At 68.3% G+C, this 113,476-nt stretch carries 99 protein-coding genes, 3 pseudogenes and 1 riboswitch; of the genes and pseudogenes, 57 read left to right on the top strand and 45 right to left on the bottom strand.

From position 1 onward, the window contains the following. Positions 1–189: 189 nt before the first annotated feature. The 3 genes from D4740_RS10585 to D4740_RS10575 form a co-directional block, all read right to left on the bottom strand. Positions 190–1,089, bottom strand: coding sequence for an ABC transporter permease subunit (locus tag D4740_RS10585; protein WP_119836902.1), 900 nt, complete (start codon positions 1,087–1,089; stop codon positions 190–192). 79 nt (positions 1,090–1,168) lie between these two features. After that, on the bottom strand, positions 1,169–2,122 hold the full coding sequence (locus D4740_RS10580) for an ABC transporter ATP-binding protein (RefSeq protein ID WP_119836901.1): 954 nt from the start codon (positions 2,120–2,122) through the stop codon (positions 1,169–1,171). Positions 2,123–2,500: 378 nt separating this feature from the next. Next, entirely contained in the window at positions 2,501–3,151 is a 651-nt protein-coding gene (locus D4740_RS10575) for a septum formation family protein (RefSeq protein WP_119836900.1), read from the bottom strand. Positions 3,152–3,472: 321 nt separating this feature from the next. Between D4740_RS10575 and D4740_RS10570 the strand changes: the two genes are divergently transcribed. The 7 genes from D4740_RS10570 to D4740_RS10540 all read left to right on the top strand — a co-directional run bounded on the left by D4740_RS10570 (position 3,473) and on the right by D4740_RS10540 (position 12,749). Next, entirely contained in the window at positions 3,473–4,510 is a 1,038-nt protein-coding gene (locus D4740_RS10570) for a Bax inhibitor-1/YccA family protein (protein ID WP_119836899.1), read from the top strand. Between the two features lie 200 nt (positions 4,511–4,710). Then, positions 4,711–5,118, top strand: coding sequence for an FKBP-type peptidyl-prolyl cis-trans isomerase (locus tag D4740_RS10565; RefSeq protein ID WP_119836898.1), 408 nt, complete (start codon positions 4,711–4,713; stop codon positions 5,116–5,118). 305 nt (positions 5,119–5,423) lie between these two features. Beyond that, positions 5,424–7,319 (top strand): dihydroxy-acid dehydratase, encoded by a 1,896-nt coding sequence (gene ilvD / locus D4740_RS10560; protein WP_119836897.1) that lies wholly within the window; start codon positions 5,424–5,426, stop codon positions 7,317–7,319. 273 nt (positions 7,320–7,592) lie between these two features. After that, entirely contained in the window at positions 7,593–8,456 is an 864-nt protein-coding gene (locus tag D4740_RS10555; RefSeq protein WP_119836896.1) for an ATP-binding cassette domain-containing protein, read from the top strand. Position 8,457: 1 nt separating this feature from the next. Continuing rightward, positions 8,458–9,372, top strand: a complete 915-nt coding sequence (locus tag D4740_RS10550; protein WP_259390801.1) for an ATP-binding cassette domain-containing protein — start codon at positions 8,458–8,460, stop codon at positions 9,370–9,372. Continuing rightward, positions 9,369–10,931, top strand: a complete 1,563-nt coding sequence (locus D4740_RS10545) for an ABC transporter substrate-binding protein (protein WP_119836894.1) — start codon at positions 9,369–9,371, stop codon at positions 10,929–10,931. Before D4740_RS10550 ends, D4740_RS10545 begins: the two co-directional genes overlap by 4 nt. 33 nt (positions 10,932–10,964) lie before the next feature. After that, complete coding sequence (locus D4740_RS10540) at positions 10,965–12,749, top strand: ABC transporter permease subunit (protein ID WP_259390800.1); 1,785 nt, start codon at positions 10,965–10,967, stop codon at positions 12,747–12,749. Positions 12,750–12,882: 133 nt separating this feature from the next. Here D4740_RS10540 and D4740_RS10535 read toward each other — a convergent pair whose 3' ends face one another. From D4740_RS10535 to D4740_RS10525, 3 genes are all read right to left on the bottom strand, one after another. Beyond that, positions 12,883–13,821, bottom strand: coding sequence for a glycine betaine ABC transporter substrate-binding protein (locus tag D4740_RS10535; protein ID WP_119836893.1), 939 nt, complete (start codon positions 13,819–13,821; stop codon positions 12,883–12,885). 89 nt (positions 13,822–13,910) lie between these two features. Continuing rightward, a complete protein-coding gene (locus tag D4740_RS10530; protein WP_119836892.1) occupies positions 13,911–14,759 on the bottom strand; it encodes a proline/glycine betaine ABC transporter permease in 849 nt (282 codons plus the stop codon). Further along, positions 14,756–16,048, bottom strand: coding sequence for a glycine betaine/L-proline ABC transporter ATP-binding protein (locus D4740_RS10525; protein WP_119836891.1), 1,293 nt, complete (start codon positions 16,046–16,048; stop codon positions 14,756–14,758). Before D4740_RS10525 ends, D4740_RS10530 begins: the two co-directional genes overlap by 4 nt. A gap of 370 nt (positions 16,049–16,418) precedes the next feature. Between D4740_RS10525 and ilvA the strand changes: the two genes are divergently transcribed. Continuing rightward, the gene (ilvA, locus tag D4740_RS10520) at positions 16,419–18,089 is read left to right on the top strand and encodes a threonine ammonia-lyase, biosynthetic (RefSeq protein ID WP_310732083.1); all 1,671 of its coding nucleotides are present in this window, start codon (positions 16,419–16,421) and stop codon (positions 18,087–18,089) included. Positions 18,090–18,306: 217 nt separating this feature from the next. Next, positions 18,307–18,861: an NADPH-dependent FMN reductase gene (locus D4740_RS10515; RefSeq protein ID WP_119836890.1), complete on the top strand. Its 555-nt coding sequence runs from the start codon at positions 18,307–18,309 to the stop codon at positions 18,859–18,861. An 82-nt stretch (positions 18,862–18,943) separates the two neighbouring features. Here D4740_RS10515 and D4740_RS10510 read toward each other — a convergent pair whose 3' ends face one another. Continuing rightward, positions 18,944–19,552: a DUF1269 domain-containing protein gene (locus D4740_RS10510; RefSeq protein WP_119836889.1), complete on the bottom strand. Its 609-nt coding sequence runs from the start codon at positions 19,550–19,552 to the stop codon at positions 18,944–18,946. Between the two features lie 453 nt (positions 19,553–20,005). Continuing rightward, entirely contained in the window at positions 20,006–20,608 is a 603-nt protein-coding gene (locus D4740_RS10505) for a LysE/ArgO family amino acid transporter (RefSeq protein ID WP_119836888.1), read from the bottom strand. A 55-nt stretch (positions 20,609–20,663) separates the two neighbouring features. Between D4740_RS10505 and D4740_RS10500 the strand changes: the two genes are divergently transcribed. The 3 genes from D4740_RS10500 (at position 20,664) to D4740_RS10490 (ending at position 25,004) form a co-directional block, all read left to right on the top strand. Then, positions 20,664–21,596 (top strand): ArgP/LysG family DNA-binding transcriptional regulator, encoded by a 933-nt coding sequence (locus D4740_RS10500; RefSeq protein WP_259390799.1) that lies wholly within the window; start codon positions 20,664–20,666, stop codon positions 21,594–21,596. Positions 21,597–21,785: 189 nt separating this feature from the next. Then, on the top strand, positions 21,786–23,756 hold the full coding sequence (locus D4740_RS10495; RefSeq protein WP_119836887.1) for an ABC-ATPase domain-containing protein: 1,971 nt from the start codon (positions 21,786–21,788) through the stop codon (positions 23,754–23,756). A 264-nt stretch (positions 23,757–24,020) separates the two neighbouring features. Further along, a complete protein-coding gene (locus D4740_RS10490; protein WP_259390798.1) occupies positions 24,021–25,004 on the top strand; it encodes a hypothetical protein in 984 nt (327 codons plus the stop codon). 114 nt (positions 25,005–25,118) lie between these two features. On the opposite strand, the gene msrA is transcribed toward D4740_RS10490, so the two are convergent. The 3 genes from msrA to D4740_RS10475 form a co-directional block, all read right to left on the bottom strand. Further along, positions 25,119–25,829, bottom strand: a complete 711-nt coding sequence (gene msrA / locus D4740_RS10485) for a peptide-methionine (S)-S-oxide reductase MsrA (RefSeq protein ID WP_119836886.1) — start codon at positions 25,827–25,829, stop codon at positions 25,119–25,121. Between the two features lie 141 nt (positions 25,830–25,970). Beyond that, positions 25,971–26,456 (bottom strand): transcription elongation factor GreA, encoded by a 486-nt coding sequence (locus D4740_RS10480; RefSeq protein ID WP_119836885.1) that lies wholly within the window; start codon positions 26,454–26,456, stop codon positions 25,971–25,973. A 269-nt stretch (positions 26,457–26,725) separates the two neighbouring features. Next, positions 26,726–27,448, bottom strand: coding sequence for a hemolysin III family protein (locus D4740_RS10475; RefSeq protein WP_119836884.1), 723 nt, complete (start codon positions 27,446–27,448; stop codon positions 26,726–26,728). A gap of 331 nt (positions 27,449–27,779) precedes the next feature. Here D4740_RS10475 and D4740_RS10470 point away from each other — a divergent pair, with 331 nt between their 5' ends. Together D4740_RS10470 and D4740_RS10465 are read left to right on the top strand one after the other, a co-directional pair. Continuing rightward, positions 27,780–28,559, top strand: a complete 780-nt coding sequence (locus D4740_RS10470) for an isoprenyl transferase (RefSeq protein WP_119836883.1) — start codon at positions 27,780–27,782, stop codon at positions 28,557–28,559. A gap of 122 nt (positions 28,560–28,681) precedes the next feature. After that, entirely contained in the window at positions 28,682–29,674 is a 993-nt protein-coding gene (locus tag D4740_RS10465; protein WP_119836882.1) for a restriction endonuclease, read from the top strand. A gap of 134 nt (positions 29,675–29,808) precedes the next feature. On the opposite strand, the gene D4740_RS10460 is transcribed toward D4740_RS10465, so the two are convergent. The 3 genes from D4740_RS10460 to xseA form a co-directional block, all read right to left on the bottom strand. Continuing rightward, positions 29,809–30,753 (bottom strand): carbohydrate kinase, encoded by a 945-nt coding sequence (locus D4740_RS10460; RefSeq protein ID WP_119836881.1) that lies wholly within the window; start codon positions 30,751–30,753, stop codon positions 29,809–29,811. Between the two features lie 198 nt (positions 30,754–30,951). Next, positions 30,952–31,212, bottom strand: coding sequence for an exodeoxyribonuclease VII small subunit (locus tag D4740_RS10455; RefSeq protein WP_119836955.1), 261 nt, complete (start codon positions 31,210–31,212; stop codon positions 30,952–30,954). Between the two features lie 177 nt (positions 31,213–31,389). Beyond that, positions 31,390–32,856: an exodeoxyribonuclease VII large subunit gene (xseA, locus tag D4740_RS10450; protein ID WP_396027246.1), complete on the bottom strand. Its 1,467-nt coding sequence runs from the start codon at positions 32,854–32,856 to the stop codon at positions 31,390–31,392. Between the two features lie 102 nt (positions 32,857–32,958). Between xseA and D4740_RS10445 the strand changes: the two genes are divergently transcribed. Together D4740_RS10445 and D4740_RS10440 are read left to right on the top strand one after the other, a co-directional pair. After that, entirely contained in the window at positions 32,959–34,005 is a 1,047-nt protein-coding gene (locus D4740_RS10445) for a 4-hydroxy-3-methylbut-2-enyl diphosphate reductase (protein ID WP_119836953.1), read from the top strand. A 416-nt stretch (positions 34,006–34,421) separates the two neighbouring features. Next, positions 34,422–35,837 (top strand): amino acid permease, encoded by a 1,416-nt coding sequence (locus D4740_RS10440; RefSeq protein ID WP_396027245.1) that lies wholly within the window; start codon positions 34,422–34,424, stop codon positions 35,835–35,837. A 41-nt stretch (positions 35,838–35,878) separates the two neighbouring features. Here the strand turns inward: D4740_RS10440 and D4740_RS10435 are convergent, their stop codons facing one another. Next, entirely contained in the window at positions 35,879–37,222 is a 1,344-nt protein-coding gene (locus tag D4740_RS10435) for a DNA recombination protein RmuC (protein ID WP_119836879.1), read from the bottom strand. A 199-nt stretch (positions 37,223–37,421) separates the two neighbouring features. On the opposite strand from D4740_RS10435, the gene ychF reads away from it, so the two are divergent. The 3 genes from ychF (at position 37,422) to D4740_RS10420 (ending at position 40,976) form a co-directional block, all read left to right on the top strand. Continuing rightward, a complete protein-coding gene (gene ychF, locus D4740_RS10430) occupies positions 37,422–38,507 on the top strand; it encodes a redox-regulated ATPase YchF (RefSeq protein WP_119836878.1) in 1,086 nt (361 codons plus the stop codon). A 71-nt stretch (positions 38,508–38,578) separates the two neighbouring features. Then, entirely contained in the window at positions 38,579–40,288 is a 1,710-nt protein-coding gene (locus D4740_RS10425) for an Eco57I restriction-modification methylase domain-containing protein (RefSeq protein ID WP_119836877.1), read from the top strand. After that, positions 40,281–40,976 (top strand): PaeR7I family type II restriction endonuclease, encoded by a 696-nt coding sequence (locus D4740_RS10420; RefSeq protein ID WP_182911399.1) that lies wholly within the window; start codon positions 40,281–40,283, stop codon positions 40,974–40,976. Before D4740_RS10425 ends, D4740_RS10420 begins: the two co-directional genes overlap by 8 nt. Positions 40,977–41,233: 257 nt before the next feature. Here the strand turns inward: D4740_RS10420 and D4740_RS10415 are convergent, their stop codons facing one another. The 3 genes from D4740_RS10415 to D4740_RS10400 form a co-directional block, all read right to left on the bottom strand. Continuing rightward, positions 41,234–42,031, bottom strand: a complete 798-nt coding sequence (locus D4740_RS10415; protein WP_119836875.1) for an abortive infection family protein — start codon at positions 42,029–42,031, stop codon at positions 41,234–41,236. A gap of 905 nt (positions 42,032–42,936) precedes the next feature. Further along, positions 42,937–43,392 (bottom strand): prevent-host-death protein, encoded by a 456-nt coding sequence (locus D4740_RS10405; protein ID WP_119836873.1) that lies wholly within the window; start codon positions 43,390–43,392, stop codon positions 42,937–42,939. A 134-nt stretch (positions 43,393–43,526) separates the two neighbouring features. Then, a complete protein-coding gene (locus tag D4740_RS10400) occupies positions 43,527–44,108 on the bottom strand; it encodes a DUF4256 domain-containing protein (RefSeq protein ID WP_220475043.1) in 582 nt (193 codons plus the stop codon). A gap of 262 nt (positions 44,109–44,370) precedes the next feature. Here D4740_RS10400 and D4740_RS10395 point away from each other — a divergent pair, with 262 nt between their 5' ends. Next, positions 44,371–44,949 (top strand): GNAT family N-acetyltransferase, encoded by a 579-nt coding sequence (locus tag D4740_RS10395; RefSeq protein ID WP_259390797.1) that lies wholly within the window; start codon positions 44,371–44,373, stop codon positions 44,947–44,949. A 93-nt stretch (positions 44,950–45,042) separates the two neighbouring features. On the opposite strand, the gene D4740_RS10390 is transcribed toward D4740_RS10395, so the two are convergent. Continuing rightward, the gene (locus D4740_RS10390) at positions 45,043–45,891 is read right to left on the bottom strand and encodes an alpha/beta fold hydrolase (protein ID WP_119836871.1); all 849 of its coding nucleotides are present in this window, start codon (positions 45,889–45,891) and stop codon (positions 45,043–45,045) included. Continuing rightward, entirely contained in the window at positions 45,888–46,892 is a 1,005-nt protein-coding gene (locus D4740_RS10385; protein ID WP_119836870.1) for an NADP-dependent oxidoreductase, read from the bottom strand. Before D4740_RS10385 ends, D4740_RS10390 begins: the two co-directional genes overlap by 4 nt. A gap of 370 nt (positions 46,893–47,262) precedes the next feature. Between D4740_RS10385 and D4740_RS10380 the strand changes: the two genes are divergently transcribed. After that, on the top strand, positions 47,263–47,745 hold the full coding sequence (locus D4740_RS10380) for a helix-turn-helix domain-containing protein (RefSeq protein ID WP_220475042.1): 483 nt from the start codon (positions 47,263–47,265) through the stop codon (positions 47,743–47,745). On the opposite strand, the pseudogene D4740_RS10375 reads toward D4740_RS10380, so the two are convergent. From D4740_RS10375 to D4740_RS10360, 4 genes and pseudogenes are all read right to left on the bottom strand, one after another. Next, a pseudogene (locus D4740_RS10375) lies at positions 47,723–48,951 on the bottom strand (AAA family ATPase). The gene D4740_RS10380 and the pseudogene D4740_RS10375 sit on opposite strands and share 23 nt — an antisense overlap. 200 nt (positions 48,952–49,151) lie before the next feature. Then, complete coding sequence (locus D4740_RS10370; RefSeq protein WP_259390794.1) at positions 49,152–50,390, bottom strand: sugar MFS transporter; 1,239 nt, start codon at positions 50,388–50,390, stop codon at positions 49,152–49,154. Positions 50,391–50,433: 43 nt separating this feature from the next. Continuing rightward, positions 50,434–50,838 (bottom strand): PIN domain-containing protein, encoded by a 405-nt coding sequence (locus D4740_RS10365; protein ID WP_119836868.1) that lies wholly within the window; start codon positions 50,836–50,838, stop codon positions 50,434–50,436. 1 nt (position 50,839) lies between these two features. Then, positions 50,840–51,112, bottom strand: a complete 273-nt coding sequence (locus D4740_RS10360; protein ID WP_220475041.1) for a type II toxin-antitoxin system Phd/YefM family antitoxin — start codon at positions 51,110–51,112, stop codon at positions 50,840–50,842. A 215-nt stretch (positions 51,113–51,327) separates the two neighbouring features. On the opposite strand from D4740_RS10360, the gene D4740_RS10355 reads away from it, so the two are divergent. Next, on the top strand, positions 51,328–52,299 hold the full coding sequence (locus D4740_RS10355; RefSeq protein ID WP_119836866.1) for a diaminopimelate dehydrogenase: 972 nt from the start codon (positions 51,328–51,330) through the stop codon (positions 52,297–52,299). Positions 52,300–52,803: 504 nt separating this feature from the next. Next, complete coding sequence (locus D4740_RS10350; RefSeq protein WP_147392904.1) at positions 52,804–53,505, top strand: hypothetical protein; 702 nt, start codon at positions 52,804–52,806, stop codon at positions 53,503–53,505. Positions 53,506–53,529: 24 nt separating this feature from the next. On the opposite strand, the gene D4740_RS10345 is transcribed toward D4740_RS10350, so the two are convergent. Next, on the bottom strand, positions 53,530–54,312 hold the full coding sequence (locus D4740_RS10345; RefSeq protein ID WP_259390807.1) for an NADPH-dependent F420 reductase: 783 nt from the start codon (positions 54,310–54,312) through the stop codon (positions 53,530–53,532). Positions 54,313–54,594: 282 nt separating this feature from the next. Between D4740_RS10345 and D4740_RS10340 the strand changes: the two genes are divergently transcribed. Next, positions 54,595–55,194, top strand: coding sequence for an NAD(P)H-dependent oxidoreductase (locus D4740_RS10340; protein WP_119836863.1), 600 nt, complete (start codon positions 54,595–54,597; stop codon positions 55,192–55,194). Positions 55,195–55,219: 25 nt separating this feature from the next. Here the strand turns inward: D4740_RS10340 and D4740_RS10335 are convergent, their stop codons facing one another. Together D4740_RS10335 and D4740_RS10330 are read right to left on the bottom strand one after the other, a co-directional pair. Beyond that, positions 55,220–55,633 (bottom strand): PIN domain-containing protein, encoded by a 414-nt coding sequence (locus D4740_RS10335; RefSeq protein WP_119836862.1) that lies wholly within the window; start codon positions 55,631–55,633, stop codon positions 55,220–55,222. After that, the gene (locus tag D4740_RS10330; protein WP_119836861.1) at positions 55,630–55,851 is read right to left on the bottom strand and encodes a type II toxin-antitoxin system VapB family antitoxin; all 222 of its coding nucleotides are present in this window, start codon (positions 55,849–55,851) and stop codon (positions 55,630–55,632) included. The genes D4740_RS10335 and D4740_RS10330 overlap by 4 nt, the downstream gene beginning before the upstream one ends. Positions 55,852–55,952: 101 nt before the next feature. On the opposite strand from D4740_RS10330, the gene D4740_RS10325 reads away from it, so the two are divergent. Next, a complete protein-coding gene (locus D4740_RS10325; RefSeq protein ID WP_310732082.1) occupies positions 55,953–56,366 on the top strand; it encodes a PEP/pyruvate-binding domain-containing protein in 414 nt (137 codons plus the stop codon). A 360-nt stretch (positions 56,367–56,726) separates the two neighbouring features. Next, positions 56,727–57,104 (top strand): annotated as a pseudogene (locus tag D4740_RS13560) (PEP-utilizing enzyme); the annotation flags it as partial. A gap of 115 nt (positions 57,105–57,219) precedes the next feature. On the opposite strand, the gene D4740_RS10315 reads toward D4740_RS13560, so the two are convergent. From D4740_RS10315 to D4740_RS10305, 3 genes are all read right to left on the bottom strand, one after another. Then, a complete protein-coding gene (locus D4740_RS10315) occupies positions 57,220–58,065 on the bottom strand; it encodes a tetratricopeptide repeat protein (RefSeq protein WP_119836859.1) in 846 nt (281 codons plus the stop codon). A 9-nt stretch (positions 58,066–58,074) separates the two neighbouring features. Beyond that, complete coding sequence (locus D4740_RS10310) at positions 58,075–58,404, bottom strand: hypothetical protein (protein ID WP_119836858.1); 330 nt, start codon at positions 58,402–58,404, stop codon at positions 58,075–58,077. A 152-nt stretch (positions 58,405–58,556) separates the two neighbouring features. Continuing rightward, positions 58,557–59,582 (bottom strand): DUF368 domain-containing protein, encoded by a 1,026-nt coding sequence (locus D4740_RS10305; protein ID WP_119836857.1) that lies wholly within the window; start codon positions 59,580–59,582, stop codon positions 58,557–58,559. Positions 59,583–60,068: 486 nt separating this feature from the next. On the opposite strand from D4740_RS10305, the gene D4740_RS10300 reads away from it, so the two are divergent. From D4740_RS10300 to D4740_RS10275, 6 genes are all read left to right on the top strand, one after another. Continuing rightward, positions 60,069–60,716 (top strand): DUF417 family protein, encoded by a 648-nt coding sequence (locus D4740_RS10300; protein ID WP_119836856.1) that lies wholly within the window; start codon positions 60,069–60,071, stop codon positions 60,714–60,716. Between the two features lie 226 nt (positions 60,717–60,942). Further along, a riboswitch (FMN riboswitch) is annotated at positions 60,943–61,072 on the top strand. A 167-nt stretch (positions 61,073–61,239) separates the two neighbouring features. Beyond that, positions 61,240–62,328, top strand: coding sequence for a bifunctional diaminohydroxyphosphoribosylaminopyrimidine deaminase/5-amino-6-(5-phosphoribosylamino)uracil reductase RibD (gene ribD, locus D4740_RS10295; protein ID WP_220475040.1), 1,089 nt, complete (start codon positions 61,240–61,242; stop codon positions 62,326–62,328). A gap of 136 nt (positions 62,329–62,464) precedes the next feature. Further along, the gene (locus tag D4740_RS10290) at positions 62,465–63,112 is read left to right on the top strand and encodes a riboflavin synthase (RefSeq protein WP_119836855.1); all 648 of its coding nucleotides are present in this window, start codon (positions 62,465–62,467) and stop codon (positions 63,110–63,112) included. Beyond that, entirely contained in the window at positions 63,109–64,596 is a 1,488-nt protein-coding gene (gene ribA, locus D4740_RS10285) for a GTP cyclohydrolase II (RefSeq protein WP_243106729.1), read from the top strand. The genes D4740_RS10290 and ribA overlap by 4 nt, the downstream gene beginning before the upstream one ends. Before the next feature lie 44 nt (positions 64,597–64,640). Further along, positions 64,641–65,132 (top strand): 6,7-dimethyl-8-ribityllumazine synthase, encoded by a 492-nt coding sequence (gene ribH, locus D4740_RS10280; protein ID WP_119836854.1) that lies wholly within the window; start codon positions 64,641–64,643, stop codon positions 65,130–65,132. A gap of 250 nt (positions 65,133–65,382) precedes the next feature. Then, positions 65,383–66,753: a PAS domain-containing protein gene (locus D4740_RS10275; RefSeq protein ID WP_259390792.1), complete on the top strand. Its 1,371-nt coding sequence runs from the start codon at positions 65,383–65,385 to the stop codon at positions 66,751–66,753. 147 nt (positions 66,754–66,900) lie between these two features. Here D4740_RS10275 and D4740_RS10270 read toward each other — a convergent pair whose 3' ends face one another. Then, positions 66,901–68,166 (bottom strand): M48 family metallopeptidase, encoded by a 1,266-nt coding sequence (locus D4740_RS10270; protein WP_259390806.1) that lies wholly within the window; start codon positions 68,164–68,166, stop codon positions 66,901–66,903. A gap of 304 nt (positions 68,167–68,470) precedes the next feature. On the opposite strand from D4740_RS10270, the gene D4740_RS10260 reads away from it, so the two are divergent. After that, positions 68,471–69,283, top strand: coding sequence for a peptidyl-tRNA hydrolase (locus D4740_RS10260; RefSeq protein ID WP_310732081.1), 813 nt, complete (start codon positions 68,471–68,473; stop codon positions 69,281–69,283). A gap of 106 nt (positions 69,284–69,389) precedes the next feature. Here the strand turns inward: D4740_RS10260 and D4740_RS10255 are convergent, their stop codons facing one another. Together D4740_RS10255 and D4740_RS10250 are read right to left on the bottom strand one after the other, a co-directional pair. Next, a complete protein-coding gene (locus D4740_RS10255) occupies positions 69,390–69,950 on the bottom strand; it encodes a GtrA family protein (protein WP_182911398.1) in 561 nt (186 codons plus the stop codon). 305 nt (positions 69,951–70,255) lie between these two features. Then, the gene (locus D4740_RS10250; RefSeq protein WP_259390805.1) at positions 70,256–70,843 is read right to left on the bottom strand and encodes an HAD family hydrolase; all 588 of its coding nucleotides are present in this window, start codon (positions 70,841–70,843) and stop codon (positions 70,256–70,258) included. Positions 70,844–71,069: 226 nt separating this feature from the next. On the opposite strand from D4740_RS10250, the gene D4740_RS10245 reads away from it, so the two are divergent. The 3 genes from D4740_RS10245 (at position 71,070) to D4740_RS10235 (ending at position 73,898) form a co-directional block, all read left to right on the top strand. Then, on the top strand, positions 71,070–72,467 hold the full coding sequence (locus D4740_RS10245) for a M18 family aminopeptidase (protein ID WP_119836949.1): 1,398 nt from the start codon (positions 71,070–71,072) through the stop codon (positions 72,465–72,467). A gap of 2 nt (positions 72,468–72,469) precedes the next feature. Beyond that, positions 72,470–73,042 carry a YchJ family protein gene (locus D4740_RS10240; protein ID WP_119836847.1) on the top strand — a complete coding sequence of 191 codons (573 nt, stop codon included), beginning with the start codon at positions 72,470–72,472 and terminating at the stop codon, positions 73,040–73,042. Positions 73,043–73,526: 484 nt separating this feature from the next. Continuing rightward, complete coding sequence (locus D4740_RS10235) at positions 73,527–73,898, top strand: hypothetical protein (protein WP_119836846.1); 372 nt, start codon at positions 73,527–73,529, stop codon at positions 73,896–73,898. Between the two features lie 401 nt (positions 73,899–74,299). On the opposite strand, the gene D4740_RS10230 is transcribed toward D4740_RS10235, so the two are convergent. Further along, entirely contained in the window at positions 74,300–75,397 is a 1,098-nt protein-coding gene (locus D4740_RS10230; protein ID WP_119836845.1) for an NADH:flavin oxidoreductase/NADH oxidase, read from the bottom strand. Between the two features lie 111 nt (positions 75,398–75,508). Here D4740_RS10230 and D4740_RS10225 point away from each other — a divergent pair, with 111 nt between their 5' ends. Further along, positions 75,509–76,477 carry a patatin family protein gene (locus tag D4740_RS10225; RefSeq protein ID WP_119836844.1) on the top strand — a complete coding sequence of 323 codons (969 nt, stop codon included), beginning with the start codon at positions 75,509–75,511 and terminating at the stop codon, positions 76,475–76,477. Positions 76,478–76,613: 136 nt separating this feature from the next. On the opposite strand, the gene D4740_RS10220 is transcribed toward D4740_RS10225, so the two are convergent. Beyond that, a complete protein-coding gene (locus D4740_RS10220) occupies positions 76,614–77,237 on the bottom strand; it encodes an NUDIX domain-containing protein (protein WP_119836843.1) in 624 nt (207 codons plus the stop codon). A 206-nt stretch (positions 77,238–77,443) separates the two neighbouring features. On the opposite strand from D4740_RS10220, the gene D4740_RS10215 reads away from it, so the two are divergent. From D4740_RS10215 to D4740_RS10205, 3 genes are all read left to right on the top strand, one after another. Next, positions 77,444–78,010 (top strand): biotin transporter BioY, encoded by a 567-nt coding sequence (locus D4740_RS10215; protein ID WP_259390789.1) that lies wholly within the window; start codon positions 77,444–77,446, stop codon positions 78,008–78,010. A 70-nt stretch (positions 78,011–78,080) separates the two neighbouring features. Continuing rightward, on the top strand, positions 78,081–79,289 hold the full coding sequence (locus D4740_RS10210; RefSeq protein WP_119836841.1) for an LLM class flavin-dependent oxidoreductase: 1,209 nt from the start codon (positions 78,081–78,083) through the stop codon (positions 79,287–79,289). A 103-nt stretch (positions 79,290–79,392) separates the two neighbouring features. Further along, entirely contained in the window at positions 79,393–81,036 is a 1,644-nt protein-coding gene (locus D4740_RS10205) for an ABC transporter substrate-binding protein (protein WP_119836840.1), read from the top strand. Between the two features lie 181 nt (positions 81,037–81,217). On the opposite strand, the gene D4740_RS12935 is transcribed toward D4740_RS10205, so the two are convergent. The 4 genes from D4740_RS12935 to D4740_RS10180 form a co-directional block, all read right to left on the bottom strand. Further along, positions 81,218–82,345 carry a hypothetical protein gene (locus tag D4740_RS12935; RefSeq protein ID WP_396027247.1) on the bottom strand — a complete coding sequence of 376 codons (1,128 nt, stop codon included), beginning with the start codon at positions 82,343–82,345 and terminating at the stop codon, positions 81,218–81,220. Between the two features lie 292 nt (positions 82,346–82,637). After that, positions 82,638–82,832 carry a phospholipase D-like domain-containing protein gene (locus D4740_RS10195; RefSeq protein WP_259390788.1) on the bottom strand — a complete coding sequence of 65 codons (195 nt, stop codon included), beginning with the start codon at positions 82,830–82,832 and terminating at the stop codon, positions 82,638–82,640. Positions 82,833–83,563: 731 nt separating this feature from the next. Continuing rightward, the gene (locus D4740_RS10185) at positions 83,564–84,052 is read right to left on the bottom strand and encodes a DUF4411 family protein (protein WP_119836948.1); all 489 of its coding nucleotides are present in this window, start codon (positions 84,050–84,052) and stop codon (positions 83,564–83,566) included. After that, positions 84,052–85,206: an ImmA/IrrE family metallo-endopeptidase gene (locus tag D4740_RS10180; RefSeq protein ID WP_119836837.1), complete on the bottom strand. Its 1,155-nt coding sequence runs from the start codon at positions 85,204–85,206 to the stop codon at positions 84,052–84,054. The genes D4740_RS10185 and D4740_RS10180 overlap by 1 nt, the downstream gene beginning before the upstream one ends. Before the next feature lie 219 nt (positions 85,207–85,425). Here D4740_RS10180 and typA point away from each other — a divergent pair, with 219 nt between their 5' ends. The 4 genes from typA to dapC all read left to right on the top strand — a co-directional run bounded on the left by typA (position 85,426) and on the right by dapC (position 91,679). Beyond that, positions 85,426–87,348 carry a translational GTPase TypA gene (gene typA / locus D4740_RS10175; protein ID WP_119836836.1) on the top strand — a complete coding sequence of 641 codons (1,923 nt, stop codon included), beginning with the start codon at positions 85,426–85,428 and terminating at the stop codon, positions 87,346–87,348. Between the two features lie 14 nt (positions 87,349–87,362). Next, positions 87,363–89,678: a VanW family protein gene (locus tag D4740_RS10165; protein WP_220475039.1), complete on the top strand. Its 2,316-nt coding sequence runs from the start codon at positions 87,363–87,365 to the stop codon at positions 89,676–89,678. 376 nt (positions 89,679–90,054) lie between these two features. Then, a complete protein-coding gene (gene fdxA, locus D4740_RS10160) occupies positions 90,055–90,408 on the top strand; it encodes a ferredoxin (protein WP_119836834.1) in 354 nt (117 codons plus the stop codon). A gap of 65 nt (positions 90,409–90,473) precedes the next feature. Beyond that, complete coding sequence (dapC, locus tag D4740_RS10155) at positions 90,474–91,679, top strand: succinyldiaminopimelate transaminase (RefSeq protein ID WP_119836833.1); 1,206 nt, start codon at positions 90,474–90,476, stop codon at positions 91,677–91,679. Positions 91,680–92,149: 470 nt separating this feature from the next. Here the strand turns inward: dapC and D4740_RS10150 are convergent, their stop codons facing one another. Then, positions 92,150–93,832, bottom strand: coding sequence for an ATP-binding protein (locus D4740_RS10150; protein WP_119836832.1), 1,683 nt, complete (start codon positions 93,830–93,832; stop codon positions 92,150–92,152). 569 nt (positions 93,833–94,401) lie between these two features. Between D4740_RS10150 and D4740_RS10145 the strand changes: the two genes are divergently transcribed. Both D4740_RS10145 and D4740_RS10140 read left to right on the top strand, forming a co-directional pair. Next, positions 94,402–95,850 carry a citrate synthase gene (locus D4740_RS10145; RefSeq protein ID WP_119836946.1) on the top strand — a complete coding sequence of 483 codons (1,449 nt, stop codon included), beginning with the start codon at positions 94,402–94,404 and terminating at the stop codon, positions 95,848–95,850. A gap of 85 nt (positions 95,851–95,935) precedes the next feature. Then, entirely contained in the window at positions 95,936–96,829 is an 894-nt protein-coding gene (locus D4740_RS10140; RefSeq protein WP_119836831.1) for a class I SAM-dependent methyltransferase, read from the top strand. 93 nt (positions 96,830–96,922) lie between these two features. Here D4740_RS10140 and dapD read toward each other — a convergent pair whose 3' ends face one another. Continuing rightward, the gene (gene dapD, locus D4740_RS10135) at positions 96,923–97,894 is read right to left on the bottom strand and encodes a 2,3,4,5-tetrahydropyridine-2,6-dicarboxylate N-succinyltransferase (protein WP_119836945.1); all 972 of its coding nucleotides are present in this window, start codon (positions 97,892–97,894) and stop codon (positions 96,923–96,925) included. Between the two features lie 130 nt (positions 97,895–98,024). On the opposite strand from dapD, the gene D4740_RS10130 reads away from it, so the two are divergent. Together D4740_RS10130 and D4740_RS10125 are read left to right on the top strand one after the other, a co-directional pair. Continuing rightward, a complete protein-coding gene (locus D4740_RS10130) occupies positions 98,025–98,702 on the top strand; it encodes a histidine phosphatase family protein (RefSeq protein WP_119836830.1) in 678 nt (225 codons plus the stop codon). After that, on the top strand, positions 98,699–99,418 hold the full coding sequence (locus D4740_RS10125) for a hypothetical protein (protein WP_259390787.1): 720 nt from the start codon (positions 98,699–98,701) through the stop codon (positions 99,416–99,418). Before D4740_RS10130 ends, D4740_RS10125 begins: the two co-directional genes overlap by 4 nt. A gap of 460 nt (positions 99,419–99,878) precedes the next feature. On the opposite strand, the pseudogene D4740_RS13355 reads toward D4740_RS10125, so the two are convergent. Next, positions 99,879–100,229 (bottom strand): annotated as a pseudogene (locus D4740_RS13355) (PLD nuclease N-terminal domain-containing protein); the annotation flags it as partial. 285 nt (positions 100,230–100,514) lie between these two features. On the opposite strand from D4740_RS13355, the gene D4740_RS10115 reads away from it, so the two are divergent. From D4740_RS10115 to D4740_RS10080, 8 genes are all read left to right on the top strand, one after another. Further along, positions 100,515–101,339, top strand: coding sequence for a GAD-like domain-containing protein (locus D4740_RS10115; RefSeq protein ID WP_119836828.1), 825 nt, complete (start codon positions 100,515–100,517; stop codon positions 101,337–101,339). Then, a complete protein-coding gene (locus tag D4740_RS10110; RefSeq protein ID WP_182911396.1) occupies positions 101,336–102,850 on the top strand; it encodes a polymorphic toxin type 15 domain-containing protein in 1,515 nt (504 codons plus the stop codon). Before D4740_RS10115 ends, D4740_RS10110 begins: the two co-directional genes overlap by 4 nt. Positions 102,851–103,063: 213 nt before the next feature. Further along, positions 103,064–104,245 (top strand): Fic family protein, encoded by a 1,182-nt coding sequence (locus D4740_RS10105; protein WP_147392902.1) that lies wholly within the window; start codon positions 103,064–103,066, stop codon positions 104,243–104,245. Positions 104,246–104,383: 138 nt separating this feature from the next. Continuing rightward, positions 104,384–105,793 (top strand): AMP-binding protein, encoded by a 1,410-nt coding sequence (locus tag D4740_RS10100; RefSeq protein ID WP_259390786.1) that lies wholly within the window; start codon positions 104,384–104,386, stop codon positions 105,791–105,793. A gap of 103 nt (positions 105,794–105,896) precedes the next feature. Continuing rightward, a complete protein-coding gene (locus D4740_RS10095) occupies positions 105,897–106,874 on the top strand; it encodes a 1,4-dihydroxy-2-naphthoate polyprenyltransferase (protein WP_119836942.1) in 978 nt (325 codons plus the stop codon). A 565-nt stretch (positions 106,875–107,439) separates the two neighbouring features. Then, complete coding sequence (locus D4740_RS10090; RefSeq protein WP_119836825.1) at positions 107,440–108,624, top strand: ABC transporter substrate-binding protein; 1,185 nt, start codon at positions 107,440–107,442, stop codon at positions 108,622–108,624. Then, positions 108,621–109,685 carry an ABC transporter permease gene (locus tag D4740_RS10085; protein WP_119836824.1) on the top strand — a complete coding sequence of 355 codons (1,065 nt, stop codon included), beginning with the start codon at positions 108,621–108,623 and terminating at the stop codon, positions 109,683–109,685. Before D4740_RS10090 ends, D4740_RS10085 begins: the two co-directional genes overlap by 4 nt. A 3-nt stretch (positions 109,686–109,688) precedes the next feature. After that, positions 109,689–110,612, top strand: a complete 924-nt coding sequence (locus tag D4740_RS10080) for an ABC transporter ATP-binding protein (RefSeq protein WP_119836823.1) — start codon at positions 109,689–109,691, stop codon at positions 110,610–110,612. A 73-nt stretch (positions 110,613–110,685) separates the two neighbouring features. On the opposite strand, the gene D4740_RS10075 is transcribed toward D4740_RS10080, so the two are convergent. Together D4740_RS10075 and D4740_RS10070 are read right to left on the bottom strand one after the other, a co-directional pair. Continuing rightward, positions 110,686–111,273, bottom strand: a complete 588-nt coding sequence (locus tag D4740_RS10075) for a DUF1440 domain-containing protein (RefSeq protein ID WP_119836822.1) — start codon at positions 111,271–111,273, stop codon at positions 110,686–110,688. 195 nt (positions 111,274–111,468) lie between these two features. Beyond that, positions 111,469–112,554, bottom strand: coding sequence for a 1,4-dihydroxy-2-naphthoyl-CoA synthase (locus D4740_RS10070; protein WP_119836821.1), 1,086 nt, complete (start codon positions 112,552–112,554; stop codon positions 111,469–111,471). 18 nt (positions 112,555–112,572) lie between these two features. On the opposite strand from D4740_RS10070, the gene D4740_RS12930 reads away from it, so the two are divergent. Beyond that, on the top strand, positions 112,573–112,764 hold the full coding sequence (locus D4740_RS12930) for a hypothetical protein (protein ID WP_182911395.1): 192 nt from the start codon (positions 112,573–112,575) through the stop codon (positions 112,762–112,764). A gap of 87 nt (positions 112,765–112,851) precedes the next feature. Here the strand turns inward: D4740_RS12930 and D4740_RS10060 are convergent, their stop codons facing one another. Next, positions 112,852–113,274, bottom strand: a complete 423-nt coding sequence (locus tag D4740_RS10060) for a hypothetical protein (protein WP_259390785.1) — start codon at positions 113,272–113,274, stop codon at positions 112,852–112,854. Positions 113,275–113,476 lie beyond the last annotated feature (202 nt).

The following is a 113,476-nucleotide window of genomic DNA, read 5'->3' as shown; positions in this document are numbered from 1 at the left end:
ACCGCGGCCTCGCCAACCGGGAGCCTGCCAGCGGGGCGAGGTGTGTTGCGGTGGGCGCTGGTAGGCCAGCGGGCCGACCCGCTCCCCGATCGCGGGGCGCCTGGGTCGGCCCGCGTGAGGGCCGCCAGCCAGGGGCTGGGTGGTGACCACGTTGTCTACCTGTCTCTACCTAGGACCTAGGTGCCTGACCTAGGCGTCACGCCGGGAGAGGACGATCCAGCCGATGATGACGGGCACGATCGCCCAGGCGGCGAAGACGGCGGCAGCCTGCCACTGCTCCAGGAAGAACGAGGTACCCGACGAGGCCCAGTCGACTGTCCGGGCGAAGGGGTCCTGTACGGCTGTGGCGCTGTTGCCGGGCAGGAGGCCGTCGATCTCGGCAGCGACGTCCCACCGCATTGCGGCCAGGCCCAGGGGGAGGTCCAGGATGAACAGCAGGACGACGGCGACGGTGATCGTCCCGGCGGTGGAGCGCAGGAGGAAGCCCAGACCCAGGGACATCAGCGCGATACCCGTGAAGGCCAGACCGGTTCCCCAGAAGTATCCCAGGTACTCGGGGTCTGTGAGGGACCCGGCGTGCTCACCCAGGAACGGGGCGGACGCCCCCCAGGCCACGAGGACGGAGACCAGGCCCAGGAGGAAGGCCAGGGCGGAGACGACGACCGCCTTGGCGGCCAGGAGCCTGCCCCGATGGGGGACGGCGGCTAGGGAGGAGCGGATCTGTCCTGAGGCGTACTCGCCGGTGACGGTGAGGGCAGCCTGGACGGAGATGACGATCTGGCCGAAGACGATACCGCCTGTGATGCTGTCTATCGCGTCGCTGTAGGCCTCCTCGGCAGCGTAGGTGATAGCGATGGCGGCTCCGAAGAAGGCGGTCAGGAAGAGGGCGAGGCCGCTGGTGATCCAGGTAGAGCGCAGGCTGCGGATCTTGGCCCACTCTGCGTAGACGGCGCGGGCAAAGGTCTGGCGTCCGGTGACACGGCTGCGGTAGGGGCGTCTGGCGGAAGGGGCTGTGCTGGGGGCGGGGACTGCGTCGGACACGGCGTTGGCTGCCCGGGTGGGTGCTGTGCTGGCTGCTGGGGTGGTCATGGTAGTTCCTTGGCAAAGCTGTAGTGGGTGGGGACTGGCGCGCGGCAGGTGTGGCCCTGGGCTTGCGGGCCGGGCGGCGCTAGACGGTGGCCGGTGCTTGTTGGCGGGCGGGGGCACTCCCTCCCGTGGCCTGCCCGGTGGTGTACTCGGTCTCGCCAGAAGTCAGGGTGAGGTAGGCCTCCTCCAGGCTGGCGTGCTCAGTGGTCAGCTCGTGGAGGGTGACCCTGGCTGCTGCTGCGATGTCACCGACCACATGTGCTGGTGCGGCTGTGGTGGTCAGGGTGCCGGGGCTGGGGCTGGAGGTCTCCACACCCCGGGAGGCCAGGGCCTGGGCCAGGGTGTCAGCCTGGGGGGAGACCACGCGCACGACGTCGCTGGTGGCCTGGGCGATGATCTCGTCAACCGGGCCGCGCGCCAGGATGCGTCCCCGGGCGATGACCAGGAGCTGGTCGGCGGTCTGGGCCATCTCGCTCATCAGGTGGGAGGAGATGAACACGGTGCGTCCCTGGGAGGCTAGGGCACGACAGGTCTCGCGTACCCACTTGACGCCCTCGGGGTCCAGCCCGTTGACCGGCTCGTCCAGGACGAGCACTCCGGGGTCGCCCAGCATGGCTGCGGCGATCCCCAGGCGCTGACCCATGCCCAGGGAGAAGCCCTTGACCCGTTTGCGAGCCACGCTCATCAGCCCGGTCATCTCCAGTACCTCGTTGACTCTCTTGGTGGGGATGCCGTTGGACACCGCCAGCTGGGTCAGGTGCGCCCGGGCGCTGCGCGAGCCGTGCATTCCCTTGGCGTCCAGCAGGGCGCCGACCTCGCACAGCGGGGCGCCCAGGTCCCGGTAGGCGCGCCCGTTGACCCGCACACTGCCACCGGTGGGGCGGTCAAGCCCCATGATCATGCGCATCGTGGTGGACTTTCCGGCTCCGTTGGGCCCCAGGAAGCCCGTGACGGTCCCAGGCTCCGCGGTGAAGGACACCCGGTCCACAGCCGTCTTGTCACCAAACCGCTTTGTCAGCTCCACAGCCTCAATCACAACAGTCTCCTCTCGATGGGTAAGCCAGGCCAGGGGGCGGTGGAGACGGGAGAGGGGCGGAAGCCGTGGTTAGCGGCGCCCCGCCTCAGGTCTGCCACCGTGGATCCGGCGGCCCGGGCAGATGGTCAGCGACCGGGCTGGAGGGCCGCTGGCTGGAACCAGGCTAGGGGCGTGGGTGAGGCGTCTGACTCGCCCGGGAGGCTGAATCCTGGTGAGCCTGCTGTCCCTCTCGGGGGGAGGGTGTCTCCTCCGCGCGGAGGAGAGCGGAGGAGACACGGCAGGTATCCCGCTCAAGCGACAAAAACGTCGGAGGACAACACGATGCCTTGTTGTCCTCCGACGTTTTTGTCGCGTCAGTGAGAGCGGTCCGGGGAGAGGTCAGGTGGTCTCCTCAGAGTCCTGAGTGCCCTCGGGGGCCTCTGCTGGGGCACCCCCGCCCTCGGCGACGGAGCCGGTCATGGCAGACTCGTCCACCCTGAAGGCGAAGCAGAGAAAGCCCCGGTCATTGGAGGCGTTCCAGGCTACTTCGTTCGGGTAGAGATAGAGCAGCCGGAAGCTGGTCTCGTCGACGTCGCTGGAGGCGTAGCCGGAGAACTGGGAGGTACATGCGGTCTCCACGTCGGCGGCCAGGGCCTCCTCGTCATAGGTCTCGTAGGACTCTTCTGCAGCCTCACCGGTGTGGTAGAGCTCCAGGTAGTGGGACTCCTTGCAGTCGGTGACATGGAGAAGAGGGTTGCTGGAGCTCATGACGTCGTCAGGGGTGTCGGTGAGACAGTCACCCACCTCCAGGTCGTCCAGGAAGGCAAGCGAGGAGTCCGGACCGGATGGCTGGGAGGGGGTCTCGGACGGGCTGGCCTCGTCGCTGGGTGCGGCAGTGGGGCCGCCGTTGGGGGTGGCGCTCTGGGAGCTCTCGCCAGCAGGACCGAGCGTGGTCAGGGCGACAGGCTCCGCCTGGCTGCCAAGGCAGGCGCTGAGAGCAAGGAGGAGCGCGGCGGCCACGGGGAGCGCGGACAGCTTGGGAGATCGCATGACAGCGAGTCTGCCTGAAGGTTCCGGGGCGCGCTAGGGGCGGACAGCCTGCGAGAAGCCCATAATACCCCGATTACCTTGATTTCCCTGTCAGCGAGACCGGGAAGCCTCGGTTCGGACAGGGGTTGCCCGTACCGCCGGGACTGGTGGGGTCGTGAGGGCTAGACTGGTGTCTGTCCGTGGACGCAGGTGGTGACCAGGTGGAGGCACGGACGGTCCCGCCGATCCTGCACTGGGTGGCAGCTGCCGTGTCGCCGCAGCCAGGTGGTACCTGGGACAGGCCTGGCCAGTACAACGGAGAGTAGTAGACGGAGAGTAGCAGTGAGTAATCCCTTCTTCAGTCAGAGCCGGGCGTTTGCCCCGGGTGGGGGCGTGCGTGAGTCCGAGCCCGTGGGGACCACTCCTGGCGGGTACCCCACGATGCCGGGCTACCAGCCCGGCTACACCGGCTCCGGGCAGGCTGGCTATGCTGCCCACCGGTCCTACGGGGCCGGGCAGGCCTACGGCCAGGGCTACGGGCAGGTCTATGGTCAGGTCCCGGGCCAGGCCTGGGGGCAGCAGGGCGGCTCCTACGGCACCACCCAGCCCGGCTACGGGCAGGTCAGCCCGGAGCAGGTGGCCGGCATGGAGGCCCGGTACCGGGCGCCTGCAGCCACGAGCACGGACATGCGGCGGATGACCTATGACGACGTCATCATCCGTACCGCGGGCCTGTTCGCGGTCATCGTGGTGGTCGGGGCGGTGTCGTGGAACCTGGTGACCACCCCGGCCACGACGGGCCTGGGGACCATGCTGATGCTTGTCGGCCTGGTCGGGGGCCTGGTGCTGGGGCTGGTCAACTCCTTCAGGCGGGTGCCCTCCCCGGCGCTCATCATGGGCTACGCGGTGTGCGAGGGCCTGCTGCTGGGGGGCTTCTCCGGGATCATGGAGTACCGCTACGAGGGCATCGTGGCCCAGGCGGTGCTGGCCACCGCGGCGACCTTCGTGGTGGTGCTGTGCGCCTACCGGTTCGTCGGCTTCAGGGTCCAGGGCCGCGTCCGGCGCGTGCTGCTCGTGGCCGTGGGCGGCTACCTGCTGTTCAGCCTGGTCAACCTGGGGCTCATGCTCACTGGGGTGACCCCGGGGCAGTGGGGGCTGCGCAGCATCGAGGTCATGGGGATCCCCCTGGGCGTGGTCATCGGGCTGGCCGCGGTGGTCATGGCCGCCTTCTGCCTGGCGGTGGACTTCGAGTCTGTCCAGCAGGGCGTGGACAACCGCCTGCCCCAGCGCTACGCCTGGGCCGGGGCCTTCGGCCTGGTGGTGACCATCGTGTGGATGTACATCGAGTTCCTCCGCCTGCTGTCCTACTTCCGCGACTGACACCCGCACCAGAACAGGCGCGCCGGTGGAGGAGGTCCTCAGTGAGGCTCTCAGTGCAGCCACTGAGGGCCTCACTGAGCCCCGGACGGGGGCTGCTGGTCCCCGCCCGAGGCTCCTGCTCCGTGCCGGCGCCGCCGGTGGGGCTGGTCAGTGCCCGGGACCTGGGTGTACGCCACAGTCGCCTGGCGTAGGCTCCTGCCATGATCAGTATGAACATGCCCTCCGTCGGCGGCGCCAAGGGGACTAGGCCGTCCCTGACCTTCCCCGGCCCGCAGGCACCCGAGGGCCTCCAGGTGCAGGTTGTCGACGCCGGGGACGGCCGGGTGGTTGAACCGGGGGACACGATCGCCTGCCACTACCTGGGCCAGGTCTGGGACGGGAAGGTCTTCGACAGCTCCTACGACCGTGGCCAGCCGCTGAGCTTCCAGGTTGGGACCGGGATGGTAATCCGCGGCTGGGACGACGCCCTGGTGGGACAGAGGGTCGGATCTCGGGTGCTGCTGTCGATCCCCTCTGAGCTTGGCTACGGCGATCGTGGCGTCCCGCAAGCAGGGATCAGAGGTGGTGACACTCTCGTCTTCGTCACGGAGATTCTAGGCGTTATGTGATTCCGGGTGGGCGGGGCGCTCGGTCTGGGCGGCGGGCCTGGCAGGAGGCTCCCGGCGAGGAGTCGTGCCTAGCATGAACCTACGCGCGAGGACGGCTGAGCAGACCTGGCGCCGACGCTGCTCTCGGTCCGGTCGGCCGGGAATGCGCAGGGCCGTGTGCGTGCTCTAGCAGGGAGCACTAGGCTGGGAGGCGGACGCGGTGTCATTACCGGGTCCTCGCCTACTGCGGTGACGGGGTTGCTCGCTACCGCCACTGCCGAGTGCGTCCCAGTGACGTCCCTACAGACCTCCCGACAGGAGAGAACATGCCGCAGTACCGCAGCGCCACCTCAACCTCCGGCCGTAACATGGCGGGCGCACGCGCCCTGTGGCGCGCGACCGGCGTCAGGGACTCCGACTTCGGCAAGCCCATCATCGCGATCGCCAACTCTTTCACCCAGTTCGTCCCCGGGCACGTGGGCCTGCGCGACGTCGGCCGTCTGGTCGCCGCCCAGATCGAGGCTGCCGGCGGTATCGCCAAGGAGTTCAACACCATCGCCGTGGACGACGGCATTGCCATGGGTCACGACGGCATGCTCTACTCCCTGCCCAGCCGAGAGCTCATCGCTGACTCAGTGGAGTACATGGTCTCCGCCCACTGCGCGGACGCCCTGGTGTGTATCTCCAACTGTGACAAGATCACCCCTGGCATGCTCATGGCCTCCCTGCGCCTGAACATCCCGACGATCTTTGTCTCCGGCGGGCCCATGGAGTCGGGGAAGATGGTGTCCGCGGACGGCACCACCCGCAAGCTGGACCTTATCGACGCGATGATGGATGCCGGTGACCCCACGGTCCCCGATGAGACCATCTCCGCCATTGAGCGCCTGGCCTGCCCCACCTGCGGCTCCTGCTCGGGCATGTTCACTGCCAACTCTATGAACTGCCTGACGGAGGCCCTGGGCATGGCGCTGCCGACCAACGGATCGCTCCTGGCCACGCACGCCGACCGCAAGGCTCTGTTCCAGGAGGCCGGCCGCCAGATCGTTCAGATCACCAAGGCCTACTACGAGGAGGACGACGCCTCCGTCCTGCCGCGCTCGATCGCCACCAAGGCCGCCTTTGAGAACGCCATGAGCCTGGACATTGCTATGGGCGGCTCTACCAACACGGTGCTGCACCTGCTTGCTGCCGCCCAGGAGGCGGAGGTCGACTTCACGATGGCCGACATCAACCGGCTTTCCCGCAAGGTTCCCCACCTGTGCAAGGTGGCTCCCTCCACCAACGTCTTCCACATGGAGGACGTCCACCGGGCCGGCGGCATCATGGGCATCCTTGGGGAGCTGGACCGTGGGGGGCTGCTTGACACCACCACTCGTACCGTGTTGCGTGGCACCTTGGCCGACGAGCTCGACCAGTACGACATCGGCTGCCCCGGCGAGGGCGGCGGGCGCGATCCGCAGGCGAGCCGGGTGGATGAGGCGATCCGCACCCGCTACCTGGCCGCCCCCGCGGGTGTGCGCACAACCGAGATGTTCTCCCAGTCCTCCCGGTGGGAGGCGCTGGACACTGATCGTGAGAACGGCGCCATCCGCGACGTCGCCCACGCCTACTCCGCCGACGGAGGGCTGGCGGTGCTGTTTGGGAACATCGCGGAGAAGGGCTGCATCGTCAAGACAGCGGGAGTGGACGCCTCGATCCTCACCTTCTCTGGTCCCGCGGTGGTCTTCGAGTCCCAGGACGACGCCGTGGAGGGCATCCTCGGCGGCAAGGTGAAGGCAGGCGACGTGGTGATCATCTCCCATGAGGGGCCCCGTGGGGGGCCGGGCATGCAGGAGATGCTCTACCCGACCACCTACATCAAGTCCATGCACCTGGGCAAGGAGTGCGCGTTGCTGACCGATGGGCGCTTCTCCGGGGGGACCTCGGGCCTGAGCATCGGGCACGTCTCCCCGGAGGCGGCGGCGGGCGGCCTCGTCGGCCTGGTTCGCAGCGGTGACGTCATCGACATCGACATCCCGGCCCGCTCCATCTCGGTGCGCCTGGACGAGGCCGAGATCCAGCGTCGTCGTGCGCAGGAGGAGGCGCGCGGGGCGGCCGCCTGGACCCCCCACTCCCCGCGTCCCCGCAAGGTCTCTGCCGCCCTGCGCGCCTACGCGATGCTGGCAACTAGCGCCGACCTGGGGGCCGTGCGGGACCTGGGCCTGCTGGGGGCCGACTAGGGGTGCGGGCGCGTGGCCCACGGGGCGTCGTCGCTCCGGGGGCCACGCAGTCGTCAGGGGCTGTCGGGCTGGGCGCGGCACGGTGGTGCTATCAGCCAGATTTGAGAACGGTTGTCATTATGGTCTATGGTGCCTTTATGACAGTTGCTCCCAGGTGTCGGCCGGAGGTGTGGTGCGCGCGCCCGTCGTGGCGCCTTGGCGTGGTGGGCGTGGTACCAGCCTCTTTCGTGACGGGATTGCGCCTCGGCCCTTTCGCCTCTAAGGTTCTTAGGTATGGCAACCCTTCTTAAGTCGTTGAGTGTCCGCGCGGGAGGGCGTCAGCTGCTCAAGGATGTCAGCCTCGCCCTGTCCCCGGGAAGCCGCACCGCCCTGGTCGGGGCCTCCGGGGCGGGGAAGTCGCTGACCTGTGCTGCGCTTGCGGGTGTGCTGCCGCCAGGCCTGACGGTGACCGGGAGCCTCACGGGCACAGGACCTGAGTCGGCAACCGCGGTCAACCTCCTGCCGCTGCCTGCCTCGCGCCGTCCTCTGCGGGACCGGGTCGCGCTGGTCCCCCAGGATCCAAGCACGGCCCTGCACCCGCTGACACCTGTCGGACGTCAGATCGAGCTGGCGGCCCGTACCTCGCAGAGTACCCGCCACCGGGCGGCTCAGCGTGTGACGGACCTGCTTGCTGCCGTTGGCCTGGAGAGGCGGCTTGCGGAACGAGTGCCCGGATGTCTCTCAGGAGGTCAGCGTCAGAGGGCCTGCCTGGCCCTGGCCCTGGCGGGTGACCCGACCGTACTGATTGCTGACGAGCCCACCACGGCGCTGGATGTCGTCACTCGTGCTGAGGTCCTTGACCTTCTGGCCCGGGTGACAGGTCGGGACGACGGTCCGGCCCTGCTACTGATTACCCACGACCTCCCGGCTGCCATGATCTGTGAGGACATCGTGGTCCTCTCCCAGGGAGAGGTCGTCGAGAGGGGAGCCACGTGGCAGGTCCTCGCCTGCCCTGATCACCCGGTGACGCAGGCCATGTGCGAGGCAGCCAGACGTGAAACTCTCCCGGCCGCTCTGACGGCGTTCACCGATGTCAGGCTCCCGCAGGCGCAGGACGTCGATGGGTGCCCGCGGACCCTCGTGCGGCAGGTGTCCTAGCGTGGAGGGGCTGAGGGTCAGCAATATCGCCCGCTCCTACCCAGACGGCTCCGGAGGCTTGCGCCCCGTCCTCGACGGTGTCAGTCTTGATCTTCCTGCCGGTCACAGTGCTGCCCTCCTCGGGCGCTCTGGATGCGGGAAGACCACCTTGCTTCGTGCGCTGCTGCTTCTGGACGTTCCGGGTCCGAAGGACTCCGGGGAGATCCTGCTCGACGGCACTCCCGTGCTCCGGCGCAGCGCGCGTCGTCTGCGCTCCTACCGACGGGTCGTCCAGTATGTCCCCCAGGACGCTGCCAGCAGCCTTGACCCCCGGCTCAGGGTCGTGTCGCAGGTCACCAGACCCATGCGGACTCTGGGGGTCCCCGGGAGCCGGGAGGAGCACACGGCTGCTGCCGAGGATCTTCTCACTCGTCTGGAGCTTCCTCGGCAGGTGTGGCACTCTCGTCCGCACGAGCTCTCTGGCGGGCAGGCTCAACGTGTTGCGATCGCCCGTGCCCTGGCGCCAGCCCCTCGTCACCTTCTTCTTGACGAGCCCGTGTCAGGGCTCGATCCTGCGCTGAGACGCCAGGTCCTGGAGCTCCTGTCGGGGATTGGTGCAGACCTGGCTGACAAGGAGACCACAGCCCAGCCCCAGCACGTACCAGCAGAGCAGCAAGACCGTCCCGCCCCAGCCCTGGACTGCGCCCGTCCCGCCCCAGCCCTGCTTGTTGTCTCCCACGACCTAGCGGCTGTCGCCCGTATCTGCAGCCGCGGGATCGTCATGGACGGCGGGGTTCTCGTCGAGGACGCGCCGATGGGTGACCTTCTGACCGCCCCGTCCCATCCCGCCGCCCGTGCCCTGCGTGACGCCGTGCCCAGCCTGCCTTCCCCGCAGGGCGCCTACCAGCCTCAGCAACCTGCAAGGAGACAGACATGAACACCTCCGCACCGGTCCCCACCCGTCGCCAGGCGATCGCGGTGCTAGGCATAGGAGCAGGTGCGGTCCTGGTCGCAGGCTGTGGCGGTGGCCCGCCCGAGGCCACCGACGGCCGTGTCCGCCTCGCCATGTTTAATACGCCGCGCGCCAGTATGAGCCCCTTCTCTGACGACGCGTTCATGCTGACCAAGTGGTCGTGTGCCGAGACTCTGGTCAATCTCGACGCCGAGGGCAAGCTGGTCGAGGCGCTCGCCTCCTCCTGGGAGCGCACCAACGCCACCACGTGGCGGTTCACTGTCCGCGAGGGGGTCACCTTTCACGACGGAAGCGCCTTGACCGCGGAGCAGGCGGCTGCCTGCATCGACTTTGCGGCCAGCCACCCTGAGGCTCCCCGTATCCTCGACGACGTCGAGCTGAGCGTCACCGCCGAGGGCAGCGAGGTCGTCGTCACTACGGCCGAGCCTGACCCGCTGCTCCCGCAGCGCTTGTCTAGCCCCAGCATGGTGATCCTCGCCGAGGGAGCCTATCCCGACGCCTCTGACGGCGTCATTGACCCTATCGGCTACGGGACCGGGCCCTTCAGACTGACTGAGGTCAACGGGACGGCTACCGCCACCTTGGAGCGTTATGAGGACTACTGGGGAGAGGCCGCCACCGCGTCAGGCATCGACGTGTCCTTCGTGCCTGACGGCACCGCACGTGGCTCCGCCCTGCGCACCGGCGAGGCCGACGTGGTCGAGGCGGTCCCCTTCTCCCAGGTCGCCAACCTTGACGAGTCGCTCCTGCACGAGATCGTCACGCCGCGGACCCTCACGCTCTACCTCAACACTGCCGAGGGCGTCTTTACCGACAAGGGCCTCAGGGCCGCCGTCAGGGACGCCATTGAGCCCACCGAGCTCACCGCCACCGTCTACGAGGGCTACGCCGACGTCGCGCCCGGTCTGTTCGGCCCGGCACTGACGTGGGCCGAGGAGCTGCGCTCGTGGGGCACCACCTCCTTCACCGGGGCCAAGGGCGCCGGTGCCGCGGGCCGGGTTCCCGGGGCCGCCAAGGCCAGCAAAGTTCCCGAGGGGACCACCATCACGATCGGTACCTACAGCGACCGTCCCGAGCTCGAGGAGGTGCTCGTCGTCGTCACCGAGCAGCTGGAGAAGGCCGGGTTCACGGTCAAGAACGACGTACGCGAGTACGAGCAGATCGAGTCCGACGCCCTGGCGGGAGCCTTCGACGCCTTCCTCCTGTCACGAGGAACGGTCCTGGACTCCGGGGACCCGGTGGCCTACATGGAGTCTGACTTCTCCTCCGACGGGTCGTTCTCGCTGTGCTTCCTCAAGGACACGAAGGTAGACGCAGCGCTGGACAAGGCCGCCGCGCTGGAGGCCGGGCAGGAGCGGCGCAAGGCCATCATCGCTGCGGAGGAGGCGATCCTCGCTACCGGGGCGGCCGTCCCCCTGGTCAACGAGCGCCTGCTCCAGGGGGAGGCGGCAGGGCTCACCGGTGCCGAGCGGGACCCGTACACCAGGGCGCTGATTACCGCCTCTACGGCGGTCGGGCAGTGAGGTCGGGCAGTGAGTCAGGCAGCAGGTGGGCTGATGGCCCGAATGGTAGGCACGGTGGTGGGTCTGCCGCGCAGGGCCCGCCGCCACTACGACGGGGTGGTCGTGGCCTCCCGGGTGCTCGCCTTTAGCGGACTGGTGGCCCTGGTGGGGATGCTGCCGTGGCTGTCAGCCAACGATCCTGCCCTGACCATCCTGAGGGCAACCTCTGACGAGCGTGAGCCCACCCCGGAGGCGCTGGAGGCCATCCGGGAGCGGCTGGGTCTGGGTGACGGTCCCCTGGGCAGCATCGGCCACTGGCTGGGCGGTGTCCTCCGCGGCGACCTGGGTACGTCATGGGTGTCGGGCGGTGACGTCGCTCCCGGTACGCTGGACGCCTTCAGCGTGTCTCTGGGCCTCATGGGGGCGGCCCTCCTGGTGTCCCTCCTTGTCGCGACACTGCTTACCCTGCCAGCCATGCGGGCTGGGCTGCGGGGGGAGCCCCGTCCCCGGGGCGGGGCCGTCGCGGCCCTCCTGACCTCGCTGCCGGAGTACCTCCTGGCCCCGGTGCTCCTACTGACGCTGGCGGTCTACGCCGGGCTGCTGCCGCCTTACGGATGGGGACGGGCTGCCCAGGTGGTGCTGCCCGCCCTCACCCTGGGCCTGCCCGGCGGTGGTCTCCTGGGTGGCCTGCTTGCCGACGCCGTCACGGCGACCTTCAACGAGCGGTGGGTGGCTACCTGGACCACTACTGGCATATCCCGCGCCGCCCTGGCACGGGCGGTGCTGCGTCGCGCCCTGGCGCCCCTGTGCGGCCAGGTGGGTCTGGTGGTGGTCGGGCTGACCGGGGGTGCGGTGGCCACCGAGCAGATCTTCGCGATCCCCGGGATCGGCAGGACGCTCCTGAGCTCGGCCACCGCGCAGGACGTCCCCTCCCTCCAGGCGGGGATCCTGCTCCTGCTGGCGCTGGCCGTAGGAGTCGGTGCCCTGGCAGAGCTGGTCCGCCGGTGGCTGCTGGGAGCAGCCGTCGGGACCCCGCTGCCCGCGCCTCCACCTGTGCGCCGTCCGGGGCGTAGTGCGGGCGTCATCGCCGTGCTCGGGTCGCTGGTCCTCATGGGGATGGTCTGCGCGGGGATCGGCCGGAACCCGCTGGCCACCGGCTACGAGCGGCTAGAGGTACCCAGCCTGGCCCTGCCGCTGGGAGGTGACGCCCTGGGGCGTGACGTCCTGGCTCGCGTGGCCCACGGGGCGGTCTCTACCACGACCACCGCCCTGGTCGTGTGCCTTGCGTGCTTCCTGGTAGCCATGTTGGTGGGGCTGGTGCCCCGTGCCGCCATGGGCTTCACCGAGGTCGCCAACGCGGCCCCGCCGGTCCTGGCGGGACTGGTCGTGGCGGCGGTGACAGGTCCGAGCGCCCTGGGCGCCGCCGTGGCGGTGGGCTGCGTGGCGTGGGCGCCACTGGCGTCACACGCCGGCTCGCTCGTGCGCGAGGTCCGTCAGCGGCCCGATGTCGCCCTGGCACCGGTGCTGGGGGAGGGAAGGGCGCGGATCACCCTGACGCGGGTGGTGCCTGCCATCGCCCCGCCCCTGGCACGTCACGCCGCCCTGCGGCTGCCGGGGATCGCCCTGGCGCTGGCCGGTCTGGGCTTCCTCGGCCTGGGAGCGCAGGCCCCCACGCCGGACTGGGGACTGGCGCTAGCCGAGGCCCTGCCCTATATCGAGCGGGCGCCGTGGGCTGTTGCCGCCCCTGCCTCGGCCCTGGTGGCGCTCGCGGTGACGGCCGTGGCCACCTCCCGGGTGAATATGTCCGTCGAGCGGCGCCGCGGCGTCGGGGACGGCTGAGCCCGGCTACGGGGACCTGACAGGCTGGGGGGCTGAGACCAAGCGAGTAGGATCGGCCTCAGTCCCCCACGCCGCACCGGCCCAGGTGGCCCTGTCGCGCAGCACCCAGGCCCGGTTGTATGCCGTGCTGCGCTCAGATGCTCAGCGAGTCGCGGAAGTCGGAGTTGTCCTCCAGCCAGGTGCGGGCTGACCCCTCGTTGTCCGTGCCCTCGTTCTCGTTGAGCATGAGATCCTCCAGAGAGCTGAGCTGCTCGTCGGTGATCGTGAAGTCCGTGAACAGGGTCGCGATGTCAGGCATGTCGTCGGACAGGCCCTGGCGCCCCAGCGCGTGGATCTGCTCGGCCTCGCCGAAGGCGTTCTCGGGATCCTCCAGGTCGCGGATCTCGTAGGCGCTGTAGGCCCAGTGCGGGCTCCACAGGGTGACGACGATGTTGTCCCCCTTGCTCATGGCGCCCTTGAGCTCGGCCAGCATGGCTGAGGTGGAGGAGGTGGCGAACTCCATCGTGTCCAGGCCGTAGGTGGGGATGACCGACTCCTCGGTCTGGGTGGTGATACCCGCACCCGCGTCGATGCCCACGATCCTGTTGTCAAAGTCGGAGGCGGAGTCGGCCAGCTCGGCGATAGAGGTGATGGGGGCGGAGTCGTTGACCGCCAGGGCGAGCTTGGCGTTGGTGTACCAGGCGCCGAAGTCCTCGACCTTGTCACCGTACTGGTCCATGTAGGACTCGTGAGTGGTGGGCAGCCAGGCGTCGAGCATGAGGTCGTAGTCGCCGTTGGCCAGGCTGCTGTAGGCGACACCGACGTCGGCGTCGGACAGGGTGACGTCGTAGCCCTCGTCGGTAAGGATGACCTTGAACAGGTTAGAGATGGCGATGCCCTCGTCCCAGCCCGCGGGCACGCCGATGGTCAGGGCCTTGTCGGAGGAACCGCCGGAGCCGCCGGAGGAGCCGGAGCCGCCGGAGGAGCCACAGGCGGCCAGGCCGGTGGCGGCCAGCACGCTGGCACCCACGGTCAGGGCGTGGCGGCGGGAGATGCCGGGTGGGGTGAGGTGGTTGCTCAGTTGGTTACTCATGGTGCTTCCTTTCGGTTCAGGGACGGGAGGGGAGCGGCTGGTGAGCGGCGCAGCGGGTGCGGCACGGGTGTGGTGGGCAGGAGTCGGCCTCAGCGGGAGCCCCAGCTGCGGGAGCCGAAGGCCGCGGTCACCCGGTCCAGGTAGACGGCCAGGAGAACGACGGACAGGCCGGCCTCGACCCCCAGGCCCACGTTGACCCGCTGCAGGGCGGTGACGACGTCGGAACCTAGGCCGCCGGCGCCCACCATGCCCGCGATGACGACCATGGACAGGGAGAGCATGATGACCTGGTTGACCCCGCCCATAATCGTCGCCCGGGCCAGCGGCAGCTGGATCTGGTAGAGGATGCGGGTGGGGGTGGCGCCGAAGGCCTGACCAGCCTCGACGACCTCCTTGTCCACCTGACGGATGCCCAGCTCGGTGAAGCGCACGCCGGGGGCGATGGCGAACATGATGGTGGCCACCACCGCCGGGACGATCCCCACGCGGAAGATGACGACGAAGGGGATGAGGTAGACGAAGGCGGGCATCGTCTGGAGGAAGTCCAGCACGGGGCGGACGGCGCGGGACACGGCCTGGCTCCGGGAGGCCCAGATTCCCAGGGGGATCCCGATGACGAGAGCGAAGAAGGAGGACACCAGCACCAGGGAGAGGGTGTCCATGGCGTTCTCCCACTGGTCCATGCCGTAGATGACCAGGAAGCCTGCGGCGGCGCTGAGGCCGCCCAGCCACCCGCGGGCCACCCAGGCAAGCGCTGTCAGGACGATGATGACCAGCCAGAACGGGGGCGCGGCCAGGAGCCAGTCGACGCCGTCGAAGCAGCTCTGGATGAGTGAGGAGACACCGTCAAAGAACGCTTCCCAGGCTGTGGTGACCCAGTCGACCGCTGCGTCGGCCCAGTCGCCGACGGGGATCCGGAAGTAGGGGCTGGAGCTCATCGTGCGTACTCTCCGTCCTTCTGCGGGTCGTCCTGGTCGTCCGCGGTGCTCCCGGTGACCTCCTCAGGGCTGTCGGGCGCGGCGTCGGTCTCGCTACCTCCCGCCAGGGCCTGGAGCATGGCGACGCGCCGCACGATCCCCTGGAAGATGCCGTCCTCGCTGGTGACGGCCAGCGGTAGACGCGCCTCGACAGAGGCGGCGAACATCTCGTTGAGCGTGGTCCCCGGCTGCACTGCTGAGTCGTCGGGGTGGATGAATCCGTCGGACACCTTCCTGGACGCCTCCTTGGGGGCCGTCCCCTCCCGCAGGCTGGTGGCCAGCTCCTCGGCGTAGACGGAGCCGAGCAGGCGCCTGGTGCCGGACTCCACCACGTAGGCACCCTCCACCTTGGCGTCGTTGAGCAGCCGCAGCGCCACCTTGAGGCCGTCGCCAGGCCGGATGACCACTGGCGGGCTCTCCACCAGGGACTCCGCCGTGAGCACCCGGGAGCGGTCGACGTCGGAGACGAACCGGGCGACGTAGCTGTTGGCGGGGTCGGAGAGGATCTCCTCGGCGGTGCCGATCTGGTCGATCCGCCCGTCACGCATGACGGCGATCCGGTCGCCCAGGAACATGGCCTCGTTGAGGTCGTGGGTGATGAAGACGATCGTCTTGCCCAGGCTCGCCTGGAGGTCAAGGAGCTGGACCTGCATGTCGCGCCTGATGAGGGGGTCCAGCGCGGAGAAGGCCTCGTCCATGAGCAGGATGTCCGTGTCGGCGGTCAGCGCCCGGGCCAGCCCCACCCGCTGCTGCATGCCGCCGGACAGGGCGGAGGGCATGGAGGTCTCCCAGCCCTTGAGGCCGGTCAGCTCCAGGGCGCGCAGCGCCTTCTCCTCGCGCTCCTGCTTGTCCACGCCCTGAATCTCCAGGGGGTAGGCGGCGTTGGCCAGCACGCTGCGGTGCGGCAGAAGGGCGAAGTGCTGGAAGACCATGGAGATCTTCTCCCTGCGCACGGTGCGCAGGTCCTTCTCCGACAGGTCCGCCAGGTCCTGGCCGCCAATGGTGATGTGCCCCGAGGTCAGGGGCAGCAAGCCGTTGAGCATGCGCAGCAGGGTCGACTTGCCCGATCCTGACAGGCCCATGACCACGAAGGTCTCTCCCTGGCGCACGTCAAAGCTGGCGTCAATGACTGCCGCCGTCCCCAGGCGGGCGACGTCCTCACGGCTGCTCCCGGCCTGGAGCTCCTCAACCGCCTGTCTCGATGATCGTCCGAATACCTTGTACACGTGTTCTGCGCTGAGTGCGCTCACACGGGCCCCTTCCGTTGATGATGACTCCGCCCAACGACGTCAGCACAATTTATACGGCAGCGTGGCGGAGGTGGTGAGCCGTCGACAACTTGCTCACGACGGTCCCCAGCCTAGCGTGCTCAGTCTCGACTGTCCGTCGTTTTGGCGTCATTCCTGCATCCTCGCCTCTCTTGGCTGGGTGGCTGGACCCGGGTTTCTTGTTGTGAGGACCTGGAAAAGCTCCGGTCGGCGACGAGGTGGCGGGTGTGGTCGATTTCATAACATCGCGGTTTCCCTGGCTGAGGATCTCAGGGGTCTCACAGGGAGGTGCGCGCCCCTGGTGCAGAGTCTCGTTTCCGTCCCCTGACCCTGATCGTCTAAGGTGGCTCGAGTGAGTTTCCCACAGGCTGATGACGCCCTCGGGCGCGACCAGGGCAGCGGGCCTCGAGGTACCACGGGCTCGGTCGTGACGGAACCTGCTGCGGTGCAACCTGCCGCCAGGACCGCTGCGACGAGTGCTGCTGGCCCCACCGGCTGGACCAGGTCGGACTACCTCAAGGAGATCCTGCGCGCCCCGGTCTACGAGGCGGCCGAGCACACTCCCCTCCAGCCCATGGAGGCTCTGTCCTCCCGTCTGGGCTGCACGGTCCAGGTCAAGCGGGAGGACCTCCAGGCCGTCCACTCCTTCAAGATCCGTGGTGCCTACAACGCCATGAGGTCCTTGGGGGAGCAGGAGCGCTTGCGGGGCGTGGTGACCGCCTCAGCCGGCAACCACGCCCAAGGAGTGGCCCGCTCAGCGGCCCTGCTGGGGATGCGGGCGCTTATCGTCATGCCCACGGTGACGCCCAGGATCAAGGTTGATGCCGTGCGCGCGCTAGGAGGGGAGGTCCGGCTGGCGGGGGACAACTTTGACGCTGCCAAGGCTGAGGCGCTGCGGGCGGCACGGGAGGAGGGCCTGACCTACATCGCCCCCTTTGACGACCCCCGGGTGATCGCGGGTCAGGGCACGGTGGGCCTGGAGCTCATCCAGCAGGACGCCGACCTGGACTGCGTCTTCGTGCCTGTAGGCGGTGGGGGCCTGGCGTCGGGGGTCGCCGTCCTGGTCAAGCAGCTCATGCCTGAGATCAGGGTCATCGGTGTCGAGCACGAGGAGTCGGCCTGCCTGAGCGCAGCCGTCCTGGCCGGCCAGCCGGTGACCCTGACCCGAGTGGGACTTTTTGCCGAGGGTGTGGCTGTGCGACGTGTCGGGGAGGAGACCTACCGGCTGTGCTCTGAGCTGCTGGACGACGTGGTGACTGTCTCCTCCGACGAGGTCTCCGCCGCTGTCCGTGACATCTTCGAGGACGTGCGAGCGATCTCCGAGCCCTCCGGTGCCATTGCCCTGGCGGGGCTCAAGCGCTACGCCGTCGACCACGACCTGCATGACCAGCGCCTGGCCTGTGTCCTGTCGGGGGCCAACCTCAACTTCCACCAGCTGCGTTACATCTCTGAGCGCTCCGAGATCGGTGAGCAGAGAGAGGCGATCCTCGGGGTGAGGATCCCCGAGGAGCAGGGGTCCTTCCTCCGGTTCGCCGCCGTGCTGGGAGGGCGCTCCGTCACCGAGTTCAACTACCGGTTCTCAGCCAGCCGTACCGAGGCCGAGCCTGCGCGGATCTTTGTCGGCGTGCGTACCACCGGGGGCTACCAGGAGCGTGCTGAGATCGTGGCGGACCTGGAGGAGGCGGGCTACAGCGCCATCGACCTGACGGAGGACGAGCTGGCCAAGGTCCACGTGCGCTCCATGATCGGGGGCCGCGCGGCGGCGGGGGTGGCGGAGAGGCTCTTCTCCTTCCTGTTCCCGGAGTCCCCCGGGGCGCTGCTGCACTTCCTGGAGGTCCTGGGGACGCGCTGGAACATCACCCTGTTCCACTACCGTACCGACGGTGCCGACTACGGGCGCATCCTGTGCGCCTTCGCTGCCGGCCCCGATGACACCGAGCTGACCGAGCACATGGACCGGCTGGGATACACCTACAACGAGGAGACCGCTGATCCTGCTGCCCGTTTCTTCCTGGGACGCTGAATGGGCTGCCGACTGACCCTGGGGTGACCGTGGGGCTGCGCCAGGGCACGTCAGGGGGACGCCGGTGACTGTGGTGGGTATCATCGAATAGACCTTGGCAAGTCTGGATATTAGGTCCTAAGGTAATTCATGGATCAAGTGTCCCGGTTCGTGGGCGCCAGGAAGGCCTAGGTGCCCCGCTGTCTTTCCTCGTTTTCTGTCCTGCAAGGAGAACACTATGACGCGTGTCGCCGTCGTTGTCGGCTCTGTCCGCCCCAACCGGATCGCTACCTCCATTGCCCAGTGGGTCGTGGACCAGGCCAGTGCCGTCGAGGGGGTTGAGGCCGAGCTGGTTGATATCGCCGCCTATGACCTCCCTCTTTTCGCAGAGGAGCTCCCCCCGATGGTGGGCGCTCCCGCGAACGAGGCTGGTGCTGCCTTCAACCAGGCGATGCAGTCCTTTGACGCGGTGGTGTTCGTGGCCCCAGAGTACAACTACTCCATCCCGGGAGCCCTGAAGAACGCTATTGACTACCTGGAGCCGCGTGCCCTGGCGAACAAGGGGGTGGGGCTGGTGGGCTACTCCTACTCCAACGGCATCCGTGCCGTGGAGCACCTCAAGCAGATCGTCACCGGGTTCGGTGGGGTTGTCGCCAGCCCGCAGGTCTACCTCTCTCTCAACACTGACGTCGCTGACGGGGCCTTTGCCCCGGCCGCCTACCACGACGGTGAGGTGCCTGCCATGGTGCAGGCGGTCGTCGCACGTAGCGAGGCGCTGGCCTGCCTGCGGTGAGTCTGAGGGTGCTGTCCCCGGGCGAGGCCGTGTCGGGGACAGCACCCGGTGGGACCCGACCGGGTGTGGTGCCGCCCCGCTGCTAGCTTCTGATGCGCAGCCGGGACCTGAGCGCGCTGATCCTCTCCTCGATCTTCTCCTTGCGCTCGGTGCGCTTCTCCTCGCGCATCACCCGGCGGGCCTCCGCCTGGGCCGCCTCGGCCGCCGCGTGCGCGGACTCCAGCTCGGTGAGGACCTCGTCGACACTGCGGCGGTGCACGGTGCCACCCAGGGGGGTCATGATGGAGTCCACGACCTCGGTGGCGAACTCGTTGACCTCGGCCAGGAGGGCGGTCTGGCCCGGGGAAACCGCCTGGGAGAACTCCGCAAGGACCTCAGCGCCGCGGTCCGCGCGCCTGATATCGACCGAGCTGCCGATCAGTGCTCCCGCGCCCCAGCCCAGAAGCATGCCCAGTGGTCCGCCCAGCACGCCGATCAGCATCCCGATCAGGCTTCCGGTGGCGACCCCGTAGTCGGCAGTGTTGTCCCTGCGGTCCCGGATGCGCAGCTGCCCGTCTGCGGTGCGTTCGACGACGGCCGCTCCTACCAGGCCTATCCTCTCCTGCTCAGAGGCCTGACGCAGCTCGCTGAACGCCTGGTAGGCCTTTGACTCCTCCGAGAAGGTCACGGCAATCACGTTGTTGCTGGCCATGGTTGATGCTCCTGATTCTCCCTCAAAGACGTGAGCACACTATGCGTGCTGCCTAACAGGGTCTGACGTTAGTGCCTGATTTCTGCCGGGTCGAGATATCACCGTGCGGGGTGTCAGCACGGCTCACCTGGAGCATATGACGGCCTGATAACAAAAATTCTCTCAAGCCCTGGGAATGCGGCCGATTATCCTGGGCCGGGAGGGGCTGCTGGTCACCGGCCGGTCTCACGGGGAGCCTCCAACTGAGACAATTCTTTTTAGTGAAGTCGGGTAGGAGCGAGCCGCAGCGTTGTGCGTCGCAGGCTCTCTGGCGGCTCCCAATCGGTATGTCTTACCCAACCGGACCAGTAGGTACCTGCATGCCTGCCGCGCCCGGGTACGGATGGGGCGCCCCGACGATGACGCGTAGTCCTGACAGCCCTGAATGACGCGCCCGGGCTCGGGTGGGGCGCCCTACCCTGCTGCGACCAGATGCACAGCCACCGTGACCATGACAACCCCCACGAGGACGTCCAGCACCCGCCAGGTCGCGGGCCGGGTCAGGGGCCGAGACAAGGCGCGCGCACCCAGTCCTAGCCCGGTGAACCACACCGCCGAGGCCGCGATCCCGCCTGCGGCGGCTACCCACCGGGCTGGGCCGAACTGGTTGGTCACCGAGCCCATCATGAGGACGGTGTCCAGGTAGACGTGAGGATTGAGCCAGGTCAGTGCCAGCGTCGTCACCGCGACCGAGGTGGCGGGCCTGGTCGTGTCGGCCTCGAGGCTGGAGGGCCTGAGGGCGGAGCGGAAGGAGGTAAGAGCGAAGCCCAGCAGATAGACCACTCCGCCCCACCGCAGCACCTCCAGCACCCAGGGAGCCATGGAGGACACCGCGTTCACCGCGCCGGTGCCGACGAGGATGAGGACCACGTCGGATGCGGTGCAGATCGTGATAACCAGGCCGATGTGCTCACGGCGCACGCCCTGGCGCAGGATCCAGGCGTTCTGGGCGCCGATGGCGACGATGAGGCCCAGACCGGTACCGAAGCCGGTGAGGGCGGGGGAGATGAGATCCATGGGAACGACGCTAGAGTCTCGACGAAGTGAAGCCAAGCGCGATAGTCTTCATATCGTGAAGAACGTCTTCATGCACCCGGACCAGATGGCGGCCCTCGTAGCCGTGGCGGACACCGGTTCCTTCGACCGTGCGGCAAGTTGCCTGGGAGTGTCCACCTCGGCGGTGTCCCAGCGCATTCGGGCACTGGAGTCTGGGCTGGGTCGGGTACTCCTACGTCGAGGTGCGCCGTCGACGGTCACTGAGACGGGTGCGACAGTCCTGCGCTACGCGCGCCAGCAACAGCTTCTGGCCGGGGAGATGACCACAGAGCTGGGGCTGGAGGCTGAGGCGGGGGACCCGGGAGGGCAGGGAGAAGGACCCGTCGAGCTGCCTGTGGCTGTCAACGAGGACTCGCTGGCGACGTGGTTTCCGGCGGTCTTCACTGAGGCTGCCCGGTGGTCCGACGTGCGGCTGCGGCTGGTAGCTGCTCACGAGGGGCGCACAGCCGAGCTCCTGAGAGACGGCAGTGTCATGGCGGCCGTCTCGGCAGGCTCCGGGCCCGTGGCAGGGTGCCGCAGCGAGCCCCTGGGCAAGGTGTCCTATCTCCCGGTAGCCGTACCTGCTCTCCTGGAGGGGGTGGGTCTGGACAGGGGCGGAGGCTATGGCGTTCCGGACGGGTCGGAGGAATCGCGCCTGTCCCGGCTTCCTGTCCTGCGCTTCGACGCGGTCGACGACCTGGAGGACCTGGTGCTAGAGGCATCGGGGCTGCCGCCGGGCCTTCCCGGGCCGAACGTGCCCGGGGCGGAGGCCTACACCCAGGCGCTCCTGGCAGGCATGGGCTGGGGACTCCTGACTCGGTCCCAGGCGGCACGCAACCCCGGTCTGGTGCCTGTCCCGGGGCTGGTACCGGTGGGACGTGAGCTGACCTGGTACCGATGGCGCCTGCGCTCAGCCCTCCTGGACCGTCTCACTGATGCTGTCCACAGAGCCTTCGACGCCTCAGCCTGAGACTGTGATGCAATCTTCGGCCTCGCTTTGGCGCATGGGGTGACTTGGACCTGCGCAGGGGCGCTGGCTCGTTGGTCACCTGGGCCGGGCAGAAGTCTGACGATGTGCGGCAAGTACGGGCAAGTGCGCGTCATGTCCTCTCAGGATGTCCTCGCAGGTGCAGGTTTGGCGCGCAGGTAGGGTGCGGGTATGAGTGAGCGCGAGGGGTACCGGGGCAGGCCAAGTGGCAGAAGTGAGCGCAGGGACGGGGGCCGCTCCCGCCAGGGATACCGTGACAGCCGTGGCTATGACCGCCGGGACGGACGCGGTCACGGCGGCTACCGTGATTACCGTGACTACCGCGACTACCGTGATGACCGGGGTGACCGCCAGGGTGGTCGCCGTGACCGTGATGAGCCGCGTGACGGTCTTCTGACGGACCTCGTGGGCCACCTCCGTGCCCTGGACGGCCGTTCCTACGCCGCGTACAAGGCCATTGTGGGGCGCTACGAGGCGCCTGGGGGCTGGGTCCTCCACGTCGACAAGGTCCAGCCTGATCCCTTCGCTCCACCCACGCGGGTCCACGTGGACGTGCCAGCGGACCTGCCTGCGCTGGCCCTGCTTGAGGACGAGGGGCTGCTGACCACTGCCGACCGGCGTCTGGCCGTGAGCGACTTCCTTACCCGGGAGCTGCACGCCTGCTTCCGCGGTACCGACCTGTCGATCGCGGCTCCCGGCCAGGAGATCCTGGAACGCTCCAGCGTCGTCCTGCGCCGGGGCTTCGGGGCCGACGCCGGGGCTGACGCAGGTGCAGGCGTGGCGCGCGGTGAGGAGTCCTCTGCGGCGGCGGGATGGACCATTGAGGTGCGCGCCCGTATCGCTCTGCCGGCGCAGGGGCGTTCCATCCAGGGGCAGGCTGCCTCCCGGATCGTGGGGCGCGACCTGGTGCGCGAGCTGGAGACAGCCCTGGACCTGAGTGGGGAGAGGGCGCAGCGCCTGCTCGCCCACGTTGCCGCCTTGGAGGACCACCGCGCCCTGACGGAGGTCGTGCGGCAGCAGGGCTGGGTGGCTTTCCTGGCCGACGGCTCCGTCCTGCCACGTCGCTCCGGAGTCAGTGACGAGCCCCTGGCTGAGGGCGTTCCCCTGGCTGCCCCGGACTCCCTGGCTGCCACGGTCGAGCTGCCGCACGCCGGGACGGTGCGCGGAGCCGTCGTCGGGGCCGGGGTGACCCTGGTCGTCGGTGGTGGCTACCACGGTAAGTCCACCCTCCTGGGGGCGGTGGAGCGTGGAGTCTACCCGCACGTGCCCGGGGACGGGCGCGAGCTCGTGGCTACTCTTCCCGACGCGGTCAAGGTCCGTGCCGCCGACGGCCGTGCGGTGACCGGGGTGGACCTCAGCCCGTTCATCTCCCACCTGCCCGGCGGGCGCGACACCGTCTCCTTCACCACGCGCAACGCCTCGGGCTCCACCTCCCAGGCAGCCTCCATCGTCGAGGCGCTTGAGGCCGGGGCGGGCGCCTTGCTGCTGGACGAGGACACCTCTGCCACCAACCTGCTGATCCGGGACTCTCGCATGCGTCGGCTTGTCGCTGACGAGCGCGAACCCATTACGCCTCTGGTGGACCGTATCGGGGCGCTAGCCCGATCGCGCGGGGTCTCCACGGTCATGGTCATGGGTGGGTCCGGGGACTACCTGGACGTGGCCGACCGGGTCCTGCTTATGGACTCCTACCACCTGCGTGACGCCACCGACCAGGCGCGGCAGGTGGCGGCCGACCAGCCTCGTGCCCTGACTGCCCTGGAGGACTTCCCTGCCCCAACGGCGCGGCTTCCGCGTCCTGCTCCGCCGCGAACCAGGCGGGGGCCCTCGCGCACGCGGGCGCTGGGCACCCGGGCTGTGGTCCTGGACCGTGAGGAGATCGATATCTCCGATGTGGCCGGTGTCGTGGACCCGGGGCAGGCCGAGGCGCTGGCCTACGCCCTGCGGGCACTGCTGGAGCAGCGCTTTGACGGGGAGTCCTCCCTGGACGAGTGCCTCCGGGACCTGGAGGCGCTGCTGGACGACGAGAGCCTGGATGCCTTTGCCCAGGGCCCCTGGGACCGGCCAGCCTTTCTGGTACGTCCTCGGATGGTGGATGTCGCGGCTGTCGTCAGCCGCTACCGGGGTCTGGAGCTGGCCTGAGCCGTCTGGTCCCAGGTGCGCAGGTCGGTTCAGGCAACGGAAACGTCATAGGACAACACGGTGCCAGGTTGTCCTATGACGTTTTTGTTGCCCGGGAGGTGCGGCTGCAGCCACGGCGTGGCGGAGTGGCAGAAGAGAGAAGAGCAGGCCGTTAGCCGTGTCCGGGAAGATGCCTCCTCTCCACATGTGTTCGGAACGCGTCTTCTCTCCACAGCGCCTGGACCGCGCTGCGCGTTCGCTTCGGGGTGGTTGCAGCATGCGTATATGACTGCTTCTCAGCACCGCCGTCTACCGGCTGCGACCGAGCCGACTACCGGGGTACCCGAGCGGGGCGAGGCTCGGCTTGTGCCGCTGCTGCGACGTGACCTTGGCCTGGACGGCTGCCCCTGCGCTCGGCCGGACCTCAGCGATGACTGGATACGTGTCGCCTCCGGTGTCTACGCCCCGCGCGGAGCCTGGCAGATCGCAGCACCGCAGGATCGACAGCGCTTCCTCATCGCTGCGGCCCGGCGCAGGTACGGATCTGACCTTGTCCTGTCGGGGGCTTCGGCTGTTGTTGCTTATGGGCTCCCCCTAGTCGGAGCAGCGCCGCGACGGGTCGACGTGATAGTCAGGCGTCGAGGGCGGGCGTACACCTCCCTGCTACGTCGTCATCTAGCCCGTGAGGAGGTCGATGTAGTGCGTGTGGGCGACCAGGCGGTAGCCGTGCTCCCGGACACCTTGGTTGATCTTGCTCGATGGCATGGGGTCATGGCGGGAGTCGCTGCTATGGACGCGGCCCTGAACCAGGGTATGTGCGGCCCCAAGAACCTCAGGGCGGCGTTGGAACGTCTTCCCGCAGGCTCTTACGGGGCGGCACGCGCCCGGTGCGCGGTACACCTGGCTGATGGCCGCTCCGAGTCCCCTGGTGAGTCTATGTCCCGAGTGCGTATGTGGGAGAATATGTTGCCCCAGCCTGAGCTGCAGGTTACCGTGCACGCAGCTGGGCAGAGGTACGTGCTGGACTACTTCTGGCCCGGCATCCAGGCTGCGGGCGAGTTCGATGGTCGCGTCAAGTACCGCTCGACCTCTTTCGGGGCAGATCCGGAGGATGTCCTCTGGAACGAGAAGCTTCGGGAGGACGCTATCCGTGCTGAGGGGCTGGGGGTAGCGCGGTGGACGTGGATGCACGCATGGAGTGATGGTGGGAGACAAATGTGTCAACGGCTTGCCGGGATCGGGGTCGTTCCTGTGTCTAAGCGATGGTAGTCAGGCCCCGGCAACGGAAACGTCATAGGACAACACGGTGCCAGGTTGCCCTATGACGTTTTTGTTGCCCGGGAGGTGCGGCTGCGCGCAGAGGGAGGTATCGTCTAGGCAGCCTTAAACAGCCTGCGGCGGGAGCACGTCTACCTGGGCAGGCAGGTTAGCGACGCCCACCGGGCAGGTCACGCCGTGCGGGCCGTGGTTGCAGTATCCGCCAGGGTTCTTGTGCAGGTAGCCCTGGTGGTAGTCCTCCGCCAGGTAGAACGGCCCGCCAAAGTCCGCGTACAGTTGGTCGGCGGGGTCGATGGTCGTGACGCACCGGCCCCGGCCCAGGCGGGTCAGCTCTCCCTGGAAAGCCTGTCTTAGTGCCAGGGCCGTGGCGTGCTGGGCAGGGGTCGTGGTCCATACGGCAGAGCGGTACTGGGTGCCGACGTCGTTGCCGTGGCGGTTGAGCCGGGTGGAGTCATGGTTCTCCCAGAAGACCTTGAGCAAGGACTGACCACCCTCGCCGCAGACGGCGGGGTCATAGACGACCCGGACGGCCTCTGCGTGCCCGGTGGCGCCGGTGCACACCTCCTGGTAGGTGGCGTTGGGAGTCGTCCCGCCCATATAGCCCACGGCTGTGGAGACCACGCCCTCCTGCCGCCACAGAAAGCGCTCCACGCCCCAGAAGCAGCCACCAGCCAGGTAGAGGACCTGGGACTCCTCAGGCCAAGGGCCGTCTAGCGGAGTGCCGAGTACTACGTGGTTACCAGGATCGGGCAGTACCGGGTACTCACGGCCGGGAAGCGTGGTGCTTCGGGAAGGGCGGGCTGGTTCCGGAGTCATAGGCACACTGTAGCCCCCTGGACTCGCAGTTGGTTGTGCGCTACCAGGAGCAGGGTGACAGCAGCGACACAGCCCCGGGTGCACGGCTGGCTGTGGCGCTCACCCGTGCACCCGAGCGGGGTGCAGCACCGGGTCCGGTGCTCATACCCTTCGGACGTCGAGGATCTCTGCGGAGATCGTACGTCCGTTGGGCGCCTCGTAGGAGACGGTGTCGCCAGCGCGGTGCCCCATAAGTGCCTGCCCCAGCGGGGCGTCCGGTGAGAACACCTTGACGCCGTCGGGGACGTCGGCGGTGATCTCCTGGCCTCCCAGGGCGAAGACCTGGTCCTTGCCGGCGAGCCTCGCCGAGACGATGGTGCCCGCGGAGACGGTTCCGTCGTCGGCGGCCTGGCCGATCTGGGCGTTGTCCAGGGTCTCTTCCAGCTGGATGATGCGGGCCTCGTTGAGGCCTGCCTCCTCCCGGGCTGCGTGGTACCCGGCATTCTCCCGAAGGTCGCCCTCCTGGCGGGCGGCCTCGACCCGCTGGGCGATCTCCTTGCGCTCTGTTGTCCTACGGTGCTCCAGCTCGGCGGCCAGTCGGTCAAAAGCCTCCTGGGTGAGCCAGGTACCCTGCGTCTGCTCAGACATACGTCCTCCTGAAGTGGTCGGGTGGTGGCATCACGCTCCCGCTGGCGGCAGCACGGGGACGAGAGCGACGCTCGGTCGTGCTGGGCGGGGACCAAGCGGGCTTAAGGGGCGAGTCTACGCCGTATTCTGGGAGATCGCTGAGAAACTCGAGTGCACGGCAACTGGATGACTCCGGATTTCCTGCTGTGACCTGCACGGACGCAGAAAGTGAGACTAGTGGTACATCCCCGCTTGCAGTGGTCGTGGTCGTGTCCGAGAGAGCGGTCGGCTCAGAGCACAGCCAGGAGGCAGGCGGTGTAGTGGCAGGCCCAGGCCGCCACGGTGCAGGCGTGGAAGATCTCGTGGAACCCGAACCACCGGGGGAAGGGGTTGGGCCTTTTGCGTGCGTACACCACGGCACCTACCGTGTAGATCGTCCCTCCTGCCATGAGCAGCCACACGACCGCCGGGCCTCCGGTGCTCCAGAACTGTGGCAGGAACCAGACCGCGACCCACCCCAGCACCAGGTAGAGAGCAGTGGTAAACCAGCGGGGGGCGCTCATCCACACCAGGTTCGTGGCTGTCCCGACGACGGCGCCGACCCAGACGATGCCCAGGACCAGGGCCGCGGTTGGTGAGGGCAGGAGTGCCACGGACAGGGGAGTGTAGGTTCCGGCGATCAGCAGGTAGATGTTGGCGTGGTCAATACGGCGCAGGACTGCGGTAACGCGTCGTGACCAGTGGCCGTTGCCGATGTGGTAGATACCGGAGTTGGTGAACAGCAGCAGGGAGCAGGTGAGGTAGACGGCGCAGGCCCAGGTCAGGGTCGCTCCTGGGGCGAGGACTGTCAGTGCGGTGCAGGCAGCCAGGGCGAGGGGAGCAGTGGCGGCGTGGATCCAGCCGCGTAGACGGGGCTTGACCGTGATAAGCAGCGAGGCGGTGGCATTGAGGGTGCCGCGTGTCTCCGCCGCGAGGGGCCGACGGCGGGGCTGTCTTGCTGCAGGGCCGCCCATGGGTGTCCTCCTGGATCTCCTGGGTGCAGGTTGGGCTGGTCCGTGCCGACAGGCGAGGCTACGAGTACGCAGGTTACGTTAGCGTAGGTTCCTGGACCTGCTGCGAGTTGCGCGACGAGGTGCCTGACACATCCTCCCGGTAGGCTCCTGACAGGTGCCCTGTTACTGCACGGACCATGACGGGGCGCGTGGAGGCGGGTCCACGCTACCGTTGGACCTGGGCAGCACCCGTCAGGTTCCGCACCGGGGTGCTGAGAGGCCCCGGGCCCTCTCTGGGGGTGGTGAGAGGGCTGCTGGGAAGGTCCCAGGACACCCACGCGGAAGGAGCGGTATGGCAGGCGACAGCATCGTCTACAACCTCTACGAGCGCCGTCTGGCCGCGCGGGTTGACCCGACCCGGGTCCCGCACCACGTGGGTGTCATTCTTGACGGCAACCGCCGGTGGGCGAAGTCCATGGGTTTTGGAACCGCCCACGGTCACAAGCGCGGGGCGGACAAGATCCGGGAGTTCCTCGGCTGGGCAGAGCAGTCGGGGGTGCGCGTCGTGACCCTGTGGCTGTTGTCCACGGACAACCTCTCCCGTGACCCGGCTGAGCTCCGCCCTCTTCTGGACATTATTGTCCAGGCCGTAAGGGAGCTTGCTGCCACCGGGCGGTGGACACTGCGCCTGGTAGGCGCTGTCGAGCTGCTTCCAGAGTCTGTGGCGTTACGCCTGCAGGAGGCGGTGGATGCCGAGTCCCAGGGTGGTGGTGCCCAGGAGGCCAGGCGGGTCCAGGTCAATATCGCCGTCGGCTACGGGGGGCGCCAGGAGATTGCTGATGCCGTGCGGAACCTGCTGCGGGAGAGGGCTGAGGAGGGGGCCAGTCTGGAGGACGTGGCCGCCTCACTGAGCGAGGAGGACATCACCGCCCACCTCTACACCAGAGGTCTGCCCGACCCTGACCTGCTCATCCGTACTTCCGGGGAGCAGCGGCTGTCGGGCTTCATGCTGTGGCAGTCGGTACACTCCGAGTTCTACTTCTGCGATGTGAATTGGCCTGCCTTCCGTCGCATCGACTTCCTGCGCGCCCTGCGCGACTACACCGGACGGGAGCGTCGCCTGGGGCGGTGAGGCGGCGGGGCTGCTGCGGGCTCCGGCGCTGTCGTGACGGGGATGGCACGGTGGGCCGTGCCCGTGTCGTAAGCCCGTCGACCTTGCCTGCCAGTGCTTCCGGGCGCCCTTAGACTCTGGCCATGGTCATCGCAGCCCTGCCCGAGGACGACGGAACACGAGCGATCCAGGCTGAGACGGCCGATACGGCACAGCAGGATGCCCAGCCCACGTGGGAGCAGTTTCTGGTTCCTCTCCTGCGCCTGCTCAACGACGGCAGGGTGCAGCAGCTGAGGGTCCTGCGCCAGGTTCTCACTGGTGAGGACTTGGCGCGTCACCTTCAGGCGCCTGCTGCGGCACTGTCGGGGCACAGTGCCAGTGACGGACGCGTGTCCCTGGCCGTGGCCCACCTGGCTCGCGCCGATGCTGTCGAGCGGCCCTCGCGCGGCCAGTACCGCATCACTGAGACCGGACGCCAGATCCTGGCCGAGTTTCCTGACGGCCTCACCCAGGCGGAGGTGGAGGAGCTGGCCGACTACGCCGCGACCAGGCGGCGCTCGGCGGGCAGGCACGAGCGAGCCCGCCCGCTCGTCGAGGAGCCCGGTGGACGCACGACCACGGTTGCTGCGGTGCACCAGATTGGTGACGGGCTGGAACGTCTCCGGGAGACGGTGACGACCGAGCTGCTCCAGCGGCTTCATGCCCAGGACCTGGAGGCGTTTGGGACGACACTGCTGACGCTCCTGGAGGCTATGGGGTACGGCGTGCAGGGGCGCAGGCCGCTGCTGGAGCTTACCCAGGATGGGGGTGTCGAGGCCGTGATCGACGATGACCCGCTCGGGCTGAGCCGCATCTACCTGCAGGCCAAGCGTCTTGCCCCCATGGGGATGCCGACGGGCCGTCCCGTCGTTCAGGCCTTCGTCCGAGAGGTCCAGCGACGGGGACTGGTGCAAGGAATGTTCGTCACCACCGGGCGTCTGACAGCGGAGGCGTGGACGCACGCGCAGCGGGCCACCAGCCGTGTCCTGCTGGTTGACGGCGAGGCCCTGGCCTCGCTGATGATGTGTTACGGCGTCGGGGTCAGGCCCTACGAGACCCTCCGGCTCCTGGAGGTGGACGAGGAGTTCTTCGCCTAGCCCCCGGGTGCCCTGGTCTCAGGGCTGTCTGTCCAGTCCGGGCTCCGGCCGAGCTCGGGAGCGCAGGGCACCCGGGCCGCAGGACGGCTGCCCGCTCCCGGCTCCGTGCCCCGTCTCTGCTGAGGGGCGGCGCCTCAGCCCAGCTCGGCCCGGGTGGGAGGGTTGGCGCCGGGACGCGCGACCGTGATATCGGCGATCCGGGCGGCGTGACGCACGATCCTCTCCAGCGCAGCCTCGTCCACGGCTCGCAGGGCCTCGCGTCGGTCGGCCCCCACCAGGTCCTCGCTCCACAGGGCGTCCTCCAGGCCACCCATGAAGGAGTCGCCGGCCCCCACAGTGTCAGCGACGACGACGTCAGGATCGGCAGGTACCTCCACACGCAGACCGGAGCCAGTCAGCGCCAGCGCTCCCTTCTTGCCACGGGTCACGACGACCACGGCGGCCCCCAGGTCCAGCCAGCGGCGCAGCACCTCCTCCATGTCGGCATCGGGGCCGTAGAACCAGGCGATGTCCTCGTCGGAGCACTTGACCAGGTCGGCGAGAGCGACGATGCGCTCGACGATCGTGCGGGCGTGCTCGGGGCTGCCCATGAGCTGGGGGCGGGCGTTGGGGTCGTAGGCGATGGTGGAGGTGGCACGGTAGTCGCGCAGCACTTGCTCCACGGTGGAGCGTCCCGGCTCCAGCACGGCGGCGATCGACCCGGTGTGGACCAGGAGGGGAGGCTCGGCGCCTTCGGGGCGGGAGGGATAGGGCGGGTTCCAGTCCAGGTCAAAGACGTAGGTGGCGGCCCGGTCCTCCCCGATGGTGGCCTGGGCCGTGGAGGTATGGGCCGCGCCGTCAGCCCCTGCGCTCAGACGGACGCCAGCAGCCTCCAGGTGGGAGCGCACTGCCTGGCCGCGTTCGTCGGTGCCGATCCAGCAGGTCAGCTCGGTGTCACGGCCTAACCGGGCCAGTCCCAGGGCGACGTTGGCCGGAGACCCTCCGGGGATGTCCACGGGCTCCTGCCCGGGGTGGATAACAACGTCGACCAGTGCCTCTCCGATAGACAGGGCGGTTCCTTGGCGGCCGGGGGCGGTCATGCTGACTCCTTCGTGCTGGACCGGGGGTTCGATGGTGCGTCGTGGCGGGCAGGTAGGCACAGCCTAGCGACATCGTCGTCCCGACGGGGTGTCTTGGCCGCTCCGGTTTGGGCTGGTGGCTGGTGCTGTGAGGGCGCGGCTGGCAGGACGGCTGGCGGCATGGCAGCCGGTGCAGCGATGCAGCCTCGGAGTCGCAGGTCACTGCGGAGGCTCGGAGACGCCCTCGTGTGTGCTGGCTGCGCGGTTGTCCACGGCGGCCAGCCGGGCGCGAGCCTGGTCCAGCCAGGCCTGGCACCGCTGGGCCAGGGCCTCGCCCCGTTCCCACAGGGCCAGGGAGTCCTCCAGCGGTACCGAGCCCGCCTCAAGACGGCCGACGACGGCGACCAGCTCCTCCCGGGCCTGCTCATAGGTCAGGGTGGCGACATCGCTGGGCAGGTCATCGGGCGTGCCACCAGACAGGTTGTCGGCCTGGTCGTACTGCGGCGACGGGTCGGAGGCTCCCCTGGTCTGGGAGGGTGACGTGGAAGACGGCTCAGTGCTCACGCCCCCGATTGTCGCACGTCACGGCAGGTGGCCAGCCCGGTTCCTGTAGTTCCCGCTGTCTGCCTTCCCTATCTGACCAGTTCGCTGCGCGGCTCACTCCTCCTCGCCATTGCTCCCGGTGGTCCCGGGGCTGCCGACTGGCCTGGTCGCCCCGACGACCTGGGCCACCATGCGGCCGCGTGCGAGGATGCCTTCAATGAGGTCGCCCTTCTTGATGTCCTCGGCGCCGGTGATGACCGTGCCCCCTGGGGTGCGCAGGATCGCGTAGCCGCGCTCCAGCACGCCCTGGGGGGACAGGGCGGTCAGGCGGGCGTGCTCGGCCCGCAGGTCCGCCGCCGCCAGGGACAGGTGGTGGCTCAGCGCACGACGCAGCCGGTCGCGGGCCTGGTCCAGCTCGCTCAGGCGGACGCTGACGATCGAGGTGGGCTCAGCCAGCACCGGGCGGGCACGCAGCTGGTCCAGGGCGGTCTGCTCGGCGTCCAGGCGCGTGGTCATCAGGGAGCGCAGGCGCTCACGGGCCGAGTCCAGGCCGGAAGTCTCCTGGGACAGGTCGGGTACGATCCGCCGGGCGGCGTCGGTGGGGGTAGAGGCTCGGTAGTCGGCCACGAGGTCCAGCAGGGGGCAGTCGGTCTCGTGGCCGATCGCGGAGACCAACGGGGTACGGCAGGCGGCGGCGGCACGTACCAGGCCCTCGTCGGAGAAGGGCAGAAGGTCCTCCACAGCCCCGCCGCCGCGGGCGACGACGATGACGTCAACGTCCTCTACAGCATCGAGCTCGCGCAGGGCCCGGGTGACCTCAGGCACGGCCTGGCTGCCCTGGACGGCGACCTCACGGACCTCGAAGGGAAGACCAGGCCAGCGCAGCCGGGAGTTGACCAGGACGTCGTCCCTAGCCTTGGCGGCCCGCCCGCACACCAGGCCCACCCGGCGGGGCAGGAACGGCAGGGGCTGCTTGCGCTCGGCGTCAAAAAGGCCCTCGGCGGCCAGGACTCGGCGCAGCTGCTCAATGCGTGCCAGGAGGTCGCCCACCCCCACGGGGCGGACGTCATCGGCCTGGAGCTGCAGGGAACCACGCTTTGTCCAGAAGACCGGCCGGGCGTGGACCACCACGCGGGCGCCCTCGGAGAGCTGGGCGCCGCTACGGGCCAGGACGGCATCCAGAGCGCGGGCGTACATCGACACTGACATGGAGGCGTCGGCGTCGGTGTCACGCAGGGTGAGGAAGACCATCCGTGCTCCGGGGCGGCGGGAGAGCTGGACCACCTGGCCCTCCACCCACACCTCGGTCATGCGGGAGACGTACTCCTCGATCTTGGACGACAGCAGCCGCAGCGGCCACGGGTTGTCCGCAGTGGTGAGGTTGGCGCGGGGCGCCAGCTCGCGCGCCCCTGTGGCTAGGCCGGCCCGGCCGGAGGGGCTGAGGGAGTCGGCCCGGCCGGAGGGGCTGAGGGAGTCGGCCCGGCCGGAGGGGCTGGCAGGCTGAGTAGGCGCCGAGGCGGGGCCTGAGGCGGTGGGGCCGCTGGACGGCGGGTGAGGAGGGTGAGACGTCACGTGCCCCACTGTGCCACGTCCGTCACTGTGCCACGTCTGTCACTGCACCTGTGGGTGGCCCTGTGGCACAGTGGGGACGTGACCGTGACACGTGGGACGAACGACCCGGCTGTGGCTGCTCAGACGCCTCGGCCCGGCTCCGGGCAGCAGGGCAGGAAGGTGCTGCTGGCTGCTCCCCGGGGCTACTGTGCCGGGGTGGACCGGGCGGTTGACGCCGTCGAGCAGGCCCTGGAGCACTACGGCGCACCCATCTACGTACGCAAGGAGATCGTCCACAACAAGTACGTGGTAGAGGCCCTGTCGCGGAGGGGCGCGGTGTTCGTCTCTGAGACTGATGAGGTGCCTGAGGGCGCGCGCGTGGTCTTCTCCGCCCACGGCGTCTCCCCGGCGGTGCACGAGCAGGCGGCGGCCCGAAACCTGGACACCATTGACGCGACCTGCCCGCTGGTGACCAAGGTGCACAAGCAGGCGGTGCGCTTCGCCAAGGGCGACTACGACATCATCCTGGTGGGGCACACCGGCCACGAGGAGGTCGAGGGGACCCAGGGGGAGGCGCCCGACCATATTCAGGTGGTCAATGGTCCCCACGAGGTGGACCAGGTCACCGTCCGCGACCCGGAGAAGGTCGTGTGGATCAGTCAGACCACCCTGAGCGTGGACGAGACCATGGAGACGGTACGTCTCCTGCGGGAGCGGTTCCCCGCGCTGACCGACCCGCCCGGGGACGACATCTGCTACGCCACTCAGAACCGGCAGGCGGCGGTCAAGGAGATCGCCCCCCAGGTTGACCTCATGATCGTTGTGGGTTCGGGGAACTCCTCCAACTCGGTGCGCCTGAAGGAGGTGGCTCTGGATGCGGGGGCTGCCGCCTCGCACCGGGTCGACTACGCCGCGGAGATCGACCCGGCGTGGCTGGAGGGGGTCCAGACCGTGGGCCTGACATCGGGGGCCTCCGTGCCGGAGATCCTGGTGCGCGAGGTCATCGACCGCCTGGCCGAGCTTGGCTTCACCGACGTGCAGGAGGTGCGGACCGCCACGGAGAAGATCTCCTTCTCCCTGCCGAAGAACCTGCGTGCTGACCTCAAGACCGCAGCGGGCGCGACGGGAGGGCAGCCGTTGCACGGGCGCCGTCAGCCGGTAGCGGACCACACCTGCTGAGCCGGTGCCCCGTAGGTGCTCTGCCTGGTGCCAGGGTCATGACCGCCCCTGTGTAGACCACGGTGCCCCGTAGGTGCTCTGCCTAGTGGGCGCGGTGTGCCGGTGAGAGTCTCCCGGGTTGCGGGCCTCTCGGAGGCCCTGTCGTCAGAGACGACTTCCAGGCCTCGGGCTGTCCTGTGCCCCTGGGACTCTCGAAGATCTGCGGCTGCTGGCGCTAGCGCCCTGGCGCAGGTGCTACTGTCTGGGTGATGTCGCACCGCCCCGGGACGTCGGCGCCCGCCTCACACAAGTCCGCTGCCAAGACACCTGACGCCGTGACGGCCGCTTCCGGCCAAGCCCCTGCTGGCACCCGCTCTCCCGGCCAGTCTCCTGCGCCTGACGACAGTGGGCTCAGGCGTAGCCTGTCCAACCGCCACATGCAGATGATCGCCATCGGCGGGGCGATCGGTACGGGACTGTTCGTGGCCTCGGGCGCCACGGTGTCCCAGGCCGGGCCAGGGGGCGCCGTCCTGGCCTACGCGGCCGTAGGGCTCATGGTGCTGCTGCTCATGCAGTCCCTGGGGGAGATGGCGGCGCACGTCCCGGTGGCGGGCTCCTTCCAGACCTACGCCACACGGTTTGTCAGTCCCTCCTTCGGGTTCGCGATGGGGTGGAACTACTGGTTCAACTGGGCTATCACGGTGGCGGCTGAGCTGGTCGCAGCGGGGATCGTCATGGCCTACTGGCTGCCTGGTGTCCCCTCCTGGGTGTGGGCGGCGCTGTTCCTGGCACTGCTGACCGGTCTCAACGCGCTGTCGGCACGAGCCTTCGGCGAGGGGGAGTTCTGGCTGGCGGCCGTCAAGGTGGTCACGGTCATCGTGTTCCTCGTGGCCGGTGTGGCCATGATTGTGGGGATCATCGGGGGCCACAGCGAGGGGCTGAGTAACTGGACGGTGGGGGACGCGCCCTTTCACGGGGGAGCGTTGGCGGTGGTCTCGGTGTTCATGATCGCCGGCTTCTCCTTCCAGGGCACCGAGCTGGTGGGAGTGGCAGCCGGTGAGGCCCGTGACCCGCGCCGTGACGTGCCGCGCGCCATCCGCACCGTGTTCTGGCGGATCATGCTGTTCTACATCGGGGCGATCGCGGTGGTGGGAACCCTGGTGGCCTATACGGACCCCAACTTGTTGCGCACTGGGACCGAGGACGTGTCCTACTCGCCGTTCACACTGGTCTTTGCCCGGGCCGGGATCGCTGCGGCAGCAGCGGTGATGAACGCGGTGATCCTGACTGCGGTGCTCAGCGCGGGCAACTCGGGCTTGTACGCCTCCACCCGGATGCTGCACTCCATGGCCCTGCAGGGACAGGCGCCTGTCTGGTTTGCCTATGTCAACCGCCGGGGCGTGCCGGTGCGTGCCCTGGGGGCGACGGCCGCGGTGGGTGGCGCAGGATTCCTCACCGCGGTGGTGGGGCAGGACACGGCCTACACCTGGCTGCTCAACGTGTCCGCTCTGTCCGGGTTCATGGTCTGGCTGGGGATCGCCGTGTGCCACCTGCGGTTCCGGCGCGCCTACGTGCTCCAGGGTAACGATCCGGCTGACCTGCCCTACCGTGCGCCGTTGTTTCCCCTGGGGCCGGTTGTGGCCTTCACCCTGTGCGTGGCGGTGGTCCTGGGGCAGAACTATGAGGCGGTCTTCCAGGGGGAGGTGGTACGGGTGCTGTCCTCCTACATCGGGCTGCCGGTATTCTTCCTGGTCTGGCTGGGGCACCGTCTGGTAACCGGGTCCCGTGTGGTGCCTCTGGAGCAGGTGGACGTATCCGGGGTCAGGGTCGAGGCGGGCAGCGGTGATCGGTGAGTCGGTCTTGTAGTGATGGGCGGGGGGTGAGGCTGGGGTCTTCACTCTTCTACGACCCTGTCTGCTCTGGTCTCAACCTCCCTGCTGTACGTTTCTGCCGTTTGGCTTTCTTCCTGCTGATCTGCTCCTGAGAGCTCGGCTGCGGTCAGGGAGCGGAGCTGGGCCTCGTCGGGACCGATCGGGGTCGGCGAGTGCGGCTCACTTCCCACGACTTCCAGGGACCGGGCGGTGACCAGCAGCCGGTTCTCCAGGGACCCCACGGTCTTGTTGTACGCGCTGACGCTACGACGCAGTGCCCGGCCCAGGTCGTCCAGGTGGCGGGCGAGCGTGCTCAGCCGGTCGTACAGGGTGCGGCCCAGCTCCAGCAGGTCCCGGGCGTCGTCGTTGACGGCGGTGCGTGCCCATGCAGTGGCACAGGTGCGCAGTAGGGCGAGCAGCGAGGCGGGGGAGGTCAGTGCCACCCCGCGCTCCAGGGCATGCTCCATCAGGGAGGCGTCCGTCTCCAAAGCTGCGGCCAGGACTGGCTCGGCCGGGACAAAGAGGACGACGATCTCAGGCGAGCTGCCCAGCGCGCGATCGTAGCGGCGGGAGGCGAGTTGGTCGACGTGGGAGCGCAGGGCCTTGGCATGGGCAGTGAGCAGAGCGGTGCGGCGGTCCTGCTCCTCCTGGGTGGCTGTTCCTAGCCTGGCGGCCTCCAGGTAGGAGTCCATGGGTACCTTGGCGTCCAGGGCCAGGTACCCCTCGCCCGGCAGGTGGATGACGACGTCGGGCCGGGCGAGCTCCGCGCCTTCCAGGTGGGAAGGGGACGAGGGGGCGTCGGCGCTGGAAAGCCTGCCTGAGCGCTGCTGGACCAGCGAGCCTACGGTGCGCTGCTCGGCAAAGTCCACGTGCCGCATCATCCCAGAGGCCTCCAGGATGCGTGCCAGCTCGACCTCCCCCCACATCCCGCGGGCGGACCGGGAGCGCAGTGCCCCCTCCAGGGAGGTCGTGGTGCGCTGCAGGTCCCGCTCGGCACGGGCGGTCTCCCGCAGCTGCTCGGCCAGGGCGGCGTGCTGCTGGGCACGCTGCTTCTCCAGGGACTCCACGCGGGCGCCGACCTGCTCCAGCTGGCTGCGGACCGGGGCCAGGGCGCGCAGCACCGCCCCGTCCCGCTCGGCGCGCTCCTCTGCCAGGCTGGCGCGAGCGGAGAGCTCCTCGGCGCGGGCGCGCCAGGACGCCGCCTCCACCTGGAGACGGGCGGTCTCCTCGTGCCGGGAGTCCTGCCTGGGGTCGTGCTGGGAGCGGCGGACGGAGATGCGGGCCACGGCCAGGGTGTAGCCCAGGGCCAGGCTGGTGGCGCAGACCAGGAGCAGGAGGATCACGAGGGACCCGGCAGAGATAGTCATGGGTATAGTGCACCACGGGTTACTGACATGAATTCAGTCCTGGTCTGTGCTGCACATCGTAGGTGCCGTGACAAGGCCAGGCCCGGCCGAGGATCAGGAAAGATCGGGGTGGAGTGGGGCGGGTCCGGCTGAAGGTGTGCAGACGTGGCGGGGCTGGTCGTTTGTGGCTCGGGGTGGGGCCTGGCCTAGACTCCGGGGCGTGGCACTCACCATTGGAATCGTCGGGCTGCCCAACGTGGGCAAGTCCACCCTGTTCAACGCCCTGACCCGCGCGACCGTCCTGGCCGCGAACTACCCGTTTGCGACGATCGACCCCAACGTCGGGGTCGTGCCGCTGCCGGACCCGCGCCTGGACCGGCTGGCCGAGATTTTCGGCTCGGCGCGGGTGGTGCCCGCCACCGTCTCTTTTGTGGACATCGCCGGGATCGTGCGCGGCGCCAGCGAGGGGGAGGGACTGGGCAACCAGTTCCTGGCCAGTATCCGTGAGGCCGACGCGATCTGCCTGGTGACCCGTGCATTTGCCGACCCTGACGTGGTCCACGTGGACGGGCAGGTCAACCCTGCCAGCGACATCGAGACTATCGCCACCGAGCTCGTGCTGGCTGACATCCAGACTCTGGAGAAGGCTCTCCCGCGCCTGGAGAAGGAGGTCCGGGGCAAGAAGACCGAGGTCGTGGTGCTGGAGACCGCCAAGGCCGCCCTGGAGGTCCTGGGGGAGGGCAGCCTGCTGTCGGCTGGGGCAGAGGCGGCCGGGCTGGACCGCGACGTGCTGCGCAGCTTCCAGCTCATGACCACTAAGCCGTTCATCTACGTCTTCAACATGGACGACGCGGGCATGGGCGACCAGGCCCGCCAGGCCGAGCTGCGCGGGCTGGCGGCGCCAGCGGAGGCGGTGTTCCTCGACGCTCAGTTCGAGGCCGAGCTCGTTGAGCTGGAGCCGCAGGAGGCGGCAGAGCTGCTGCGCGAGAGCGGCCAGGAGGAGTCAGGCCTGGACAAGCTGGCGCGGGTGGGGTTTGACACTCTGGGGCTGCAGACCTACCTGACGGCGGGGGAGAAGGAGTCGCGCGCCTGGACCATCCCCAAGGGAGCTACGGCACCCCAGGCGGCTGGCGTCATCCACACCGACTTCGAGCGGGGCTTCATCAAGGCCGAGGTGGTCTCCTATGACGAGCTGGTTGAGTACGGCTCGGTGGCTGAGGCCCGCGCCCACGGGCGGGTGCGCATGGAGGGCAAGGACTACGTCATGGCCGACGGCGACGTGGTGGAGTTCCGGTTCAACGTGTGAGCTGCTGACGCTGGACGGGGTAGCGTGCCGCCTTTCTGGTTCGTGTCAGTACCAACCCTTAGTATGAAACCATGAATCCTTCCTCTCCGGGCGCTCTCCCACGGGCCAGTGCTCAGTACCATGGCGAAGTCTTTACAAGACGCTGGGTAGTGGAGATACTGCTGGATCTCGTAGAATACACCGCTGATCGCGATCTCGGTACGATGAGGCTTGTCGAACCATCGTGTGGTAATGGATCGTTCCTTGGTGCTGCGGTTGAACGGCTCATCGACAGTGTCCAACGGCGTAACCGTGACCTGATCGAACTCGGGGACGCGATACGCGCGTATGACCTCCGGTCGTCGTATGTCGCAGCGACAAGATCGATTTGTCGTAACTTGCTGGTGAAAGCAGGGATGGATGAAAATGCTGCTTCGCTACTAGCGGGACGGTGGGTGCGGCACGCGGACTTCTTGCTGCCTGGCTCAGGGGAAAGGTCGGCAAGGCGGGGTGAAAGCGGAATGTCAGCAGATTCTGGTAGCGAACTAGTTGACGTCGTGGTCGGCAACCCTCCGTACATACGGTATGATGACCTGCCGGATTCGCTCTCAACGCGTTATCGATCTGCGTGGCAGACAATGCGGGGGCGCGGAGATATCTACATCGGCTTCATTGAGCGTTCGCTTGGTATCCTAAAAGAGGGGGGGAAACTCGGTTTTATCTGCGCAGATCGGTGGATGCGAAATCAATACGGTAGTGCATTACGTGAGTTGATTGCTCAAAAGTATTCGGTAGAGCATGTCTGGACGATGCACGATGTGGATGTTTTCGAGTCTCAGGTTTCTGCTTACCCGGCGATTACGGTGCTGGCTAATCAACCGCAAATGTCGGCCGTTGTCGCAGATACCACAACAGCGTTTGGTCCGAGCGGCGCTTCCGCGCTTGTCAAAGCGATGAAAGAGCGGGAACGAGCGGAATTTATCGGTGTTGGCGTAAAGGCCTATCGTCTTTCGGGGTGGTTTGATGGGAGCGAATTGTGGCCGACTGGCTCACCTGCCCGGCTGGCACTCATAGCGAGACTCAATGACCAGTTCCGACCGCTGCATGACCCAAAGACAGGGACGAAGGTTTCTATCGGAGTGGCTACTGGGGCTGACAAGGTGTACGTCACAAAGGATGCCAATGCGGCGGAGCAAGACCGGATGCTTCCGTTGGCGATGAGCCAGGATCTAGCGTCTGGTGAGTTCAACTGGCAGGGAAACTATCTCGTGAACCCGTGGTCTGAGAACGGGAATTTGGTGAATCTGAGAGACTACCCGAGAATGGCGGCGCGCTTGGAGAAGGAGCCCAAAATTCGCGAACGGTTCATCGCCAAGCGTGATCCCTCTTCGTGGTATCGCACCATAGACAAGGTGCAGGCTGGGTTGGTAGATCGCCCTAAACTGCTCATGCAAGACATGAAGACAACTATACATCCTGTTCTGGAGGCTGGCGGATTTTATCCGCACCACAATCTTTACTACATAATTTCTGACTTCTGGGACATGGAGACCCTAGGGGGGTTGCTTCTTTCTCGTGTCGCCCAAGCGTTCGTCGAAGCATATTGCGTCCGAATGCGCGGCGGAACCCTCCGCTTCCAAGCGCAGTATCTCAAGCGCATTCGGGTCCCGAGTGTGGAAATTGTTGACACTAAAACTGGCGAAGCGTTGCGTCGGGCCTTCCGTTCTCGTGACGTGGGGGCTGCAACAGAGGCGGCAGGGGTCGCATACGGTATTGATATTGAGGAGTACGAACTTGTCTGACCCTACTCAGAAGGCAGTATCACTGTTCTGGACCAAGCGGGCTGATCAGATATCGGCGTTAGCGGATGGTGGCGCGGCTGGAGGGGCCGCGAGAGCGGGTGGTCACATGAACGGTGTTCGTGACTTGGTCCGTGATATCTTTATCGAGGCAGGAATGCCTGAAGAGTCTATCGTGTATGAGCCGTTCCTTCCTGGGTTCTACCGTGCTAGGAAGCGCTGGGATATGGCTGTTGCGTACAAGGATGTGCTTGTTGCTGCTCTTGAGTTCAAGAGCCAAGTAGGCAGTGTTGGTAAGAACATCAATAACCGACTGGAAGAGGTGTTGGGCTCTGGCGCCGACACATGGGCCGCGCAGACTAGGAACTCTGCCTTTGGCGAGATTGATCCGTGGCTCGGTTATGTTTTTGTTCTTCGTGAAGATGAAGAGACAGAGGCGCTTAACCGTTCTGTCAACGCATTGTTTCCTACGGACCAGATGTTCGCTGGCCTGTCGTACTGTCAGCGTTACCAGAAGATGGTGCAGCGACTCATGGATGACAACATCTATCAAGGTGCTTGGTTTATCACCACGAAGATCGACGCCTCGAACCGAGTCTCGTATGACGAACCTCTTGACGTTGCTACAGGGAGGGCTTTCCGCGCTGCCGTACGGAATCGAGTTGACTTCGTGCGGTCTTTGCTGGACTGAACTGGTAGTTATGGATGGCATGAAACAAAACCGTGTTCTCGGGCGCTCTGGACACCAAATAAAAGCAATCGCCGATACTGCTACCACTGCCTCGTGAGCCGGGAACTAGTCGGGTAGGTTCCCACTCAGCATTAGTCTGCCAACTTCTAAACGAGGACAAGGCCTAGTTGCTGACAGGAACTGAACCGGTGGAGCCTGCCCAAATATAGTTGGCCGAAAACACTCAGCAATTTGCGCCAAAAAGAGGGTTCCCTCACTTAATTGTGAGGAACAACTGGAGGAGGGGCGTCCGTCAGGTACTGCAACATCAGAGTAAGGGCAGGGCGCTCGCTGGCCGGGCGGTCGGTAATATGGTTTTCAAGCCACTTGACAGTTCCTTCTCTATCTTTCAGATCGGTGTCAGGCGGAAAGAACTGAGTGGATCTGCATGCTAACTTAACTTGCTCCTCTAATTCTTCTGATGCGTCAGGTATGGGGTCAATTACCTCTATTCCCTTCCTGAGCAACCAAGGTGTCATTGTCGGCTGGTCGTCAGGAGCGAACCACAGCCCATGCAGCAGTCCGATCCGATAGTCGGCAGGCCAGACTGTGAGATCATCAGACTCCAGGCAAGGATCGAGTCCGTCCCATCGCACGACAAAGGTTTGGCGCATCACCCGCTGTCCAACTGCGATACCTAGTTCCCGCTGATGGTGCGGCTCGAGGTCGGGCAGGTTCGCGGCCTCCAGCCGTCGCCGAAGATCTCCAGAACGGAAGGTCGCTGGCTCTTCAACGAGGTCACGGATAAGGTCTTTAGGGCGCCCTTCCGAAAACAATCCAAGGCGGCGAAGTGCCCACCTAGTCCAGATTAGTCCGCCGTCCAAGGCGAGGTCGACCATCTCGTCGCGGATGTCTGGCATGTGGGCGCGTCCATGGCCTCCGCCGAACTGGTTGCGGATATTGCCGAGTTTCCGTGCTATCTTTGAGGACTGTGATGCTATGTGTGCGAAGTCGTTGACGCGGGTAAGATCGTTTCCTGGCTGTTTAGCGAGAATCTCATGCGCGCGTTTTACCATGCTGTCATAAGACCTGGGATCGTTGGTAACCCGGCGATGTCGAGTGCGACTCTGGCTGTCGCCTCAACAAGGCATTTTATGTCGCTCAGCACCTGAGCGTCGTCATTGGCGTTCAAAGAGCGTCGCAGGCGATCCATCTCAACGGCTATGCAGTTCCAATGCTCGTCCCCAATAAACTTTGGTCGTTGAATGCCGAAACGGTCGTATCTGTTTTCAGTCACTTCTCTCTCTCTTCTCGGTCTGGGTGTTATCCGTGATTCTGTCAGGTAATATCGGGCTGTGGTAAAGGAATGGTCGGTCGGGAGCTGAATTTAGCGGTGGGATTGGGTGTTTGCTGGCGACCCCTGTCGGCGCGATCGTCTGGGCGGGTGTTCAAAGTTTAGGGAAAGAGTATCCCCGCTAATGGCCTTTCTCGGGGGTGGGCGGGTCAGTTCTAAGCATAATTTTATTATCTTATGTGGAGGTCTATAGAGGCGGGACGACCTTGAGGGGGATGAGGTGAGGCCATGGGTCTCGAAGCCGCTTTCCTTGGTGATTATCATGGGTGCTCCGTGCGCAATGGGTCGTTGTGGGCGTAATGTTTATTTTGTGTCTAATTATCTGGAGTTGTTTCGGTGGTCGCGACGGGTGGAGGAGGGGTGCCGGCAAAGGAATGGGGTTCTGTATGATGTCTAGTATAGGTGTGGGTGCGGGGATGTCTGCTCGCAGGCTGGCAGGAGGGTACCTGACATCGGAGTCTTTGTCAGGGGCGAGTAGGCACGAGCGCACAGCGCACCCAGCATGACTGGCTGAAGAATACCCTGCGCTCCAGTCCTTCCGGGCCTCTACGGTGGCGAAGCGGAGTTCGTACTCGGCCTTCCTCGGAGGCCGAGGGGCCAGGTCGCCCTTCTTGGCTGCCGCCACGATCAGGGACGCTCGACGGGCTCGAGCCCGCTGTCCTCATCCAGCCACTCCACGTCAGTGCGGCCCAGGCCCGCAGCAACGGCTGTGGCGGTCTCCTTCCACGAGGTCAGCTCAGAGACTGCCAGGTGCGGCTGGTTGGTGGACAACGAGGCTCGCGCGGCGTCGATCAGGTCCTGCGCGCAGGTCTCGCGGTCTGTCGGCGACAGTGCGAGCATCCACGGGAAGGCCCGGCTCATGCGCTCGACGAGCGTGCCCGTGTCCTCCAGGACCACCGTGATCAGCCGTGCGGCGAGGTCCAGCAGTCGTGCGCGGCCCTCGGCCTCGCGCTGCGACATGAGAACCAGCGCCTCACCGTCACGACGGGTTACCGTGACGGGGTGGTCCTCGGCTTCGGCAGAGTACCTGCTCAGGTCCGAGGAGCGCCGGGTACGCGTGGGAGCATCTGCCGTGCCGGTCATGCCTCCATGGTGTTCGGAACGTATTCGGAAGTCCAGGGGTCGGGCGAGCATACTGGTGTCGTCACCTCTCTACCCCGGTCCGCTTGGATCACTTCAGGCATAGGTGGACGCTTGGTGCCCCGCCGCCACCCCCGCTATACCCGCAGGACACCGCGCCAGCCGCGCGCCCCGTAGTAGGACTCCGCGCCGTTGTGGTAGACGAAGACCCGGCCGAAGCGTCGGTCCCCGAACAGTGCCCCGCCCAGGGCGCGCACGTCTGCCGGAGTGGCCAGCCAGGATGAGGTCTTCAGGTCGAACTCCCCGAGGCTCTGGAGGTGGCGGTACTCCGTCTCGCCCATGAGCTCGACGCCCATTGAGGCTGCCTGGCCCACAGCGCTGCCCTGCGGCGGGTTCCTCCTGCGCGAGCGCAGCGCCTCCTCGTCGAGGCACAGGCTGCGTCGGCCCGCAGGCGTCTCGGCTGTGCAGTCGTAGAGGAGGAAGGCGTCCCCCTCGGCGTCGTAGCCGACGACGTCGGGCTCGCCTCCCGTCTCTTCCATGCCTCTGAGCGCCCTCAGCGTCTCAGGGTGCTCGGCCAGGCGCGCGGCGACGTCGTCCCAGGAGAGGCCCGCGTGCCGGTGCGGGTGCGCCTCGAACCGCGCCCTGAGAGTCTCGATCATGCCGTCCCTTTCGTCGTGGTCTGCGGGCAGGTAACTCATTGTCCCCTGTGTCGTGCTCATGTCATGTGGTGGATGCTGCTGAGGCTAGCCGCCTCCCCGGCCTGCTGGCAGAGACGCGGGTGCGGGGCCGTCCCTGTGGTCCCGCCAGGCACTGGGCACGCTCGCCGGGTCACAGCGGCCGCGTCCCCGGGAGGATGAGGTAGGTGGAGTCTCGCGCTGCCCCACCCGTTCATTGACACCTGTAAAGTCGGGGTGCGCTCCACCTCGCCGGGCTGCGAGGAGCCGACGAGGAGCCGACGACGTGGTGCGGTAGCGTTCCGGGGTGAGAAGTGTGAAGGCCTCGGGGGCACGCGTGGTCCCCTACGACCCCGTCATGCGCGACCAGCTGCTCGACCTGTCAATCCGCGCCTGGGCGCCGGTTTTCGAGGCCATGAGCGGGGATATCGCTACCGGGGTCGTCCCCCGTTTCGTGTACGACAGCTTCTGGCCGCAGGGCTGGGAGGCGCGCCAGCGCTCGGACCTGGCCCAGGTGCTCGACCAGGAGGCGCAGGCCTGTGACGTCGCCCTGGTGGGCGGGGAGCCTGCGGGCTGGGTATGTACCCGTATCCACCCGGAGGACTCCATGGGAGAGGTCTACATCCTCTGCGTCGATCCCGCTTACCAGCGCCAGGGGGTCGGGCGGACGCTGATGGAGCGCGCGCACAGCCGTGCCCGTGAGGCTGGCATGCACATGGTTATGGCGGGGACGCGGGCCACGCCTCGGCGCGCGCTGCCTACGAGGCGGTGGGCTACACGCGATGGCCAGTGGCCAGGTACTTCAAGGAGCTGTGAGCGCTGTGGGCATGTCAGCGCTGTGACCGCCGGGCCGACTCTGCGGCCCCGGTGCCGTGGGTGCTGCTGAGCGGTGCCGTGCTGCTGCCCGATCTACGTGTCCCGTACGTCCTTGTGGGCAGGAACCAGACGCGGACAAGACGACAGGTGCCAGGAGCGGGTGCTACCCCAGGAACTCCCTGACCTGGGAGGAGAAGATCCCAGGCTCCTGGAAGACGGCGCCGTGGCCGGCCCCGGGATAGAGCTCCTCGAGCCTGGCTGCGGGAAGTCGGTGTCCCAGGTCGATGGTGTTAGGGCTAGGCACCATCAGGTCCTGGTCGCCATTGACCACGAGGGCCGGGTGGGTGAGCGCGGACAGGTCCTGCGGCGCCTGTCGGCCCCAGCGGTAGACGGCCACGAGCTGACGCAGGAGGCCCGGTACCCGGGCGGGCCTGTCAGGGTGCCTGAACCTGGAGACGCGCTCCAGGAACTCGTCGGCCCTGTCCCAGGCGGCTGGGGGGAAGAACAGGTAGTGGCGCGGATCCTTCCGGGTCGCGGCGGCCTTCGCCATGGCCTGGAAGGTCAGGGTCGGCACCCTGGTGATGCCCCTGCCTCCCGCTGGGCCGGTGCCAGCCAGTACCGCCCTGCGAAACCGGTGCGGATGGGCCAGCAGCAGTTGCTGGGTGACGAACCCGCCGAGCGAGAGTCCGAGGATATCCACCTGCTCAAGTCCGGCTGCGTCCAGGAAGGTGATGACGCTCTCCGCCATCCCGGCGACGGTGGTCGGCGCGGCTCCCGAGGAGCCACCCATGCCGGGGTAGTCCACCGCGATGACCGGACGGTCCTGCGCGCACTGGTCAACCACCAACGGGTCCCAGCCGTCCAGCGTGGCGGCTAGGTGGACCAGGAGCAGCAGCGGTGTCGCGTGCCCGGAGCCGACCGCTCGGTAGGCGAAGGACGTGCCCGCAGGGGTTATGACATGCTCGACCGGTGCGTCGGCGTAGGGGCCGTCAAAGAGCCTGAGCGTGCTCACGGCTTGGCCTCCACCACGATCTTACCCGGGTTGGCCTTCCCGGAGGCTAGCAGGGCCATGGCCTGCTCCAGCTGACCAAGCTCGAAGGTGTGGCCCACCAGCGGCCTGATGCTGCCCGCCTCGATCGCGGGAGTGAGCCGGGCCAGCTGGCTGCCGTCAGCGCGCATGAAGAGGAACCTGTACATAGCGTCCTGCGCCCTGGCGGCCCGTCGTGCCCTGCGGCTCATCAGCCACATAACCGGTCCCAGAAGGGGCCTGCCCAGCTGGGCGGCGAGCTCGGGGTCAGGTGCCCCGGCAACCGAGACCATGGTGCCGCCAGACCTCAGCACCTTCATGGAGCGCAGGGTCTCGTCCCTGCCCAGGGTGTCGAGGACGACGTCATAGTCCTTGACGTGGTCCTCGTAGCGCTGGGTGCGGTAGTCCACCACGACGTCCGCCCCGAGGCTGCGGGCCAGCTCGACGTTGCTGGTGCTCACCGTTGTCGCCACCGTCGCACCCAGGTGCTTGGCCACCTGGACGGCGACCGAGCCGAGCCCGCCGGTGCCGCCTTGGACGAAGACCTTGTCCCCCGGCCTGACCTGCGCCTTCTCGGTGAACGCCTGGACGGCCGTGAGCAGGACCAGTGGTAGCGAGGCCGCCTCGGCAAAGCTGAGTCCGGCTGGCATAGGGGCGGTGTCGGCGACGTCAACCGCGATCGCTTCCGTGAAGGTGCCGATCCTGTTGATGTCGGGGCGGGCAAAGACGCGGTCGCCGACCGCGACGTCGTGGACCTTGGGACCGACCTCGGTGACGACGCCAGCGAGCTCCTGCCCCAGGACCAGCGGCAGCCGGTAGGGGATGAGCTGCCGGAACTGCCCGGCAGCCACCATGCGGTCCAGCGGGTTGAGGCCGGCTGCACGGACCTCGACAACTACCTGGTCGGCCCCGGCCGTCGGCCTGGGCACGTCCAGCCACTCAAGCGTCCCGCCGTCGCGGTAGGACGTGAGGGCGTATGCCTTCATTGTTGTATGCGCTCCTGTCCGTGCTGGGTGCCGATCGAGCTCCCTGGCGGGTGCTGCCTGGATATCTAAGTACGTAAACTGAACCTAGATAGTCCTGCCTGGGTTGTCAATTGCGACGCCGCTTGCGCGCCGACCTGCGCCCCTCTCGTAACAGGCTGTGACGCAGCTGTGATACGACGACCTGCTACGTGCTAACCTCCCTGAGTCTCAGAAACAGACTCAGGCTCCTGGGCCTCGCCAGCCGGGAGTGCGCTGGGCGTGGATGCGTCTGACGGCTGGGCCGTGAGGCCTGGCATGCTTGCGTCTCCTCCCACGCCCACCCTCGTTACCGCGCAGCAGCCAGGACGTCGTCAGTTCTAAGGAGGTGCCTGTGGCCGCTCCTGGAGCCCAGTCCTCGTGCCCTATCGCGGGTACCCTGGCGCTTGTGGGTGAGAAGTGGACCCTGCTCATCCTGCGCGATATTCACCGGGGCATATGCCGGTTCAACGACCTGGAGGAGAGCCTGGGGTGCCCTCGTGCCATTCTGTCGGCGCGCCTCAGAAAGCTCGTCGAGCACGGTGTCCTGGCTGTTGCGCCCTACCGGGACCCAGGGCGCAGGGCGCGGTCAGCCTACGTGCTCACTGCCAAGGGTCGTGATCTCGTGGTCGTGCTGGCGGCACTGCAGCAGTGGGGGCTCAGGCATCTTCCTAAGGTGTCTGAGGTCCTGTCGACCCCGGTCCACCTCGGCTGCGGGAGCCCCGTTACGGCGGGGCTGTCCTGCTCCCGGGGGCACCGTGTCGACGCGGACTCCGTCGTTCCCGCAGGGGCTGCCGAAGAGGTGGCTCCGGCTCCTACCAGGGCCACTGCGAGGTGAGGTAGGCCTCGATAGCGCGGTGGTGGAAGCGGTAGTGCCTGCCACGCCGGATAATCCCGCGGGTGAGGTCCAGGCGCTGCGCCGTGGGGCCCGCATCGGTGGTCCGCCGGTAGCCCATGGCCCGGGCGATGGTGGTCAGGCTGCGCTCCTGCGGCGTGAGCCCGGCCATGGTCTCGATGAAGTGCCTCTCACGTTCGGGGAGGCGGTCCAGGATGCGTCGTACGTGCGCCTCGGCCTCAGGGGCGGCGTCGCGCCATCCGGCCCGCACGTGGTCAGCGGTGATGAGGTTGTCGGTGCCCGCGTACCAGGCGCGCTCCCCGGCGAGTTGGAAGAGGAAGGGTTCCCCGCAAGCCAGCTCGACGACGGCGCGCTGCGCGGCGGGCTCCATGTACACCCTCTCGGTGCCGCCTCTCCCGCTGGCCAGTGGCCAGCCCTCGGTGACGAAGGGCTGGAGCGCGGCCATGAGGGCGTCGTCGTCAATGGCGTCCAGGGTGTGGTGCGGAATCGGCGCGCGAAGGTGGCGCCTGTACGGGCACCTGCCATGTCCGCGAACTCTGCTAGGCCCGTGAGGTAGACAGCCATCGGCAGTCCGCGCTCCACCTGCCAGCCGCCGGGCACACTGACGGTCTCCTCGTAGGTGAGCGCGTCCCCCAGGGCGGTGAGCAGCTGGGACCGCGCGTTCTCGTCAGTGATGTTCTGTACCTCGTCAACGTGGACGACCACCATGACGTCGCGGTGCTGGATCGCCGCACGCCCGATCTCCACCAGGAGGTCGGTCAGGGCGGTGTAGGGCTCCGGACCGTCCTGCGCGCGCACGGACAGCGAGACTCCGGAGGCGGCGACTGTCTCCACCCTGCCCAGGAGGTCGGCGATGCGCCGCTCCCGGGCGGCAGCCAGGCCTGCCTGCGAGGAGAGGTCCAGGAGCGCGGTGGCCACCCTCTTGAGGGGGTCCGTCCCGGAGGGGATGCGCAGCTGCGGCGTCACCCAGTCCCCGGTCTCCCGGGCCTCGCGGGCGATCCGGCGTACGAGCGAGGACTTGCCCGAGCCTGCCTCCCCGAGGACCGTGCGGCCCCGCTCGTGGATGCCGGCCACGCGGCGTGGGCGCAGGACGTCACGCCAGTCACCGAGTTGGGAGGTGCGGCCGGCCCACACCTGGGGCACCGTGTCGGAGCCGGGGCTGAACGGCGAGTCGAGCGGAGACCTCATGGTGATAAGTTTATCGGGGAGCGGGGCGACTGATAAGTTTATCGGTGTACGGGTAGTGCGGCAGTTGCTGCACGTCATGCTGGCACGATCGAGGCTCCAGGCGACAAAAAGTTCATAGGCAACACGGTGCCATGGTGTCCTATGACGTTCTTGTCGCCTGGGTACGGATGGGTGCGGACTGGGACCCTGGGGCGGACGCGTCAGCCCTGGGGCCGTGTCACGCGGTTGAGCCTCTCGCTCATGACCAGGCCCAGCAGGGCCAGTGCCAGCAGGTAGGCGGGCAGCAGCCACAGGCCCGTCCAGCCGGCGACTATCCCGAAGAGCGGGGGCATGATCGTCGACCCCGTGTAGGCCGCAGCCATCTGGATGCCGATGACCGTCTGGGAGCTGCGGTGCCCGAAGTTCGCCGGGGTGGAGTGGATGATCGCCGGGTACACCGGGGCCGCGCCCACGCCAGCCAGGACGAACCCGGCAAAGGAGGCGGGTCCCAGTGGCAGCGCTACCACTGCGGCCCCCACGGCTCCCAGTGCGAAGCCCCCACGGATGAGCGTCCGGTCCCCGATGCGGTCAGCGAAGAAGCCGCACAGGAATCGGCCCGCGGTTAGCCCCAGGATGAACAGGGCGCCGAAGGACGCGGCCGAGGAGGCCTCGAAGCCGCGGTCGGAGACGAAGAAGGTGGCGCCCCACAGCATGGCCGTCTGCTCGAAGGCGCAGTAGGCGAAGAAGGCGAGCAGGACGCAGGGGACCCCGGGGATGCGCAGCGCTGTCAGCAGCGAGACGTGGTCGCCGGTACTGTCGGTGCTGTTAGTGCTGCTGCTGACGGTGGGCTCCTCCGTCGGCTGGTCAGGACCCATCGTCGCCACGCGCCGCCACAGCGGCAGACTGGTAGCCAGCACGACGGCCAGTCCTACCTGAAGAAGGCCGATGGAGCGGTAGGCGGCTGGCCAGCCAGCCTCGGTGGACAGCGCCAGGCTCATGACGAACGGGCTGATCGAGGCCCCCACCCCCCAGAAGCTGTGCAGCCAGTTCATGTGCCGCGCGCTGTAGTGGAGCGCCACGTAGTTGTTCAGTGCCGCGTCCACGGCGCCCGCTCCCAGGCCGTAGGGGAGCGCCCACAGGCACACCTGCCAGAACTGTGTAGCGGTGGAGAACCCCAGCAGGGCAGCTGCCGTGGCCGCCACGCTCACCGCCGTCACCACGCCTGCGCCAAGGCGCCGGGTCAGCCGTTCCGAGGACAGGGAGGACACGATCGTGCCGATCGAGATAATGATGGTGACACCTCCGGCGAAGGAGGTCGGGACGCCGAGGTCCCCGTGCATGACAGGCCAGCCGGACCCCACCAGGGAGTCAGGCAGCCCGAGGCTGACGAAAGCCAGGTAGATGACGGCGAGCAGCAGCAGGTACACGGAGCGGGGCCTCTCTCGGGTGATCGCGGGCACGGGGCGGCCCGGGACGACGACGGTGCGGACGATACTCGCCGCGTCACACCTGCTGCCCGACGGGGTCGATGGCGGGCAGGCCCAGGTGCTCGGCGACGAGTTTCATCGTCGGGTCGTGCGTGGCCGTCGTGACCGGTTCCCCGACCAGGAGCGCTGTCGCAAGGTGCAAGGCGTCGAGCGTCTTGACGTGCCGCTCGATGGACTCGGCTACGGTGTGGGTCTCGCGGGTGATCTCAAGCAGGCCGACACGGTCCAGGAGCGGTGCGGCGTCGCTGGGCGGCCTGCCAACGCGCCGTAGGACGCGCACGACCTCGGTGCGTAGCAGCCGGGAGGCGAGAAAGGTCGCTCCGCAGGTACTCATCCACACCTGCAGCCGCTCACGTCCGGGGACGTCCAGGATCGCGTGCAGTGCCACCGAGGAGTCGAGGTAGATGAGGACCGCAGGCACGTTAGCAGTCCCCGCGCAGCTCGCGGAGCAGGGCCTCTGCCTCCTCCTCGGTGTACTGCGGACCGCCAGGGCGTTGCGGCCATGGTGCCGGGTCTGGGGCGGGAGGGGTGTAGCGTCCCTCCCGCTCCAGGCGTGCCAGGGAGGTGTCGGGGTCCTGTACCGCGCTGACCCGCCAGCGTGGCCTGCCTCGCTCGGTCACGACGACGTCGTGGGCGTCGTCCACACGGTCGAGCACGGCAGCAGTGTGCTGATTGAGGTCACGCTTGGTGATCATGCTCATGCACCCTGTACTACGTATGTCAGACATGTGCCTGGACCCCGTTCCGCGCGGTGCAGGGCCTCTGAGCCTGGCTGAGGGCCGCACGGTGGTGCGCTGCAGCAACGTCACATGAGGCTGTCACACGATGGCAGCTGTGCGTCCCTAGGATCGTGAGTCGCCAGCGCGCCGAGCACAGGCGTGAGAGAACGCAGAGCACAGCAGGAGGACGCATGATCAGGGTCGCGGTCAACGGGTACGGCAACCTCGGGCGGGGCGCCGAACAGGCGGTCTCCAGGAACGACGACATGGAGCTGGTCGTCGTCTTCACCCGGCGCGACCCGGGCTCTGTCCCCACCCAGGGCGCCCCGGTGGCCCACGTCGACGACATGCCCCGCTGGGCGGACAAGGTCGACGTCTGCCTCAACTGCGGGGGGTCCGCCACCGACCTGGACCAGCAGGGGCCAGCAACGGCAGCCCTTTTCACCACGGTGGACTCCTTCGACACCCACGCCCGTATCCCTGAGTACTTCGCCTCCGTGGACGCCGCCGCCAGGCAGGCAGGCAACTTGGCGCTTATCTCCACCGGCTGGGACCCCGGCCTGTTCTCCATGCTGCGTGTCCTGGGGGAGGCGGTCCTGCCTGAAGGGGCGACGACGACCTTCTGGGGTCCCGGCGTCTCCCAGGGGCACTCTGACGCCCTACGCCGTATCGACGGGGTTCTTGATGCCCGGCAGTACACCCTGCCGGTGGAGGAGACCCTCGCCGCGGTCAGGGCGGGCAGGCAGGTAGAGCTGACGACCCGCTCCATGCACCGGCGCGACTGCTACGTCGTGGCCCAAGACGGTGCTGATCTGGCCCGTATCGAGCGGGAGATCGTGGAGATGCCCAACTACTTCGCCGACTACGACACCACCGTCACCTTTGTCACCGCCGAGGAGATGGCTGCCGAGCACAGCGGTATCCCCCACGGCGGCACCGTTGTACGTCGCGGCACCACCTCTGAGGGAGTCGCGGCGAGCGTGGGATTTGACCTCCGGCTGGGCTCGAACCCGGAGTTCACCGGCTCCGTGGTCGCCGCCATGGGGCGTGCGGCCACGAGGATGGCAGCGCGTGGGGAGGCTGGGGCGCGTACCGTCTTCGACGTGACACTTGCCGACCTGTCCGCGAGGACCCCGGAGGACCTGCGCGCCCACTACCTGTGAGACCTGTGAGAGCGGCCCCGGTCGGGCTACCTGGGCTGCGGCACACCGGGTAGTCAGGGCCGCGTAGCCGAGGACTCAGGACCTTCTGCCGTGGCCGGGCGGAGCTGCGTGATACCTGTGGCGGGTGCGGTTGAGCGCCCGGGCGGACACCGAGACAAGTCCAGTCGCGGTCGTCTAAGCCGACACCTTCGCTCTTGGCGCGCTGCTGGTGGGCCAGCCTGAGGAGCTGCCCTTGGTGAGCGGCTTGACAAGCCCTTGTCCACACTGGTCTGCCCTGGTCTTCAGCGACATTCGTGAGGCCGTTGTCAGGCCCGACGCTGACGCCGTCCTCACCAGGACCGTGGGCTCGCTGCGGCGGCCCGGTCTTGCAGGACTGGACGTGGTGGCTCCGGGTGCAGACGGTCATGACCGATCACTCTGGGCAGATAGCAGTGGTCTGGGAGTCTGGGTAGAGTAGCTCCCGTCCCTAGCGCGTCGTAGGAAATATGGAGAGGGCGGAGCGAGATGGCTTTACGCGATACTAGGTCTGTCTCCCGGACTTGTAAGTTCCTCTCCTGGCAGTTGGGCGGCAGCCACGTGGCAGCAGCCCTGGGCGGCGTCTTGGTCTGCTTCGACGTGGGGTTCGTGCTCCTGCACGTCGCCGCGGCGTTCTGGTTTCCCGGCAACCGGATGCTCTATATCAACGTGGACCAGAGCTACGCGGAAATCTTTCAGGGCCTGAAGTATGTCCTGGTCGTGGTCCTGCTGTGCTGCGTGGTGGCTGTGAGGCGGCTGTGGGCGCTGCTGCTGTGGGTCCCTGTGTTTGTCGGCTTCTTCCTGGACGACCTGTTCCAGGGCCACGAGAGGGCAGGGGCCTATGTCCGGAGCATGTTTCCCCCTGCGATGGGTGAGCGGGCACAGGACGTCGGGGAGCTGGGCGTCTACGCCCTCGCGGCTGTCGTGGTGGGTGTAGTCCTGTGGGCGGGCTACAGGCGCGGGTCGCCTCTGACGCGGTGGATCTACCGGGTGATGGCGTGCCTGCTTGTGCTGCTGGCCCTGTTCGGGGTCGGCGTAGACCTGCTGCACTCGCTGTTTCCCCCTACCTCGGCGGCCGCTGATACGCTCATGCTGGTCGAGGACGGCGGCGAGATGCTCGTCGTTACCGGCTTCGTGGCCTTCGCCGCCCAGCTCCTCCTCGGTCCTCTGCCTGCGGATGAGGGCGCCTGAGACACCTGTCGCGCAGCCGGGGTCTTACTGGTAGATGAGACGGGACAGCCGGATAGCCCAGTCCGGGTCGGGGTTTGTCCTGGGGTCGCCCATCCTCTCCCGGATCACGGCAACGGCGAGGTCCCTGCGCCTGGGAGCGCGCTCGGCGTCGGCAGCCTCCAGGGCTGCAGGCAGCTCACCCAGGGTGAGGTCGGTGCAGTAGCAGGGGTTGCCTGGCTGCTGGCGCCACGACTGCGAGATCGGGCCGGCGTCGTAGGCGTCGAAGCCGCTGTCCTCCATGAGGGCTGTAGCCCGCTCGCGGTCCTGGGGGCGGTCTGCCGCCACAGGAAGGGCGATGCGGCCGGGGGAGCCGGAGGGCAGGCCCTTGTGAGCCAGGGAGCCTGAGCCGATGCAGTTCCAGGCCTTGACCACTGGGCGGCCTAGCTGGGAGGCGACCCACTCGCTCTCCACCTGGTTGGGAGGGAGGAGGTCCTGTCCGTCGCGCTGCGGGTAGTAGTTCGAGGTGTCAATGAGTGTGGCTGCCTCCGGGAGGCTGGACACCACCGGGGCGAGGGCCGGGACGGCGCTCAGCGGCACGGACAGGACGAGGACATCAACGTCTTGAACCGCCTCAGCGACGGTTACCGGGTGTGCTCCTGCCTCGGTCACCTCGGGGGGAATCGTCTCAGGGCCGCGGGAGTTGGCCGCTTTGACCTCGTGCCCGTGCTCGCTGAACCGCTGGGCGAGGGTCCTGCCGATGTGTCCGGTTCCGATGACTCCGATGCGCATGTCTGCTCCTGTCTGCGAGGGCTGGTCTGAGGTCTTCAGGCGATGACGTGTCGCGGGGCCGCCCGCGATGCACCCGCATTTATTCGGGTAGCAGGCACCATACGGAGGCGCTCTCCGAATTGCAAGGGGCGGCTTCGGAGCGTCGGCACGGTTGTCCCCGTGCGTTTCCTGCGCGCCACGCCATCTCGTGGCGGCTCATGTACGGAACTGGTCCGGTGCTGTGCACCTCCGCCCCGTAGGCTGGTGTGGGCTGGAGGGCACGGGAGTGGTCGTGTGCTAGCGTCTGCCTCGACGTCGGGTTGTCTGTCGAGAGGTCGCATCGTGAAGGTCCTGCTGATTAACACCCACCACCGCTACCCGGGGTGGTCGGAGGGAGGGCTGAACGCCTCCCTCCAGGAGGTCGCGCGGCGCTTCTTCCAGGAGCGCGGGGGCCACGTGGTGGAGACGGTGGTTGACAAGGGCTATGACCCGCAGGAGGAGGAGCGCAAGCACCGGGAGGCGGATCTGGTGATCCTCCAGACCCCGGTCAACTGGTTCTCTGCCCCGTGGACCTGGAAGAAGTACGTGGACGAGGTCTTCAATGTCGCCCTTGGTGCCGGGACGCTCCTGTCCGGGGACGGGCGCACCCGCAAGGACCCGAGTATCCCGTACGGATCCGGGGGGAACATGCAGGGCCGTGCCTTCATGGTCTCCTCGACCTGGAACGCCCCTGCGGATGCCTTTGACAACGACTCCAACCCGGTGTTCCAGGGGCGCAGCCTCGCTGACGCGCTGGCTGACATCACGGCCACCTACCGGTTCTGCGGCTACACCGTGCTGCCGGAGTTCGCGGTCCTCGACGTCTACAAGAACCCCCAGGTTGAGGCCGACCTGGCCCGCTACGCCGAGCACCTGGAGGCCTGCGCCACCCGCTGGGAGTAGCGGGGCACGGTGCGGTGGGATCGACTCATACTGTTGGCGCGACGTACTCATGCATCAGGTCGCTGACCTGGGCGATGTAGTCGAAGTCGTGGTCGGCTGTCAGGACCGTCGCGTCATTGACGATGGCGTAGGCGGCGATGAGGATGTCGAGCGCGCCAGCGCAACGGACCAGGCCTGAGTTCCACAGCGCGCCCTGGATGTCGAGCGCCAGCGACTCGTCTGGCGCGCGCTCCAGGGGGAAGCCCAGAGAGATGAGCTCGCGGTAGCGGGTGTGCTCCTGAGGGGTCCGAGCGCTGTGACAGAACTCGAGCACCTGCGGAGGGCAGGTGACGAGAAGGTCAGAAGGAGTCCGCTCAATGCGGCGCAGCCTGGCGCTGACGCCTGGGTCGCCAGTCGCCAGCCGTGCCCAGATCGAGTTGTCAACCAGGTAGTCGGTCACGGTCGGTCGTGGGACGTGCCGGGACGCACCACTGGGGAGTCCAGGCCCTCGGGCAGGTCGTGGAGCTCCGCGATGCCGTCGATCATCGCGCCTTTCTGCTTGGAGGCGATGAGCCGTCGCAGTGCCAGGTCGAGGACGGCGCGGTTGGACCGCTCGCCGGTCAGTGTGCGGGCGCGCTCGATAAGCCGCGGGTCGAGGTCAACGCTGGTCACTGCCACGGCGGTTCTCCTTCGGTCGTTAGTCTCTCCTCGCTTATATATGAGCGATTATATCGTCGAGGGGCGTTGTCGTCAGTGGCTGCGGTGGCGATGACGTCTTGGTGGTGCGGGTCGGCGCGGTTGGACCGCTCGCCGGTCAGTGTGCGGGCGCGCTCGAGGGTAGGGCTGTCGCCGCCCCCCACAGCAGTGTGACCATGGTGTCGCGCAGACTAGGGGACAAGCGCACTCGCACCGACCTGGCTCCCACGGGTGGTGCCCGCACCCGGGACACAAGCACCCGCGAGCGCCAGCGGTTCTCCCTCACCGGCGCCCAGGTGAGGCAGGTTGCTGCGCTGGCCCGACGCGTGGAGACCTACGAGGGCCACCCTGTGGACATCGAGTGGGCGGTGGCGAGGGGGGCTGTGGCTGCTGCAGGCTCGGCCCATCACGACTGCCGCCCCCTGAGGCGGTCCTGGCGTCGACAACGCCGTCCTGGGTGCTGGTCTGGGGCCAGGCTCCGGGACCACCTCCCATGAGGAGGGTGTGAGAGGCCGCCAGGAGGATTCCGGCGGGCACGAGGACCTCGTTGTCAACAGGGAGACGGCCCACGACCGCCTGGTCGTGGAGGTGTCCAGCAGGCTGCCCCGGCCCCTGCGAGGCCGCTTTGCCCGGCTCGCGGCCGACTACCGTGCCGGGCACGTCATGCGGGAGGCCTCTGTCGTCGAGTTCGAGCAGCTCGGCGCGGCGGCCCGGGGTCTGGCCCTGGAGACGGGACGGCGGCTGTGCGAGGCGGGTCTGGTTGACGACCCCTGGCAGGTGGTCTACCTGAGGATGGACGAGCTGGAGGCCTGGCTGCACGGGGAGATGTTGATGCCGAGCGGCTCTTGCGTGCCCGAGTGGGGGCCCGGTTCCGGGCCGATGCGATCTGGAACCAGCAGCGAGCAGAGTTCGGCCGCCGCCAGGGTGAGGTTCTGGAGGAGGCGGGTACCGTGCTGGTCGGCGTGGCCGCCAGCCCCGGGACAGCCGTGGGCGCGGCCCGGGTGGTCACCGGGCCGACAGGCTTTGCACATCTGCGGCCTGGCGACGTCCTGGTGTGCCAGACCACCGACCCGGCGTGGACCCCGTTGTTCGCTCGCGCCGCCGCAGTGGTTGCCGAGAGCGGCGGAAGGCTCTCCCACGCCGCTACCGTGGCTCGCGAGTACGCCATCCCGGCTGTGCTCGGGGTCGCGGGAGCCACCACCAGGATCTCCGAGGGCGCCCACATCACCGTAGACGGGGCCTCGGGCGGTGGTGCAGGTGGTGGATCCCGGGTAACGGGCTGCCCCCTCGGCGCCGGGTGGCAAGGGTGGTCCCGTCAAGAGGATGAGACACCCCCTTCCAGGCCGCCTTCTACGCGTCTCTGCCCGCTTCCGTGCTCGTCTCCTCGTCCCCGTCCTCCGTGTTGCCGCGGTTTCTGGCGCGCTCCCGGTTGCGCAGGAAGACGGCGAGGTAGGGATGCTGCGGGCCTAGTACTTGCCCGGCGTCACGGACCAGGTTGTCATACAGGGCGAGTGCCCGTTGCGTATCGCCAGCCGACTCGTAGGCTTGGGCCAGGTTGTTGCGCGCGGACAGCGCGTCGGGGTGGGAGGGGCCGAGAAGCCGGGCCGCGTCGACGGCTAGGTCCTCGTACGTCCGGACCGCCAGCCCTGTGCGACCAGCGGCCCGGTAGGCGCTGGCCAGGCAGGCGCGCGCCGTAAGAGTGCTCGGGTCATCCGGCCCCAGCAATTGCACGCTGCCCTCCACGACCTGCTCGCTCAGGGTAACTGCCTGCTGCACGTGTCCTGCGGCCCGGTAGGCGTCGGCCAGGGCGAAACGGGCAGTCAGGGTGTGAGGGTGGCTTGGTCCCAGATCCTGGGCCACTACCGTGACAGCCTCGGCCAGCCCCACGGCGAGCCCGGGCTCAGTGAGTCTGACGGCGTGGCGGATGGCCTGGACCAGGCAGGTGACCACCTGGTCGTCCGTCATGAGCGGGTGGTGCCGTTCCTGGCTGGTGAGGGTGCGCAGCTGGGCGACCAGCTCCTGGAGCGCCAAGTGCCGGGACGCGGTGTCGGATGCCTCGTCAACCGCCTCGGTGCGTGTCACGAGCGCGGTCAGCCAGGAGCGGGCGTCCTCGGTGCCGGACGGCGCCCAGCGGGCCGCGACCTCGCAGCCGCCTGGCTCGTGGTCCGCGTCCCGGGGCGCGGCAGTCTCACCCATGGGCGGTCCTTAGCCGTTGACGGCCGCCAGGGCCAGGTCATTGAGCTGCTGGAGCCGACGCATATGGTCCAGACCCTCGATGAAGCCCGCAGTGAGGATGATGACGGTGAGGTCGCGGTCCGGGTCGTAGAGCAGGCCGGTTGAGGCCCCGCCCACTGCGGCCAGCGCCTGTGGGGAGGCGGTCAGCCCAGCCGGGGTGAGGTGGTCGTGCTGGTCGGAGCCGCGGACGTAGAGCACCGCTCCGTCGTAGTGGCGGCCAGCGTCGATGTCGGCCTGCATGGAGGCGCCGACGCGCTCAAGTGCGCCCTGGTCCATGTCGAGGAGTGCGGTGCTGGGCATAGCGGGCATGAGGACCTCTGGGATACGTACTCTGCGGTGAGGATCTGTGGCGTCAGCACCCTTGTAGATGTGACACGTATCTGGAAAGAGCGCACCTGCCCCGATTAAGAATCGTAACATATCTCAACAGGGGTGAGGTGGGGTGTGATAGGTCAGAAGTGTTCTGCTGCCGCCAGACGTGCTGCCTGCTCCCGTGCGGCGCGGCGGGCAACGAGGCCGTCGGCCATCACCACCAGCGTGACCACGACGAACCCCGCAACCCCCAGGAGAAGCACCGGCCCGGCGTTGTTGCCAGGGCTGAGCAGGTGGTTGGCCTCGTCGCGCCACGGCCACAGTGCCCGGGTGCCGCCGACCATGAGGCCTGCCAGCGCCGACAGGGTCATCGTCTGGTGGTGGGTGAGCAGCCACTGGAGGACCTTGACCACCAGGGCCAGCCCCAGGGCCGCGCCGACGACGAACAGGGCCAGGTAGCCCAGGTCGCGGTCTGCGACGGCGCGCAGCGTGGGCTGATACAGGCCCACGGTGAGCAGCAGGAAGGAGCCGGACAGGCCGGGCAGCACCAGCGCGGAGACGGCGACAGCGGCTGCCAGGACGATGACCGGTGGGTTGGGCTGGGCCTGGGCGGGGCTCATGGAGACCAGCAGCCACGTCACCACCGCTGCTGCGGCACCTGCCAGGAGGTGGCGCCACTGTAAGCGGCGGGCCGGGGACCCGGCCGCCAGGGGGGACCTCTCCGGTGCCTGTAGGACCATCCGCACCGGCACGACCACCGAGGCCAGGACCATACCCAGGAACAGGCCACGCATCTGCTCGGGATGGTGCTCGACGGCGTGAGCCATCGGACCGGCGACCAGCACCACTGCAGCGGCCATTCCCAGGCCTACCGGCAGCAGCACCCGCCAGCTGACTGCCGCCAGGTGCGCCCTGGCGCGCGCGCCGCGCTGCGGTCCGGTCACCAGCACCCGCAGGGCGGAGATCAGCTCGGAGGCGGAGCCGATCAGCTCGGAGTAGATGCCTACGACCAGGGCGACGGTTCCCCCGGAGACCCCGGGGACAGTCTCTGCGGTGCCGATGAGGGCTCCGCGCAGGAGGTTGCCGACCAGGGAGGTCGGGCGCTGGGGGGTGGGGCGGGCCGGGGGCTCAGGGGCTGCGGCATGGCTGGGCGGGTGGCTGGGCAAGGGGGCTCCTTGTGGAGGTCGGTTTGTGGGGTTAGTGGTCCTGGGCGGTGCCCCGGTCTCGTCGGGACCCGGGTCGCTACGTTACTACTGGTTGGTACTACTGGTTGGGCGGTCTGCCTGCTGGCTCCCGCACGGTGGGGGCGGGGGCAGGTAGCTTGCGGGAGGGCGGTTTCGACCAGGGCGCGGGGCGCGCTGGCGCGGTCATGTTTCCACCGACGTCGTGGCAGGGTGTGCTTTTGTGCAGAGGATGCTTTTTACGCGCAATGTCGGGGTCGACAGAGAAATGTTTCGCGGAGGTGTCAACGGGAAATGTGCCCTGAAGAACAGGTGCAGGCAGAAACGGTGTGCACTGTGTTGGCCCTCACCTCGCCCAGGTTAGCGCTCCATGCTCTCCCGCCCTACCATGAGGGCCGCTCACGGGCTCGGGTTCCCGTGAGCGGCCCTGAGTCTTTTGTGAGACATTTCGACGACAGAAAGAGTTGCCTGATGACCGCTAGTACTGCCGCCGGCTCCGGTCTCATTGAGTCGGTCGCGCGCCGATTCGTCTCCCTGGAGCGCCTGTCCCTGACGCTGCTGCGTATCGGCGTCGTTATCGTCTTCGTGTGGATCGGCGGCCTGAAGTGGTTCCGCTACGAGGCTGACGGAATCATTCCCTTTATCGCCAACTCCCCCTTCATGCGCTGGATGATCGGTGACCCTGACGGCTACAAGCCGCACATGAACGCCGAGGGCGTCCTTAACGAGGCCAACCGGGCCTGGCACGAGGCCAACTCAACCTACCCGGTCTCAATTTTCATCGGTGTCACGATTGTCGCCATCGGCCTGCTTGTCGCGGCGCACTGGATCCGGCCGGAGCTAGGTATGCTCGGTGCGCTCGGTGTCATCGGGTTCTCTGTCATCACCTTGTCCTTCATTATCACCACTCCGGAGACCTGGGTGTCGGCCCCTGCTGAGGGCCTGGCGGACTCCGACCTCGGGTTCCCCTATCTGTCGGGACGGGGGCGGCTGGTGATCAAGGACTGCATCCAGATGGGCGCCGGCTTCGTTCTTCTCGTCGAGTCCGCGCGCGCGACCCTGAGGCGGCGCGGCGTCCAGGACAGCCAGGCCTCTGAGCAGGAGTCGGCCGCTGCCTGACCTAGGTCGTGGGCGGTCCCTGAGCCGCCGCACCTGTCTGGCGGTGGGCTGGCTGACGTGCGCGGGCCGGGAGGAGCGTGTCTTCTCCCTGCCCGCGCCGGTGCGCTGCGCCTGCTGACCGGGTTGCCGTCTTCGGAGAGGTCTTCCAGACGCCTAGTCTCCGTCAGCATCCTCAACGTGGCATATATTACATTGGTGGCGTTGGGGTTCGTGCCATACTAGGGCCGTCATGTTCCGGGGACGGCGCAATTCCGTACCGGCGGTCATAGTCCGCGACCCGACGTGGAGTAGTCACGTCGGCCGATCTGGTGAGATTCCAGAACCGACAGTCACAGTCTGGATGGGAGGAGCATGGTGGGGTCGGACTGTGCCTCCTGGCGCCAGGTGGTGCTGACAGGTGGTCCTGAGTGGGCGTGCCTGGAGGGGATGCCTGACGTAGTGCCAGCTGGCACCGGTGCCAGGCGCGTACGGCCCCGTTGTGTCCTCCCGTTTCCGCGGACCAGTCACGGCGGTAAGGGAGATCATGGACGTAGCGACGACCTCGTCCTCCTCACAGGCTGCGTGGACTCCTGCTGAGGAGGAGGCCATGCGGGCCGCCCTGGACGCCGCCCGTACCGGTCAGCGCGGTGCGAACCCCCTGGTCGGGGCAGCCGTCCTTGCCGAGGGCCGTGTGGCGGCCCTGGGGTGGCACCGCGGCGCCGGAGCGCCCCATGCCGAGGTGGAGGCGCTGGCCCAGGCCCGTCGGGCGGGTACCGATCTCAGTCGTGCCACTGTCGTCGTCACTCTTGAGCCCTGCCACCACCACGGCCGTACCGGGCCGTGCACGCAGGCCATCCTGGAGGCGGGGGTGCGCCGGGTCGTCTACGCCACCGAGGACCCCACTCCACGGGCCCGTGGAGGTGCCCAGGCCCTGCGCCGCTGCGGGCTCAGTGTCGTGAGCGGGCTGCTCGCCCGGGAGGCGGCCAGCCTTAACCACCGGTGGCTGCGCGCGGTGGCGCAGGACCGCCCGTTCGTCACGGCCAAGGTTGCCCAGAGCCTTGACGGGCGTACGGCGGCGGTCGACGCCACCTCCCAGTGGATCACGGGCGTCCAGGCCCGCGCCCACGCCCACCAGCTGCGCGCCCGCTGCGACGCCGTCCTGGTGGGGACCGGCACGCTGCTGGCCGACGATCCTCGACTAAGCGCCAGGGACCCCCAGGGGCGCGACCTGCCGGACCAGCCGCTGAGAGTCGTCATGGGTACCACCGAGGTGCCTCCTGGTGCCGCCTTGCGCTCAGGCCGGTGGTGCCACCTGAGGACCCGCGACCCTCATGAGGCCCTCGCCCAGCTGGCCGGGCAGGGGGTGCGCCACCTGCTGGTGGAGGGTGGTGCCCGCGTGACCACGGCCTTCCTCGCTCAGGACCTGGTTGACTCCCTCGTCGTCTACCAGGCGCCGCTGCTCCTGGGTGCGGGCGCGGCCTCGGTGGCAGACCTCGGCGTCACCACACTGACCCAGGCGCGGAGGCTGGAGCTTGACCGCGAGCCCGTGAGGCTCGGAGAGGACGTGCTCCTGGAGCTCTCCCCGGTCGAGCGGGTCCCGCCTGCCCCCGCTGTCCCGTCCGTGCCCGCCTAGGCGCTTCTTCAGCGTGCCAGGTCGAGCCTCTGTGCAGGCGCGTGCTGTAGGAGGGGGCGGGCTGGGCGGTGTGCGGCCCGCAGCGTGCGAGCCGAGATCAACGAGCCAAGCAAGGAGCCTAAGGAGGGAGAGCCTCGTGTTCACAGGAATCGTGACGGGCCAGGGGACTGTCCTGGACCTCGTCCCCGACCACACGGCGGGGGTGACTCGTCTTGTCATCGACACCCACGGGCTAGCGGCCGACCTGGAGACCGGGGGGTCCCTGGCCGTCAACGGCGCGTGCCTGACCGCCCTGGCCGACACCGGCCAGACGTCAGCCACCGGCCGTGCCGACGTCTTTCGCGCCGACCTGATGGAGGAGACCCTGGTGCGTACCACCCTGGGGGCACTGCGTCCCGGCGACGTCGTCAACCTGGAGCGGTGCCTGCCTGCCGGGGCACGTCTTGACGGGCACGTGGTCCAGGGGCACGTCGACGCCACGGGGGCGGTGGCGGAGATCGCCCCGCAGGGGGCGTGGACGCGGCTGCGGGTGAGCATGCCTGCCCGGATTGAGGACCAGGTGGCGGAGAAGGGAGCCGTCGCCGTTGACGGTGTGTCTCTGACGGTGACTGCTGTCAGCCCTGCGGGTGCCCAGCAACCATGGTTCGAGGTCGGCCTCGTGCCGGCGACCTTGGAGGCCACCAGGCTGGGCGGGCTCCAGAGCGGTGACCGTGTCAACATCGAGACCGATGTCCTGGCCAAGTACCTTCAGCGGATGCTTCAGGTGCAGGGGGTGCAGCGGTGAGCGAGGAGCGTAGCCGGGACCACGGCGGGGAGCACAGTAAGCGGCAGGACCTCGGCGACGTGGAGGGCGACATGGCAGGCGTTGTGGACAGCAGCATGGAGCGGGTACTGTCGCAGCTGTCCCAGGGGCGGCCCGTCGTCGTGGTAGACGACGAGGCCCGTGAGAACGAGGGCGACCTCGTCCTTGCCGCCCAGCGGGCAACCCCTGAGACCATGGGCATGCTCGTGCGCTACACCTCGGGACTCATCTGCGCCCCGCTGACCGCTGAGCGGGCCAGGGTGATGCGACTACCTGTCATGGTCGAGGACGGTGAGGACCCTCGTGGCACGGCCTACACCGTCAGCTGCGACGCGCGGGCCGGTACGACTACCGGTATCAGTGCCCACGACCGGTGCCTGACGGTACGTGCCCTGCTGGACACCCGGACGGGGCCGGAGGCCCTCATCAGGCCCGGCCACGTCCTGCCCCTTGTCGCGCGGGCCGGCGGCGTCCTGGAGCGTGCCGGGCACACCGAGGCTGCCGTGGACCTGTGCCGCCTGGCGGGGCTGGAGGAGGTGGCGGCCATCGGCGAGCTCGTCAACGACGACGGCTCCCTCATGCGTGCTGCGGCGCTGCGCGCCTTCGCGGACGAGCACGACCTAGCCGTGGTCTCCATCGCCCGTCTTCAGGAGTACCGCAGGGCTGTCGGGGACGTGGAAGAGGCTGGTGCCCCGGCCCGCGGGATCGGGGAGGCGCAGGGTGGTGTGAGGGGTGCCCGGGCCCCGGGTGGCCGGGCACCCCTCACAGCACCTCCTGTCAGGCTGCCGACAGAGCACGGCGTCTTCACCGCAGTCGCCTGGGGGACCGGCTCCTCGGAGCATCTCAGCCTGACCGCACCCGTGACGGAGCCGGGCTCGGTGCCGCTGGTGCGTGTGCACTCAGAGTGCCTGACCGGAGACGTCATGGGCTCCCGGCGCTGTGACTGTGGCCGCCAGCTGGACCGCGCCCTGGAGATGGTCCAGGAGCAGGGTGGGGCGGTGATCTACCTGCGTGACCATGAGGGGCGGGGGATCGGCCTGGTCAACAAGATGCGGGCTTACCACGAGCAGGACAACGGCGCGGACACGGTTGAGGCTAACGAGGTCCTGGGGCTTCCGGTTGACGCGCGGACCTACAGCACGGCAGCCGATATCCTGCGGTCGCTGGGGCTGACCCGTGTGCGTCTGCTCACCAACAACCCCTCTAAGGTCTCAGCCCTGGAGGCCGAGGGGATCGAGGTGGTGGGACGTGAGCCGATCGAGGTGGGAGCCCACCCCGAGTCGCTGCGCTACCTGCGAACCAAGCGTGACCGCATGCACCACCACCTGACCCACCTGGGCCGGGGATCGTCGGGCGGCACGACCAGGCGGCAGGACAGTGGGGTAGCGCGGTCGTCGGCAGGGACGCAGCAGACGGCCGACGCCAGGTCGGCAGCGGGGTCGATGTCGTCGGCAGACAACCGGTGACGGACAAGCGTGACCTAGAGAGACAGCGAGACTAAGGAGCGGCAATGGCAGGATCTGGGGCACCTGAGGGCAGGCTGGACGCGAGCCACGGAAGGCGTGATGACGGCTCGCCCGTGGTCGTGACGGTCGTGGCGGCGAGCTGGCACGACACGATCATGGGCGGCCTCCTCAACGGGGCGCTGCGGGCGGTGGCCGACGCGGGTGCCGTGGCGCGGGTGGTGCGGGTCCCCGGGACCTTTGAGCTGCCCGTGGCCGCTCAGGCGGTCTGTGCCGCCAGTGACGCGGTGGTGGCGCTGGGCGTGGTGGTACGCGGTGGTACCCCTCACTTCGACTACGTCTGCCAGGCCGCGGTCCAGGGGCTGACGAGGGTGGCTCTCGACGAGCGCACGCCGATCGGCTTCGGGGTGCTTACCTGTGACACGCAGGAGCAGGGCCTGGATCGTGCGGGACTGCCCGGATCACGTGAGGACAAGGGCTACGAGGCGGCCTCAGCAGCCCTGACCATGGCGGGAGTCGTGGCTGGCGCCCAGGGCTGAGCGGCTGGCACCAAAATAGGTAAGCGTAGTTCTGTTATTGGCTCGTGACAACCTGGAACGCGGCTAGCGGAACAGGATCCTTTCGTTTTCTGTCGCAAGGGCCTCGTGCCCTACGCTTCACGCTGCGCGGGACACAGGTCCTGCGCTGGCACGTGCGGGCAGCTGCGGGTCTGCTCTGAGGCATGCTCCGCGTCAGCGATGTCGTGGTCGACCATGTCGTGCTCGTCGTGCTGCCCCACTCCTGAGGAGCGTGAGCGTCGTGCACAAGGTCAAGGCCACCGGAGCCATCCATGAGGTGGGAGTGGACCAGCTGTTCTTCTCCACCACGGACTCCCGCGGGCTTATCCGGCACTCGAACAACGTGTTCATCGAGCTGTCGCGGTACACGCGGGAGGAGCTGTCCGGCGCCCCGCACAACATCGTGCGCCACCCGGAGATGCCCGGAGGAGTCTTCCGGGAGATGTGGGACGCGCTCAAGGAGGGGCACCCCTTTGCCGGCTACGTGCGCAACCTCGCGGCAGACGGCAGCCAGTACGACGTCTTCGCCACAGTGACCCCGCTTCCCGACGGCGGCTACCTGTCTGTGCGGACCCGTCCGGTGTGCACCGACTTCTTCGAGACCGCCTGCTCCATCTACCGTGAGGCCAGGCAGGTGGAGGACCAGGCCCTCGCCCAGGGCGACAGCCGCCGTCTCGCTGCCCAGAAGGGTGCCCAGCGCATCGGTGACCTCCTGAAGCAGGTCGGGATGCCTTCCTACGAAGACTTCCAGAACACCGCCCTGCCCGCGGAGGTGGCGCGCCGTGAGGAGCTGTCCGCGGGTCTTCCGCAGCGTCCCGGTGCTGACGGCGAGCTGGGTACGATGCTTGAGGCCGTCACGGCCGTGGTCTCTGGGCTCGACTCGTGGATGGGTGCCCAGGACGAGCTTGTCGAGCTGTCGAGCGCGCTGAGGGCGGCAGGTCAGGGTCTGCGCGAGACCCTGGACGACCCGTTGCTGACAGAGCACGCTGTCTCCGAGCTGGACCGCAGCGACCCCAGGGTCAGGCCCCTGGCGGACCTGATCGACCTGTGGGTCCAGATGCAGGGGATCGTCGGTCCTGTGGTGGAGCGCCTGGCAGACACCCTGGTCCGGCTGGACACCAACAGCGCCCGCACGCGCTTCCGTGTCGCGCTGGCCCGTCTCCACGCCACCACCACCTTGATGCTCGTTGCGGAGATCATCGACGGCGTGGGGGACACCCAGGCCTCCTCCCAGGGCGTCCCCGACCTTATCGAGTCCCTGGCGCAAGGGCTGACCGAGATGGAGCAGCAGGCGCAGGAGCACCGTGCTCTGGCAGAGCAGGTAGCCTCCGACATCGGTGAGGTGAGCCGCATGATGACGATTCCGCACCAGCTCCTCATGCTGTGGACCGGCTCTGCCTCCCCCCGCGACCCCGACCTGCCTGCGAAGGCCACAGCGCTGTCCGACGCCGCCTCGCAGGCGGTGGAGTCCGTGGGGAGGCGTCTGGCTGAGCTGGACGGGGCCGCCGCACGGTGCCAGCGCGCGGCGGCCCCCGCTGACTCCCTGGGCTTGCCCGCGCAGTTGGAACGGCTCAGGGTAGCGGCCAAGGTCGCCAGCCTCTGACGCCGGTTCTTTCCTCAGTCCTCGTCCGCTGCTGCGGCAAGTGGCGACGGGCTGGGGCCTGCCCTGTCATTGGGGCAGGCCCCAGCCCGTTCCCTGGCCACGTGCCACCACGTGTGTCGTCAGTGTGGCCGGGGAGGCCCCGCCTGGTTAGACGGAGCCCTCCGGGCCAGGCTGGATGTTGCCAGGGTTCCCACCGGGCTGGGCGGTGCTCCCAGGGGCTGGCGTGGTGCCCTGCGAGGGCGCAGCGCCTCCCGGGGCCTGTGTGCCTGCGGAGGCGGAGTACCCGTGGAACCCGTAGCCTGAGGGCTGGAACCCGGCTGGGGCTGCCGGGACGGGGACCGGGCTGGCCCAACGGAGCTGGTCGCGGGGTACCTGGTAGGTGACGCCGGGATAACGCCCGAACTGCTCCTCGGCGGGGACCAGGGGACGGGTGGAGTCCAGGCGCTCCAGGACCTGGGCCGGGGTGGGCCAGATGTCGCTCCAGTCGCTGCCCGCGGGGTGCGTGGGCGGGAACCAGGCGGTGGACTCCCTGGGGCGGATCATGATGCGTCCCGGGCGGCTGCGGTCCCGCAGGGCGTGGGCGCGCCAGGTGTTGACCGGGTGTGTCGAGCCCCAGTTGACCAGGTGGAGCCACAGGCCCTTCTCCCGGGTGGCCCGGTCCGCCAGCGCGTGCGTGTTGACCTGTGCGCCGAGGTACTTGCCTGCGCTGATCAGACCCATCGCTCCTGCCGTTCCCCTGGGGGCGATGGCGTAGCCGTGGTTGTCGGCGGTGTACTCCTGGGCCCGTGACAGTGCCATTCCCAGCAGGGGGATGTTGCCCATGAGGTTCATGATGACGACACGCCACAGTGAGGTGTGTCCGGCGGCGTGGTGGCCGACCTCGTGGGAGATGATGAAGCGTAGGGCCTCGGGGTCGCGTGCGGAGCCCCCGACCTCGAACAGGTCGGAATGGACCACGATGAAGCGACGGAACCCGTGACCGGAGGCGAAGGCGTTGATGACGCCGTTGCCTAAGGTCACATAAGCGTCAGGCACACGGCGCAGGCCAAACTGCTGGGCCGCCTCGACCACCATCCGGTAGCCCTCGGGGAACTGGGTGGGGCTCATCTGGACGGACTGCGCACGCATCTGGGCGTACATGAGCGCACGTAGCACCCAGAGGATGAGCGGGAGGGCAGGGGCTGCCAGCAGCAGCTGGGTGATGCTGCTGTCAGGAGCCTCCAGGATGAGGTCACGCAGCTGGGCACCGGCACCTGTGGGCTCGGGAACCAGGATCAGCCAGGTCATGAGGGCGATCCACAGGACGTAGATGACCACGGCGAGCAGGATGCACGTCACGAGCAGCGGGATCTCCACAGGATGGCGCAGCCGGGAGGTCCCGCGCAGCCCGTGGATGGTGGAGCCGTTAAAGATCCTGGGTCGCTGCGGGTCCCGGGAGGCTGGGCTGCTTCCAGGCGTGGCAGGGACAGCAGCCGGGGTAGACGGTGGTTGACTCATGGGCGTCAATCTACGGCTACTGAGGCAAGGGGGTGCTCATACCGAAGAACGATCTAGTCCCCGTCTCCTGAGTCTGCGGGTGGATCCCGGTCTCCGGCCCTGCCGCGCCGACCGAGCCTGCCGCGCCTGCGGCCTGGTCTAGACTCGCGGTGTGCCTGCCTCTGACCGTCCTCACCCACGACAGGATGAGCCCGCTCATCCTGAAGCCGGTGATTGCGGTGTGAGCGGACACCGGGAGTCGCGGGGGCGTCGGGATGAGCCCGGTCTGGTGGGTGCCGCGTCGCAACGTCAGGCGCAGGACCTTCCCTGGGCCATGCAGGTGGCGGTGCGCTACGACAAGGTGGTCCCGCCCCGGCAGGTGGACGTGGCCGAGGCCGTTGCCCGAGCTGTCGTGGCTCTTCTGGCGGCGCCGGGGTCTGCTCCCGGCGGTTCCTGGCACGGGGCGGTCGCTCGCTGGCGTCGTGTACAGATCCGCAAGCTGGTGCGCCGGGCGCGCGGCAGGCGGTGGCGGGACGTCCAGGAGCTTCCCGGTGTCACCGTCACCCAGGACGGACCGCCCGGGTGGGGGCAGGCGGCTGCTCGCGCCTTTGTGCCAGGGCCGGTGCGCCCCCTCCCCGAGCCCCTGGCCGGGACTCAGGTTGAGGGGACCCACTTTCCTACCGGCGTACGGCTGCCGCCTGAGCCGGCGGCGATAACTGAGCGGGTTCATCGCTGTCCCCAGGCTGCTGAGGAGGTGCAGCTGGGGGAGGAGTCCACCTCGGTCGGTGCCCTGGTTGCCATTGAGGTTACGCCGATGCACCAGATGACCTCGGGCAAGATGGCGGCCCAGTGCGCCCACGCCGCCCAACTGGCCTGGGAGAGCCCGCAGATGCCCCCGGCACTGAGACAGGCCTGGGCGCGCGACGGCTACCGGGTCCGGGTTCTTCTTCCTGGCCCCCAGGAGTGGGCTGGTGGTCTGCGGCCTGTTAGCGTCCTTGACGCCGGGCTGACCGAGCTGGGAGGTCCCACGGAGACGGCCCGAGCCTTCTGGTGAGCTATCTGGCCCGATTGGTGGGGATGGCGGGCCAGCGGAGAACGCAGGCTGATGCGACCGGGCCGACGGCAGGGTAGGTAGGGGGAGAGTGACGCCCCAGTGTGCCTCAGTGGGTGAGAGGCTCAGGCTCAGGCGAGTCGCGGAACACCCACAGGCGGGTCACGGCGTACAGGTAGACACCCTCGCAGCACGCTGACAGGACCCGGGCCAGCTCGGCTCCCATGCCCATCCAGTGCAGCAACGAGGACAGGCCCAGGATGAAGATCACGTACTGGCTGACCAGTCCCACGGCGTAGCGCGTGCCCTGGGCGACCAGGTGCCCGTGGGACTGGAAGTTGAGCCAGCGGTTAAGCAGAAGAGAGTAGGTCCCGGCGATTGCGTAGCCGACCGTGACGGCCAGGGGGTAGAACCAGTGGAGCCTCTCGTAGAGGAACCACAGGCAGGCGATGTCAAGAAAGAAGCCGGAGCCGTTGATGAGGGCGTAGCCAATGAAGGAGACCGGCACCCGCCTGCGCAGGGGGCTGGGCAGGTAGTGGTGGATGGCTGAGACGAGGCCCAGGAAACGGTCCGGAGCGCTGCGTGCGGCAGGGGCGGAGGGGGTACGGAGGCGGAGCTGCCCGGAGCCGTTGAGCCAGGACGTTGACGTCGCCCGGTTCGTCGTGGTCATGGTTGTCCTTTCTGCTCCCATATTGGCCCCTCTGGCTAGCCTGACCAGGCTGCCTCAGGCCTTCCTGCCGGAGGAACCTGCCGGAGGATCTAGGAAGCAGTCTTGTCAGTGCCCAGGCGGCTGACAAGTCCCTGAAGGAGGAGAAAGATACCGCTTGTGTCTCCTCCCTTAGGAGGAGGTGCGCGGTGCAGTGGGCCTCAGGACGGAGAAGCGTGGTGCCAGGGGAAGCAGGTCTGAGCACGTCGTCGCGGTGCGCTCTCAGCACCGCATTGCGGCTCATGCGTGCCCATACAGCTACTGCGCTGTCAGTGTCGGGAGCTGCTGGCCAGGGCGGCGACGACCTCCTGGCGCAGCACCTGCCCGCCGGAGTCGGCACGGTGGTGCACGGTGCGGATTCCCAGCGACTGGGCGGCGGAGATGTTGTCCGTGTTGTCGTCCACGAACAGGGCTTGTCGTGGCTCGCTGCCCGATTCCTCCAGGAGCCGGGTGAAGTACTCGGGCTGCGGCTTGGCCACCCCCAGGGTGCAGGAGTAGCCCTCAATGTCAACCTGCCCCCGGTAGCCCAGGGTCTCGCGCATCCACTGCCGACGCTCGTACTGCTGGTTCGTGGCTAGAACAGTGGTGTAGCCCGCGCTGCGCAGCTCGGCCACCAGCTGCCAGGCGCACGGGTCGGGTACGGCTCGGTACCACAGCGCCAGAAGCCTGTCAGTGGTGGCTGCCAGGCCCAGCCGTGCAACCAGGCGCTCCAGGAGCGTGGTGAGGCTCTCCCTGCCGCACAGCGCGTCCTCTTCCTCAGCCAGCAGCGCGTGGGCGAACTCAGTGCCGCCGGCATCGCGCAGCGCCTGCGTCCACGGGGTGCCAATCAGCTGCAGGACGCCGTCGGCGTCAAGCATGACGGTGCGTACGCTGGTGGTCGTGGCCGCAGGGACCTGGGGCAGGTCAGGGGGAGGACCTGCTGGCGGGTCGGTGGGTAAGGACGGCGACGGGCGGGAGGGGAGGCTGCTCATGGCATCTATCTCTACCACTGATCTCTATGCCACTCTTGTCCCTGTCAGTCTCCATACCTGGCCCGGGCACGCGGGGCAGGCTGCCGACGCCTGTGGTGCCAGACTGGTCACCATGACCAGTCCCGCCGTCGCGCCCGCTTCTTCATCATCCTCACCATCTTCGCAGCCTTCACCGCCACCTCCGCAGGCGCAGGAGACCCTTCATGCGGACGAGGCCTACACGGCATCCCTGTTTGACTTCGTCCTGGCCTCACCTACCTCCTACCACGCTGCGGCCGAGGTCGCCCGACGTCTGGCTGCGCGTGGGTTCCGCCACGTGGAGGAGGCCCGCCCCTGGCCGGAGGACCTGCCCCGGCGCGGCTACGTGGTGCGGGACGGGGCGGTAGCCGCCTGGGTCCTGCCCGGCGACAGCGGCAGGACCGGGAGCGGGCCGCAGGAGGGCTTTCGTGTCGTCGGCGCCCATACGGACTCCCCGGCCCTGAGGCTCAAGCCCTCTGCTGCCGTGAGTCGTCACGGCTGGCAGCTTATCAACGCAGAGGTCTACGGCGGACCGCTCCTGCCCTCATTGCTGGACCGTGAGCTGGGGCTGGCCGGGCGCCTGACAACCCGTGACGGCACCAGCCACCTGGTACGTACCGGGCCGGTTGCCCGGATCGCCCACGTGGCCCCCCACCTGGACCGCAGTGTCAACGAGACTCTCCGCCTGGACCGTCAGACCCACCTTCTGCCTCTGTGGGCGCTGTCCGGCCCTGACGGCGGGGAGGGTCGCGACGCCGTCGAGGAGTACCTGTGCGAGCTGGCTGGTCTGGACCGCTCGCAGCTGGCCGGGCACGACATCCTGACCTTCCCCGTCCAGCCTCCGCAGCGTTTTGGTCGTGAGGGGGAGTTTCTCGCCTCCTCTCGCCTGGACAACCTTTCCAGCGTCCATGCGGGGCTGGCGGCCCTGGAGGCCCTGGCCGAGTCGGGCACCGAGCCTGTGGGACCGGTGGTCCTCGTGGCCTTCGACCACGAGGAGGTTGGTTCTGCCTCCGCCTCCGGGGCCGACGGTCCGCTCCTGGCGACGCTGCTGGAACGCCTGGGCCGGGTCATGGGGGCTGAGGGCGACGCCTTCCACGCCCTCGTGGCCCGGTCCAGCTGTGTCAGTGCCGACGCCGGACACGCCGTCCACCCCGCTCGTGCCGAGCTGCACGACCCCGTGCTCCAGCCGCTGGTTAACAGCGGTCCCCTGCTGAAGATCAACGCTCAGCAGCGCTACGCCACCGGCGCCCAGGGCTCGGCTCTGTGGGAGCGTGCCTGCGCGGCTGCCGACGTACCCCACCAGGTCTTCGTGTCCCACAACGCGGTGCCCTGCGGGTCGACGATCGGTCCGATCACCGCGACCCGGCTGGGCCTGCTCACAGTCGACGTCGGTGTGCCGCTGCTGAGCATGCACTCGGCCCGGGAGATGGGCGGGGTCAAGGACGGTCCCTGGCTGGCGCGCGCCCTGTACTCCTACTGGCAGGGGGCGTGAGCATGGTAACGAGGCAGGATCGGGGCTCTCGGGGTCGGCTGGGTGACCCGCGAGGTAGGCACGGAGGTAGCGGCCTCGTACCTGGTGAGGACGCCCCGGGCGGGGTAGTGCCAGGCGCCGTGGTCCTGCCCCTGGCGTCGGCAGGTGCCGTGCCGTCTGCGGTGCGTTCGGCGGGGGTACGTAGCACCGAGGACTGCCCCTGTGGCTCGGGCATGGTCTACGGTTCCTGCTGCGAGCCGGTCCTCGACGGGGGCGCGGCGGCAACTGCCGAGGCCCTGGTGCGCTCGCGGTTCACGGCCTTCGTCGTCGGCGACGAGGACCACCTGTTCCGTACCTGGCACCCTCGCACCCGCCCGGAAGGACCCTACTGCCATCCTGGCACCCAGTGGACCAGTCTGACCATCGGCGAGGTAGCAGGCGGTGGCCCCAGGGACGACACGGGGGTCGTCGAGCTTGTCGCCCGCTACCGCACCGGTGACGGGCGCGGGGGCGTCGTGGCCGACACGCTTCGGGAACGCTCCCGGCTGGTGCGCCGCGGCGGCCGGTGGGTCTACTACGACGGTGAGGTCCGGTAAGGGCAAGCGAGCAGGCTGACCGCGCTGCTGACTTCGGTGCAGGCTCCCCGTCATCGGCTGCTGCGACGGGGGAGGCCCACGGGGCGGTCGGGTGCCCTCGTGACGGGGTCCTGAGGTGGCCTGTGAGCGGGAGACCAGAACGGCGATTCCTTTCAGCGCTGTTTTAGGTTATGAGAGGTAAACGGCAAGGAAAAGAGTTCAGACACTTCTTCATTATCTCCCATAAAAGGTCCTGCTCTCGTTCACCGCTCGCCTCAGCGGCTCGCGCCTGTCTGCGAATGTCCTCGGGTCAAAGGTGTCACCGATGCGTCCTGCCGCCGGAGAATGAAACCTTTCATAGCTAAGATTTTCTACCTTGAGAAAACCTGGGTGCTTGACCGTGGTAATGGAGGGTGGGACGCTTACCTAACAACCTGATAACAATCAGTGGCGCGCCCGTGGGGGTGCTGCCCCGGGGGCGCGGGAGCCACGGAGAGGACTGATCATGGGACGGAGCACTGTCAGGAAGGTGGCAACGGCGTTCTGCACTGCCCTGCTGCTCGCCGGTATGTCGTCGACCGCGTCGGCGGCGTCGGCGGCGCCGGAAGCAGCGGAGGTGTCCAGCGAGGCCGTCCTGAGCGCGGGCGGCGTCAGCGTGGACTCCGACAAGAAGGACTCCGACAAGAAGGACTCCGACAAGAAGGACTCCGACAAGAAGGACTCCGACAAGAAGGACTCCGACAAGAAGGACTCCGACAAGAAGGACTCCGACAAGAAGGACTCCGACAAGAAGGACTCCGACAAGAAGGACTCCGACAAGAAGGACTCCGACAAGAAGGACTCCGACAAGAAGGGCAAGCAGGACGAGTGCGCATGAGCGCGGTCCGTCGAGGCTTGTGCGGGAGAGGCAGCAGGGAATCCTCCTAGCGGGAACTCCTCCTATTGGGGCGTGTGATGCGGTGGCGCGGTCGGCCAGGAAACGGTTGGTCGTCAGTCACTGTGGGCACCTTGCCCGGTCCTTCGAGGTCTAGTCCGTCGAGGTGCGTGGTCTGATGGGCCTCTGGACCTGATCGCTGCGAGTGCTGTCGTCGTGAGGATCGGGGTACTGCTTCCCCCGCATCGGCTCTTCTTTCTGGGGGCAGGCTTTCCTAAGAAAGTTGTGCTGCCGTTGAAAGAATGGCGAGTCCCGTAGGTGGCCCCTGGCTCCCGGAACAACTGGGAGCCAGGGGCTGCGCTATACCGTGTGCTGCTCTAGGCTAGGGCTTCTGCTGGCTCGCCTCAGTGCCAGGTGCCGCGCCAGTACTGGATAGGCCAGGGCGCCTCCTGCCAGCTCCTGACTCCGAGGTCGGCGGCCCAGCGCAGTGGGAGGTAGGGGTCCCGCAGGGCGGCCCGGCCCACGGCGACAGCGTCTGCCTGGCCAGTCACCAGGGCCTGCTCCGCCTGGGCGGCTGTCTCGACGAGGCCTACGCCCACCACCTGGGTCCTGGTTCCTGCGACCGCTTCCTTCACCTGGGCGGCAAAGGGTAGTTGGAAGCCGGGTCCAGCAGGAACCTGGGCTGGTACGTTGCCTCCGGTGGACACGTGCAGGATATCGACCCCGGCCTCGGCCAGCTGGCGGGCGAGTTCGACAGTGTCCTGTCCGGTCAGGCCGCCGTCGGCCCAGTCAGTGGCAGACAGGCGCACGTCCAGGACCTTCTCTTCCCCGATGGCCTGGCGCACGGCCTGGACCACTCGCAGCAGGAAGCGGCGCCGCCCCTGGGGCGAGCCGCCGTAGGAGTCGGTACGGAAGTTGGACAGCGGGGAGAGGAACTCGTGGATGAGGTAGCCGTGGGCGCCGTGCAGCTCAACGATGTCGTACCCAGCCTCCACCGCCCGGCGGGCCGCCGAGGTGAAGGCCTCAACCAGGTGGTCGATCCCCGTCTCGTCAAGCTCGGTGGGTACCGCGTGCTCCGGGTAGGCCACTGCGCTGGGAGCCAGGAGCTCCCAGCCCTCGATCGTGCTGGTGCGGGCGCCCTTCTCCCGGGGACGCATCGGGGGAGTACCCGCCTTGCGTCCGCCGTGGCCCAGCTGGATACCGGCCAGGGCGCCCGCTGCGTGAACGGCATCGACAATACGGTGATGCCCCTCGACCTGGCTCTCCTCCCACAGGCCCAGGTCGTTGGGGGACAGGCGGCCCTCCGGGGTGACAGCGGTAGCCTCCACAATGAGCGTGCCGAACCCGCCGACCGCGCGGCTGGCGTAGTGGACAACGTGCCAGTCCGTGACGGCGCCGTCGTCCCCCGGCACGCAGTACATGCACATCGGGGGCAGCCACAGGCGGTTCCGGGCGCTGAGGTCACGCATGGTCAGAGGGCTGAGCAAGTTTGGCGTTCTCATACGTGCACGCTATGACGGCGGCGTGGTGATGGCAATGGCCTGGTAGTGTTCCAAGGCTCTCGCTACCTCGCTGCCCTGTCAGCCCTTGGATGTCGCCAGGGAGCCATAGGCTTGAGCACCGTGACGCCCACCCACCCGTCCCTGCCGCCCGCCCCTGCCCGCCCTGTGCCGGCCAGCAGCCCCGGCCACGTCCCGGCCCCGGTCACGCACGGACCTGATGATGTCGCCCTGGTCTTCGAGGGCGGAGGAATGAGAGGCGCCTATACCGCAGGGCTGGTGCGGGTCATGCTGGAGGCCGGCCTGTCCTTCCCCTGGGTCGGAGGGATCTCTGCCGGGGCCTCGCACACGTGCAACTTTGTCTCCCGTGACACCTGGCGGGCTCGGGAGGCCTTTGTGGGGCTGACCACCCAGCCCCAGGCCGGGGGCTGGGGCAGCTTTGCTCGTGGGCAGGGCTACTTCAACTCCGAGTACATCTACGAGCGCACCTCCGCTCCTGACGAGCCCCTGCCCTTTGACTGGGAGACCTTCGCCTCCACCTCCTCCACGGTGCGCCTCGGCTCCTTCCGCTGCGACACCGGTGAGGAGGTCTACTGGGGGCTGGAGGACATGCCGACCATGGCGCACCTTCTGCCCCGGGTGCGGGCCTCCTCGTCCATGCCGGTGCTCATGCCGGTGACCCACGTTGACGGTGTGCCCTACCTCGACGGGGCGCTGGGACCCACCGGTGGCTTCGCCACGGACGCGGCCCGTGCGGACGGCTACGACAAGATGCTGGTGGTCATGACCCGCCCGGCGGGCTACCGCAAGCCTGAGCGGCGCCTGTCCGCGCTCTACCGTGCCCTCCTGCGCCGCTACCCCGCGGCGGCGGAGGGGGTCCGCAGGCGTCCTCAGCGTTACAACCAGACCGTCGCAGACCTGGAGGCGATGCAGCGTGAGGGGAGGGTCTACCTGTTCCGGCCCGCCCGGATGCCGGTGGTCAACGGCGACCTGCGCTACCATCGGGTGGTGACCGCCTTTGAGGCGGGGCTGGCCCAGGCGCGCCAAGAACTGCCTGCCATTGAGGAGTTTCTAGCCTCCTGACCTGCCCAGTTCCGTGGCTTTCCGACCTGCCCACCGTCCCGCCTGTGACCTACCTGGGCTCATCCCCGGCGACTGCGAGGCCGTCCCATGCTGGGCGCTGCCCCGGGTTAGGCGCTGCTTGGGCCTGCTGCCTGGCTCAGTGGGGTCGGGCGGTGCCGTAGCGGGCTGTCTCCTGGCCGGGATCGAAGCCGAAGGTCGTCACCGGTGGGACCCGCTGCCCACGGTCGAGGGCGTCGGCCAGCAGGCGCAGGACGTGGCGCTCGTGCTCAGGGACCGCACGGGGCAGGGAGGTTAGGGCAAACCAGTCCAGGGCGGCGGTCCTGGCGGGCTCGCGAACGCGGGGCCGCCCCTCCCAGCGGTGTAGGGCGAAGAAGAAGTCGACCCGCTGCTCCAGCCCTGGGCCTGCGACGTCGTTGCTGCGATGCACCGTGGTCAGCGGTTCCAGGTCCGTGTGCGCCACGACGACGCCGACCTCCTCCTTGGCCTCCCGGACCGCGGTCTCCAGTACGCTCTCGCCGGGCTCGACGTGCCCGGCGACACCGCAGGCCCAGTACCCGTCCATATAGCCGGTGTGCTGCCGCAGCTGTAGGAGGACCTGGGTGCATGAGGCTTGTGCGCCCTGCCCGCCGAGGAGCCCCGAGGGCCCTGCTGTGGGAGATCTCACTCCTGCCCGGCCTGCGGGAGCCTGCCTGAGGAGGAGTACGTAGGCGGCGGGGACCAGGCTGAGGGCGGGCGGAGTCTGGGGAGTCTGGGCTGGCACGGTCTCAGTCTAGAGTCGGCGGTGGGCGCGCTGGTCGGTCGGGTCGGCTACGAGGGCGGCAGCGGCGGGGTAGTGGCACGGTGCTCGTTGTGGAGCCTGCCTCCGTCCCTTTCCTCGCCACTGCCACAGGCCCTATGGTTTGCGGTATGACAACTAAGAGTAGGACCCCTGTTTCCCGTACGCTAACAACCTCTTCAGGCCGTTCCATGAGCCGTGCCGCAGGTCTTGTCCGACCCGCGGCACGCGAGTTCGCCCTTGTCCTGGTCGGCACGGCTACCTTGGCTCTTCTAGGGCAGGTGGCCCTTCCCCTGCCCTTCACCCCCGTCCCGGTGACGCTGGGTACCTTCGCTGCGCTCGGTGTGGGCTCCATGCTCGGCTCCAGGCGTGGGATGGCCTCTGCGCTTGTGCTGGCGCTCCTTGCCGCCGCTGGCGTGCCGGTTCTGGCGGGCTGGAGCGCGGGCGTGACCGCGTCCTTCGGCTATGTCCTGGGCTACACGCTGGCTGCTGGCGTGGCCGGGCGCGGTGCCCTGGGCTGGTCGCGCTCCTCCGAGGGGGGTGCAGGCTCCGTCGCCAGGCGTGCCCTGGTGCTGGGTGCCACCATGCTGCTGGCCTCCGCCCTCGTCTACGTCCCCGGCCTGCTGTGGCTGAGGCTGGCGACCGGTGCCTCCTGGGCCGCGACGGTGGGTATGGGGCTCGCCCCCTTTGTGGTCGGCGACCTGCTGAAGTCCCTGGCGGTGGCTGGCTTGGTGCCTGTACGCAGCATCTGGCGCTGAGCCTGGCTGAACCTGTCCGTGAGCCTCTGGAGCGCGGTGCGCTCCGTCGGGTGTGCTCTAAGGTACCCGTATGAGTGGGGAGGCGCCCCGGCGGGGCGACCAGGGTGACGTCGCCCTGTCCGTGCTGGACATGGTGCCGGTCAGTGCCGGACGCACCCGCTCCCAGGCGCTTGCGGACATGCGTGACCTCGCCGTGGCTGCTGACACCGCCGGGTACGAGCGCTACTGGCTGGCTGAGCACCACGGCTCCACCACCTACATGTCCTCGGCCACGACCGTCCTCATGGGGCAGGTCCTGGCCGCCACCCAGCGTCTCGGCGTGTGCTCCGGAGGCATCATGCTGCCCAACCACGCTCCTCTCGTCGTTGCGGAGCAGGTGGGGACCCTTGCTTCTCTCTACCCCGGCCGTGTCAGCCTGGGGCTGGGCCGGGCGCCGGGCACGGATCGTCTCACCGCGGCGGCGTTACGGCGACGTAGTGCCAGCCTGCCCGACTTTGTCGAGGAGATCCTGGAGACTCTCACATACCTGGGCTCCGTCCCCCGGGAGGCGTGGGACCGGGTCCCCGCCTCCCTCCTTCTCGGCTCGCTCCCAGGTGCCGGTCCTGACGCCGAAGGCGAGCCTGGGGGAGAGCACGGCGGTCGTGTCCGTGCCGTCCCGGCTGAGGGCACGCGCGTGCCCACGTGGATCCTGGGGTCCTCGGTCAACGGCGCCCGTGTGGCTGGCAGCCTGGGCCTGCCCTTTGCCGTGGCCTCCCACTTCGCTCCTGCCCAGGCGGAGGCGGCGCTGAGCACCTACCGCTCGGTGTTCGACACCCAGGCCCCCACCCGAGCGCAGGACCGGCCCCGTGCGGCGGCGGCAGTCAACGTCGTCGTGGCCCCGACCATGGACCAGGCGCAGCTGCTCTACTCCACGGCAATGGCGGCGGCTGCCCGTGTTATCGGCGGTCGGCCCGGCCCGCTGGACCCGCCCAGCCCGGACCCGGGCTCCTGGCGCAGGCACGCGCAGGGGCGGGAGGCGGCCGTGGAGTCAGCCATGGCTCTGTCCTTTGTGGGGGAGCCGGACGACGTCGCCGCCCGCCTGCACGCCTATGCCGTGCGCTGGGACCTTGAGGAGCTCCTGGTCATCACCCACGTCCACGACCCTGTGCTGCGCCGACGCTCCTACACTCTTCTGGCCCAGGCCTGGACGGACTACGCTGGCGGGAGGAGACGCGCCCGTGCCGACGGAGCGGGCGGGGAACCGGGGCCACCCAGCAGCGGAACCGGGGCGGGAGCCTGAGGCAGGCAGCCCTGGGGAGCCGGGGACCCTCCTGGGGGCGCCGGGGCAGCGGTACCGGGTTTCGGTATCCTGTCCGCCACACAGTGACTGGAGGCACCTGATCATGCGCAACACGCCTATCTCCCGCCGCAGCCTAGGCCTGGGCCTCGGTGCCGCTGCGGTGCTCCTGGCTTCCGGGTGCTCGTCGGGCTCGCTAGGCGGCGCGCCGACCTCCGCTGCGGCCGGTAGCCAGGGCAAGGCCGATGGTGGCGTGCTCACGCTGGCATACAACGCTGACGGCCCGCACCAGGCCTGGGTCGAGGCCGTGTGCGACTCGGTGGGCTCCGCACTGGGGATCACCATGGAGCCGCTGCCCCTCGCCGACCTCTCCGCGCTGCGTGACGAGGTCGACAACCGCACAGTCGTGGGAGCCTTCCGCTCCAGCTGGAGGGCGGACTTCCCCTCCATCGCAAGCGTCCTGGTTAGCCAGTACCGTACGGGTGCTGCTGCCAACATCACCGACTACTCCAGCACCGGGCTCGACGACCTGCTGGCCCAGGCGGCTGCCACAAACGACGGCGCTGCGGCTCTCAGCCTTTGTGAGCAGGCCCAGTCCCTCCTGCTCGCTGACCTGCCCACCATCCCCCTGTGGTACCACGGCGGGGCCGGGGGCTGGTCCGCGACGGTCTCCGACGTCACCTGGTCGTGGAACGGCCTGCCTGTCTATGAGGCCGTGAGGACCTCGGCCGAGGACGGCGTCGTGCGTGCCCGTGGTACCGAGCCCCGGCACCCGCTAGTTCCTTCCACCACCAACGAGTCTGGGGGCAGGCGGGTCGTCGACCTGCTCTTCTCCGGACTGGTGCGCTACCGCGAGGACGGCACCGTGGTCAATGAGATGGCCGAGTCCGTGGAGACCGAGGACAACCAGCACTTCACGGTGACGATCAAGGAGGGCTGGGCCTTTGGCGACGGCACGGCCGTGACCTCGGAGTCCTTTATCAGGGCGTGGGACTACGGGGCCCAGGCCTCCCACAACCATGTCGCCTCCCACCTCTACGCGCCCATTGAGGGCTTCTCCGCAGAGGAGGACTCCGAGCTGACCGGGCTGGCCAAGGTCGATGACCGGACATTTACCATCACCCTGACCGAGCCGACCGCTGACTTCGTGCAGCGCCTGGGCTGCCCCGCCTTCTACCCCCTACCTGCCAGCGCCTTCAAGGACATGGAGGCCTTCGGCGAGTCCCCCGTTGGCAACGGCCCCTACACCCTGGCCGAGTGGAGCCACCACTCCGAGGTCGTCCTGGTCCCCAACCCTCTCTACTCGGGGGAGCGCGCCGTCGCCAACGACGGGGTGACCTTCGTGATCTACCCTGACGACGACGCCTCCTACAGCGACCTGCTCGCCGGTGCCGTGGACGTCGTTGATGCCGTCCCGCAGGCGCGGCTGTCCACCGTGGACGAGGACCTGGAGGGGCGGGCTGTCACCCTGCCGGGTGACCTGGTCCAGGGGCTCGCCATCAACGTCGGCGCGCCGCACTGGGGCACGGACAAGGAGGGGCGCCTGCGCCGCGCCGCGCTGTCCCGGGCGATCAACCGAGAGGAGATCTGCGAGACCGTCTACGAGGGCGCGTGCACCCCAGCCAGCGACTTTACCTGCCCGGTCATGGTCGGGTGGGCGGCTGACGTCCCAGGCAACGAGGTCCTTACCTATGACGAGGCCGAGGCTAGGAGGCTGTGGGACCAGGCAGAGGCCGTGTCAACTTTCTAGGATCTGGGACGCGAGGGCTACATGTCCGTTTGTGCTTGACGCCTGCTCCCGGCGGAAGCGCTCTGGAGGTGACTCGCGATTCCTAGTGATAATCTACGGCTGGAGTTGCCAGCGCCTCCGCTTAGTCCCACCGTCTGCGCCTCGTCGGTCTGAGGGCTGTGTCCTGGACGCAGCTGGACGTTCAGTCGTGCCAGTGCAGGTTGTCACGCTCGGCATTAAGTAGCACATACTCGATACTTGGCCTCACTAGTTCGATAATTACTGGCAGGCTGTTAATGAGGTTGGCGGTGAAAGCCTCGGTGATGGTCTCGTTCAGGAAGTATGCTCCTGCGAGGGAGTCACAATGGCGGCAGCCGTGACTCAGGTAGCTTCCGGCGTGCTTCGCGCCCATATATGCGTTGCGGCACCGCTCTTTCCAGTCCTCAACCTCATCCAAGCTGAATGGAAGAGCCTCCATGTTGTCAAGAATGACTCCGAGGGCGTCATTGAACTTGAGTTGCCCACGGTCGTTGAGGTGCGATCCTCCATTGTCGTTATCCTCGATTAGGTAACCTACCTGCTCCAGAGGGGTGCTACTCATGATAGCGCTCTGGGGAGGCCGCGTGCGCTCTGATCTCAGTGCTCGAAAAAGGTGGCCGAGGGCGCGGCCATACTCCTGTCTCAGGCGGAACCACTCGTCGATGCCTCCTGGGGTCATGTCGTTACAGGAGAACAGAAATCGCCTGCGACAGTTGCTGAGATCGTCACGTGGTAGCAAGTGTGAAAATACTTCTGTCCACTGTTCGCCTTCGGGAGTATTAATCTTGTTTTCCTTACGATTAGCGTGGACCTCCTGGAAGGTGAAGTTCTTCCACGCAGCAATGGAAACAAGGTCGAGGGCGCCAACGTGAGCCTCGAGATGGTCGCGCCGCTTTCGAGGCTCCTTGACCAAGGTTTGGAACGACAGCGACTCGCGCACATCGTATCCGTCGAGGACGGGGGCCGCCCGCCAGTCATGACATGCGAACATGTTGAGCCTGTCGGATATCTTTATGCTGTCGGTTTGCTTGAGACTGAGAGTCGCAGACTGAAGCCGACCCGAGCTGTCAGACTCGCAAAAGATTTCGATGGAGGACCTTCCTACCCAATTTCTGTACGCCGAACTCGTGGTTCGCATCCCGTTGACTTGACCGTACTTGAGGCTCCTCCCTCTGCGCGAGGCATAGTCCACCACAAAAACACCCTTGCCAGCAATGTGCGTCTGACGCGCCCCTCCTGCGGCACGACAACCAACGAGCACGACATGGCTAGCGTCATCGTGGACCTTCATGCCGGATAGCGGCAAGTAACTGTACCGCGTCCGGTCAGGATCATCGGCAAACGTGGCGTTCGGTGACCACCACCGGCCGTACGGGCCGTTGACTGCCTCACAGGTCCCGGAGGTCGGGAACGTCACCTCGATGGCGTCTCCTGTATTCCGGAGCATGACGACCCTTTCCGGCGTATCCGGTTGCCGTCAATAAGATGGTATAGCCGCGCTTCGCTCGCACGAAGCCTGTTCTCTATCATTTTCTCTCTCCTCCTTGCACCATGTGGATACCTCCTAGACAAGTCCCTGGACTTCATATTCTCATCCGCTCGTGGACGCTGTTCTCCAGCTCCCGTATCTGTTTCTCCACGCTGGCCGCCAGAGTTGTGTCATCCACGCACAGGTCGAGTTCCACATTGCGTTCCTCGGCACTGTGGGAGCACTTCGCGGAGCCCACCAGGAGGGAGCGGCGGTCCACGCTGAGGAATTTCGCGTGACTCGTCAGCAAAGATATCGTCGGTCAGGGCTCCCGCTCCGAGCGGGCCCGGTGGCGCAGCAGCAGCTCCTTGATGACCAGGCCTGTCCCGATCGTCTTGCCCAGGCCGACGTCATCCGCCAGCAGCAGGTTGGTGCGCGGGGCAGACAGCGTGCGGTGCAGGGGCTCGAGTTGGTGGGGCTCCAGTGTGGCGCCGGAACGGAACGGTGCCTGGAAGGCTCTGGGGTCGGCGGAGGTGACAGCACCCCAGCGTATGGCGTTAACGAAGGCTCCCAGCGTGTCCGGGTCGTCAAAGGTGTCGGCGCAATGCTCTCGGGAAGGCTGCGGTCTGGCACCACTGGCTGCCCGACCTCCAGCTCCCAGACCACGGTGAGCTCCTCACCCATGCGGTCCCCGTCAAGGGGCTGCAGGTCAACGACGTGCTCGAGGCGGGGCTTGCCGTCGTCGGCCGGGCTGCGCGGCAGTCCCTGAACGGCGATGTCCGTGACCGCCCAGATCGCACCACGCACCTGTACCACCTGACCGGGCTCGGGGGCGTCGGGACCCGGCGGACGCGAGCGGTGCGGCTGTGGGTGCCGGGGAGGCCTGAGTCGTCATGGTACCTGGCCTACGGAATGCGAAGCGGGCTTAGAAGCCAAGGTATCCTACTCTGGCAGCACCGGTGTCCCTACATTGTCACGAGGAGGCGGCCAAGCTGTGGGACAGGCGCCTACAGGTCCTGCCCTCCGGGTAACCGTCTGGCGTTATCGGCGCAGCCCGAAAGAGACGCCGGTACGGCGAAGCATCTCGAAGGTGCTCACCCACGTGACGTCAAGAGCCCGGCAGGCGTCAGGAATCTTCACTTTCTTGAGAGAGCCTGACCCTGCGACCTCGTGGGTCACTAGCGTGCACGAGTACGCCGCCGCGTGGGCGACGAGGAGGTAGTCGGCAGCGTCTGAGGAGAACTCGTCCAGGGCGGACTGCTTGAAGTTCTGGGACTGCGCCCATACGGACAACGGGGCGAAGAACGGCACTGCTTTGTCGTCGATTGGGTGGAAGAACATGCGATGCTTCTCCGCCCACTCGGCAAGCTCGTCGTCTCCGCGACGGAGTTCCTCACCGACTTTTTCGATACTGAACACTGTGCCTTGTTCATGCGCGTGCTCAAGCCACGTCCAGAAGCCGGGCGCGATATCAAAGGCATAATAGCGGTTCTTTGCCTCGATGAGGACGTTGGCGTCGACGAGGTACATCACGTTATGCCCACTTTCTCTGCCAGGCCTTCAAAGGTCGAGTGCTTGACAGTCCCCAGCAGTCGGTAGGCGTCCCGGTACGTCGTCCGCCCCTCCAGGGTGGAGGAGACCACGGCCCGGGTGAAAGCACGCCCGAGGCGTCGCAGTTGGGTGTGGTAGTAGTTCCCGCCCCCGCCACGGTCACGCCCAGCCTGCATAAGTCCCATGACACGTTGGCGTTCGGCGTCGTACCGGGCCATGTACTCGTCCCATGTGAGGAATCCAGCGTCCCGGAGCCTGGCGAGCACGACGAGGGTGCTGACCTTGTAGTGAGACGCCAGCCGGTTCAGCTCGTCCTGGCCACAGTCCCCTGCCCACCCCTCACGGAGCGAGTCCAGGGGGATGAGCACCTGTGCGGCAACCTGGTTGCACCAGCGCTCCTCCCGCTTCTCGCCCTGCGTACCACCAGCATCCGCGTCGGAGAGCGCGCTGTGCCCTAGCCACAGGTGGGCAAGTTCGTGGACGAGGGTGAAGACCTGTGCGGCCTTGGTGTCGGCCCCGTTGACAAAGACGAGCGGGGCGACGTCGTCAGCCAGGGCAAAGCCTCGGAACTCCTCCGGGTCCAGTCTGCGGTGCGTGTCCGAGCCGACGACCCCGTTGACCATGACCAGGACACCGATGGTCTCGGCGCGCTCGATGAGGTCCGTCATCGCATCAGACCAGCTGGTCACGGACCGCTCGTCCAGACGGAGCGCGGTACGAATGCGGTCGGCGGCGTCGTCTACCGGAGTGGTCAGCGTCGCGGAGCCGACGAGGCCGAGTGGGGCAGCCCCATCCTCCAGTGCCTCGTCGCGGTACCAGTCCTGGCGTCTCTGGCACAGGTAGATCGTCTCCAGCAGGTCGGCCGACGGTTCGCGCACTCCGGCGTCGCGAGGAGTCCGCATGTCCGGGACAGGGACGTCCTCGACAGGCGGCTCAGGCAGGAACAGCATCCCAAAGGGCGTGTGGGTGTCGGCAGCGAGCTTCTCCATCTGCTTGAGAGTGGGGCGCACGGAGCCGTCGATCCATTCATCAAGCTTGGGTGCGCGATGGCGGACGGTATCCTCGTCCCAGCGCGCCCGCCTCACGGCCCAGCGCAGCACGTCGGGCGCGATGTCTACACGCACGACGGCCATGGCTCCTCCTTCCGCGCTCCCGCTCTTCACGCACTAGTCTGCTCCACGCCACCGACACCTGTGAAGCCCCGACCCGTGAGGGGGTGCACACCGGGGGTGTCGGCACCGCCGTGGCAGACGGTGCCGCCTTCCCCTAGCCTTGCCCTGACTCACCCCTGTGGTCCGGCTCCTCCCTGGCTCCGGGTGCGGGGGCTCCCTCAGGTAAGGAAGAGCCCATTCATGAGTGTCCGTCAGGACCTGCGTAACGTCGCCATCGTCGCCCACGTCGACCACGGCAAGACCACCCTTGTCGACGCCATGCTCTGGGAGGCTGGCGCCTTCGGGGCACGGGCCACGCAGGAGACGACGGGGGAGCGGGTCATGGACTCCGGCGAGCTGGAGCGTGAGAAGGGCATCACGATCCTGGCCAAGAACACCGCCGTCCACTACTCGGGGCCTGCTGCGTCGCAGGCGGGGCTGGAGCAGGGCGTCACCATCAACGTCGTGGACACCCCCGGGCACGCGGACTTCGGCGGTGAGGTAGAGCGGGGCCTGTCCATGGTGGACGGCGTCCTGCTCCTCGTGGACGCTTCCGAGGGACCCCTGCCTCAGACGCGCTTCGTGCTGCGCAAGGCCTTGGCGGCGAGCCTGCCGGTGATTCTCGTGGTCAACAAGGTGGACCGCCCTGACTCCCGTGCCCAGGAGGTAGTCACCGAGGCCACCGACCTGCTCCTGTCGCTGGCCTCTGACCTGGCGGACGAGCAGCCCGACATCGACCTGGACGCGGTCCTCGACGTCCCGGTCCTCTACGCCTCTGCTAGGCAGCGTCGGGCGGACACCGAGCCTCCTGAGGACGGCGGGCTTTCCGCCAGCACAGACCTTGAGCCGCTGTTCCGCACCATTATCGAGCGCATCCCCGGCCCCACCTACGACGAGGACGCCCCTCTCCAGGCCCATGTCACCAACCTGGATGCCTCCCCGTTCCTGGGACGACTGGCGCTGCTGCGTATCAGGAACGGGGCGCTCCGCAAGGGCCAGGCGGTCGGGTGGGCGCGCCACGACGGGACCATCGCCCCGGCGCGCGTCTCCGAGCTGCTGGTGACCCAGGGGCTGGACCGCATCCCCGCGCAGGAGGCTCGTGCGGGAGACATCGTGGCAGTGGCCGGGATCGAGGACATCACTATCGGGGAGTCCCTCGTGGACCCTGAGGACCCGCGCCCCCTGCCGCTCATCACCGTGGACGATCCTGCGATCTCCGTGACCATCGGTATCAATACCTCTCCGCTGGCGGGGCGCTCCAAGGGGGCCAAGGTCACCGCTCGCCAGGTCAAGGACCGCCTGGACCGAGAGCTGGTGGGCAACGTCTCTCTGCGGGTGCTGCCCGCGGACCGTCCCGACGCGTGGGAGGTCCAGGGGCGCGGAGAGCTGGCGCTGGCGGTCCTGGTGGAGCAGATGCGTCGGGAGGGCTTTGAGCTGACGGTCGGCAAGCCGCAGGTGGTGACTCGTACCGTTGGCGGCAGGACGCATGAGCCGGTGGAGCGCATGACAATTGATGTCCCCGAGGACTACCTGGGGGCCATCACCCAGCTGATGGCGGCTCGCAGGGGTCGCATGGAGACCATGACCAATCACGGGACCGGCTGGGTCCGCATGGAGTTCGTGGTGCCCGCGCGTGGTCTCATCGGCTTTCGTGGCCAGTTCCTGACCGAGACGCGTGGCACGGGTATCGCCTCCTCCGTGGCCCAGGGCTATGAGCCCTGGGCCGGGCAGATCACCTCCCGCACCACAGGTTCCCTGGTGTCTGACCGTGCGGGGGCCGTGACCGCCTACGCCCTGATACGGCTGGCGGACCGGGGTACCTTCTTTGTCGAGCCTGGTCAGGAGACTTATGAGGGCCAGGTCGTGGGTGAGAATCCGCGTGGTGAGGACATGGAGGTCAACGTGGTGCGGGAGAAGCAGCAGACCAACATGCGTTCCGCGACCGCGGAGTCCTTTGAGGGGCTCACCCCTCCGCGGCACCTGACCCTGGAGGAGGCTCTGGAGCTGGCTGCGCAGGATGAGTGCGTGGAGGTGACTCCGGAGGCGGTCCGCATCCGTAAGGTGATCCTGGACTCCCGGGCGCGTGCCCGGGACCACGCCAGGCGCCGTCGGGTGCAGGCCTGAGAGGACCAGTGACGATGAGCCAGGACGCACCAGGCCGCGACGCCGTGACGAGTCGCTCTGCCGAGGAGGAGGCCGGGAAGGATCCCGAGGCCTCGCAGGCGGTCCTGCCTCCCCCTGAGGCCCTGCCGGACCAGGGAGTGCAGGAACGTGAGGCAGGCAGCCAGGAGACGGCTACCCCGGCAGAGGCCGGTCCTCTTGCTGAGGTGCAGGCGGTCGCGGAGGGTGCTGCTCCTGCCCAGGAGGGCGACGGGTCGGCTGGCCAGGTGGCGTGGATCCAGCACGCTGACTCCTCGTTGCCGCCCTCGATCGCCCCGGCGGGCAGGGGAGAGCCTCCGGTGCCGGAGGACCCCGCTGAGCCAACGGAGTCGGCGGGGCCGGTAGAGCCAGCAGACCTGTCACAGCCTGCGGGGGAGGACGACTCGGCGCAGACAGAGCCGGAGCAAGAGCCGGAGCAGCTGGAAAGGCTCGGCGATGCTGAGGTGCCTGGTGAGGCAGGGCCTGAGGTCCAGGTGCCTGCGGACGGGCACCGGGACGAGGACGTGGCTGAGAGCGCAGCACAGCAGGAGGGCCTAGGTGGTCGGGAGGAGGAATCAGACCGGGAGGAGACGGCTGCGAGCTGGTACCGGCGTCGCCTGCCTGCGCTTATGGCAGCCGGAGCGCTAGTGCTGCTGGCCTGGGGTGGCCTGTCATGGTGGACCACCCAGCACCTTCACGGCACCACGACCGTGGCGGGTGTGGACGTCTCGGGTCTTAGCGCCGAGGAGGCGAGGACCCGCGTGGCCTCCGTCCTTGGCGAGGAGCTGGCGCAGCCGGTCACCGTCACCGTGGGCGAGAGGCAGGACCAGCTGGTCCCTGCCGACTCGGGCGTCAGCGTGGACGCGCAGGCCTCTGTGGGGCAGGTCACCGGCATGACCCTTAACCCTGTCACCCTGGTCGGTCGGCTCCGCGGGACACAGGTTGACGCGGTGGTTGAGGTAGACCGCGACGTCCTCAACGGTGCCCTGGAAGACCGGGTGGATGCCCTGTCCAGCGGCACCGTGTCGGCCACGGTCTCCCTTGAGGGGACACAGGTCGTGACCACCGGCTCCCAGACCGGGACCGGGCTGGACGTCGTGGCCTCCGTGGACGCCCTCGTCAAGGACTGGCCGCTGGGGGAGCCCAGTATCGCCCTGGCTGAGGGGACCGCTGTCCCTGCCATCACTGACGCCGAGGCGACACAGTTCGTGGAGGAGACATTGGAGCCCCTCCTGTCCTCTGAGGTCACTGTCACCGTCGAGGGCACGGAGGTGGAGGAGCAGGCGGTGTCCCCCGTCGTAGCCATCAGCCCCGAGACCATCGCTGCCTACAGCACCATCGGCACCTCTGGGGGGAGGCTGAGCCTCGATCTTGATCCGGCAGGTGTGCGTGAGGCCGTCCTCGCCGGACTGGGCCCGGTGGAGACGCCGGCGGTTGACGCCGGCTGGATTATCGACGGGACTGCAGAGGGTGCGCAGGACGCCGCTCCCCGCTACGTTCCCGCCTCCTCCGGCCTGGGGGTCGACACGGAGGCGCTCCTGGCGGACCTGGTCGCAGCGGGGACGTCGGACCCGGACTCCGGCTCCCGCATGGTGACGCTGCCCCTGACCGTCCTGGAGCCGGAGGTGACCCTGGCTGAGGAGGACTGGGGCGTAGCCGAGCCTGTCGGCGAGTACTCCACCCCCTACAGCGCCGCCGACATCGCTCGTACGCAGAATCTTGAGACGGGGGCGGAGAAGATCAACAGCACCTCGATACCTCCGGGCGCGACCTTCTCCCTGGAGGAGGCCCTGGGGCCGGTGGACTACGACCACGGGTTCACCGACGCGGGCGTCATCTCCAACGGGCAGCACACCGACTCCATGGGCGGCGGTCTCAGCCAGGTCGCCACCACGGTGTTCAACGCCGGCTTCGAGGCGGGGATGGACGACACTGAGCACACTGCCCACCAGTACTACTTCGACCGCTACCCGGCAGGCCGGGAGGCGACGCTATGGACCGGTGTGCTGGACGTGAAGTTCACGAACTCCACCCCTTACGGTGTCATGGTCCAGGCCTGGCTGGACGGGGAGGAGATCCACGTGCGGCTGTGGTCCACCGCGTACTACGAGGTCTCTATCACCTCCTCAGAGCGCTACAACTATCGTCCGGTGACTACCGAGACGCAGTCCGGGCCCGGTTGCCAGGCCTACAGCGGGGGCAACCCGGGGTTCGATATCACCGTCACCCGCCGACGTGCTCATGACGGGCAGGCCCTGCCTGAGGACGTGCTGACCACGAGCTACTACCCTGACAACAACGTCGTGTGCAGCTAGGTGCTCCCCCTGTGGGCCTCTGACCACCCGGAGAAGGACGAGAAGCGTGCCGTCTTCTTGGCACCAACGTCGGAACCTCTGACTACGCGACCGCCATGGACGTCGTGACCGAGAGCACTGAGACGGCTCTGGGTCCCGGCTGGTGGGGTGGTGACGGTGCGCCCGACCGGACGGGGCGGTCCCCGCATCTGTGCTGTGCCCGTGCTGTCACGACCTTGGGGCGCGACCTTGGGGGCGGTGGGTTCGTGGCCCCAGTGCTCACGGCCACGTCCGCCTGTCTTGGGCTGGCCGGTGGTGGGGGAGGATACTGGTGCCGTACAGGCGTGCCGCTCCCTGCGGGCGGCACATCCCGCCGAGGTGAGAGGATGCCGCTGCCATGACCTACGTCATCGCCCAGCCTTGTGTCGACGTCAAGGACCGTGCGTGCGTTGACGAGTGCCCCGTGGACTGTATCTATGAGGGTGAGCGCAGCCTCTACATCAATGCCGACGAGTGCGTGGACTGCGGTGCCTGCGAGCCGGTGTGCCCCACGGAGGCCATCTTCTACGAGGACGACGTCCCCGAGGAGTGGGAGGACTACGCCAGGGCGAACATCGACTTCTTTGAGCTACGGGGTCTGGGCTCACCCGGTGGGGCGCAGGCCGTGGGTCCCCAGCCCTATGATGACCCTATGATCGCAGTTCTGCCGCCGCAGAACGAGGAGTGGAGGCAGGCCAACGGCTACGCCTGACCGGCGGGTGGCGCTGCGGCGAGGTGCCTGTGACGTGCCCGGCCCCGTGAGCGAGAATACCGCCTATGCGTCCCGCTTCTGCTGGGCCCCTGGCCCCTGCCCGTCTTCCTCGGCCCCTCGCCCTGCCTGACTTTCCCTGGGACAGCCTGCATCCCTACCGAGCGCGTGCGGCTGAGCACCCTGACGGTGTCGTCGACCTAGCGGTGGGGACGCCGGTGGACCCGACTCCCGGGATCGCCCAGGCTGCTCTTGCCCAGGCTGCCGACGCGCCCGGCTACCCCACGGCGGTGGGCACCTCGCGCCTGCGTGGGGCCTTTATCCGCTGGATGGCCCGGCGTCGTGCGGTTCCCGGGCTGACCAGCGAGGAGGTCCTGCCCACCATCGGCTCCAAGGAGTCCGTGGCGCTCCTGCCCCTCCAGCTGGGAGCGGGCCCGGGCGACCTCGTCCTCCACCCGCGTACCGCCTACCCTACCTACGACGTGGGAGCCCGCATCGCCGGGGCCGTCCCGGTGCCTGTGGACACCGACGCCGACCCTGAGTCGTGGGACGTTGACAACCAGGCGCGGGTGTCCATGGTGTGGCTCAACAGCCCTGGCAACCCCGACGGCCATGTCCTGGGCGTGGAGCAGATGGCCCGGGTCGTGGCCTGGGCCAGGGCGCGGGGTGCTGTCGTCGCCTCCGACGAGTGCTACGCCGAGCTGGCCTGGGAGGAGCCCTGGGCCAGCAGCGCGGTTCCCAGCCTCCTGGACCCGCAGGTTGCCGGGCCGCAGGGGCGCAGCGGGCTGCTGGTCCTGTACTCACTGTCCAAGCAGTCCAACCTGGCGGGCTACCGGGCAGCCTTCCTTGCCGGGGATCCGGTGCTCGTCTCTGCGGTCACCGAGGTCCGCAAGCATGCGGGCCTGCTGGTGCCCGCCCCTGTCCAGGCTGCTGCGGCGGCCGTCCTTGACGACGAGGCGCACGTGGAGGCCCAGAAGGCGCTCTACCGGGCACGTCGCGAGACCCTGTTGGAGGCCACTGACGCAGTGGGGCTCGTCAACGACCCGCAGTCGGTGGCCGGGCTGTACCTGTGGCTGTCCGGGCCGCCGTCCATGAGCGCCTATGACATGGTGGGGGCCTTCGCTGAGCTGGGGATCGTCGTCGCCCCCGGTGACTTCTACGGGCAGGCTGGTGTCGGGCGTGTGCGCATGTCACTGACCGGTACCGATGAGAGGGTAGCTGCGGCCACCGCCCGCCTTCGCACGTCCCAGGCCGCTGACCTCTTCCGGGCCTGACGGGCGGGGCCTTGCAGCCCTGTCTCATTCTCCTGTGACTTTGGTGGAGAGGATGTCTTTGCTGCCGCCTTCCTTCTCCTGCGGTCGGCCTGACGAGACCCCACCCTGCCGGGGCGGGCACCCCGGGTGAGTTCTTTGGGGTGGGGGTAAAGAACTCGGGGTGGGGGTTGTGTGGGGGGCGGGGCGGTGTTCCGGTGGTCTTGTTGTGGGTTCTTGTGGGTGTTTGTGGCTGTGTCTCTGGGGTTGCTTGGTGTTTTCTATGGGGTGTGTGGGGTGGTGGGGCGAGTTGTTTGAGTTGTTGGGGGTTTTGCGGGGGTTGTTGTCGGGAGCTGTTGCCGAGGGTCGTCCCTCTAGGGGGCTGCCGCTGGGCTTTACGGGGGCTGTCGCGCGGGGGGCGGGGGCGGTCCTGGCCGGCTGTGTGCTGTTGGCCTGGGGAGCGGTTGGGCCGACTGGCTCCAGGGCGAGCCCGGCTATCGCGCGCGCCAGCGTACGGTCGGACCTCGCTGAGGGCCGTCAGGATCCTTCTCGATTGCTCCCGTGACGCTCAGGTGGCGGAGCATGTCTGTGACTGTCTTTGGTGCTGCACCGGTTGCTGCTACGACCTGACGGTTGGTGACGGGGGCGTGCTTGATAGCGTCAAGGATCCAGTTCTCCACGTCCTGGTGCAGGGGGACGGCGACCTGCGCGCTGCCTAGCGCCTTTCTGCAACGGTCTGCGAGCACCCAGGTGGAGGAGCCGGGATTCTGCTCCAGCAGGTCGACGCTGACCAGCCAGTCGAGAATCTCCTGGCACTCGGCGGGTCCTGCCTGGAGCAGGTGGCCTGCGGTCGCGCTCGTAAGCGTCGTCGCTCCAAGAAGGTGGCGCAGGACGAGAAGCGTGTTGACGTTGCGTACCACGCCCTCGGCAAAGAGCGGGACGAGCACGGCCAGAGCGCGGACAAAGTGGGAGTCGGTCCCTGTTGCGGTGAAGGTGACGTCAACATGGAAGTCGTCAGTGTCAATGTCTGGGACCGGTCGGCCTGCAGTCAGCATCGAGACCCACATTCGGTCAAAACCGCGCGATGTCTCCTCGACAAGACCCAGTCGGTGCAGAGCCTGCATGAGAACGGGGTTGCGCGGTGTTGACGGGGTACGCAGCAGGCGGTCGGCGCGAACTCCCAGGGGCAGGCCGCCGGGGGAGTGCACACGTAGCGTCTGGGGCGACTGGTCGACGACGACGGCGGTTGTCAGTGACCAGTCCCTGTGGGCAAAGGCGTTGAGGACGACCTCGTCCACGGCGTCGAAGGGAAAGTCAGGCAGTGGGCGCTCCTGTCCCGTGGGCAGGTCGATCCGGTCGGCCTCGGGGTCGGAATGAGCCTTGATGCGGGCCAGCAACGACTGGATCGCCAGGATCGCCGGCTCGGTCACTTCCTCCTGGGAAGGTTCTCCGCCAGGGAATGGGCGGTAGACATGGCGGGCCAGGGGCAGGCTGAGGGTCCTGCGGCCGAAGAGGATCTCCGCGGCGCGCAGGAGAGTGCCCCCGGGGGTGAGCAGGCCGAGGAGCGTCAGAAGCTCGCGGTCGGAGCCGACAGTCCGGTCGGGATGCTGCGCGGTGAACAGGACCCGCCCCCGCGTCAGCGCCTCCTGGTCAAGATCTGGTATCGACAGCTGGGAGGGTAGGGCGGTGTGGTCCGGGTTGGCTCGGTGGAAGGCCAGCTGACGGCGACGGTCCTCCCCCAGGGGGAGGCAGGATGTCCCCTGACGGATTGACGCGGCCCCGTTCCTTCGGGCGTAGACCGACAGCCCCTGCGGGACGCGGATAATGACCAGCCGGGCTCCCGCGTAGACCTCAGCCCAGGCCTCGACAGTCAGGTTCGGCCGTGAGCGGGAGAAGATCTTCTGGGCGATGTCCGCAGGGTCAGCGTCGGTGCCGGTCAGGGCCTGTGGACCGGGGACCTTGTCTGCCACGCCGAGGACGATGAAGGACTCGCCGTCAGCGTTGGCCAGGCAGATGGCGGTGTCAAGCAGGACCTCGACGCGCTTGGCATCGGGGTTGCCTAGGAACTGAGGGATGCGGGCAGGGTCCTCCTTGAGGTCCAGGTGCTGGCTTTCCTGGCTGTCCGCAGTGGCGCCGCTCCGGATGGCGTCCAGGGCTCTGCGCACGATCTCCTGCATGGCCCCTAACTGTAGAGTTCTTTGGGGTGGGGGTAAAGAACTCGGGGTGGGGGTTGTGTGGGGGGCGGTGCGGTGTTCCGGTGGTCTTGTTGTGGGTTCTTGTGGGTGTTTGTGGCTGTGTCTCTGGGGTTGCTTGGTGTTTTCTATGGGGTGTGTGGGGTGGTGGGGCGAGTTGTTTGAGTTGTTGGGGGGTTTTGCGGGGGTTGTTGTCGGGAGCTGTTGCCGAGGGTCGTCCCTCTAGGGGGCTGCCGCTGGGCTTTACGGGGGCTGTCGCGCGGGGGCGGGGGCGGTCCTGGCCGGCTGTGTGCTGTTGGCCTGGGGAGCGGTTGGGCCGACTGGCTCCAGGGCGAGCCGGACCTGACTCGTCGGGGCTGAGGAGGCCGGGGCCAACCCCGAGCCGTGCCAGGGGCGGACACGGAAGCCGGAAGGTCCCGAGAGCCCGTAGAGTAGGGCCGATACCCCGGGCCTCCTGCCCGGGGAGCATGAGACCGGCCTGCTTGCAGCGCATCGTGCAGCGCACGCTGGCCCAGGCACACCGTCGGCCCGGAGCCGATGACCGAGGAGGCATCATGACGAGCACGTCCCCTACTGCGCCCTCACAGCCGGAAGGTCAGGCAGCCGCGTTGTCTGCCCCTGACGGCCCTGCTGAGGATGCCGTCACGACCTCGGGTCTGCTCACGGTCGGTTCCCAGGAGCTGGAGCTGCCCCGCGTACCTGCCACGGACGGCTCGGACGGGCTGAGTGTCTCCCGCCTCCTGGCCGGCACCGGGATGGTGACCCTAGACCCTGGTTTCACCAACACGGCGTCCTGTACCTCGCAGATCACCTATATCGACGGTGCGGCCGGGATCCTGCGCTACCGTGGCTACCCGATCGAGGAGCTGGCCAAGTCCTCGACCTTCCTGGAGGTCGCCTACCTGCTCATCTACGGCGAGCTGCCTGACCGCGAGGCCTTCGAGCGCATGGACCGCCGTATCAAGCGCCACCGCCTGCTGCACGAGGACTTCCGCAGCTTCTTCACCTCCTTCCCCTCCTCGGGGCATCCGATGGCTATCCTCCAGGCGGGTATCTCAGGCCTGGCCACCTACTACGAGGACACCCTTGACCCGCACGTCCCCTACGAGCGCGAGCTGGCGACCGTCCTGCTGCTGGCCAAGGTACCCACCATGATCAGCTACATCGCGCGCCGTGCCGTCGGCCTGCCCCTGCTCTACCCGGACCCCCAGCGCGCCTACGTCGAGGACTTCCTCCGCCTGACCTTTGGTATGCCCTATCAGTCCTACGACATCGACCCGGTCGTGGTGCGAGCGCTGGATATGCTGCTCATCCTCCATGCTGACCACGAGCAGAACTGCTCTACCTCCACGGTACGCCTGGTGGGCTCCTCCGACGCCAACATGTACGCCTCGGTGGCAGCGGGGGTTGGAGCCCTGTCCGGCCCGCTCCACGGGGGCGCGAACGAGGCCGTGCTGCGCATGCTGGACACGATCCAGTCCTCGGGCATGTCCACCTCGGAGTTTGTCCGTAAGGTCAAGGACAGGGAGGACGGCGTGCGGCTCATGGGTTTTGGTCACCGGGTCTACAAGAACTACGACCCGCGTGCGGCCATCGTCAAGGAGACCGCCCACGACGTCCTGGCCCGGCTGGGCAGCAGCGACGGGGACCGGAAGCTGGAGATCGCCATGGAGCTAGAGGAGGTCGCCTTGCGCGACGACTACTTCGTCTCCCGCAGGCTCTACCCCAACGTGGACTTCTACACAGGGCTCATCTACCAGGCCATGGGCTTCCCCACCAAGATGTTCACCCCGTTGTTCGCCCTGGGGCGGCTGCCTGGCTGGATCGCCCAGTACCGCGAGATGATCGCCGACCCGACCAAGCGTATCGGCCGCCCCCGCCAGGTCTACGACGGCTACACCGAGCGCCATTACGTGGCCATGCACCGCCGTCGCCACGCGCACGGTGACTACCCGGCCACCCGTGCGGGCGAGGCGGCCCTGGACCGGGTTCCCCGGGTCTGAGGGCGTCCCTCCCGCTCAGGGCGGCGGGGTCCAGAAAGGTTGGCAGGGCCTGGGACAGCCGGTTGCCTGAGGTTAGACTATCCATATGACTCAGCAGCGCCCTGCCCCCGAGACCCCCGGAGACGAGACTCCTGGACGCCCGACCGCCAGCCCGGCTCCTAGCGGCTCCGCCCCTGCACAGGGCAGCGAGCCTCCCCTGCCCTACGCCGACCGGCCGGTGTCCTCCGCTCCCGGTCACTGGGTGCTTGCCCGCGCTGGCAAGCGTGTCCTGCGCCCCGGTGGCGCGGCGCTGTCAGCAGCCATGCTGGAGCACGCTGGCCTCAGTGGTGCCGACGTCGTCGAGCTGGCGCCTGGGCTGGGGCGCACCGCCGCCGAGATCATCAAGGCTGCTCCCGCCTCCTATACCGCCATTGACCGCGACCCTGACGCAGCGCGACGGGTGGCAGCCGTGGTCGGTAGCCGCGGTAGCGTCCGGCAGGGGGAGGCGGCTCGGACCGGACTTGCCGACGCCAGCGCGGACGTTGTCGTCGGTGAGGCCATGCTCACCATGCAAGGGGACAAGGGCAAGGCGGAGATCGTGGCCGAGGCTGTCCGTGTGCTGCGGCCCGGAGGCCGCTACGCCATCCACGAGCTGGGTGTCGTCCCTGATGACATTGACCAGGCCTACTACACCCAGCTGCGCCAGGACCTGGCTCGTGCCATCCATGTCAACGCCCGTCCCATGACTGCTGCCGCCTGGAGGCGGCTGCTGGAGGAGGCAGGCCTGGAGGTGGACTGGGTGGGTACGGCGCCGATGGCCCTGCTCAAGATGAGCCGTAACGTCCGCGACGAGGGCCTGGGCGGGGTCCTGCGGATCCTGCGCAACGTGGCACGGGACAGGCCGCTACGCCAGAGGATCCTGGGGATGCGTCGCACCTTCAGGCGCTACGAGAAGGACATGGTGGGTATCGTCGTCGTCGCCCACAAGCCACAGGTCTGAGCGGGCGGGGGTGCTGCGGGGCGTCGCGCTCCCTCACCGTGGCCGGGGCTGGTGGTCGACCCGGCCACGGTGCCGTCCCGTCTGCGGTCCCGTCTACTGACTGGTGCCGAGCTCGATGTCCTTGCCGCCGCGTGCCAGTGCCTCCACAGCCCCAGACTGGGAGTTGCGCCGGAACAGGACGTTGGAGGCGCCCGCGAGCTCGCGGGCGGTCACCACGCGTGGCTCCTTGAACAGGCCGTGCTGCCCGGGGACCACCCCGCCCTGTGGCATGAGGGAGACCTTGGTGCCAGCAGTGAGGTACAGGCCGGCCTCGACCACGCAGTCGTCACCCAGCGGGATACCGAGCCCGGAGTTGGCGCCTAGGAGGCAGCGCTCCCCCAGGGAGACCTGCTGGCTCCCCCCGCTGGACAGCACCCCCATCGTCGAGGCGCCGCCACCGATATCCGAGCCGTCACCGACGACGACCCCCTGGGAGATACGGCCCTCCACCATGGAGCGCCCCAGCGTGCCCGCGTTGTAGTTGACGAAGCCCGCGTGCATGACAGTCGTCCCCTCGGCGAGGTAGGCGCCCAGGCGCACGTTCGCCGCGTTGCCGATACGCACGCCCGAGGGCAGGACGTAGTCCGTCATCCGGGGGAACTTGTCCACCGACACCACCTGGGCGGGGCGTCCCAGGGCCGCTAGAAGCCGGGTGCGGGTCTCCTCGAAGTCCTCCGCAGGACAGGGGCCGGCGGAGGTCCACACCACGTTGGGGAGGGTGGAGAAGACGCCGTCAAGGTTGACGGTGTTGGGCTGGCACAGCCTGTGGGACAGGACGTGCAGTCGCAGGTAGGCTCCCGCCACCGTCAATGGGGCGTCGTCCAGGTCGGCCCAGGTGCGCACAACGGTCGTGTGCACGCCCCTGGCCTCGTCACGGCGCTCCATGGCGGTCAGGGTAGCCAGGAGGTCGGCGTGGCCGCCCTCAGGCTCGGTGCCCAGGACCGGGCGCGGGTACCACACGTCGAGGGTGTTGCCGTCGTCGGTCACGGTTGCCAGACCGAGACCCCATGCACTGCGAGTCGTCATAGTGCCCACGATACGGGACCCCGGTTCCTGGCGCTGGGACTGGCCCGCCATCCGGGCACCCTGGTGGCTGGGTGCGCCGGTCGTGCTGGGCCTGGGTGGCGTTGCTGGCTCGGCGTGAGAGAATCGGGCCATGGTGCGAACCACGATCCACCTGATGCGCCACGGCGAGGTCTATAACCCCGAGGGCGTCCTCTACGGGCGCCTGCCCGGCTACCACCTCTCCGCCCTCGGTCAGCGGATGGCCCGTCAGGTTGCCAGCGTCCTGTCTTCCTCGGACCACGACATCACCCATGTCATCACCTCGCCCCTGGAGCGTGCCCAGGAGACCGGTGCCCCTACTGCCCAGGCCTTCGGTCTTGCAGCAGGGACCGATCCGCGGCTGATCGAGGCGGGCAGCCACCTTGAGGGCATGGCTGTCAGTCGCAGCCGTTGGGTGCTGGCCCAGCCGGGGATGTGGCGCTCCTACGTCAATCCGTGGCGCCCCTCCTGGGGGGAGCCCTACGTCGAGATCGTGGAGCGCATGCGTGCGGCGGTCGCCTCCGCGCTGGCGGCTGCCCGGGGGCACGAGGCCCTGCTGGTCTCCCACCAGCTGCCCGTGTGGTCCCTGCGGCTCTTCCTGGAGAGGCGTCCCCTGGCCCACGACCCTCGACGGCGGCAGTGCTCCCTGGCCTCGGTGACCTCCCTGACCTTTGAGGACTCGACCCTGGTGGGACTGGCCTACTGGGAGCCTGCGGGTGACCTGCTGCGCCAGGCACGGGACATGGCGCCGGGTACCTCGGCTGCCCAGGTACCTCGGGACCGGGTGTGACCCAGCAGCCTCCGTCCGGGAGGGGCTCGCAGCCGCTGCCGAGGCGGCAGTGGACCGGGCAGGATTTTGTCTGGTGGAACACCGCCGCTGTGCTCACGGCTGTGCGCAGGGGCAGACGGCCCAACCCGGTCTCCCCGGTCATCGACCCGGTGAGACTCGTTCTTGCATCCGACGAGGTCATGCTCGCTACCTGCGACGCCAGGATGCTCATGTGGCGGCGTGGCGACGCCACCTACAACCCCTCGCGCGGCTTCTTCCTGGCGGGCGGGCCGGTGGGGTTGGCGCTGAGCGCCGCCTTCCTTGGTGGCCAGGCCTACCTCAACCAGCGCCGTCGGCAGGCCGCCCAGGCTGATGCCGTGGAGAGGTGGAGGCACGTGGCTGACGCGCGGCTGAGCGTGTCCACCCACGGCATCTACCTGGCGACGGGGGAGGGGGTCATGCCGGTCCCCTTCGCCGAGGTCCAGGAGGTCAGGCTCACCGCCACCGGCGAGGTGGTCATGGCTGCGGCCAATGCCCATGGGTCGGCCCGCTGGATGCTGCGGGCGCAGTGGGCCGAGCTGGTCCTGGTGCTCTGGGCGACGCGTTACATGCCCGACCACCCCCAGCTGGTGGACCGCAGCTGGCTGCCCGCAGACTGGCTGGTCCACGCCGCCGCCCACGGTTACGACGTCGACACCACCCCCTGGCCGGGCGGCGCTCCTGCGGTGCTGCCGTGAGCGCTGGAGCACGGTAAGCCACGGTAAGCACAGCGCAGGACAGTGCAGGCATGGAACCGGGTACCCGGCGACAAGGCGGGGTTGACGGTTCCCGGCCGACAGGATTTCCGGGACGGACTTATTTATGGGACTACTGGGCTTACGGCTTGCAGGGAGCGCTCCCGCTGTCGGGGCCGCCTGACGGCCCCGCCGTCCCGTCGGGGTCTGAGGGTGACGGGTCCTCAGGTGGGTTCTGACCCTCCTTCTGGCCTTTCCTGTCAGCCATGCCGCCGCGCTTCTCCTCGCTCCCGGGAGCGCCAGGGTCGGCAGGGGCTGACCCGTCCGGCGCCTGTGCCCTGCCCGGGTCCTGGGGGTGTTCCGAGGCCCCCGCGCTGCCTGGAGCAGTGCGGCCGGTGCCTGCCTGGCCTGAGGCGTCCCAGGTGCTCTGAGTGTCAGAGGTACCCGGGACGCGCCGACCCTGCGTGGTGGTGTCCGGGTGGTGCCGACGGCGACGCAGATCCTGCTCCAGGTCACGCAGGAAGTCGGTGTCGTCGTCGGGAGCCAGGGGGCGCGGGCGCTCTGGGCGGCGCAAGGAGGTCCCCTCCCGGGAGGACCAGACCGTCGGTTCCACGTATCCGCCGCGCCGCTCGGCAGCGCTGACCCTGCTGACGATGATCCAGGCGATGGCGCCGACTGTGGGGACGAGGATGATGAGGACCACCCACATGAACTTGGGCATGCGCGCGGGCATGTTCTCCTCGGGGGTACGGGCGCAGTCCAGCAGGGCGTACAGCTGGAGGGCGAACGCCAGGACGAAGAGAGCAGCGCGCATGACTCCAGCCTAGCCCAGTTGGCGGGCTTGTTCTGGCGGCTGCGTGAGGCGTTCCTGGTGGCCTGTGACTGACCGCTTCCATAGCTGCTGCCTCATCGCCAGAGCCCCGTTGCGCGTTCCCAAGTCGGGGCGGCTGGGGGCTCCTCGGTGCCAGTCCGGCGGGGGTGGGCTGTCGTGTCTGCCTGAGGTCGTGGTGGTGGGGGTGCCCCTGTCTGGGGGTGCCTGGGGCGGGTCTTGTGCCTGGGGTGTTGTGGTGGTGGTGTGGTGGTGGTTACGGTTTGGTTTATGCGGATGAGCAAGGAGGAGTGGCACCAGGCGTGGCTGCACGCCACGCCTGAGTGGGTGGACGCCAACATGGACGACCTGGTGGAGGAGGGGTACGCGCCGATGGGTGTGGGCCACCCGGTGACCCAGGAGCACCTGGGCTACTTCGGTGGGGTGCTTCCGGCCTCGGTGCTGCACCTGTGGGAGAGGTTCGGGTTCGAGGGCTTCGGGGACGGGCGGTGGTGGTTCACCGACCCCTTCCTGTGGGCGCCGGTGGTGGACGCCTGGCTGGAGGGCACCCCTGTGCCGTTCCCCAGCCAGCGGTGGTGGTGCCTGGCCCGCTCCGCGATGGGGACCATGGAGCTGTGGGGGGAGGTCTCCGGCCCCGCGCTCACTGTGGAGCCGGTCCTGGGGCGTGTCTACCCTGACTCCGGCAGCGCCGGGGACATGGCCGACCCGGTGATGCGTGAGCGCCTGGGGGCCACCACCCTGGTCTCGGCGTCGGAGGACCTGGACGACGACGACACGGGTGTGCTGGTGACTGACTGGGCGATTGAGCACCTGGGTGTGCTGGGGGCTGACCAGGTCTACGGGCTGACCCCGGCCTACTGCTTCACCGGGAGGGTGAGCACCAGCCAGGTCGGCATCGAGGACGCGGTCGCCCACCTGGTCTTCCTGGCCCAGGCCCAGGACCACGTCCTGGGCCCCGACTTCTCCTCCGCAGCCGCACAGGCAGCCGCAGGCATTGCCGCAGGTGGCCCGGGCACCGGCGGCAGCGGCAGCGACGGGACAGGCGGCGGCCCGGGCGGAGATGGTGGCCCCGACGAGCCGGGGGCGGGGTCGTGACGCCGGGGCGCTGGCGGGGACGGCCCCGCTGGCTCAGGGGCGGGCGCCCCACCGCCCCTGCTGCTGGTCCCTCCGCTCCCGCCTCTCCTGCTGGTCCCACCGCCCCTGGCGGCGGGACCGGTGGTGGGCCGGTCCCCGGCCGCAGCGGTGGTGGTGGCCCGGCCCCCGGCCACGGGGGCGGGGCTCCTGGGCCTGGTGCCTCGCTGGCGCCTGGGGACATGTTCACCCCAGGGCGGGCTGGTGGGCAGGAGGTGCTGGTGCGGGAGGGGGCGGTGGCGGCGCCTGACAGTCCGCTGGCCTGGCACTCGGCCACGCCGGTGGAGGTGTTCTTCCACACCGGCTACCAGCCCGCCACCCAGGAGCTGGCCTCCGAGTTCACCCGCCAGCTGGACCGACAGCTCTCGGCCCTGTCCCTGCTGTCGGCGGAGCGGCTGCTGGAGGGCATCCGCGCCTACCGGGCCCAGGGACGCCAGCCCACCTCCACCAGCACCCGCAAGGACAAAAAACTCTTCATGAGGAAGGTCGTGCGTGACCTGACTCGCGTGCACCGGCTCTCCCGGGAGGACGCGCGGGCCGCGACGCGGGAGGTGGACCGGGCGCTGGTGGTGCTCCACGAGTCCGACCAGGTCACCTTCGGCCCCTCCCGGCCCGCCACCACCGAGGGCGGGTGGCCCTCCCTGGGCCACGGGGCGGTCAACTCCTCTATCGGGGGCCAGGGCAGGCCTGTGGCCGCGGTCCTGGAGCAGGCCGCCCTGGCCGTCCCGGCCGACCGGAGGCCGCGGGTGCGCCTGCTGGTGCGCGCCGTCCTCACCGGCTCCCCCACCCTGGCCCAGGACCTGCGACACGGGCGCACCCACCTGGAGCCCCGCACCCAGGCCCAGGTGAGCGCCACCAGCCCCCGGGGGCCACCCTGGACCCCCGCCCACGTCGCCTCCACCATCGCCGCAGGCCACGCCCCCTGGCACCCACCCACCCGGGCACAGGAGCCCGCGCCCTCGGCCACGACCCGGCCCGGGGCCGGGCAGCCCCACCAGCCAGGCCAACCCGGCCCCGCCACCACCCCGCCAGGCCCCGCACGGACGGCCGCCACCACAGCGGGGCCGCCCCAGACGGGCGCCACCCCGGCCGGGCCGGGCCAGCCGGGCCACAAGATCACCCGCGAGGAGGTCCTGGCCGACATCGAGGCCCGAGTGGCCCAGGCGGCCCGCCAGGGCAACCAGCCCCGGGCCGCGCGGGAGGCACTCGCCGGGACCGGCCCCGCCCGCACCGCCAGCCTGCGCGAGGCCTCCTTCCCCCACCCGCCCACCACCGCCGTACGAACGCCACCAGCACAGCCCCAGCCCCAGACAGGCCCCAGACTGTCCCGGGCGGGCAGGCCGGGCCACAAGATCACCCCCGAGGAGGTCCTGGCCGACATCAAGGCCCGAGCCGCCCGAATAACCCAGGAGCCCCCCACCCCACGCCAGACCCCCATCAGAAAACACCGACGCAACCGAGGCCTAGGCCGCTAAGACCCGACCCCGGCCTCACCCGGTGAGCTCACCAGTACGCGACACCGAGCCGGGACCTACCACCTGACACGGCGCATGCGCCTGAGCCGCTTCTGGCCGGCCGCCCAGCTGTGGCTGACTGCCAGTAGGCGGAGACGGGTGCTCAGTCGGAGCTAGACTGGCGCTTACGGGTGGACAGTCTCATGGACAAAACAGGGGACTATAATCGTGGTCATGACGGGGGAGAGGCACTACACCAAGACTCATCCATGGATCACCTTCAGTTTTCGAGCGGACAGACTTCGGCCTGAGACGTGGGTGCTGCTGGGTGAGGCGGCTTCGAAGTGTGAGCACCTGGCAGGTTCGGCACTACCCCCAGAAGTTGCTCGGGAGCTGAGTCTCCTGAGCCTGGAGCGCGGTGCCCACGGCACTACCAGTATCGAGGGCAACAGCCTGACTGAGAAGGAGGTACGTGCGATCATTGAAGGTGCTGATGACACGCCGCCGTCGCGGGCCTACCAGCGCCAGGAGATCGAGAACCTGATCTCCCTGTTCAATGACATCGCTGAGGAGTGTGTGAGCGGCGCTCCTCCGCCGCTGAGCCCGGAGCGGCTCAAGGAGCAGCATGCGCGCCTTATGGTCGGTCAGCCGCAGAAGGAGGATCTGGATCCTGGTCGATTCCGTACCCACAGCGTCGTAGTGGGCCGGTACCGTGGGGCGCCGTCGGAGGACTGCGACTACCTGGTGGACAGACTGTGTGAGTGGATGAACCGTGAGCTTGACAGCCTGGGGGCAGCCGACCACTCCATGCGTCAGCCCCAGGCAGTTGTCCTTGCTGTCCTGGCGCACCTGTACATGACGTGGATCCACCCTTTCAGCGACGGTAACGGGAGGATTGCCCGTCTTCTGGAGTTTGAGCTGCTGCTGCGTACAGGGGTGCCTGTTCCTGCGGCGCACCTGTTGTCAAACCACTACAACAGGACCCGCGACATGTACTACGTGGTTCTGGAGCGCACCAGTCGTGCTAAAGGCTACCCGGTGGAGGAGTTCGTGCACTACGCCGTCCAGGGGCTTGTTGACGGGCTGCGCGAGCAGATCAGGACGGTTCAGTCAGCCCAGCTGACAATTATGTGGCAGTCCTACGTCCACGAGCGCTTCCACGGGCAGCACACGGTTGCCAGGACGCGGATGCGTGACCTGGTCCTGGCTCTTCCGCCGGACCGGTGGACGCCGGTGGGAGAAGTCGCCGTGCTCACCCCTGAGCTCGCTCAGGCGTACGGGGGTAAGACCTCCAAGACTGTCACCCGGGACGTCAACGCCCTGGTACAGATGGGCCTGGTAGACAAGCAAGCCTATCGGGGCCTGCGCCCGCGCACCGAGCTGATGGCAGCCTTTATCCCCCCGCGGGCCGAGTAGTCGGCGGCAGGGAGGGTATCTGACGGTCGGCAGGCTGGGCCGGGTGGCCGGTCGGGGCTGTTGCTGCTCGTGCCTGTCGGGCCGCTGTCCCGTGTCCCGCTGCGGCCCACCTAGACGGCACAGTGGGAGACTTGCCGGGTGCACGACCCCTCCAGCTCCCTCCCCGTCCGCCTGGTCACCGGGGGTACCAGGGCACAGGACGTCATGAGGCTGCGTGCCCTCCTGGCTGAGCGCCTGGTGTCCCGGGGACTGGGAGAGACCCGGGACACCCGCCCGCAGGCGAGCCGCCTGCCGGTGCTGGTGCCCGTCGGGCCGCAGGAGGACCCGGTGGAGGCTGAGGCCGACATGCGCCGCCGCCTGCACGCGGTCCCGGCTGGGACCGACCTGGTCCTGCGTACCTCCGGCTCCTCCACCGGTACCGGCCGTCTTGTGGCTGTCAGCGCCCGCTCCCTGCTGGCCTCGGCCCGGGCCACGCACGCCCGCCTGGGGGCAGCGGGCAGGTGGCTGCTGGCGCTGCCCGCCCACCACGTAGCGGGCCTGCAGGTCCTGGTCCGCTCCGTGCTAGCCGGGACAGCCCCCCTCGTGGTTGACACCTCCACAGGATTCCGCGTCCCTGCCCTGGCTGACACTCTGCACCGGGCACTGAGGGGGCGCGACCCGGTGTACCTCTCCCTGGTGCCCACCCAACTGGTGCGTGCTCTCCAGGACGAGGAGGCCACCAGGGCACTGCGCCAGGTGGACGCGCTCCTCCTGGGTGGGGCCGCCGCCTCTGCCACGCTCCTGTCCCGGGCGCGGGCGGCGGGCATCCCCGTGGTCACGACCTACGGGGCCAGCGAGACAGCAGGCGGGTGCGTCTACGACGGCCTTCCCTTGGACGGCGTCGAGGTGGCTCTCGACGCCGAGGACCGGGTCCTCCTGCGCGGCCCTGTCCTGGCCAGCGGTTACGTCGGGGCTGAGCCCGGGGGCGGTGCCTGTGACGTCGGGCAGGACACCCGGTACCACGATGCCTCCCTGGCGGGCGGTACCGGGCAGGGTATCGCCCGCCAGGAGGTCGGCACGCCCCTGTGGCGGCCGGGATCCAGGCTGCCGGTGACGTTGCGGCCGGGCTTCCACCTTCTGCCTACTGCGCTGCCCGGCGAGCTGCCCGCTAAGGGCGGGACAGGGACGGTACGGGTCCTGGCGACCCCGGACCGGGGGCGGCTGGAGGAAGGCCGCCTGGTGGTGCTGGGCCGGGCGGACGGTCTCATCAACACCGGCGGTGTCAAGGTGGACCCCGGGGACGTGGAGGACGCCCTGACAGGTATCGAGGGGGTCGCCGAGGCCTGCGTGGTCGGTGTCCCGGACCAGGAGTGGGGCACGGTGGTGGCGGCAGCGGTGGTCCTCCAGCCGGGGGCGGCCCTGGACGGAGCCGCAGTGCGCCGCTGCGCCCGGGAGCTGCTGGAGGGAAGCCACGCTCCCAAGCGTGTCGAGGTCCTTGACTCCCTGCCCCTGCGGGGGCCGGGCAAGGTGGACCGTCGGGCGGTACAGCTGCTCCTGTCCCGTTCCTGAGTGTGCCCGGCAGTGGCACCGGTGTTGGTACTGGGGCCACCGGTGCTAAGGTCACTGCGCCAGGACAGCAGGGGCGCGAGGTGGGGAGAACGTGGGGGAGAACATGGGCACAGACGGCACTGGTGGTGCGGGCGGTACCGGTGACGCGACGAGCTGGGCGGAGGTCGTGCGGCTGCGCACCCTGCCAGCAGCCGTGGCCCCCGTCGTCTTGGGCTCAGGTGTCGCCGCTGCTCTGGGAACCGCGTCACCGCCGCGCTGCCTGCTGGCTGCGGGCGTGGCCCTGGCCCTCCAGATCGGTTCCAACCTCGCCAACGACTACTCCGACGGCGTGCGCGGCACTGACGACGAGCGGACTGGGCCGCCCCGTCTGACTGCCTCCGGGCAGGTGGACCCGCGCTCGGTGAAGTACGCCGCCCTGGGGTGCTTCGTCCTGGCTGGCGTGCTGGGACTGGTGCTCGTGGCGCTGGCGAGCCAGTGGTGGCTGCTGGGTGTGGGTGCGGCAGCGGTGGCGGCCGCCTGGTTCTACACCGGTGGGTCGCGGCCCTACGGCTACATGGGCCTGGGGGAGGTGTTTGTCTTCGTCTTCTTCGGCCTGGTCGCCACTGCGGGGACCGTCTACGTGCAGGGCGGCAGCGTGCCCGGGTGGGTGTGGCTGGCCGCCTGCGGGATCGGGCTCATCGCCTGCTCCCTGCTCATGGTCAACAACCTGCGCGATATCGCTACCGACCCGCGGCACGGGAAGATGACACTGGCGGTGCGTCTGGGGGAGCGGGGCGCCCGCCGCGCCTTTGTGGCCATGGTGTGCGCACCGGTGGCGCTGGCGGTAGCGGCGGTCCTGTGGGCGCGCGCCGACCTGAGCAGGTCAGGGGAGGCGGACACGTCGGGTGGGTCAGTCTGGGTGCTGCTCGCGGCCGTGACAGTGCTGGCTGTCGTGCTGGGCGCGATGGCTGCCCGGGCACTGCGCCCGGTGGTGGGCGGGGCAAGGGGGCGGGCACTGGTCCCGGCCCTGCGCGACGCCGGGCTGTACGAACTGGCCTACGGCGTCACTCTAGCCCTGGCTCTTGTCCTGGTGGCGGCCTGACGGTGCCGGGTCGGCCGGGCCTCCTTGTCGAGGTCTCGGTGCAGGTGCCCGCGCCTCAGCCCAGGAGGGGGTGGCACTGGGCGGAACGCGGAGGAGTCGGCTTGCGCGCCGCCGTCGGGAAGGGCTAACGTCACCGTCATGGCGGCCATCTACGCGACGACTCCGACCACTGGCGGTGCGCAGGAGCTCTCGGTCGTGTGTCGCATGTGTCTGTGTTGCTGCTGTCAGGTGCGCTGAAGCCCGTCCGTGACGCGTGACGTTGCCGGTACCCGACTGCTTCTCAGCCCCGTTCTCCTAGCCCCGTTAACGCCTTGCCCGGTGCGCACCGGCTCATGACGCCGCGTCTTGCGCTCGGTAGCGCGGTCCGCTTGATGCCGCGGTGGCCGCGATGACGGTGACGGACCACGAGGACGACGGACCATGAGGACAAGCATGAGGACAAGGCCCTCGCTGAGGCGTGGTCGCGGTAACGACGTCCGCCCGCGCCTGGCAGCATCCCCCAACCCGACAACCCCCTCAACGGCGCCCCCTGGACGTCAGCCCCCGTGTCCTGAGGAGACTCTCAATGCCCACCCCTGACAGCCCTACCGGATCAGATCACACCCCTGACAGCCCCGTCCAGGAGCCCGACCCCAGCGCTCCCGGCCTTGACCCTGGTGACGACTCTGGTGACGTGACCGCCGACAACGCTGCCGACATTCTCGCGGAGGAGGAGGCCGTGCAGCCCGGAGACAGCGGCTCCCGTCCGTCACGCCGCCGGCTGCTGGCCGTCGGCGGGCTTGCTGCTGCAGCCGTCGTCGGCGTGGGCTCCTGGCTCACCCTGCGCCGTACCAACCAGGGCGTCATCGGCGCTGCCGAGGAGCTGCCGCTGGTCATCGGCGGCGACATCTGCGCCGCCCCGCTGTATGCCGCCTACCACCAAGGCTACTTCGATGACGCAGGCCTCAACGTCACCCTGGCCCGCACCCAGCGCACCGAGGACACCAAGGACGCCCTCAGCGCCGGTAAGTACATCGGCGCTCCCGGCATCTTCTTCTCCTGGTTGGAGCCTATCTATAACGGCATCAACGCCAAGCTGACCGCCGGCTTCCACTCCGGCTGCCTCCAGCTCGTGGTCGGCAACGACTCCCCTGCCTCCTCCTACGCCGACCTCAAGGGAGCCACCATCGGGGTCCCGTCCCTGTCCTCATCCGCCTTCGCCTACTTCTCGATCGGACTGGCCAGGGCGGGGATCGACGTCGACCCCGAGCACGGAGACATCACCTGGACCACCATTGATGAGGACTCCCTGGGCACCCGTCTGACCAACGGTGACGTCGACGCCATCATGGGCTCGGACCCGGCGCCGCTGCTGCCCGTCTTCGACGGCGCCGCCCGCGTGATCGAGTCTAACGACGAGGAGCCCTTCTGCTGTGCGGTGGCTCTTAACGGCGACTTCGTCTCCCGTCGACCCGACGAGGCCAGGGCGCTGACCGAGGCATGGCTGAAGGGGTCGGACTACCTGGCCGCCTCCGAGGCGAACCGTAAGGAGATTGCCAGGATCGAGGTTGACAACAGCTATGTGGCCGCCGACCAGTCCCTGGTGGAGCAGGTGCTGGAGACATACGGCTGGCGCGCCTCGGCGACGGCCTTCCGTGAGGCTATCGAGCCGGGCATCGAGGACTTCAAGATCACCGGCTACATAGACGCCGATGTTGACGCCGCTGAGCTTGCTGACACCGTCTACGCGGACCTGGGGATCACCCGATGACCACCAGTCCGCAGGCCGTCGTCGAGGCGGTGCCTGCACCGGTCGGCACCCCGACGGCGCGGACTGCCTCCACGGCTCCCGGCTCCTCCGGGGCCAGCGCCCGGCCTACCCGCCAGAACCGCCTCGCGGGGACGGGGCTGGCTGTCTGGGTCCTGTATGCCGCCGTGGTAGTCCTGGTACCTGATGCCGCCGGGGCGCGCAGCGCGGACACGGCTGCGCTGCTCGTCCTGGTCAGCGCCTGGGTCCTGGTGCTGGCAGTGTGGACGGCCGCGGCCGTGGTGCGCCCGGGAGCCGCTGCTGAGGCGCTTGCCCGTCGGCTGCCCTGGATCGTGTTCTTCGGGGCCTGGTTCACCCTCTGGCAGCTGACCACGGTCAAGACCGGACTGCTCGATCCCCCGTACTTTGTCGCCCCGGAGGTGCTCATCGAGGCCTTCCTCGGCGACTGGACGCTGCTGGCTCGGTGCCTGGGCTCCTCTGCCCTGCTGTTTCTGACTGGCTACGCCGTCGGCTCGGTGCTCGGCTTCGTCACGGGCCTGCTCATGGGCTGGTCGCGGCGGGCCGACTACTGGCTGCACCCGCTTCTGCAGACGGTCGGGCCGGTGCCCGCGGCGTCACTGCTGCCGCTGGCGGTGCTCATCCTGCCGACCACATACGTCTCGGCCGCCTTCATCGTCGCCTTCGGGGCCTGGTTCCCTATGGCCACCATGACGCGAGCCGGCGTGCGGGCGGTCCCGCGCTCCTACTTCGACGTCGCCCGTACCCTGGGCGCCGGCGAGTCCTTCCTGGTGCGCCGCATCGCCATCCCGGCGGCCCTGCCCGACATGCTCACCGGACTGTTCACCGGCCTGGGCACGAGCCTGGCGGCGCTGATGACCGCGGAGCTGGTAGGTGTTGACCAGGGGCTCGCCTGGTACATCAACTGGGTCAAGGGGTGGGCCGACTACCCGCGCATGTACGTGGGCCTGGCCGTGCTCATCATCTTCTGCCGCGCGTTGATGATTCTGCTGTTCAAACTGCGCTCCTCGCTGCTGGCCTGGCAGCAGAACCTGGTGAGGTGGTAAGTCATGGCTGCCCCGACGTCCTCCGCTGCTTCTGCCGCCACAGCCCCCATATCAACGCGGGCCGGCTCCGCGGGAGCGCCCGCTGGCGCCGGTCCCACGCCCCGAGGGGCACGGGTGGGCCTGACCGGTGTTAGCCACCGGTACCCGCTGCGTCGCGACATCGACCACGGCTGGGTCCCGGCACTGATGCGGATGGTCTCCCCGGTAGCCCGCGCCCGCCATGAGGCCGAGGACTCCAGGCCCGCGCAGCTGCCGGTGCTGGACCGCATCGACCTGGACATCGCCCCGGGGGAGTTCGTGTCCCTGGTGGGACAGTCAGGCTGCGGCAAGTCCACGATCCTGCGGCTCCTGTCCGGCCTGGAGACTCCCAGCCAGGGCAGCGTCGTCGTCGACGGGGAGGCCGTGACCGGCACCGCCCCCGAGCGGGCGCTGGCCTTCCAGGACGCCACGCTCCTGCCCTGGCGCACCGTGCGGGAGAACGTCGCCCTGGGGCCGCAGGCCCGTGGACGCCTGGAGCCGCGGCGAGTCGAGGCGGCGCTGCAGGTGGTGGGGCTGCGCGACTTCGCCGAGGCCTACCCGACCACCCTGTCCGGCGGTATGGCGCAGCGCGCGGCCCTGGCCCGGGCACTGGTCAACCGGCCCCGCCTGTTCCTGCTGGATGAGCCCTTCGGCAAGCTCGACGCCCTCACCCGGCTGACCCTGCAGGATGAGATCGCCTCCCTGTGGGCCTCGCAGGGCTTCACCGCGGTGCTGGTCACCCACGACGTGGAGGAGGCACTGCGCCTGTCCAACCGCGTCATCGTGCTCTCCGAGCGGCCGGCGCACGTGGTGGAGGACATTCGCGTGCCCGAGGGGCTGGGGAGCGACGAGTCCGCCCCCGAGTTCCAGCGGCTGCGCCGCCATATTCTCTCCCTCCTGGGCCGCTGACCGGGACCACAGACGGCGCCCGCCCCGGCAGGAGTCGGGACGGGCGCCCTCGTCGGTAAGCACGCGGGCTCACTCAGCGGGTGGCGGCCTCCAGGGCGACCTCCGCGTCGGGCTCGTCGGTGATGCGGTTACGCAGGTCGCGGCGCACGATCTCGATGGACCACATCCACACGATGTGGCCAAAGAACTCTGAGAAGTGTTCCGACCAGGTCTGGGCGCCGCTGATCCAGGGGAAGGGGTTGGGTGCCCACCCCAGCAGCGGCATGACGACCACGTGCGCACCCACGTACACGAAGACCCCGAAGACGGCGCCCTGCCACAGCTTGATCCTGGGGAAGTACTCGGCCGCGATGCAGTAGATCAGGCCGAAGACGATCGCGAAGCCGAAGTGCACGATGAAGGACATGATCGGCAGCTCGTTGTTGGAGAAGGTCACCGTCAGGTGCGAGGTCTCCGGTGACATGCCGAACCACTCCAGCATGGCCTGAGGCGGGTTCGTGTCCGAGCGGATGCCGGGGGTGCGCGGGGGGAAGGGCACCTCCCAGCCGAACTTGACCAGGGCGGAGAAGGTGCCGCCGATGAGGCCGACCAGCGCGGCCACGCCGAGACGACGGCGGGAGGGCTCGGTCGAGCCGAGCAGGCGAGTGATCCAGGTGGGCATGGGAACCTCCGGGGTGGTGTGGCGAGGGCACCGCAGCGGTCGTGGGTACAGTGCCTGCGGGGCCCTCCATGTGGTCGGCGCAACGATGCCACGGCTGCGCCAGGCGTCCAAGTTGGCGCGTGCGTGCGGGTGTCTGCCTGGGTGGTGGCAGGGGCGGTGACGTGCAGAAGATAGTCGGAGGAGGCTTGGAGGTAGTTAGAAGTAGTACGGGAAGGGTGACCAGTCCGGGGCGCGCCGCTGGAGGAAGGCGTCGCGGCCCTCGGCAGCCTCCTGCGTCATGTAGGCCAGGCGAGTGGCCTCCCCGGCGAAGACCTGTTGGCCCGCCATGCCGTCGTCGGCCAGGTTGAAGGCGAGCTTGAGCATCCGCACCGCCTGGGGGGACTTGCTCACCACCGTCGCGGCCACCTCCAGCGCCCGCTCCTCCAGTTCGGCGTGAGGGACAGCCTCGTTGACCACGCCCCAGCGCTGCGCTGTCACCGCGTCGTATGTCCGGGCAAGGAAGAAGATCTCCCGGGCGCGCTTGTCACCCACCTGCCGTGCCAGCAGCGCGGAGCCGTAGCCGGCGTCAAAGGAGCCCACGTCGGCGTCGGTCTGCTTGAAGCGGGCGTGCTCAAGGGAGGCCAGGGACAGGTCGCACACCACGTTGAGGCTGTGGCCGCCGCCGGCAGCCCAGCCGGGGACGGCGGCGATGACCACCTTGGGCATGGTGCGGATGAGGCGCTGGACCTCCAGGATGTGAAGGCGCCCGGCGCGAGCAGTGTCCACGCGCTGGCGTGCTGCGGCGACGTCGGCATCATGGTCGTGGCCGACGGCACTGGTGGGGGAGTCCTCGTCATCCTGGCGCTCGTAGAGGTAGCCGTCGCGTCCGCGGACTCGCTGGTCGCCGCCGGAGGAGAAGGCCCAGCCCCCGTCGCCCGGGCTCGGCCCGTTGCCGGTGAGGATCACCGCGCCCACGTCGCCGCTGGTGCGGGCGTGGTCGAGGACCCGGTACAACTCGTCAACGGTGCGGGGGCGGAAGGCGTTGCGCACCTCCGGGCGGTTGATCGCCACCCGGACCACGGGCAGGTCCCGCAGCCAGGTGCCCTCGGTGTCGCGCACGCAGCCGCGGTGGTAGGTGACGTCGCTCAGGGGTGGTGCGCTGCCTGGGCCTGTGGCGCCGCCCCCGGTGGGGCTGGTGGTGCCGGTGACCTCCGGTACGTCACGCCACCGGGTGGGGTCGAAGATGGCGGAGACCCGGGTGGGGGGTGGGTAGGAGGGGCCGTTGCTCCGGGTGTCAGGCATGTGCCCAGCCTAGATGGGGTGGCGCTGCCCAGGCGTGTCCTCCTCATGGGTGCTGGGGGCGTGGATCACCTGTTGCACATCTTCAGGCTGCCTGGCGTGGCTGCTGCTGGCGCTGTTGGCGGCCTGGTGGCCGGTGAAGACCTCCTCGGGGTGGACGTGGGTGGTGAAGGGCTGGTTGCCGCCGTTGTCCCAGGTCAGGGGGACTCATGAGTCGGGGTCTGTGACAGGGTGGTGGGCTGGTCCGGGTAGCGGGGCTGGCCTGGCTTGCGGGTTGCCCGGGCCGGCGGGTGCGGGTGTCTAGTGGAAGTAGTGGGGGTACTCCTGCTCGGGGTCGTGGTCGCGGTGGTCGACCCACTGGTGGTCTATCTGGGTGGGGGTGATGCCGGGGGTCAGGACGGTGTGGCCGGTGAAGCCCTCGTCGGTGTACCACAGGACGAGGCTGGGGTCGGGGTGCAGGGAGCGTATCCAGGCGGCGATCTCGGCGGCCACCCAGGGCTGGGCGTTGGTGGAGATCATCCCGTTGCCCGGGAAGTGGGTCACGTTGAAGGAGGGGCTGTCCGGGCGGGGGATGTTGGCCTCGGCGTCGATGATGTCGGTGGTGGGGTCGTAGCGGCGTGTCCTGCACCCGGGCCACCTGTGCTGGGCCTCGCGCAGGAAGGCGTCGGCGTCGATCATCTGCTGCTGGGACGTGACGGTAATGACCATGTGGTCAACTCCCATGGTGGTCCTCGCTCTCTGTGCTGGTCTGCTGGTGGTGTCCTAGACGTCGGGCTGGCGGAGGAGGTGGGCCGGCGGGTGTGGGTGTCTAGTGGAAGTAGTGGGGGTACTCCTGCTCGGGGTCGTGGTCGCGGTGGTCGACCCACTGGTGGTCTATCTGGGTGGGGGTGATGCCGGGGGTCAGGACGGTGTGGCCGGTGAAGCC

It is taken from the genome of Actinomyces sp. 2119 (assembly GCF_003591215.1).
Taxonomy (GTDB): Bacteria; Actinomycetota; Actinomycetes; order Actinomycetales; family Actinomycetaceae; genus Actinomyces; species Actinomyces lilanjuaniae.
This window is presented reverse-complemented; position numbering and strand designations above follow the sequence as displayed.

What these genes read in the sequence shown, in the direction of transcription:
- D4740_RS10585 (WP_119836902.1), bottom strand. Translation starts at nt 1,089, where the DNA reads ATGACCACCCCAGCAGCCAGCACAGCACCCACCCGGGCAGCCAACGCC.
- D4740_RS10575 (WP_119836900.1), bottom strand. Translation starts at nt 3,151, where the DNA reads ATGCGATCTCCCAAGCTGTCCGCGCTCCCCGTGGCCGCCGCGCTCCTC.
- D4740_RS10565 (WP_119836898.1), top strand. Translation starts at nt 4,711, where the DNA reads ATGATCAGTATGAACATGCCCTCCGTCGGCGGCGCCAAGGGGACTAGG.
- ilvD (WP_119836897.1), top strand. Translation starts at nt 5,424, where the DNA reads ATGCCGCAGTACCGCAGCGCCACCTCAACCTCCGGCCGTAACATGGCG.
- D4740_RS10555 (WP_119836896.1), top strand. Translation starts at nt 7,593, where the DNA reads ATGGCAACCCTTCTTAAGTCGTTGAGTGTCCGCGCGGGAGGGCGTCAG.
- D4740_RS10545 (WP_119836894.1), top strand. Translation starts at nt 9,369, where the DNA reads ATGAACACCTCCGCACCGGTCCCCACCCGTCGCCAGGCGATCGCGGTG.
- D4740_RS10540 (WP_259390800.1), top strand. Translation starts at nt 10,965, where the DNA reads ATGGCCCGAATGGTAGGCACGGTGGTGGGTCTGCCGCGCAGGGCCCGC.
- D4740_RS10535 (WP_119836893.1), bottom strand. Translation starts at nt 13,821, where the DNA reads ATGAGTAACCAACTGAGCAACCACCTCACCCCACCCGGCATCTCCCGC.
- D4740_RS10530 (WP_119836892.1), bottom strand. Translation starts at nt 14,759, where the DNA reads ATGAGCTCCAGCCCCTACTTCCGGATCCCCGTCGGCGACTGGGCCGAC.
- D4740_RS10515 (WP_119836890.1), top strand. Translation starts at nt 18,307, where the DNA reads ATGACGCGTGTCGCCGTCGTTGTCGGCTCTGTCCGCCCCAACCGGATC.
- D4740_RS10510 (WP_119836889.1), bottom strand. Translation starts at nt 19,552, where the DNA reads ATGGCCAGCAACAACGTGATTGCCGTGACCTTCTCGGAGGAGTCAAAG.
- D4740_RS10505 (WP_119836888.1), bottom strand. Translation starts at nt 20,608, where the DNA reads ATGGATCTCATCTCCCCCGCCCTCACCGGCTTCGGTACCGGTCTGGGC.
- D4740_RS10495 (WP_119836887.1), top strand. Translation starts at nt 21,786, where the DNA reads ATGAGTGAGCGCGAGGGGTACCGGGGCAGGCCAAGTGGCAGAAGTGAG.
- D4740_RS10490 (WP_259390798.1), top strand. Translation starts at nt 24,021, where the DNA reads ATGACTGCTTCTCAGCACCGCCGTCTACCGGCTGCGACCGAGCCGACT.
- msrA (WP_119836886.1), bottom strand. Translation starts at nt 25,829, where the DNA reads ATGACTCCGGAACCAGCCCGCCCTTCCCGAAGCACCACGCTTCCCGGC.
- D4740_RS10480 (WP_119836885.1), bottom strand. Translation starts at nt 26,456, where the DNA reads ATGTCTGAGCAGACGCAGGGTACCTGGCTCACCCAGGAGGCTTTTGAC.
- D4740_RS10475 (WP_119836884.1), bottom strand. Translation starts at nt 27,448, where the DNA reads ATGGGCGGCCCTGCAGCAAGACAGCCCCGCCGTCGGCCCCTCGCGGCG.
- D4740_RS10470 (WP_119836883.1), top strand. Translation starts at nt 27,780, where the DNA reads ATGGCAGGCGACAGCATCGTCTACAACCTCTACGAGCGCCGTCTGGCC.
- D4740_RS10465 (WP_119836882.1), top strand. Translation starts at nt 28,682, where the DNA reads ATGGTCATCGCAGCCCTGCCCGAGGACGACGGAACACGAGCGATCCAG.
- D4740_RS10460 (WP_119836881.1), bottom strand. Translation starts at nt 30,753, where the DNA reads ATGACCGCCCCCGGCCGCCAAGGAACCGCCCTGTCTATCGGAGAGGCA.
- D4740_RS10440 (WP_396027245.1), top strand. Translation starts at nt 34,422, where the DNA reads ATGCAGATGATCGCCATCGGCGGGGCGATCGGTACGGGACTGTTCGTG.
- D4740_RS10435 (WP_119836879.1), bottom strand. Translation starts at nt 37,222, where the DNA reads ATGACTATCTCTGCCGGGTCCCTCGTGATCCTCCTGCTCCTGGTCTGC.
- D4740_RS10425 (WP_119836877.1), top strand. Translation starts at nt 38,579, where the DNA reads ATGAATCCTTCCTCTCCGGGCGCTCTCCCACGGGCCAGTGCTCAGTAC.
- D4740_RS10415 (WP_119836875.1), bottom strand. Translation starts at nt 42,031, where the DNA reads ATGGTAAAACGCGCGCATGAGATTCTCGCTAAACAGCCAGGAAACGAT.
- D4740_RS10405 (WP_119836873.1), bottom strand. Translation starts at nt 43,392, where the DNA reads ATGACCGGCACGGCAGATGCTCCCACGCGTACCCGGCGCTCCTCGGAC.
- D4740_RS10400 (WP_220475043.1), bottom strand. Translation starts at nt 44,108, where the DNA reads ATGAGCACGACACAGGGGACAATGAGTTACCTGCCCGCAGACCACGAC.
- D4740_RS10385 (WP_119836870.1), bottom strand. Translation starts at nt 46,892, where the DNA reads ATGAAGGCATACGCCCTCACGTCCTACCGCGACGGCGGGACGCTTGAG.
- D4740_RS10360 (WP_220475041.1), bottom strand. Translation starts at nt 51,112, where the DNA reads ATGATCACCAAGCGTGACCTCAATCAGCACACTGCTGCCGTGCTCGAC.
- D4740_RS10355 (WP_119836866.1), top strand. Translation starts at nt 51,328, where the DNA reads ATGATCAGGGTCGCGGTCAACGGGTACGGCAACCTCGGGCGGGGCGCC.
- D4740_RS10350 (WP_147392904.1), top strand. Translation starts at nt 52,804, where the DNA reads ATGGCTTTACGCGATACTAGGTCTGTCTCCCGGACTTGTAAGTTCCTC.
- D4740_RS10315 (WP_119836859.1), bottom strand. Translation starts at nt 58,065, where the DNA reads ATGGGTGAGACTGCCGCGCCCCGGGACGCGGACCACGAGCCAGGCGGC.
- D4740_RS10310 (WP_119836858.1), bottom strand. Translation starts at nt 58,404, where the DNA reads ATGCCCAGCACCGCACTCCTCGACATGGACCAGGGCGCACTTGAGCGC.
- D4740_RS10300 (WP_119836856.1), top strand. Translation starts at nt 60,069, where the DNA reads ATGACCGCTAGTACTGCCGCCGGCTCCGGTCTCATTGAGTCGGTCGCG.
- ribD (WP_220475040.1), top strand. Translation starts at nt 61,240, where the DNA reads ATGGACGTAGCGACGACCTCGTCCTCCTCACAGGCTGCGTGGACTCCT.
- ribH (WP_119836854.1), top strand. Translation starts at nt 64,641, where the DNA reads ATGGCAGGATCTGGGGCACCTGAGGGCAGGCTGGACGCGAGCCACGGA.
- D4740_RS10255 (WP_182911398.1), bottom strand. Translation starts at nt 69,950, where the DNA reads ATGACCACGACGAACCGGGCGACGTCAACGTCCTGGCTCAACGGCTCC.
- D4740_RS10250 (WP_259390805.1), bottom strand. Translation starts at nt 70,843, where the DNA reads ATGCTTGACGCCGACGGCGTCCTGCAGCTGATTGGCACCCCGTGGACG.
- D4740_RS10245 (WP_119836949.1), top strand. Translation starts at nt 71,070, where the DNA reads ATGACCAGTCCCGCCGTCGCGCCCGCTTCTTCATCATCCTCACCATCT.
- D4740_RS10240 (WP_119836847.1), top strand. Translation starts at nt 72,470, where the DNA reads ATGGTAACGAGGCAGGATCGGGGCTCTCGGGGTCGGCTGGGTGACCCG.
- D4740_RS10235 (WP_119836846.1), top strand. Translation starts at nt 73,527, where the DNA reads ATGGGACGGAGCACTGTCAGGAAGGTGGCAACGGCGTTCTGCACTGCC.
- D4740_RS10230 (WP_119836845.1), bottom strand. Translation starts at nt 75,397, where the DNA reads ATGAGAACGCCAAACTTGCTCAGCCCTCTGACCATGCGTGACCTCAGC.
- D4740_RS10215 (WP_259390789.1), top strand. Translation starts at nt 77,444, where the DNA reads ATGAGCCGTGCCGCAGGTCTTGTCCGACCCGCGGCACGCGAGTTCGCC.
- D4740_RS10210 (WP_119836841.1), top strand. Translation starts at nt 78,081, where the DNA reads ATGAGTGGGGAGGCGCCCCGGCGGGGCGACCAGGGTGACGTCGCCCTG.
- D4740_RS10205 (WP_119836840.1), top strand. Translation starts at nt 79,393, where the DNA reads ATGCGCAACACGCCTATCTCCCGCCGCAGCCTAGGCCTGGGCCTCGGT.
- D4740_RS12935 (WP_396027247.1), bottom strand. Translation starts at nt 82,345, where the DNA reads ATGAAGGTCCACGATGACGCTAGCCATGTCGTGCTCGTTGGTTGTCGT.
- D4740_RS10185 (WP_119836948.1), bottom strand. Translation starts at nt 84,052, where the DNA reads ATGTACCTCGTCGACGCCAACGTCCTCATCGAGGCAAAGAACCGCTAT.
- D4740_RS10180 (WP_119836837.1), bottom strand. Translation starts at nt 85,206, where the DNA reads ATGGCCGTCGTGCGTGTAGACATCGCGCCCGACGTGCTGCGCTGGGCC.
- typA (WP_119836836.1), top strand. Translation starts at nt 85,426, where the DNA reads ATGAGTGTCCGTCAGGACCTGCGTAACGTCGCCATCGTCGCCCACGTC.
- D4740_RS10165 (WP_220475039.1), top strand. Translation starts at nt 87,363, where the DNA reads ATGAGCCAGGACGCACCAGGCCGCGACGCCGTGACGAGTCGCTCTGCC.
- fdxA (WP_119836834.1), top strand. Translation starts at nt 90,055, where the DNA reads ATGACCTACGTCATCGCCCAGCCTTGTGTCGACGTCAAGGACCGTGCG.
- dapC (WP_119836833.1), top strand. Translation starts at nt 90,474, where the DNA reads ATGCGTCCCGCTTCTGCTGGGCCCCTGGCCCCTGCCCGTCTTCCTCGG.
- D4740_RS10150 (WP_119836832.1), bottom strand. Translation starts at nt 93,832, where the DNA reads ATGCAGGAGATCGTGCGCAGAGCCCTGGACGCCATCCGGAGCGGCGCC.
- D4740_RS10145 (WP_119836946.1), top strand. Translation starts at nt 94,402, where the DNA reads ATGACGAGCACGTCCCCTACTGCGCCCTCACAGCCGGAAGGTCAGGCA.
- D4740_RS10140 (WP_119836831.1), top strand. Translation starts at nt 95,936, where the DNA reads ATGACTCAGCAGCGCCCTGCCCCCGAGACCCCCGGAGACGAGACTCCT.
- dapD (WP_119836945.1), bottom strand. Translation starts at nt 97,894, where the DNA reads ATGACGACTCGCAGTGCATGGGGTCTCGGTCTGGCAACCGTGACCGAC.
- D4740_RS10130 (WP_119836830.1), top strand. Translation starts at nt 98,025, where the DNA reads ATGGTGCGAACCACGATCCACCTGATGCGCCACGGCGAGGTCTATAAC.
- D4740_RS10115 (WP_119836828.1), top strand. Translation starts at nt 100,515, where the DNA reads ATGCGGATGAGCAAGGAGGAGTGGCACCAGGCGTGGCTGCACGCCACG.
- D4740_RS10105 (WP_147392902.1), top strand. Translation starts at nt 103,064, where the DNA reads ATGACGGGGGAGAGGCACTACACCAAGACTCATCCATGGATCACCTTC.
- D4740_RS10095 (WP_119836942.1), top strand. Translation starts at nt 105,897, where the DNA reads ATGGGCACAGACGGCACTGGTGGTGCGGGCGGTACCGGTGACGCGACG.
- D4740_RS10090 (WP_119836825.1), top strand. Translation starts at nt 107,440, where the DNA reads ATGCCCACCCCTGACAGCCCTACCGGATCAGATCACACCCCTGACAGC.
- D4740_RS10085 (WP_119836824.1), top strand. Translation starts at nt 108,621, where the DNA reads ATGACCACCAGTCCGCAGGCCGTCGTCGAGGCGGTGCCTGCACCGGTC.
- D4740_RS10080 (WP_119836823.1), top strand. Translation starts at nt 109,689, where the DNA reads ATGGCTGCCCCGACGTCCTCCGCTGCTTCTGCCGCCACAGCCCCCATA.
- D4740_RS10075 (WP_119836822.1), bottom strand. Translation starts at nt 111,273, where the DNA reads ATGCCCACCTGGATCACTCGCCTGCTCGGCTCGACCGAGCCCTCCCGC.
- D4740_RS10070 (WP_119836821.1), bottom strand. Translation starts at nt 112,554, where the DNA reads ATGCCTGACACCCGGAGCAACGGCCCCTCCTACCCACCCCCCACCCGG.
- D4740_RS10060 (WP_259390785.1), bottom strand. Translation starts at nt 113,274, where the DNA reads ATGGGAGTTGACCACATGGTCATTACCGTCACGTCCCAGCAGCAGATG.